Here is a 115,343-nt window from a genome sequence, read left to right as displayed (position 1 = left end):
GGCGCGGAAATCGACATGAAAGTCTTCATCGAAGCCTTGCAAGCCTCTTATGACGGCAAAGAAAGCAAAATGACTGAAGTCCAAGCACAAGAAGTCATGATGAAATTCCTGAAAGAACAACAAGCCAAAGCGGCGGAAAAACTTCAGGCTGACGCCAAAGCCAACTTGGAAAAAGGCGAAGCGTTCCTCAAAGAAAACGCCACTAAAGAAGGCGTGAAAACCACTGCTTCCGGCCTGCAATACAAAATTACCAAAGAAGGTGACGGCAAACAGCCTAAAAAAGACGACATCGTCGTTGTCGAATACGAAGGCCGCCTGATTGACGGTACCGTCTTCGACAGCAGCAAAGCCGGCGGTCCTGTCACCTTCCCCGTCAGCCAAGTCATCCCCGGCTGGGCCGAAGGCATCCAACTCTTGAAAGAAGGCAGCGAAGCCACCTTCTACATCCCGTCCAAACTCGCCTACCGCGACCAAGTCATGCCAGGCGGAAAAATCGGTCCGAATTCCACTTTGGTATTCGACGTGAAGCTGGTTAAAATCGGCAAACCCGAAGATTTCCAACCCGCTCCCGGTCAAGTTGACATTCAAAAAGTCCAATAAGCCTGCGCTTTAACCCGATGCCCGAACCGAATCCGTTTCGGGCATTTCTGTTCTGTATAGTGGATTAACTTTAAACCAGTACGGCGTTGCCTCGCCTTGTCGTACTATCTGTACTGTCTGCGGCTTCGTCGCCTTGTCCTGATTTAAATTTAATCCACTATATATTCGCAAAACATGGTTTACCCCGTTTCAGACGACCTCCTATCCCATCAAACCCCCAATAAACCCGCGCCATAGCATTCCGATTTTGTTTTGCTATACAATAAAACGTACCAACCTAATACAACCGACCCCATGAAAAACATCGTTATCCTTATCTCCGGCCGCGGCAGCAATATGCAGGCCATCGTCAATGCCGCCATTCCCGACGCCCGCATCGCCGCCGTCCTCAGCAACAGCGAAACCGCTGCCGGTCTGGCTTGGGCAGCCGAGCGCGGCATCGTTACCGACAGCCTCAACCACAAAGACTTCCCCAGCCGCCTTGCTTTCGACCAAGCCATGATGGAGAAAATCGATGCCTATCAACCTGATTTGGTCGTCCTCGCAGGCTTTATGCGCATCCTCACGCCCGAATTCTGCGCCCATTACCAAAACCGCCTGATCAACATCCACCCGTCCATCCTCCCCGCCTTCACCGGCCTGCATACCCACGAACGCGCCCTTGAAGCCGGCTGCCGCGTCGCAGGCTGCACCATCCACTTCGTGACCCCCGAGCTGGACTGCGGTCCGGTTATCTCGCAAGGCATCGTGCCGATACTTGATGGCGACACGCCCGACGACGTTGCCGCCCGCGTCCTTAAAGTCGAACACCGCCTATTCCCGCAAGCCGTTGCCGATTTCGTTGCAGGTCGTCTGAAAATCGAAGGCAACCGCGTATTCAATTCAGAACGCAACGCCGAAGGACAAACCCTGCTCGCGTAATCTCCGCCTAAGCAGCAGTACCACATAAGGAAAAACCATGAGCCAAAACCAGTTGACCCTTTTGGATATCATTTCCGAATCCGACTACCGTCAACGCCAAAGCAAAGCTATCGATTTATTCAACCAAAGCCTCAAAAACAACCCTGAAACAACGTTGGCATTGTGCAATTTTGTTGTCGGCGACGTACTCAGCAACCATTCCTTTTCACCCGGTTTCAAGCTGCACTGCCTAAACTGGCTGATCGACCATCACTTGGACCGCTGTGACGAAAGCTACGAGCAGCATCCTGAAGACGACGGCTTTCCCGAAGGCTTCTACGATTTAATCGATTGCCAGTGGAAATTCAAATGGATCATTCCCACGCTCGCCCGCGACCTCTTTATCGACAAAAAGGAAATCGAGGAAGCGAACGAAACAATGCGCTACCACTATGAAAACATGCGGTTCAGTCTTTCATCATTTTATAAAACCCTGATGCTGCAAAACATCCTGACCGGAGACCACACCGCCGCCAAAGAAAATTTCCAAAAATGGCAGCAAACCGCGACAGACGAATTTTCCGACTGTCCCGCGTGCGAACAGACCGAACAAGTCAACTTCTACCATTTCATCGGACAGTATCAAAAAGCCATCGACACCGCCCAACCCATCTTAACGGGCGAAATGACCTGCGCCGAAGTGCCGCATATTACCTACCATCCCGCCATCGACAGCATGATACGGCTGGGCAAATATCCCGAAGCAGAGCGTCTTTTGGATGAAGCCATAGATAAAATCAACGCCGAAGAAGACGAAATTTTCGTCCGTCTTATTCCCCTCTTCTCCCAACTGGCTTACAAACTCGGACAGTCGCAACGCGCCCTCGACTTGATGAACCGGCACGGCGACGCCATTATTCAACATGCCCAAAACGACAATATGCTCTATTTGGACTACCTCATCGCACTCTACCCCTTTGACGAAGATGCGGCGAAACATGCCCACGAGCTTGCCGCCGACTTCGACAAACGCAACGGCAACAGCCATTACCAAAGCCAGATAGAATTTATGTTCGGTTCGGGCAATCTCCAATAAACCAAGCTCGTCTGAAACCCTTTCAGACGACCCAAAACAGGAGGAAATATCATGAAAACACCAGCCTTGCTTATCGCCGCCGGTCTCGTCCTGAGCGCCACAAGCGTCTATGCCGCAGAGCTGCCCAAATCAGCCACCCTGAAATATTCCGGCAGCTACGGCATCCCCGCCACCATGACCTTCACCCGCAGCGGCAACCAATACACCATCGTTTCCAGAATCAAAGTCCCGATGTACAGCATCCGCTTCGAATCCGGCGGCACCATCAGCGGCAACACCCTCCGTCCCAAATACTATAAAGACGTCCGCGGTGGCAAACTCTATGCCGAAGCCAAATTCAGCGGCAACAGCATCACATACGGCAAAGCCGGCTCGAGCGAAACCGCTAAATCAAGCGGCACGACACTCGACCTCTTTACACTGGCTTGGCAGCTTGCCGCCAACGATGCCCACCTGCCGTCCGGTCTGAACATTACCAACGGCAAAAAACTCTACCCCGTCAGCGGCATGACCAAAGTCGGCAGCGAAAACTACAAAATCGGCGGCGGCACCACCACAGTCAACAAATACCGTGTCAAGCGCGGCGACGACACCGTCACCTATTCGTTCGCCCCCGCCTTCAACAACATCCCTGCCGAAATCAAATACACCGACGACGGCAAAACTTACGACCTCAAACTCACATCCGTCACCATCGACGGCAAAGCCGTCAAACCATAACGGCGACACACCATCCCAAATGACCGACCGTTTCCCAAAGGTCGTCTGAAAACTGAACTGCACCTAAAAAGTTGGATATTCCTTCCAACCCGTTAAGGTGCAGTTTTTTATTGCCGCACACATGACTTTTCAACCCTCACGCCATAGCGATTCGCCTATGGCGTATTTTTCTCAAAAAGCGACCGCCATTTTTCAGACAACCTGCGATTTTTTAGTTGAAAGATATGCGTTTACAGACTGGCAGGCTTAAGCTGTATTCACATTATTTTTCAGATTGTAAACAATATGTTCTAACTGATTTAGCCGCCGTTTAAGGTATGACATCGAAAATCTTTTCAAAAAGAGAGATATTGTATTCTTGAACATTCTGTGCTGAAATTACATGACACTACAAAAAATAGTAGTGCGTAAAAAATATAAAACAGACAAAGGAGAAACTCATGCAATGGTTTTTAGACAATCTCAAAGCCTTTTTTGAAACCATCAGCGGCTGGGTCTGGGGGCCTGTCATGCTGGTGCTGCTGGTCGGCACGGGCATTTTGCTGACCGTCATGCTGAAAGGCTTGCAATTCACCATGTTGGGCTATGCGCTGAAGCAGGCTTTCGTTCCGTCAAAGAAGCATGAAGACGGCGAAGACCATGAAGGCGATATTTCCCATTTCGCCGCTTTGATGACCGCCCTGTCCGCCACCATCGGCACGGGCAATATCGCCGGCGTGGCGACTGCCGTAGTGACCGGCGGCCCGGGCGCGGTATTTTGGATGTGGATGACCGCCGTTTTCGGCATGGCGACCAAATACGGCGAAGGCGTGTTGGCGGTGAAATACCGCGTGACCAACTCCAAAGGCGAAATGTCCGGCGGCCCTATGTATTACATCGAAAACGGTTTGGGTAAAAACTGGAAATGGATGGCGTTGGCGTTCGCTTTATTCGGCACATTCGCTTCGTTCGGCATCGGCAGCTCCGTACAGTCCAACTCGGTCGCTCAAGCGGTTCAGACGAGCTTCGGCGTCGAACCTGTCTATACCGGCATTACGTTGACGGTTCTGACTGCCATCGTCGTTTTGGGCGGTATTAAAGGCATCGCCAAAGCCGCTTCTTTCATCGTACCCGCTATGGCGGTGTTTTATGTGGTGGGCGGTATTTCCATTATCGTCATCAATTCCGATGCGCTGGTGCCTGCCGTCAAGCTGATTTTCTCCGATGCGTTTAGCGCGCAGGCAGTGGCGGGAGGCGCTATCGGCACGGTAATCCGCTACGGCGTGGCGCGCGGCGTGTTCTCCAACGAAGCGGGCATGGGTTCTGCACCGATTGCCGCCGCAGCCGCGAAAACCGACCATCCCGTCCGTCAGGCATTGGTTTCCATGACCGGTACGTTTTTGGACACCATCGTCGTTTGTTCGATTACCGGCATCATTTTGGTGATGGGCCTGCTCGGCGCGGGCGGCGAGTTTGTCAAACCTGAATTGAGCGGCGCGGCACTGACGACCGTCACCTTCCAAAAAATGCTGCCCGGCATCGGCGGCTGGATTGTCACCATCGGTCTGATTTTCTTCGCTTACTCAACCATTTTGGGCTGGTGCTATTACGGGGAGAAATGCGCGGTTTATGTATTCGGCGAGAAGTTTGCCGGTTTGTACCGCGTCGGTTATGTCTCTTCCGTCATGCTGGGTACAGTCTTGAGCCTTGATTTGGTATGGCTGGCTTCGGATACGTTCAACGGTCTGATGGCGTTGCCCAACCTGATCGCACTCCTTTTGATGATTAAAGTCATCGTCAACGAAACGCGCGACTTCAAACAGAAAGTCAAAGACGGAGCGTTGCCGCATTGATGCCTGAGGTCGTCTGAAAGGTGTTTCAGACGACCCGATATCTGTATTTATAGTGGATTAACTTTAAACCAGTACGGCGTTGCCTCGCCTTGCCGTACTATCTGTACTGTCTGCGGCTTCGTCGTCTTGTCCTGATTTAAATTTAATCCACTATATCAAACCAGTCGGCGGAGGAACAAAATGAAAGTGCTTGTTTTAGGTGCCGGAGTTGCCGGCGTATCTTGCGCGTGGTATCTGGCGGAAGCCGGACATGAGGTAACGGTAATCGACCGCGCCGAAGGCGTGGCAATGGAAACCAGTTTCGCCAATGCGGGCCAGCTCTCTTACGGCTATACCACGCCTTGGGCGGCACCCGGCATTCCGGCCAAAGCACTGAAATGGCTGTTTAAAAGCCATCCTCCCCTGCTGTTCCGCCCCGACGGCAGCCTGTATCAAGTCGAATGGCTGTGGCAAATGCTGCAAAACTGCACGGCATCCCGCTATCAAATCAACAAAGAGCGCATGGTCAGGATTTCCGAATACAGCCGTGAAATGTTCCGCCGTTTTGAAGCGCAAACCGGCATGAATTTCGAAGGACGCAAAAAAGGAACTTTGCAGATTTTCCGCCAAGCCAAAGAAGTCGAAGCGGCAGAACAAGACATTACCGTTTTGGAACGGTACGGCGTACCCTACCGTCGTCTGAAACCCGAAGAATGCGCAGAATTCGAGCCTGCACTTGCACGCGTTACCGCCAAAATTGCCGGCGGTCTGCACCTGCCTGCGGATGCGACCGGCGACTGCCACCTTTTCACCCAAAACCTGTACAAACTGTGTCTGGAAAAAGGCGTACAGTTCCATTTCAACCGAACCATCCGCCGCATCGAACACAACGGCCAGCGCATCAGCGCAGTGGAAACCGAAACAGAACGGTTTGAAGCAGATGCCTTCGTCTGCGCGCTCGGCTGCTTCAGCAGGACGGTTTTGGCGCAGTTGGACCTCAATCTGCCCATTTATCCCATCAAAGGCTATTCCTTGACCCTGCCCGTCACAAACGCAGACGGCGCGCCGGTTTCCACCGTTTTGGACGAAAGTTACAAAGTCGCCATCACACGATTCGACAACAGAATCCGCGTCGGCGGCATGGCGGAATTGTCCGGCTACGAAATCAAACTGTCCGAAAAACGCCGCGAAACGCTGGCTTTGGTCGTCAACGATTTATTCCCCGAAGGCGGCGACTTGAATCAGGCATTGTTCTGGAGCGGACTCAGACCGATGACGCCCGACAGCACGCCGCTAATCGGCCGCACCCGCTTTGACAACCTGTTCCTGAATACAGGTCACGGCACTTTGGGCTGGACCATGTCGCTGGGCTCGGCAAAATTGACCGCCGATATCGTGTGCGGCAAAGACACCGAAATCCGCAGCGACGACTTGAGCCTGTCGCGCTATCCGTCTTGAGCTTTCAACCGATAAGGTTTGAGCGGCACTACAAACTTAAAGGTCGTCTGAAAACGCAATATAGTTTTCAGACGACCTTTCTCACATCCCCACGAAACCCGACATCCCCAAAAGCAAACTTGACTTTCAGCCTTTGGAAACATTTAAGGTTTCGCAAGAAATCTGTCTCGTTTAAAACTTAAAGTTCACGCCGCCGGTGAAGCTGCGTCCCATTTGCGGGGTGTCGGACAGGAAGCTGCTGTGGGCGTAAACGGATTGGTTGAACAGGTTGTCTGCTTTGACATACCAATTCCACTCGCCGTAGCCGGTGCGGCGGCGGTAGTTTGCACCGAGGTTAAGCATATGGTGTCCGGGCGTACGCGTTTCGTAGCGGGCGAGTTTGTTTTGGGCAAACACGCGGTAGTAGTCGAGATGGGCATCGATGCGGTCGGTCAGCGCGGCATTCAGGTGGAGGCCGAGCCGTGCGGCGGGAACGCGCGGGGCGTTTTGGTCGGCTTGGGCAATGAGTGGGCGGTTGCCGTAGGCGTCTTCCCTGCCGGGCAGCGACGGAAGGTTTTTCAGACGACCTCTGACGTAGTCGCCGGACAGTCCGATGCGGTAGCGCGGCGTGGGTTTGAAGAAGATTTCTCCTTCCGCGCCGTAGAAGTCTGCGCCGGATTGGTTGTAGCGCACGAGCTTCATTTCACTGTCGTCTTCGATAGATTTGGGACCGCGTCCGTCGTTTAAGGTTTGGGCGTAGATGTAGTTGCCGAAGCGGTTGCGGTAGAGTGCCAGATTGTATTGCCAGCGGTCGCCTTCATAGCCCAGCGCAAGTTCGATATTGTTGGAACGCTCTTTGTTGAGGTGTTTGTTGCCGACTTCAAAGGTGTTGGTGGCGACGTGTTTGCCGTGTGCGTACAGCTCTTGCGTTGACGGCAGGCGTTCCTGATGGGAGGCGGTCAGGCTGAGTTTGTGTTGGGGCGAGAAATACCAGTTGCCGGAAAGCGCGAACGAGCGGGCGGTTTGGCGGTGCGCGCCGAGGTCGGGCAAGGGTTGGTTGTAGTAGTTTTCCCGATCAATCAATGCCTTGTCGTACTGAATGGCGGCTTTTTGTTTTTCCACGCGTACGCCGCCTTCAAGCGAGAAGTTGTCCCAATTTGCCTGTTCTACGCCGAAAAAGCTGTAATGATGCACATCGTTGTCGATCAGCATCGGCTGTTGGACGGTTTCGGGAATGGCGGAAAGCGCGCTGGATTTTTGGGTGAGGTATTGCACGCCCCAACTGCCTTTCAGACGACCTATGGGCAGGTGGCGCAATTCGATGCGGGCATTTTGCGTTTTGTTTTTAAAGAAGTTTTCCACCGCATCGCCCGCTTTTTCGTCGTGGCGGTAGTCGTTGCGGTTCAGGTGTACGCGCAGGGCTTCGAAACCGGGGAGCGGCTGCTTCCATTCGGCGCGGATTTCGTAGCGTTTGTTGCGCAGGTCTATCCACGGTCTGCCGCTGTGGGTATGCGCGTGTGCATTATCGTCGTCGTGGAAGCCGCAGCTTAAGCCCGGATTGTCGTAATCGATGTCTTCTTCGGTCAGCAGGTGCGGATAAAGCTGCAAATAGCGTTTGTTAATCAAACTCTTCTGCCAGATGATGTCGGCGTGGCAGTCGTCGTAGAGATGACTGTGCGCAGGCAGGCCGTAGCGGTCGCGACGGTCGCTGTACGCCGCGCCGATAAAGCCTTTCTCACCCACCCAAGACAGCCCGATGCTGCCCGTTTGCGAATCGGCATGGCTGTCGGGCAGGCGTTTCAGACGACCTTCTTCCTTGCGGTAACGCGGTACAGAGTAGTCGCCCGATTTGCGGTACAGCCCTTCCGTGTGCAACACGAAGTTTTTGCCCAGTCCGACGTTGATGCCGCCGGATGTGAGTTTTTCCAGATTGCCGCTGCTCAAACGCAGCCCGAGTTCTCCCGATACGCCGTTTTCAGGCATTTTTTCAGGGATTTTCTCGTCGGCAACATCCACCAAACCCGCCACATTGCCCGAGCTGTACAACAGCGTTACCGGTCCGCGCAGGATTTCAACCTGTTGCGACAAGGCGGTGTCCACCATCAGGGCATGGTCGGGCGAGAAATCCGCCATGTCGCCCGTTTCGCCGTGATGGTTCAACACTTTAATCCGTCTGCCCGTCTGCCCGCGTATCACAGGCGCGGACGCGCCGCCGCCGTATTGCGAAGCATGGATGCCCGGCACGCCGTTGAGCGCGTCGCCGAGATTGACGGCTTTTTGCCGCAAAGTATCGCCGGCAATGATTTTGTCGGAGGCGGTCGAAGTGTGCAGCAGCCCCGAAGTAGCGCGCGGATGGCTTTTACCGACGACGTTGACCGTTTCCAAGTCCACCGTCTGCTCGGTTTCATGCGCTTGGGCGAGAATGGGGGAACTGATTAAAAGAATAGATAAAACAATAGGTTTAAGCGTGGTTGGTGTCATTTTAGGTTTCCCGTCATATTTCAAATAAATTGTTATTATATAACATCACATCATTAATATGACAAGAATTCAAGAAGCGAATCGCATTTGGTGCGGCAAAACAGCCAAACCCAAGCCCATACAAACAGCGAAGACCAAAGGTCGTCTGAAACCCAATATCTTGAAAATGATAAAAAAGACGGAAACAGCGGCAGCGCGTCATCCCCCCGTTTGCTTGGAACGAATCATGTTGCTTAAACAGCAAAAAAGGTCGTCTGAAAACGCAATATGGTTTTCAGACGACCTTTACGGTTTGATGACTGCTATTTGGCTGTTTGGGCAGCAGCAGTTTCAGCAATCAGGTCAAGGAATACCAGCGGCTCTTTGCCGATGTTCTTCAAAGCATGGGACTGGCCGGGGCGGGCGATGGTGATGTCGCCGGCGCCGACTGGGGTCTGTTTGCCCGTGCTGTCGGTGAACACGCCTTTGCCCGAGACGATGATGTAAACGTCTTCGTTGTCGGTGTGTTTATGTTCGCCGATGGATGCGCCCGGCGGCAGGGTCAGCCAGCCGATTTCCCTAAACGCGTCTTGGGCGGCGGTTTGATGGCGGTTGAAGGCAAAACGTCCGAGCAGCGGGTCTTTGCCTCCGGCTGCGTTTTCGCGGTTCCACTCTGCCAAGTCGGCTTTTTTATACACTTGGACGCTGCGGTCGGTCGGTTTCGCCTGTTCTGCGGCGTGAACGCTGACGGTCGTGCCGAGCACAAAGGCGACGGACAATGCGGCAAATAGCGGTTTCATCATGGTTCTCCGTTTGTTGGGTTGTGTCAGATAAATCGTAGGCTGCATTCAGGTAGCTTTTGTATCAATATTGACGATAGGTAATATTACATAGCATCATTGCCTAGCTTTTCAGCACAGGATGTTCCCTATTACTCAACATCATTAAAAGACAAAAACATGACCGAAACACAAAAAATCTATACTGCATGGACACAGATGTGGAATGGCAATCTCAATATTGCTGACGAACTGTTGTCAAACGATTTCAAAGCACATCTGACCGCTGATTCAACTCCGCCACCTGCGCCCATAACTGACATCGCCAGCGCAAAGGCTTGGATAGCCACTATTCGTGCTAAAGCAGATCTGCATTATGAAATTGTGCTTGGTCCGTTCCACGACGGCGACATAATTTCCGCCTATTGGCGTGTAACCGCTAAATTCGGCAACCAAACCGCCGTCAAAGTCGGTACGGATTTCTTGAAAATCAAAGACGGTAAGATTACCGACTGCTGGACGATGAACAACAACGCTGCATAATTGAATTACCAAACTCTATTTGTTTTCGGACAGCCTGCATTAGTTGATGCGGTTCCGTTTTCAGACGACCTGCGGGGGCGGTTGCTTTGCCCCGCAGGCGTCAAGGCTTATTTCACGTTGCGCAGATAGTTCAGCAACAGGGGAACGGGGCGGCCGGTCGCGCCTTTTTCGCTGCCGGATTTCCATGCCGTACCCGCGATGTCGAGGTGCGCCCACGGGTAGTCTTCGGTGAAGTAAGACAGGAAGGTGGCGGCGGTAATCGTGCCTGCGCCGGGCGTGCCGATGTTGGGGATGTCGGCGAAATTGGATTTGAGCTGATCTTTGTAAGTCTCGAAGAGCGGCAGTTGCCATGCTTTGTCGTCCACGTTGCGGGAGGCGGCGAGCAGGCTGTCGACCAAATCCTGATTGTTGCCCATCACGCCGCTGACGTCATGACCCAAGGCAATGATGCACGCGCCGGTCAAGGTGGCAACGTCGATGACGGCTTTGGGCTTGAACTGCTCGGCGTAAGTGAGCGCGTCGCACAAAATCAGACGACCTTCGGCATCGGTGTTCAACACTTCAATCGTCAGGCCTTTCATGCTTTTCACGACGTCCCCCGGTTTGTTTGCCGCGCCGGAAGGCATGTTTTCGCAAGTGGCGACGACGGCGATGAGGTTGATCGGCAGTTGCAGTTTGACGGCGGCGCAGAAGGTGCTGATGACGGTTGCCGCGCCGCACATGTCAAACTTCATTTCGTCCATGTTCAGACCGGGTTTGAGGGAGATGCCGCCTGTATCGAAGGTAATGCCTTTGCCGACTAGGACGACGGGGGCGGCTTCTTTGTCGGCAGCGCCGAAGTAGCTCAATTCAATCAGATAGGGGTCTTCCACGCTGCCTTTGGCGACCGACCAAAACGAACCCATGTTTTCTTTGATGTAGTCTTTTTCGATGATTTTGGCGTGTGCGCCCAGTTTTTCGGCTTCGGCTTTGGCGGTGCGCGCTAAAAATTCGGGCGTGCATTCGTTGGGCGCGGCGTTGCCCAAATCGCGGCAGAGGCTTTGTCCGTAAACCTGAGCTTCGGTGATGCGCAGGGCTTCTTTGACGGCGGCTTCGTGTGCGGTGTGGAACACGGCTTGTGCGAATTTGGCGGGCTTGGCTTCTTTTTTGTAGCGGTCGAAACGGTAGGCGGCGTTGCCGAACGCGATGGCGAAGGCTTCGGCTACGGCAGAGGCTTGCGCTTCATCGAAGGCATGGATGTCCGCATTGACCGTTTCCTGATTTTGCGCCCATTTCGCGGCTTCGGCAGCGGCTTTGTTCAGCGCGGCGCGGTCGGTTTTTTCGAGGCGGACGACCGCGACTGCCTGCAAACCGTTGTCCGTCGGGATTTTGGTGTCGGCAAAAGTTTGACCTTCTTCAAGCGAAGACAAAAGGGCAAGGGCGGTCGGGTGGTTTAATTGTGCGGTTTCGGTGCAGACAAATAACTGCGCGCCTGCCTGTTGCGGCTGCAAGGTTCCGGCTTTTGTGCTAAATTCCACGTTTATTCTCCTGATTGAGATGGTTTCGGGTAGTTTCAGACGACCCTTTGCATCAAGAGGTCGTCTGAAAACGGTTGGAAAGATTGTACTCCATTTGAGAGGTCGTCTGAAACCTTGCGCAGACAATCCGCCTGCGCCGAACCGCTACCGCTCCTAGCCGCGATTCTATGATTTATCAAAGAAACTTCATCAAAGAACTCTCTTTTACCGCCGTCGGCATTTTCGTCGTCCTCTTGGCGGTGTTGGTCTCCACGCAGGCAATCAACCTGCTCGGACGTGCCGCCGACGGGCGCGTCGCCATTGATGCCGTGTTGGCATTGGTCGGCTTCTGGGTCATCGGCATGACGCCGCTTTTGCTGGTGTTAACCGCGTTCATCAGTACGCTGACCGTATTGACCCGCTACTGGCGCGACAGCGAAATGTCGGTCTGGCTCTCCTGCGGGTTGGCGTTGAGGCAATGGATACGCCCCGTCATGCAGTTTGCCGTACCGTTTGCCATTCTAATTGCCGTCATGCAGCTTTGGGTCATGCCGTGGGCGGAACTGCGCAGCCGCGAATACGCCGAAATCCTCAAGCAGAAACAAGAATTGTCGATGGTGGAAGCAGGCGAATTCAACAGTTTGGGCAAGCGCAACGGCAGGGTTTACTTCGTCGAAACCTTCGACACCGAATCCGGTATTATGAAAAACCTGTTCCTGCGCGAACAAGACAAAAACGGCAACGACAACATTATCTTCGCCAAAGAAGGCAATTTCTCGCTGAACGACAACAAGCGCACGCTCGACCTGCGCAACGGCTACCGTTACAGCGGCACGCCCGGTAAAGCCGACTACAACCGCGTTTCCTTCCAAAACCTCAGCCTGATTATCAGCACCACGCCCAAACTCATCGACCCCGTTTCCCACCGCCGCACCATCCCGACATCCCAGCTCATCGGCAGCAGCAACCCGCAACATCAGGCGGAATTGATGTGGCGCATCTCGCTGACCGTCAGCGTCCTCCTGCTCTGCCTGCTTGCCGTGCCGCTTTCCTATTTCAACCCGCGCAGCGGCCACACCTACAACATCCTCGTCGCCATCGGGCTTTTCCTGATTTACCAAAACGGACTGACCTTCCTGCGCAACGCCGTGGAAGACGGCAAAATCCATTTCTGGCTCGGACTGCTGCCCATGCACATCATCATGTTCGCCATTGCCATCGTACTCCTGCGCGTCCGCAGCATGCCCAGCCAGCCCTTCTGGCAGGCGGTTGGCAAAAGTCTGACATTGAAAGGCGGAAAATGAACCTGATTTCACGTTACATCATCCGCCAAATGGCGGTTATGGCGGTTTACGCCCTCCTCGCTTTCCTTGCCCTGTACAGCTTTTTTGAAATCATCAACGAAGTCGGCGACTTAGGCAAAGGCAGCTATAACGGCGCAACCATGGCGCAATACGTCCTCATGCAGATGCCCGCGCGCGCCTACGAACTCATGCCCCTCGCCGTCCTCATCGGCGGACTCGTGTCCCTCAGCCAGCTTGCCGCCGGCAGCGAACTGACCGTCATCAAAGCAAGCGGCATGAGTACCAAAAAGCTGCTGCTGATCCTGTCGCAGTTCGGACTGATTTTCGCCCTCGCCACCGCTGCGCTCGGCGAATGGATTGCCCCCGTCCTCAGCCAAAAAGCCGAAAACATCAAATCCGCCGCCATCAACGGCAAAATCAGCACCGGCAATACTGGGCTTTGGCTCAAAGAAAAAAACAGCATCATTAACGTGCGCGAAATGCTGCCCGACCATACCCTGCTGGGCATTAAAATTTGGGCGCGCAACGACAAAAACGAGCTGACGCAGGCAACGGAAGCCGAATCCGCCGTCTTAAACAACGACGGCAGTTGGCAGTTGAAAAACATCCGCCGCAGCACACTTGGCGAAGACAAAGTCGAAGTCTCCACCGCCGCCGAAGAAAACTGGCCGATTGCCGTCAAGCGCAACCTGATGGACGTATTACTCGTCAAACCCGACCAAATGTCCGTCGGTGAACTGACCACCTACATCAGCCACCTCGAAAACAACAACCAAAACACCCAAATCTACGCCATCGCATGGTGGCGCAAATTGGTTTACCCCGTCGCCGCCTGGGTGATGGCGCTCGTCGCCTTCGCCTTCACCCCGCAAACCACCCGCCACGGCAATATCGGCTTGAAACTCTTCGGCGGCATCTGCCTCGGCTTGCTGTTCCACTTCGCCGGACGGCTCTTCGGCTTTACCAGCCAACTCTACGGCGTCCCGCCCTTCCTCGCCGGCGCACTGCCCACCATAGCCTTCGCCCTGCTCGCTGTGTGGCTGATACGCAGGCAGGAGCGGCGTTAAGCCCAAGAATACGAGGAAAGTTTGCAAATTTAAGCTTCCAATTCGACACCAGAATCAATCAGACCAATCCGCCTAAAAAGCATTATTTTTAGGCGGATTTTTTCCAAACTGTCGGCATTGAGATTGCAGAATATTGTCGACTCAAACCGTATCGTTTCATGCGCCCTCTTCCACCCAAAAGAGAATAACGGCGGTTTAAAACAAAAAAACAGAACAGCGAAAACTGTTCTGTTTTTTTGTTTTCAGACGACCTCATGGGTTTAGCCTCTAAAGGGGTCGTCTAAAACTGCTTTACCTACTTGTTAAACATTCACGGTCTCGGCTACTTCGTTGTAGCTGTCAATTTCGTTGAAGTTCATGTAGCGGTAGATTTGGTCGCCCTGTTCGTTGATGATGCCGATGTTGGCTTGGTATTCTTCAACGGTCGGGATTTTACCCAGTTTGGAGCAAATCGCCGCCAACTCTGCCGAACCGAGGTAAACGAAGGTGTTTTTACCCAAGCGGTTCGGGAAGTTGCGGGTGGAAGTGGACATGACGGTCGCGCCTTCGTGTACTTGGGCTTGGTTACCCATACACAACGAACAGCCCGGCATTTCCATACGCGCGCCGGCGCGGCCGAGTACGCCGTAGTGGCCTTCGTCGGACAACTCTTTCGCGTCCATTTTGGTCGGCGGCGCCATCCACAGGCGGACTGGGATGTCGCTCTTGCCTTCCAAGAGTTTAGAGGCGGCGCGGAAGTGGCCGATGTTGGTCATGCACGAACCGATGAACACTTCGTCGATTTTGGTGCCGGAGCGTTCGGACATGAAGCATACGTCGTCGGGGTCGTTCGGACAGGCGATGATCGGCTCTTTGATATCGTCCATGTTGATTTCGATCACGGCGGCGTATTCGGCATCTTTATCCGCCTCGAGCAATTCGGGGTTTGCCAACCATGCTTCCATGGCTTTGATGCGGCGTTCCAAAGTGCGCGGGTCTTGATAGCCGTCGGCAATCATGTTTTTCATCAACACGACGTTGGATTTCATGTACTCGATAATCGGCTCTTTGTTGAGCTTCACGGTACAGCCGGCGGCGGAGCGTTCGGCGGATGCGTCGGTCAATTCAAAGGCTTGTTCCACTTTCAAATCAGGCAGGCCTTCGATTTCTAGAATGCGGCCGGAGAAGATGTTTTTCTTACCGGCTTTGGCAACGGTCAGCAAACCTTGTTTAATCGCGTAAAGCGGAATGGCGTTCACCAAATCGCGCAGGGTGACACCCGGTTGCAGCTTGCCGCTGAAGCGTACCAGTACGGATTCAGGCATATCGAGCGGCATCACGCCGGTGGCTGCTGCGAAAGCAACCAAGCCGGAGCCTGCGGGGAAGGAAATACCGATAGGGAAACGGGTGTGGCTGTCGCCGCCGGTGCCGACGGTATCGGGCAGCAGCAGGCGGTTGAGCCATGAATGAATCACGCCGTCGCCTGGACGCAGAGATACGCCGCCACGGGTAGAAATAAAGGCGGGCAGTTCTTTATGGGTTCTGACATCGACAGGTTTCGGATAAGCGGCAGTGTGGCAGAAAGACTGCATTACCATATCGGCAGAGAAACCCAAACAAGCCAAGTCTTTCAACTCGTCTCGGGTCATCGGGCCGGTAGTGTCTTGCGAGCCGACCGTCGTCATACGCGGTTCGCAATAAGTACCCGGACGTACGCCTTGTCCTTCGGGCAGACCACAGGCGCGACCGACCATTTTTTGAGCCAACGTGAAACCGGCTTTGCTTTCGGCAGGCGCTTGAGGCAGGCGGAATTCGGTGGAAGCAGGCAGTTCCAACGCTTCGCGCGCTTTGGCGGTCAGACCGCGGCCGATAATCAGGTTGATGCGGCCGCCGGCTTGCACTTCGTCCAGCAATACTTGGGATTTCAGGCTGAACTCGGCAACGGTTTCGCCGTTTTTCACGATTTTGCCTTCATAAGGCAGAATATCGACGACATCGCCCATTTTCAGCGCGGAAACATCGACTTCAATCGGCAGCGCGCCGGAGTCTTCTTGAGTATTGAAGAAAATCGGTGCGATTTTGCCGCCCAAGCAGACGCCGCCGAAACGTTTGTTCGGTACAAACGGAATGTCTTCGCCGGTATGCCAAATCACGGAGTTGGTTGCGGATTTACGTGAAGAGCCGGTACCGACCACGTCGCCGACATAGGCAACGGGATGACCTTTGGCTTTGAGTTCTTCCAACAATTTAATCGGACCGACTTCGCCCGGTTTGTCGGGATTGATGCCATCGCGCGGGTTTTTCAGCATGGCCAGCGCGTGCAGCGGAATATCGGGACGGCTCCATGCGTCGGGCGCGGGAGAAAGGTCGTCCGTATTGGTTTCGCCGTCAACTTTGAAGACGGTAACGGTGATTTTTTCGGGAACTTTAGCGCGTGAAGTGAACCATTCGGCATCTGCCCAAGATTGCAAAACTTCCTGCGCGTATTTATTGCCTTTTTCGGCTTTTTCCTGAACGTCGTGGAAAGAATCGAACATCAGAAGCGTATGTTTCAAACCTTTGGCAGCGATGGGCGCGAGTTTGTCGTTGTCCAAGAGTTCGATTAAGGCGTGAATGTTGTAACCGCCGAGCATCGTACCTAAAAGTTCGGTCGCATATTCGGGGGAAATCAGCGGGCTGGATGCGCTGCCTTCGGCAACGGCAGCCAGGAATGAGGCTTTGACTTTGGCGGCATCGTCCACACCGGGCGGAACACGGTGGGCAAGCAGTTCGACCAAGAATTCACCTTCGCCTGCGGGCGGGTTTTTCAGCAGCTCAACCAAATCGGCGGTTTGCTGCGCGTTCAAAGGGAGGGGCGGGATACCGAGGGCGGCACGCTCGGCGGCGGCTTTGCGATAGGCTTCTAACATCTCTTTGTTCCTTTTTTCTGTTTTTTCTTCTGACCGTTGCAAATGATTTGCAATCAAAGAATTGTAAACAATTCTTTTGGGTATCATAGACCAGTTTGGCAAAAATTGGAATATTTATGTTATCGGATGTAATAGGTGTTTGCTATTGAAACGAATTATCTTGAAAAATACGAAAAGGTCGTCTGAAAACAGGGTTTCAGACGACCTTTTATGTTTTATCGGAATGACCGGTTCGTTCTTTTACCGGGCGTTTGCCTGATATTCGCTTCCGTCTTCGCGCAAGAGCTTGGGCTGTTCGCCTTTCTCTATGACGTTTTTACCGATGACAACTTTGGTTACGCCTTTCAAATCAGGCAGTTGATACATGGTATCCAACAGGCAGCGTTCAACGATGGAGCGCAGACCGCGCGCCCCGGTTTTACGTTCCATTGCCTGACGGGCGATGCTGCGCAAGGCTTCTTCTTCAAATTCCAATTCGACATTTTCCATGCCGAACAAGGTTTGATATTGTTTCACCAAAGCATTTTTCGGCTCGGTCAAAATGTTGACCAATGCGTCTTCGTCCAATTCCGCCAACGTGGCGATAACGGGCAAACGACCGATCAACTCGGGAATCAGACCGAATTTAATCAAGTCTTCAGGCTCAACGATTTCAAACAATCCGGTAATGTCGGCATTTTCGTCTTTGCTGTGAACGGACGCACCGAAACCGATACCGCCTTTTTCTGTACGCTGACGGATCACTTTTTCCAAACCTGCAAACGCGCCGCCGCAGATAAACAGGATATTGGTCGTATCGACGTTGATAAATTCCTGATTCGGATGTTTGCGGCCGCCTTGGGGCGGAACGCTGGCAACCGTACCTTCAATCAGTTTCAGCAAGGCTTGTTGCACGCCTTCGCCGGATACGTCGCGGGTAATCGACGGGTTGTCGCTTTTGCGCGAGATTTTATCGATTTCGTCGATATAGACGATACCGCGTTGGGCTTTTTCGACATCAAAATCACATTTACCCAAAAGCTTGGTAATAATTTGCTCAACGTCTTCACCGACATAACCCGCCTCGGTCAGCGTAGTCGCATCCGCCATGACGAACGGCACGTCCAGTTTGCGCGCCAAAGACTGCGCCAACAGCGTTTTACCCGAACCAGTCGGACCGATAAGCAGGATGTTGGATTTCGACAACTCGACATTGCCGTTGGCTTTGGGGTGGCGCAGGCGTTTGTAATGGTTGTACACCGACACCGCCAATGCTTTCTTGGCTTGTTCCTGACCGATAACGTGGTCGTTGAGGTTGGCGACGATTTCGGCAGGCGTAGGCAGCTTGTTGTTCGGATGGGACGCATCCGTTGCAGATTTCTCTGCGGAGAGGTCGTCTGAACTTTGCAGCATCACGCCGCAAGTTTCTACACATTCGTTACAGATAAAAGCGTTTTCGCCTTCAATCAGGTTTTTGACTTCATGCTCGGATTTTCCGCAAAACGAGCAGGAGCGTTTTTCTTCAGTCATAATTTATCTTCTGTTTTCAAGCAATATCGGCAAACCGTTATCCGAATGTTGCGGGAACGGTTTTCGGCAAAGTCGGTAAGTATAATCAGTATCTTAAGGTTTATCAAATACCGTATGGCAAGCTGTTTGGCGTAAGGTTTTCAGACGACCCTCCGACGCATGGCAACACGTCACAATTTCCCATCCTTAAGATTGTTTCCAATTTGGGAAAAAGATGCAAACAAACGCAAAAAAGCCATATTAAACTTTACGTTTTGTTGTATTTTAAGCAAAATATCTCCTTTAATAATTCAATTGTCTTAAATTCTACTGGTTGAAGTATGTCGGTTATGAAATTTTATAAAACACTGAGTGCAGCCTGTTTGGGTATGGCTTTGACGGTTGTTGCCGCCCCTGCCGCTGCAGACGATATGGACGTTTTGGGTCAATTTTTGGAACAAAATTTTCCAACCCAAAATGACCCGATGGAAGCTTTCGCATTAAGCCATGCACAAAAAATCGAGGCTCAGGCAATGATGGCGGGGCCGCTTTTGACATCTCAGTCCGCCCTGATTTTTAACAACAAAACAGGCGAAATCCTATATCAGAAAAACGCAGACCGCGTGATGCCGATTGCGTCTATTTCCAAACTGATGAGCGCGATGGTCGTCTTGGATGCGCGTTTGGATATGAACGAGCGCATTACCATTACTGCCGATGAAATCGACCGCCTGAAAGGTACAGGCAGCCGCCTTGCCGTCGGTACGACGCTGACGCGCGGCGAATTGCTGCACCTGAGCCTGATGAGCAGTGAAAACCGCGCAACGCACGCGCTGGGCCGCACCTATCCGGGCGGTATGTCGGCATTTGTTGCTGCCATGAATGCCAAAGCGCAAAGCTTGGGCATGCACAACAGCCGTTTCTACGAACCTACCGGTCTGAATTTCCAAAACGTATCAACCGCCAACGATTTGAACCGAATGGTCGCCGCGGCAAGCAAATATCCGCTTATCCGGAAAAACTCAACCTCCAACTACGGCTCGGTTTGGACGGCAAATGGTCGCCAAAACTATAAAAACTCCAACGCCCTCGTCCGCGAAGGCAGCTGGAATATCGAGCTTCAGAAAACCGGTTATATCCGCGAAGCAGGACGCTCGATGGTGGTTAAGGCAAATGTTCAAAACCAACCGATTACCATCGTATTGTTGAACTCGCCAACTTCGACAACACGCGTAAACGACGCGCGTAAGATCGAATCTTGGATGTCGCAGCGCCGCTCTTAAAAACACTTATTATGCCGTCTGAAAATCAGGCGGCATTTTTTATATGATAAGCAGAAAAACTTCATGCAATTCGGTTGAAGAATCTTGATTTTAACAATATTAGGAGATGCAAATGCCGAACAAAAAACAATTGATACAGTTGGTAGCCATTTTAGCCTTGACCGGCTGTACTTCCGTTGCCGATATGGCGGGATACGATACGGCATCGCTCAACGAGGCTGCCGCCAAAAACTATTCGCAAGTAGTACAACAAGCGCAATCGCAACGCGTTTTGGACAACACTTCCCAGACTTCGCGCCGTATCAAAACCGTATTTGAGCGTCTGAAACCCCATGCCAATCAAGCCAACCAAACCGGCGTACCTTTCAACTGGCAGATGAATGTTTTCCGTGGCAATGAATTGAACGCTTGGGCAATGCCGGGCGGCAAAATGGCGATGTATACCGGCATGGTCGATCGTTTGAAATTGACGGATGACGAAATCGCCGCCGTTATCGGCCACGAAATGACCCATGCCCTGCTTGAGCATGGCAAAAAAGCCATCGGCGGCCAAGTATTGACCGGATTGGGCGGTTCTATTTTGGCGGGCGCGTCCGGAGTTGATGCCAATATTGTCGGCTTGGGTACGGATTTACTTGCTTCCAAACCATTTTCACGCCATCAGGAGAGCGAAGCGGACGCAGGCGGCGTACGTTTGATGGCTCAGGCAGGTTACAATCCCGAAGCAGCCATCAGCGTTTGGGAAAAGATGAGCAAACTCGAAGGCAGCTCGTCCATCGCGATTTTGTCCACCCATCCGACCAATCAGACACGCATCAATGCCATTCGCAGAATGCTGCCTGAACTCATGCCGATTTATCAAAAGAATAAACGATAAATTTTTTGGAGAAACTTTCCGTAAACCAATATCGGAATTTTCCAAACCAAGCTGCAATTCCTTGCTTTAAATTCACTTTAAATTAATTTAAATCAAATTATTGCACAAACTTCAATCAAAATTTTTCAGACGACCCTTCCTCCCCTCGTGACAAAGGTCGTCTGAAAAATTGTCAACATTTTAACCCAAATTACCAAGCAACCCAGACCCATTCGGCGTATAATACAGCCTTTCCCAACCGCATTTGAGAGCTGAATCATGTCTGTTGTTTTGCCCTTGCGCGGCGTTACCGCCCTTTCCGATTTCCGTGTTGAAAAACTCTTGCAAAAAGCGGCCGCACTCGGCCTGCCCGAAGTGAAACTGAAAAGCGAATTTTGGTATTTTGTCGGCAGCGAGAAAGCACTGGATGCCGCGACTGTCGAAAAACTGCAAGCCTTGTTGGCGGCGCAAAGCGTTGAACAAACGCCCGAAGCGCGCGAGGGCTTGCATTTATTTTTGGTAACGCCCCGTTTGGGTACGATTTCTCCGTGGGCTTCCAAGGCGACCAATATCGCGGAAAACTGCGGTTTGGAAGGTATAGAGCGCATCGAACGCGGCATGGCGGTGTGGCTGGAAGGTCGTCTGAATGATGAACAGAAACAGCAATGGGCGGCTTTGCTGCACGACCGCATGACGGAATCTGTGCTGCCCGATTTTCAGACGGCCTCCAAATTATTCCACCATCTCGAATCCGAAACCTTCTCCACCGTCGATGTTTTGGGCGGCGGTAAAGAGGCTTTGGTCAAAGCCAATACCGAAATGGGTTTGGCACTCTCCTCCGACGAAATCGATTATCTGGTTGAAAACTATCAGGCTTTGCAACGCAATCCGTCCGATGTTGAATTGATGATGTTCGCACAGGCAAACAGCGAACACTGCCGCCACAAAATCTTCAACGCCGATTTCATCCTCAACGGCGAAAAACAGCCGAAATCCCTCTTCGGTATGATACGCGACACGCACAACGCGCATCCCGAAGGCACGGTCGTTGCCTATAAAGACAATTCGTCCGTGATCGAAGGCGCGAAAATCGAGCGTTTCTATCCGAATGCGGCGGAAAACCAAGGCTACCGTTTCCACGAGGAAGACACGCATATCATCATGAAAGTGGAAACGCACAACCACCCGACCGCCATCGCGCCGTTTGCGGGCGCGGCGACGGGCGCGGGCGGCGAAATCCGCGACGAAGGCGCGACGGGCAAAGGTTCGCGTCCGAAAGCGGGCTTGACCGGCTTTACCGTCTCCAACCTGAATATCCCTGGCTTGGAGCAGCCTTGGGAACAAGCCTACGGCAAACCCGGCCATATTGCTTCTCCTCTAGACATCATGATTGAAGGCCCGATCGGCGGCGCAGCGTTCAACAACGAATTCGGCCGTCCGAACCTCTTGGGCTACTTCCGCACTTTTGAAGAAAAGTTTGACGGTCAGGTTCGCGGCTACCACAAACCGATTATGATTGCGGGCGGTCTGGGCAGCATTCAGGCGCAGCAGACGCATAAAGACGAAATCCCCGAAGGCGCGTTGCTGATCCAACTGGGCGGCCCGGGTATGCTTATCGGCTTGGGCGGCGGCGCGGCTTCTTCGATGGATACCGGCACAAACGACGCGTCTTTGGACTTCAACTCCGTACAACGCGGCAACCCCGAAATCGAACGCCGCGCGCAGGAAGTGATCGACCGATGCTGGCAGCTTGGCGACAAAAATCCGATTATCTCCATCCACGACGTCGGCGCGGGCGGCCTGTCCAACGCCTTCCCCGAACTGGTCAACGATGCCGGACGCAGTGCGGTATTCAAGCTGCGCGCAGTGCCGTTGGAAGAACACGGCCTCAACCCGCTGCAAATCTGGTGCAACGAATCGCAAGAGCGTTATGTGTTGTCGATTTTGGAAAAAGATTTGGACACCTTCCGCGCCATCTGCGAACGCGAACGCTGCCCGTTTGCCGTGGTCGGCTCGGCGACCGACGACGGCCATTTGAAAGTGCGCGACGATTTGTTCTCTAACAATCCCGTCGATTTGCCGCTGAACGTCTTGCTCGGCAAACCGCCTAAAACCACGCGCAGCGACCAAACCGTGAGGTCGTCTGAAAAGGCATTTAATGCCCAAAACATCGACATCACCGAAGCCGCCTACCGCGTTTTGCGCCTGCCTACCGTAGCCGCCAAGAACTTCCTGATTACCATCGGCGACCGCAGCGTCGGCGGCATGACTCACCGCGACCAAATGGTCGGCAAATACCAAACCCCCGTAGCCGACTGCGCCGTTACCATGATGGGCTTCAACACCTATCGCGGCGAAGCAATGTCTATGGGCGAAAAACCGACCGTCGCCCTGTTTGACGCGCCCGCCTCGGGCAGAATGTGTGTCGGCGAAGCCATCACCAACATCGCGGCGGTCAACATCGGCGACATCGGCAACATCAAACTTTCTGCCAACTGGATGGCGGCGTGCGGCAACGAAGGCGAAGACGAAAAACTCTACCGCACCGTCGAAGCGGTTTCCAAAGCCTGTCGGGCATTGGATTTGAGCATTCCCGTAGGCAAAGACAGCCTGTCGATGAAAACCGTGTGGCAGGAGGGCGAAGAGAAAAAATCCGTCGTTTCGCCGTTGAGCCTGATTATCTCCGCGTTCGCGCCAGTTCAAGACGTACGCAAAACCGTTACGCCTGAATTGAAAAACGTCGAAGACAGCGTATTGTTATTTATCGATTTGGGCTTCGGCAAAGCGCGTATGGGCGGCTCGGCGTTCGGTCAGGTGTACAACAATATGAGCGGCGACGCGCCCGATTTGGACGATACAGGCCGTCTGAAAGACTTTTACGGCGTGATTCAGCAGCTTGTCACCGAAGACAAACTCTTGGCGTATCACGACCGCAGCGACGGCGGTTTGTTTGCGACGCTGGTGGAAATGGCGTTTGCGGGGCGTTGCGGATTGAATGTGGATTTGACTTCACTGGTTGCCAACCAAGCCGACGTCAACGAAGCCAGCATACGCGCATTGTTCAATGAAGAGCTAGGGGCAGTGATTCAAATCGCGAAACAAGATGTCGCGGCAGCAGAAGCCTTGTTCAAAGCGGCAGCGCTGCCCTGGCATACCGTTGCCACCATTGGTTCTGACGAAAAAATCGTTATCCGCAATCAGGCAGGCATCGTGTTGGAACAAAACCGTGCCGACCTGCAACGCGCATGGCAGGAAACCAGCCACGCCATCCAACGCCTGCGCGACAACCCCGCCTGCGCAGACAGCGAGTTCGCATTGATTGGCGACAACGACCGCAGCGCATTGTTTGCCGACGTGAAGTTCGACGTAAACGAAGACATCGCCGCGCCGTTCATCAACAGCGGCGCGAAACCCAAAATCGCCATCCTGCGCGAACAGGGCGTAAACGGGCAAATCGAAATGGCCGCCGCCTTCACCCGCGCCGGATTCGATGCCTACGACGTGCATATGTCCGACCTGATGGCAGGCCGCGTCCACCTTGCCGACTTCAAAATGCTGGCGACGTGCGGCGGCTTCAGCTACGGCGACGTACTCGGCGCGGGCGAAGGCTGGGCGAAATCCATCCTGTTCCACCCCGCCTTGCGCGACCAGTTCGCCGCCTTCTTCGCCGACCCGGACACGCTGACATTGGGCGTGTGCAACGGCTGCCAAATGGTCAGCAACCTCGCCGAAATCATCCCCGGCACGGCAGGCTGGCCGAAGTTCAAACGCAACCTGAGCGAACAGTTTGAAGCGCGCCTGAGCATGGTTCACGTCCCCAAATCAGCCTCCCTGATCCTGAACGAAATGCAAGGCTCCAGCCTGCCCGTCGTCGTCAGCCACGGCGAAGGCCGCGCCGACTTCGCGCTTCACGGCGGCAAAATTTCAGACGGCCTCGGCATCGCGCTGCAATACGTCGACGGACAAAACCAAGTCACCCAAACCTACCCGCTCAACCCCAACGGCTCGCCGCAAGGCATCGCCGGCGTCACCAACGCCGACGGCCGCGTTACCATCATGATGCCCCACCCCGAACGCGTGTACCGCGCCGCACAAATGAGCTGGAAACCGGAAGACTGGACGGAACTCTCCGGCTGGTACCGCCTCTTCGCCGGAGCAAGAAAGGCTTTGGGTTAACCGGCAGGCTGATTTGATTCGGCTTTAAAGGAAAGGTCGTCTGAAAACGATTTAGCGGATTCTGCTATATTCGTTTTCAGACGACCTTTATTCATTCTTTTGCGCTAACTGCCGTCATTTCTGTCTGTACGGAGATAACAGCATGGCTTCTTCTTATTTCAATTTATCACAATAGCCTAATTGTTTTAACATTTTGGCCAAACGGAGCAATGAAGATTCAAGAAAAGGTTCTTCTTTTTGTAACCCTTCTTTTAGCTTTTCTAACAATATAGCGTCCTGACTACTGGTAATACTGAAAGATTCATCACTTAATAACACATCGTTTCTTACATACATCAAAGCTGAGCATAACAAACTAGTCATATCAACAAGGCGGTGTGGTGGAATTTCTTCAGATTGGCGCGACCATTTCTCTCCAGTATGTCGCCATACTTTAACCGAAATATCAGGTTTATTCTCATCAGAACTATTCCATTGCGCTACACCGACTGATAAGCCTTGTGCATCTGTATCATTTGCAAAACGTCCATCTGTTTTAGAATAGTTTTCCCATTTAATAATAGGGCGGTGGTTCAAATGAGTAGGTATATCCATTAGTGCCTCCATAGCAGGTTGATTTATGAATTTGTATTATACTAAAGCAATTTTATTACTGCAACGCCTACTAACATAATTAGTAAGCAAGTTAGTAAAAATATTAAATTATTTTTTTTCAGGTGAGCTTTTATAGTGGTTTAAAGAGAGACAGGACACTTTGACCGCCGTCATTCCCGCGCAGGCGGGAATCCAGACCTCTGCATTTCAGAAATATTTAAAGATTACTGTAAATCCAAAATTCTAGATTCCCGCCTGCGCGGGAATGACGGCGGCGAAGTGTTTTTTGGATTCCCATTATCGGCATTCTATTAGCGTATTCTGCAAGCAGAAGCATCATTCCGTATAATCCCCCTTAGCTCCCCATCAACTATAATCGGCACATTCAGACGCCCCTTCCGACACCATGACCCGACAAGCCTTTATCCTCAGTGATTGCGAATTTCCCGAATGCGGAGAAAAACCCTACGCCCTCCTGACGGCGAATCCGACCAAGGAACATCACTATATCGCCCAGACCGAGCAGCGGCAGCACGCGCATAATCCGCAGGTCAGCCCGCAGAATCAGAATGTCTATAAACTGCCTTTGTCCATGTTCCGCGAACCGGCTACCGCCCGACGTTCCCGCTCCGGCGACAAAGTTCGCGGCGGGAGCGAAAATCGCGGTGCGGCGGCGAGTGTCAACATCATTGGCAATCTGGCGGCGAAAAACCTCTACACGCTGACTTTCGTGGAAAACACCGCCAACCAGTACAATTTGGAAAGCTGGTTCAACCGCCACGAAAGCGGCTACGAAGAAGCCTGCAACCACTTGCGCACTTTGCCCGAAGGTCGTCTGAAAACGGGCGAAACCGATACGGTCAAAGTTCCCGAGGCATTGTGGCGGATATTGCGGCTGAAATTCCTCGGCATCCTGCGCAATCCGCACAACCATAAAAACCTGTTTGCCCACCGTTTGCATGAGGCGATGCGGGCGCGGCTGCCGGAGGTCGGGTTTGAGTTTGTGCGCCTGATCAGCAAGCGCGATCCGAGCCGCATCGAAGCCATTATGCAAAACTACCGTTTTTCGTTTCTCGGCTATGTCGATTGGCTGGCGGGGCTTTACGGCATGTTGAGCGAAGGCGTGGCACAGCCGTCGCTGTTTGAGCGGCTGTTTTGCACCATATTCGCCGAACCCAATGCGGTGAAAATCGAGCTGTTCCGCTATGCCGAAAACGAGGGGCTGTGCCTCTTTGGCGACAGCAGTTTCTGCCTTCAGGCTTCGACGAAACTCATCAGCGTCGGCGTGAATATTTCGCACGATATGTTTGCCGTCGTCCACCTGCAAACCGACCGCTGGCTTGCGTTTAAAAACACTTTTCACCACGACGCGCCGAAATTGGAAGGCAGGGTAAGGATTATCGACGGCGACCAAACCCAGCGGCTGATGTTCAACCGGCTGACCATCAGTCAGGCGTATGAAGCCGTGTTCGGCAGAAGCCCGAATATCGATGACTATCTTTAACGCTTGGATGATGTATAGTGGATTAAATTTAAACCAGTACGGCGTTGCCTCGCCTTGCCGTACTATTTGTACTGTCTGCGGCTTCGTCGCCTTGTCCTGATTTAAATTTAATCTACTATACACGCGCGCTTGATGTGAAGCGTATCGACACTAAACAAAAGGTCGTCTGAAAACGATTTGGCAAACCCGCTACTTTCGTTTTCAGACGACCTTGTTTGTACTCGGCTCTTAAGCCTTGTTTTGCGCTGCCGCTATTTACACTGCCCCACAGCCGCCGGATAAACCGATACCTGCGTCTGCGTCAAGGCAAACAGGTTTTCAAGCTGCGTTTGTGCTTGGCGGTTGGCGTGATCCAAAATTTGGGCTTTGCACGCGCTGGCGAGAACTTGTTTTTTAGCTTCGTCCTGCACGGTTTTGAACACTGCCTTATCCACCGGTAAAAGGTTAAACGAGCCGGTTTGGATGTCGTACACCTCGATATTTTCCAAATCGACGCTGAGGATTTCTACGGGCGGCAGGCTGATGAGGACTTTTCCGTCCACGATATTGACGTTGTCGGCGTGAAGTTTGTCCAAATCCAAACCCGCCAACACTTTGCCGCGCACGATAAACAGGCCGCTTTGCGAATCCTGCCACAATCTGCGCCAGTCGCCTTTTTTCTCCGTGCGGATGATGGTGTCGATGTAAAAAGCCGTACTTTCCAAGCGGTTCATCTGCTTAATCTGCATCAAAACGCCTTCGCGCGAAATCGCTTCATGGGCGTTGTCGTTGCGGTGTTGGGCATAGAACCAACCGCCCGCCGCTGCGACTGCACAAAAAATAGATATTAAAATCAGTCGGTAAACCATTTTCATCAGGTTAAACCCTTTTCTATTGCGTTAAACTTAACGCCCATATTCTTTCAAATGTTCAGATTTCAAGCAAAGGTCGTCTGAAAAACCAATTTTTGTTTTTCAGACGACCTTCTGTCGAAACATTACCAAAAAGTAATAAAAAACCACCATCACACATAGTTTGCCTTTTGGTAAAGACAAGACTACAATCGCCTACATTCTTTCAGCCACACAACACATCATGAACACCACCGACCTGCGCCGCCGCAATCTGCGGCAATGGATAGCGGACAAATACGGCGGCCAGCAAACCCGTTTTGCCGAAGCCATCGCCATCAACCAAGGCGAATTGTCCGCCCTTCTGAAAAACAAATCCTTCGGCGAGAAAAAAGCCCGCAAAATCGAACAGGCGGCGCAAATGCCCGCCATGTGGCTGGATCAAGAACACGCCACAGCCCAACCCGACCATCAAGAAAGAAGCACCATGCCCCACATTTCCTCCATCCCCGAAATCCTCGCCGACATCAAAGCCGGCAAAATGGTCATCATCACCGACGCGGAAGACCGCGAAAACGAAGGCGATTTGCTGATGGCGGCGCAGTTCGTTACCCCCGAAGCCATCAACTTCATGATCAAACACGCGCGCGGACTGGTTTGCCTGCCGATGGAAGGCAGCATGGTCGAGCGGCTCGGCCTGCCCATGATGACCCAGAAAAACGGCGCGCAATACGGCACCAACTTCACCGTTTCCATCGAAGCGGCGCAAGGCATCACTACCGGCATTTCCGCTGCCGACCGCGCCCTGACCATCCAAACCGCCGTCTCCCCGACCGCCAAACCCGAAGACATCGTCCAACCCGGCCACATCTTCCCCCTGCGTGCGCAAAAAGGCGGCGTCCTAGTACGCGCCGGACACACCGAAGCCGGCGTCGATTTGGCACAAATGAACGGACTCATCCCCGCCGCCGTCATCTGCGAAATCATCAACGACGACGGCACCATGGCGCGTATGCCCGAACTGATGAAGTTCGCCGAAGAACACAACCTCAAAATCGGCACGATTACCGACCTCATCGAATACCGCAGCCGCACCGAAAGCCTGCTCGAAGACATGGGCAACGCCCCCGTACAAACCCCGTGGGGCGAATTCCAGCAACACGTTTACGTTGACAAACTCTCCGGCGAAACCCACCTTGCCCTCGTTAAAGGCAAGCCCACCGCCGACACCGAGACCCTCGTCCGCGTACACGAACCCTTCAGCGTCATGGACTTCATCCAAGCCAACCCGCGCCATTCCTGGTCGCTGCCCAAGGCCCTTGAGCGCATCCAGCAAGCCGACAGCGGCGTCGTCATCCTCCTGCACCGCACCGAAGACGGCGCCACCCTGCTCGACCGCACCCTGCCCAAAGGCGCCAACCAAGCCTACAAATGGGACAGCAAAAGCTACGGCATCGGCGCGCAAATCCTCGCCGGCCTCAACGTCGGCAAACTGCGCGTATTAGGACAGCCCTCCGCCTTCACCGGCCTGACCGGCTTCGGCTTGGAAGTCGTCGGCTTTGAAGAAGCAGAAAACAAATAAACCGTCCGTCTGATCAAAAGGTCGTCTGAAACCCGAATTCCGGTTTTCAGACGACCTTTTGCTATAATACCCGCCAGTTTGGAAACGAAAGAAACCCATGTCCCGAATCGCCGCCCTGCCCGATCACCTCGTCAACCAAATCGCCGCCGGCGAAGTGGTCGAACGCCCTGCCAACGCCTTGAAAGAAATCGTCGAAAACAGCATAGACGCAGGAGCGACGGCGATTGAAGTCGAGCTGGCGGGCGGCGGCATCCGCCTCATCCGCGTCAGCGACAACGGCGGCGGCATCCACCCCGACGACATCGAACTCGCGCTCCACCGCCACGCCACCAGCAAAATCAAAACCTTAAACGATTTGGAACACGTCGCCAGCATGGGCTTTCGCGGCGAAGGCTTGGCAAGCATCGCCTCTGTCAGCCGCCTGACACTGACCAGCCGCCAAGACGGCAGCGCGCACGCGACCCAAGTCAAAGCCGAAGACGGCAAACTCAGCAGCCCCTCCGCCGCCGCCCACCCCGTCGGCACCACCATCGAAGCTGCCGAACTCTTCTTCAACACCCCCGCGCGGCGCAAGTTCCTCAAATCCGAAAACACCGAATACGCCCACTGCGCCACCATGTTCGAACGCCTCGCGCTGGCGCATCCGCACATCGCCTTCTCGCTCAAACGCGACGGTAAACAAGTGTTCAAACTCCCCGCCCAAAGCCTGCACGAACGCATAGCCGCCATCGTTGGCGAAGACTTTCAGGCGGCATCCTTAGAAATCGACAGCGGCAACGGCGCGCTGCGGCTCTACGGCGCCATCGCCAAACCCACCTTTGCCAAAGGCAAAACCGACAAACAATTCTGCTTCGTCAACCACCGCTTCGTGCGCGACAAAGTCATGCTCCATGCCGTCAAACAGGCATACCGCGACGTATTGCACAACGCCCTCACCCCCGCCTTCGTCCTCTTCCTCGACCTGCCGCCCGAAGCCGTGGACGTCAACGTCCACCCCACCAAAACCGAAATCCGCTTCCGCGACAGCCAGCAGGTACACCAACTCGTGTTCCACACCCTCAACAAAGCCCTCGCAGACACCCGCGCCGACTTGACCGAAAGCGTCGGCAACGCAGGCGAAGTGTTGCACGAAATCACAGGCATACGCCCCGCAGCAACGTCGTCTGAAAACGAGCATCATCAGTTTCTCCAAAACCCGACCACGTCGTCTGAAAACATCTTCGCCGCCACCCCAAACACACACGCCTCCGAACCGCGCAGCACCTTCAGTTCCGGCAAAACCGCCCCCATGCCCTATCAGGCAGCACGCGCGCCGCAGCAGCGCAGCCTGTCCCTGCGCGAAAGCCGCGCCGCCCTCAACACCTACGCCGAACTCTTCAAAAACACCGCAGCCGATGAAGCAGACATCGAGTTGGCACAGTTCGAACAAGCCCGCTTCGGCAACACGTCCCCCACGTCGTCTGAAAATCCCGCACGCAGCTTTTCAGACGACCCCAAACCCGAACTGCCGCCGCTCGGCTTCGCCATCGCCCAATTATTAGGCATCTACATCCTCGCCCAAGCCGAAGACAGCCTGTTGCTCATCGACATGCACGCCGCCGCCGAGCGCGTCAACTACGAAAAAATGAAACGCCAGCGGCAAGAAAACGGCAACCTGCAAAGCCAACGCCTGCTCATCCCCGTTACCTTCGCCGCATCCCACGAAGAATGCGCCGCCCTTGCCGACCACACCGACGCACTGGCAGGCTTCGGTCTGGAACTGTCTGACATGGGCGGCAACACCCTCGCCGTCCGCGCCGTCCCCGCCATGCTCGGCAAAGCCGACGTCGTCTCGCTCGCCAAAGACGTATTGGGCGAACTCGCCCAAGTCGGCAACAGCCAAACCATCGAAGAACACGAAAACCACATCCTCGCCACCATGTCCTGCCACGGCTCCGTCCGCGCCGGCCGCCAGCTCACCCTGCCCGAAATGAACGCCCTCCTGCGCGACATGGAAAACACCCCGCGCAGCAACCAATGCAACCACGGCCGCCCGACCTGGGTAAAACTGACGCTGAAAGAACTGGACGCACTGTTTTTACGCGGACAATAAAGCCGATGGAAAACAAAAGGTCGTCTGAAAACGGATTCAGGTTTTCAGACGACCTTTTAAGTAAACTAGGTTACAAAACCCAACAACATTTTGGAAAATTTGGCAGCAAGCGTAGGTTGGGTCAAGACCCAACAAAGGCTCTGATCTTTCTGTAATGTTCGATTTTCAATCTAGCCTACTACCAACAATGGGAATATTTTAAATGAATTGTTTAGATTTATTGGCATATGTCGAAAAAAGACCATTTATGTATTTGAGCGAAAAAAATATAAAAATTTTAGAAAGTTTTATAACAGGATATTATCTATGTGAAGGACTAAATGCTATACCCAGTGAAAAAGATGATATTTTTAGAGAAAAATTTTATTACTGGCTAATTGAGCAGTTTGATTTTCTTCAAACCACCCATACATGGCGTGGTCTGATTGAACAGATTGCCAAATTTGAAAATCGGGATGAGTTTGACTGTTTCTTTCATTATTTGAGACTGTTCAAAGAAAATCATGGGATTGAGTCTGCAGAACCTGAGCAAACGTAAATTATATCAAGCCCCAGAAAAATCTCTGAATATTCTACAATATTTAATTTTCAACTCTACATATCGCTCAAAAACTACCTTCATCATTAATTTATATAATTGTATTCAAAAATTCAATATAACTTGTTTCTTATACTGAGTTTTTTGCCAATATTCTTGATACATAACAAGGCAGTCATATATTATATTGTATAAAGATTCATTATTTCTTTTCAGCCTTTCTATAAATTTGAAATTTATAATTATTTTTTCTTCGGGCAACCAACTTAAATCCTGCATACATTCATCTAGCGCATCGTAATTAAATCCAAAATAATCTGGAAAGTATAACTTCTCACTCATAATTTTTAAAAAACTGCTTGATGTTCCTAAGCTTCCCAAATTAATATCTACAACAAGAGTATTATTCATTGCAATATTACCTCTAAAAATGCTTCATATTCATAATACCCTGTTGAGTTATGCGAATGGTTAATACACATGTTACAAATTATGATATTAATCATTATCACAATAATAAACGCTTATTGGTAGGCTAACTTTGTATTTTGCCAACTCTGCTAATAATTCACTATTGAAAATTTCAAAATTGCATTGATCTGAATAGTAAGCCTCAATAAAAATTCTAAGATCATCAGCATTATTTAATCTTAATAATTGATGATTCTTTCTAAAAAAATCTACGAATTCCTGTTCATATTCACTATCCCAATATTCTTTTGAAAATTCATTTTTGTGGTTTAATTCTAGACATCCATAATCATTTATTTCCCCAAATTCATCTTTTCCTCCAGCATCAAAATAGTCAATAACTTCAAGAGAAGTCTCAAGGTTATTAACCATTTTACTAGGCTTGAAATTATCGCCAAAGATCATAATTGTAAATCTTAGATACATAAAAATACTCCTTTTATTTCATAAATTTATTATCTATTCAGAACATCTTGCCGCTCAAATTCCCCTTGCCATCAATATTTCCACTTTTAGCAAGCGTAGGCTAAGTTAAGCACCAACAAGAACCTTGAACATTCTACAATATCCAATTTTCACCCCAATCTGCTATTAAATCAAAGGTTTCAGACGACCTTTCCCCTGAATTCAATCAACAGTAAAATGGTCTCATGGGTTAAAACTCGACCTACTGCTGCTTATCAAATAAATTCCAGCATTCGGGAGCATCATTTTCAAAGAAAATAAAATTATTTAATTCTTCATTATTTATATTTTTTAAAAATACCCCAGTATAAAAAATTTCTAGTATTTCTTTATAGGTAATACTATTACTAGGCATCAAAAAAACTGACCCACTATAAAAATTTAGAATATTTCCTAATTTAATTTCATCATAATTTTCAATACAATATAACATGCTTATTCGTATTTTCTCCTGATTTTCTATGGAAAAATTAAGCATCTCCGGTTTTAATAATTCATTAATAATAACCTTCTGCCCTTTTTCTGTAGATATATCCAAACCTACATATTTAGATATATCTACATGTGCGCTTTCAAGAATTTCACCATCGATAATACTCAATAAATTAAGCACGTAAAATGTATTGATTTCTTTCTTCATTGTTACATCCTAGGAGTTAATTTACTTTAGCGTGGGCCTTACCCACGAAAAAACTATCACACAATCCATCTTTTAAAAAACCAAATAAAAACGTCGTTTGAACCCCCAAAATCCGTTTTTTCAGACGACCTTTCCCCTCCCCAAACCACCTACTTCCTCTTTTTCAGCAGCCTCAACGCATTGCCCACGACAAACAGCGAGCTGATGCTCATGCCCAATGCGGCGATCCAGGGTTTGACGTAACCCAAGACAGCGAGCGGAACGGCGATGATGTTGTATGCGCTTGCCCAGGCGAGGTTTTGGCGGATGATTTCGCGCGTGCGGCGGGCTTGGGCGATGGTGGCGGGCAGGATGTTCAAGTCGTCGTTGAGCAAGACCAGATCGGCGCCGTCGCGTGCGACATCGGCGCCTGCTGCAACGGCGGCGGATACGTCGGCTTGTGCGAGGACGGGGGCGTCATTGATGCCGTCGCCGACCATCAAGACTTTTCTGCCCTGTTTCTGCAAGTCTTCCACATAGGCGAGCTTGTCTTCGGGCGAGGCTTCGGCGCGGTAGGTGTCCAAACCGAGTGCCTGCGCAACTTGTGCGACGGCATTTGTACGGTCGCCGCTGAGTAGGTGCGTGCGGATGCCTTGTTGTTTGAGGATGTCGAGCATGGCGGCGGCGCTATCTTTGATTTGGTCTTCGAGCAGAAAGACGGCTTGGAAACCGCTTTGGTTACCGAGAAACACCATGCTGCCTGCGTGTTGGATGCCGGCGGCTTCGTCAGGCAACACTCCGGCTATTCCGGCGACGAAATCGGCGCGTCCCAATGCCCAAACTTGGGTTTCGTCTTTGTAGGTCATTTGCGCGCTGACGCCTTGTCCGATGCGGTTGACACGTTGGGAAACTGTGTATGCGGGCGCATGATTAGGGTCGTCTGAAAGCGTGTGGTTCAGGATGGCGCGGGCGATGGGGTGTTCGGATTGATGTTCTAGGGCTTGTGCAGCGGCGAGCGCTTCTTCTGTTTTCAGACGACCTAAGTTGATGATGCGGCTGACGGAAAGTTGTCCTTTGGTCAGCGTGCCGGTTTTGTCGAACACGACATCGTCGATTTGGGCGAGCGTTTCGAGGCTTTGTTTGCCGCTGATTAACACGCCTTCGTCGGCAAGCGCGCCTGTGGAGGCGGCAAGCGCAGTCGGCGTGGCAAGCGAAAGTGCGCACGGACAAGTGATAACGAGCAGTGCGACGGTAATCCACAGGGCAGTTTGCGCGTCGGCATACCATGCCCAGCCGATGAAAACGGGGATGGCAAGCAGCAGCTCGCCAAACACGAAGCTGGAGGCGTATTTCTCGGCAAGCTCGGCGGCGCGCGGTTTTTGGGCGAGCGCGCGGTCGAGCAGTTTGACGATGTGCGACAAGCGCGTGTTGTTGCCGGTGCGGTCGGTGCGGATAACAAGCGGGCTGCCCGTATTGAGCGTGCCTGCGGTAACGTTTTCAGACAACCTTTTGACAACGGGCAGGCTCTCGCCCGTCAACATGGCTTCGTCCACTTCGCTCTCGCCGGACAACACCGTGCCGTCCACAGGAATGACTTCGCCGGGTTTGACGACGATCACGTCGCCCGCCTGAAGCTGTACAACCGCCGCTTCTTCAATTTCCTCGCTGTCGGGATAAGACGGAAGGCGGTGGCAGAACGCGGGAACGAGTTTCACCAGCCGCTCCGCCGCATCCCCTGCCCTGCGCCTTGCGATTTGTTCCATAAACCGCCCACCCAACAGGAAAAACAGTAACATAGCGATGGATTCGAAATACATCCCCTGCCCCGCATTGACGGCAAGGCTGTAAATGCCCGCGACAAAGGTCATCACAACCGCAATCGCAATCGGCGTATCCATGCCGACGCGGCGGTTTTTCCAATCGCGCCACGCGCCGCGGTAAAACGGCAACGCGCTGTAAAACACGACGGGCAGCACCATCAAAAAGCCGCCCCAGTGCAGGATTTCCAAAAACAACGGCTCAATGTCGCCGCCGTAAAGATAAGTCGGCACGGCAAACATCATCGTCTGCATCATGCCCAAACCCGCCACCGCCAGCCTGACGATAAACTGTTTGCGCTCTTTCTGCACCTGCGCCTCGACTTTTTGCGCATCGTAAGGCGCGGCGGTATAACCTGTTTTGCGGATTTTCAAAAGAATGTCCGACAGCGCGATTTTGCCCTCGTCCCAGACCACGCGGCAGCGGTGCGTACTGTAATTTAAATCCACGCGCACCACGCCCGCCGTCCGTAAAAGCTGCTGCTCAATCAGCCATACGCACGCCGCGCAGGTAATGCCGCCCAGCATCAACACCGCCTCGCGTTCATCCCCTTCCCCCGCCTCGACAAAATCCGCCTGCACTTCGGGCAAATCATATAGTTTCAGTTGCGACAACATTTCCGGCGGCGGCAATTCGGATTTTTCCGCGTCAGCGGTACGCTGTTTGTAATAATTGCCCAAACCTGCATCAATAATGCTCTGCGCTACCGCCTGACAACCCGCGCAGCAGGTTTCATGGTCTTCATTTTCGTAGCGGACGGTCAGATGGAGGTGTTCGGGGACTTCCAGACCGCAATGGAAACAGGTTCTTTCCGTTTGATTCATAATATGTGCCTGATAGTGTGCCGGCAGATGGTTTGCCGTTTGAAACTTGGATTTGAAATGTTTAAAAATGTAAACTTTATTAAAGTGTCGCTTTTTAGCAGATTTTTAAAAATATTTTACAAAACGTTCATTTTAAAACAATTTGCATATTTTTATATTATTTATTCTTATTTTTCAAGAATGTATCCGTTTATCAATAGACGAACGGTTACTTCTCAATACCGCAGATCGGTCGAATTTACCGATTATTTTAATGTAAAAACGGAACTTTTTTAAAAAAACACCATACATTTTTGTTGACCGACTCGATTTGAAGCTGCATACTACACGCATATTCCGTACAAACAGTACAATAAAAAATACAAAACATTACGTTTTTACACAAAATTTTCCACTAACTTCTTACTCGGGAAAACATCATGATTGACCGCCTGCTACCTATTTTTGCCGTTATCGGCATCCTGTCCAGCGTCGCCTACCTGAGCTTGGCGGCATGGATGATTTACGAAAACGTTATGAAAAAACGCCGCCTCCTTCCTCTATAAGCGGCAAACCTTTTAAACGGCCGTTTGGAAATAAAGATAAACCCTCCCTGATTTATCTTTGTTTTCCAAACGGCCTTTATTTTTCAGACGACCTTTTGAAACACGCGGCGGCAAACAATGATCGAAATCGAAATCCGCCCGCCGTCCTTCCTATTGAGAAACAACGGCAGTCAAAACACCTTGTTTTTATTCGGACTCAAAGTTTTCAGACGACCTCTTGCCGCCGTTTTCCAACGCCCGTTCAATCATCGCCTCGCGCAAAGCGTCCAAGCCCAGACTTTTCGCAACCGAAATATTCACGCCGACGGCGCGTCCCGAATTATCCCGCAACACGCCCGCCTCGCGCACGCCTTCCGGCAGCAGGTCGATTTTGTTGTACACGACAAGCTGCGGCACTTCATGCGCGCCGATTTCCTCCAAAACCACATTCACATCGTCCATCTGCCGCTCGAAATCGGGATTGGACGCATCGACAACGTGCAGCAACACATCCGCCAAAGCCGTTTCCTCCAGCGTCGCGGAAAACGCCGATACCAGCTTGTGCGGCAAATCGCGGACGAACCCGACCGTATCCGTCAGAATCACGCCCGCCTCATGTGACAAAAACAAACGCCGCGCCGTCGTATCCAGCGTGGCAAAAAGCTGGTCTTTCGCCAGTACGTCCGCCTTGGTCAGACGGTTGAACAGGCTGGATTTGCCCGCATTGGTATAACCGACGATGGCAAAGGTTTTCAGACGACCCTCCATCCTCGATTTGCGGCGCGTGGCACGTTGTTTTTTCACTTGCGCCAACTGTTTTTTCAACGCCGTGATTTTCTGCCCGATTAAGCGGCGGTCGGTTTCCAACTGCGTCTCGCCCGGCCCTTTCAAGCCGATACCGCCCTTCTGGCTCTGCAAATGCCCGTAGCCGCGCACCAGCCGCCCGCTCAAATGGTTCAACTGCGCCAGCTCCACTTGCAATTTACCCTCTTGCGATTGGGCGCGTTTGGCAAAAATCGCCAAAATCAGACCCACGCGGTCGAGAACGCGGCATTGCAGGATTTTTTCCAGATTGCGCTCCTGCGTCGGCGTCAATTCATGGTTGAACACCGCCAAGCCGATATCGTGCAGCTTCACCGCCGCCGTCAGCTCCTCCGCCTTGCCCGTGCCGACGAAATAAGCCGTATGCGCCTTGTCGCGCTTGGCGGTTTCCCGCAACACCAGCTCGCCGCCCGCCGCCGCGACCAATTCCGCCGCCTCGTCCAAGGTCGTCTGAAAAGTCCGCTCGCGCACTTCGTTCGCGCCCGAATAATCCGCGCTCAACATCACCCCGACCAGCATCACGCGTTCGGGTTGCTCCAAAGATTTGTCAACGGGGAAAATGTTGCGTTTGGACAAGGAAAATCCTTTCGTTTTAGAAAAACTGAAAAGCGGCATCCATCAATCTGATGACTCGGCCGCTCTCTGCGCTGTCTTATTCGGCGTGCCGCACGCTCCGTTGGAGGCGTTTGTTGACGCGATTGCGTGTTGCGTCAGCATCTTACACCATCCGACCGTGAAAGCATAATCAAGAAAGGTCGTCTGAAAACTGAACTGCACCCCAAAAGTTGGACACATACCCTCCAACCACCAAGGTGCAGTTTTTTTATGAGCAAATATACATTACACTTTAAATACCAAGCCGTACTCCACTACCTGCATATACGCAGCCAACAGCGTACCGCAGATCATTACGGCATCTCCCGAACCCACCTGCGACGATGGATACGCGCCTATCAAGAAGGCGGCATCGGCGCACTCGAACATCCCCAATCCAAAACCATGCCCCAACACCGCAAAAACCCCTTCATCGCCGACAAACCCGACCACGAAAAAACACAGGCAGAGCTTATTGAAGAACTGTGCTATATGCGCGCAGAGGTCGCCTACCTAAAGGAGTTAAAAGCCCTCAGCCAAAAGCAGACCGCAAAGGACAAAGCCAAACCGTCCAAACACTGAGGGCGCAACACCCGCTCAAATACCTGCTGCACATCGCAAACCTGCCCAAAAGCAGCTTTTACTACCATCACCAAGATCGACCCGATCCCGACGAGGCCGACAAAGCCCTCCTTGTCGAAACCTACAAACGGCATAAAGGACGCTACGGACAAAGGCGCATTGCCGCAGCATTGGATTGGAACCGCAAAAAAGTGGCGCGGTTGATGAAGCAGTTGGAACTGAAAGCCCTCATACGGGCGAAAAAAGCCTACCGCCATCCCGCCATGGGCGAGATATCGGAACACCTCCTCAAACGCCTATTCACAGCCGAAAAGCCCAACGAGAAATGGCTGACCGACGTGACCGAACTCAAAGGAAAGGACGGCAAACTGTACCTCTCGCCAATCTTGGACCTGTTCAACCGAGAAATCGTCGCCTACGCCATGAGCCGCAATGCTAACAGCGAAATGGTGAAGGAAATGCTCGAAAAAGCCGCACCCCGGCTGACCGGCGAAGGAACGATGCTTCATTCGGACCAAGGCGTGCTGTACCGTACGGCGGGATATAGGGAATTGCTTGCGGAGCATTCCATGGTTCAAAGCATGTCGCGTAAGGCGAACTGTTGGGACAATGCGCCGATGGAGAGTTTCTTTGCGGTGTTGAAGACGGAGTGTTTCTATAACGCAGGTGAATTGACGGTGGACGAATTGATGAAACAGATAGATGACTATATGGATTACTACAACCGCGAGCGTTGCAGTTTGAAATTGAAAAAGCTGAGTCCTGTCGCATACAGAACCCAGCTTACACAGAGCGCCTGAATAATAGGCTTTTATGAGTGTCCAAGATTTGGGGGCCAGTTCAAACCGGATTTGGGTTTTCAGACGACCTTTTGTTTATTTAAACAATTTGGAACAACGTTTCAGGCGGCTTGTTCGTGCATCGTGTGAAGGCGGCTTTGCGCGGGGTTTTCTTGAAACCATTTCAATTCGTCGCGCAGGGAGACTACTTCGCCGATAACGATCAGCGCAGGACGCGGGGCGTTTTCTGCCAACTCGGACAGGTTTTTCAGACGACCTGTCACGACGCTTTGATGCGGGAGCGTGCCGTTGGAAACGATAGCGACGGGTGTGTCGCCGCTGCGTCCGTGTGCCATCAGCTTTTCGGCGGTTTCGGCGGCTTTGAGCGTGCCCATATAAACGACCAGGGTTTGGTTGTCGAGGGCGAGCGTGCGCCAGTCGGGCTGGTGGCCGTCGTGTTTGCTGTGTCCGGTCACGAAGAGCGCGCTTTGGGCGCAGTCGCGGTGTGTCAGGGGGATGCCTGCGTATGCGGTTGCGCCCAGCGCGGCGGTGATGCCGGGGATGATGCGGTACGGAATATCTGCCTGCCGCAAGACTTGGGCTTCTTCGCCGCCGCGCCCGAAAACGAAGGGGTCGCCGCCTTTGAGCCGGACGACGCGCAAACCTTGACGGGCGTATTCGACAAGCAGACGGTTGGTTTCTTCTTGTTGGACGTGGTGCGAGCCTGCGCGTTTGCCGACGCTGATTTTGTCCGCGTCTTTTCTCACCATACTTAAAACGTCGTCTGAAACCAAAGCATCGTGGAACACAACATCTGCCGCCTGTATCGCCTGCAAGGCGTGCAAGGTGAGCAGCCCTGCGTCGCCGGGACCTGCGCCGACAAGGACGACTTCGCCTTTTGCCGCTCCGAAGCCGTCCAGCTGCGCGGCAAGTTCTGCTTCGGCGGCATCGAGGTTTCCTTGGGCGGCGAGCGCGTTAAAACGGCTGTCGAACAGGTTTTCCCAAAAGCGGCGGCGGTTTGCCGTGCCTTTGATTTTGGCTTTGACCGCGTTGCGCCATTTGCCGGCGAGTGCCGCCATTTGACCGGTGTGCAGCGGGATGAGCGTTTCGATGATTTGCCGCCACTTGCGCGCCAAAACGGGGGCGGTCGCGCCGCTGGAGACGGCGATTTTGAGCGGGCTGCGGTCGATGACGGCGGGGACGGTGAAGGAACACAAATCCGCGGTATCGACGGTGTTGCAGAGTTTCGCCCGCCGCTCCGCCGCTTGGAAGATGCGGCGGTTGAAGGCGTAATCGTCGGTGGCGGCGACGGCGAAAAACACGTCGTCCAAATCGTCCTCGTGAAATTCGCTGCCCAGCCATTCGATTTTGCCTTCGTCCGCCCATTTTTGGAAAACGGGATTGAGTTCGCGGGCGACAACCCTGACCGCAGCCCCTGCCTGCAACAGGCTTTCGGCTTTGCGTTCCGCCACTTTGCCCGCACCCGCCAGCAGGACGGGGCGGCCGTTCAAATCGGCAAACAGGGGATAATGGTTCATGGCGTGTTCTCTTATTAAACTATCGTGCCGCCCATCTTAGAATCCCGCTGGCTTCGGCGGAAAGAATGGTTTTTGCTTATCTTATCAAGTTTGGTTATATGCGCCGTTTCCGTTGCCGCGCGGCAAAAAGGTCGTCTGAAAACGATAATCCCTTTTCAGACGATCCCACCAATATAACGAAATCATCTTTGCTTCAAACAAACCATTCTTTCCGTTTTTCAGACGACCTCTTTAGAGTACCGCCTATCCGAGTTTTGCTAAAGAGAACAATATGTCTATTCAAAACCACCACTTAGACTGGCTCGAAGCCGAATCCATCTACATCATCCGCGAAGTCGTCGCCGAAGCGAAAAATCCCGCGCTGCTGTTTTCCGGCGGCAAGGATTCCGTCGTTTTGCTGGCGTTGGCGGTCAAAGCGTTCAAACTTGAAGGCCGCCCGCTCAAGCTGCCGTTCAAGCTGTTGCACGTCGATACGGGACACAATTACCCCGAAGTGATTCAGTTCCGCGATGAAACCGTGGCGCGTACGGGCGTGCAACTGGTGGTCGGCAGCGTCGAAGACTCCATCAAAAAAGGCACGGTCGTCCTGCGCCGCGAAACCGATTCGCGCAACGCCGCGCAGGCGGTTACGCTGGTGGAAACGATTGAAGAACAAGGCTTTGACGCGCTGATGGGCGGCGCGCGGCGCGATGAGGAAAAAGCGCGGGCGAAGGAGCGGATTTTTTCGTTCCGCGACGAATTCGGACAATGGGACCCGAAAAGCCAGCGTCCCGAACTGTGGTCGCTCTACAATACGCGGCTCTTTAGCGGCGAAAACATGCGCGTGTTCCCCATCTCCAACTGGACGGAACTCGACATCTGGCAATACATCGCCCGCGAAAACCTCGCGCTGCCGCCGATTTATTACAGCCACAAACGCGAAGTCGTCGAACGCGGCGGACTGCTCGTCCCCGTTACCCCGCTGACGCCGAAACGCGAAGGCGAAGTTTCCCAAATCCGCGACGTGCGCTTCCGCACCGTCGGCGACATTTCCTGCACCTGCCCCGTAGCCAGCACCGCCGCCACGCCCGAAGACATCATCTCCGAAACCGCGGCAGCCACCATTTCCGAACGCAGCGCCACGCGCATGGATGACCGCGTGTCGGAAGCGGCGATGGAAGAGCGCAAAAAGGCGGGTTATTTTTAAGCGGAGTAATTCGACCAAACCCGCTGCATTCACAATATTTACATCTGAATGTTTCCTTAAAAAAGGTCGTCTGAAACCGATTTCAGACGACCTTTTATTGATACAAATCTAAAATCACACATGAACTTTAACCAAACAACGCCCCGCACCCAAGCTCAAAGTGAGCGCTTGATTTCGACGCCTAATCCGCGCCATCCCCTTTCCGCCTTCGGTGTTACCAACCGTCCCGATTCCCGTTTACCCGCCGCACGCAGGATAACGATAAAACTGAAACAAACAATGAGTGTTATAATAAGTAAATCGACACACCCGACAGGTCGTCTGAAAAGGAGTAATCGACATGCCCCGACGCGTCTTTATCGTACACGGTTTTGAAGGCAATCCGCACGGCAACTGGTTTGACTGGCTCTCGGCACAAGTCCGCGCCGCAGGCTTCCAAGCCGACTCGCTGGCGATGCCCAATCCCGAACGTCCGACGGTTTCTTCGTGGCAGTTTGCCCTCGACCAATTCATCGGCAAACCCGACGAAAACACCTTTCTAGTCGGACACAGCCTCGGCTGCATCACCCTTCTGCACTTCCTCAGCCGCCAACAGCCCGAAAAAATCGGCGGTTTGGTACTGGCGGCAGGATTCGCCGAACCCCTGCCTCCGCTGCCCGCCCTCGACGGCTACATCGAAGGCGCCGCGCCCGAATTCGACATCCTGCGCAAAATCCAAATGCCCAAACACTGCATCGTCTCCGACGACGACACACATGTCCCGCCGGAACTGACCTTGAACATGGCGGACAAACTCAAAAGCCCCGTCACCCACATCGCCCAAGGCGGACACCTGATGGCATCCGATGGCTTTACAGAACTGCCGCAGGCTTGGGAAGCCTTAAAACCGATGTTGGAAGCCAAAATCTGACCCAAACGAATCAAACAGCCCGTCCGTACAAATTACACATCCTTGCTCCCAAACACAAACCCAATAAAATCAAACCCATAAAACCAAATACAACCCATCTCCCGATTCAAATAGCAAACGACTTTTTTCAGACGACCCGCTTGACTTTGTCTCTTGAGGGTTTACAGTACGGTCTTGGATATTTTCTATAATCTAGGATGAAATCCTACAAGCATTTGTGTTTCGACATTTGGGCGCATCGTTGGCGTTGAAGTGTTGCAGCGGTTTGTCGGATTTCACGATATTTGCCCACAGAAAGGAAACCCTATGGAAACCCTCACGCTTCATATCGACGGGATGACTTGCGGCGGTTGCGTCAAAAGTGTTACCCGCATTTTGACCGGCATCGAAGGCGTAGCCAAAGCCGAAGTCAGTTTGGAAAACAAAAATGCCGTTATTGAATTCGATCCGGCGAAAACCAATGCGGCGGCGTTGATTGACGCTGTGGAAGACGGCGGATACGACGCGGCTTTGTGATTGCTTGCGAAAAGGTCGTCTGAAAACGGATTCCGGTTCATATAGAACCGAATCAGCCGTTTTCAGACGACCTTTTTTTACGTTTTCGCCGGATATAGTGGATTAAATTTAAATCAGAACAAGGCGAGGTAACGCCGTACTAGTTTAAAGTTAATCCACTATAATCAAAACAAGATTCCGTCTCGGCGGCGGTCGTCTGAAAATGAAGCCTGCTTTTCAAACGACCTTATAACCAAAATTGATATCCGCCGAAGCAAACATTATTTCCGCTTTTTATTCTTTCAAGATAAAGTGCTTTTCAATCGCTGCCTGTTCATGTTTTGTATTTCACGTCTTTATCAGCAATGAATCGGGCAAATTGTTTTCCGAATTTTTCAGGAGTGTCGAATGAATATCCGCATACTGTCGCTGGCTGCCGCCATTGCCCTTTCCGCCTGCTCGCCCAAGTCCGAACAGGCTGCCGACAAGGCGACCGCGCCGGCGGCAAACGGTAAGGGCATTACGCTTTTAAATGTTTCTTATGATGTGGCTCGGGATTTTTACAAAGAATATAACCCGTTGTTTGTGAGAGAATATCAGTCGAAACATAATGGCGAGACGATTGAAATCCAGCAGTCTCACGGCGGCTCCAGCAAGCAGGCTTTATCTGTGGCGAACGGTTTGGCGGCGGACGTGGTAACCATGAATCAGACTTCCGACATCGAGCTGCTCGAACAAAAAGGTTTGGTCAAATCCGACTGGGCAAAACGCCTGCCCGACCAAGCCGTGCCTTACACCAGCACGACGGTTTTCCTCGTCCGCAAAGGTAATCCGAAGCAAATCAAGGATTGGAACGATTTGACCAAAGACGGGGTAAAAATCGTACTCGCCAACCCGAAAACCACGGGCAACGGCCGCTATGCCTTTTTAGGCGCATACGGCTACGGTTTGAAGGCGTTTGGTGGAGATGAAGGCAAAACCAAGGAATTTGTCGCCGCTTTACTGAAAAACACGCCGGTATTTGAAAGCGGCGGCAGGGCGGCAACGACGACGTTCAGCCAGCGCAATATCGGCGATGTTTTGATTACTTTTGAAAACGAGGCAAACCACGTCAGTAAAAAACTGACTCAGGATCAATTTGAGATTGTTTATCCGAGCTACACGATTTTGTCGGAAACGCCGGTTGCCGTCGTGGACAGCGTGGCGGATAAAAAAGGCACGCAGCAGGCGGCGCAGGAATATCTGTCCTACCTCTGGAGCAAACCTGCCCAAGAGCTTGCCGCCAAACTTTATCTGCGTCCGCGCGACAGCGAAGTCCTCGCCGCACACAAAGCTGATTTTCCGGATATCAAAACGTTCAATCCGAATGAAAAATTCGGTACATGGCCGGAAATCATGAAGAAATATTTTGCCGACGGCGGCTTGGTGGATCAGCTCTCGCCCAAACGCTAAAAAACGCCTTGCGCCCTGCCCCGCTTCGGCTTGCCAATCAGGCGCAAACAGCCCGAAACCTTTTGTCAATCAGGTTTCGGGCTGTTTTATTTTTGAATGGGCAGCATCTTTTCAGACGACATTGTCCATATCCCACGTATCCTACTAGAAAATTCCATGCAGACTATGGTTTTCGAAAATACCCTGTTAGATCATATATTTCAGCTGTTATAAATTTATTCCTATTCTATATAGTTTCAAGTTTGGTGAGATACGACTTAACTAATGAGCTAACATCAACGAATAGAAGGAACTTCTCTATTTTTAGAAACAAATATAGGCCAATTTCCAATAATAGATTTGTTTATATCCATTGTTTCTAAATATTCTTTTGACTGATATGGGAAAAACCACCCATCATCATTTTCTCGTATATGAGATTCAACTATTAATAATGACATTCCTATTTCTTGCTCTATTTGACTTAAAAAAGATACTGCAATTTTCTTTGCTTCTTGATAAGTAATTATCATGGAAATACTCCAACAAACTTGGCACATCATTTCACACACGGATTGTCTAAAACGACCGAGACATCGCGTTCGGCTTTGTTCATATAGGTCATGCGGACTTTTTTGCCTTTGAATTCTGCTTCGACGACGGATTCCAGCGTGGCGACATCTTGGATGAAGCCGAATTTTTTGTCTTTTGCGGAAATGAATTTGACTGGTTTTTCATGAAACAGCGAGTAGAAAGACACGCCTTTATAACCTGCGGTCACGGCGCATTGCGTTTTGCTGTCGGTGGCGATGACGGAAGAAAGCGTATGAGGCTTGTGGGTACGGTCGGCGAAGGTGGTGTAGGAATCATACGATCCGAAGCTGATCCTTAATGCAAAGGTATTGCCAAGCCATTCATAGCTCGTCCTGTCTTCGGGAAGATTTTTTGCAATGGCTTTTTTGCTTGCAAAGAAAGAGCATTCTTGGGTTTTGTGGTTGCAGACTTTTCTGACGCTGAATTGTTTGTCTGGAGAAGTGATGACGGTTTCGGCGCCAAGGCTGTTTGCGCTTGCTGCGGCGAATATACAGCTTAAAAGAAGTGAGCGGATGGGAAGGGACGGTTTCATTTTTTGTTTGGTGTGTCGGTTGGTTTTTAATATTGATTGAGCGGGTTTGAATGCAATGACGCATTCAATATGCCTACCGGTTTGTTTATTTCAATCCGCCCAACAAATAATCCGAAGGTCGTCTGAACTGCTTTTCGGCGTTTCAGACGACCTTTTTTGCTTTGCGGCGCGGGTTTAGCGGAAGAAATCGCCCATGCCTGCGGGCAGGCCTTGGGTGAATGCACCCATGGTTTTATTGGTGGTTTCTTCGGCTTTTTCAGAAGCGGCGTTGATGGCGGCAAGCACCAAATCTTCGAGCATTTCTTTGTCGTCTGCGGCTTCTTGAATCAGGTCGGGGCTGATTTCGAGTTTGCGGACAACGTGGGAACAGGTCATCACGACTTTAACCAAGCCGTTGCCTGCTTCGCCTTCTACTTCGGTCTCGGCAAGTTTCGCTTGCGCTTTTTTCATGTTTTCCTGCATTTGCTGCGCCTGTTTCATCAGGCCGCCTAATCCGGCTTTTCCGAACATATTTAAAACTCCTGTGGTTGAATCGTTAAGGTTATGGGGTCATACCGTTTGGTGTGAAGGGTCGTCTGAAAGCGGGTTGACGATTTTCAGACGACCTGAATGTTTATGTATCCGAAGGGAAACGGAAATCGTCGATTGCCGTTATTCCGCCTGCTCTGCCAGTTCCAAAGAATCGGGCTGCCATTGTGCTTCGAAAACTTTTAAAACCTGACGCGCGGTTTCGTCGGATTCGAGCAAATCTTGTGCCTGCTGCCTGCCTTCGAGCTGGAGGCGTTGGCGGCGCATGGTCGGGGTTTCCCAGCCCGCGTCGTCGCGCCACGGTTCGGTTTGCAATTTCAACGGCAAACCGTAGGCTTCGGCAAGCGTGTTTTTGATTTTGTCGAGCCGCTCTTTGTTGGCAGTGGCGCGGGCTTCGTCGGTCAGCGACAGCATCATCAGATGGCTGCCTGCATCGTAGTGCGTCCATGCTGCGTGTTGCGCCAGCATTTGCGCGGCGCCGAGCTTGCGGGCGAAGTGTCGGACGATTGCCGCCCAGTTTTCAGTAGAGAACTCGGGCAGCGGGGCGAACTGCGTGTCTTCATCGTCGTCGCTGTCTTCTTCGGCTTCCGATTCTGCTTCTGCCGTATCGGCAGGGACGGCGTGTTCCCAATCCGGCGGCGGGGGCATTTCCGCGCTGTCTGCTACGGGATAGTCATGCTCGGGCGAACCGTAATCGTAGAAAGGCTCTGCGGAGGCTTCATGCGCAAACGCTGCTGCGTCCACGGTTTCTTCAATCGGGGTCGTCTGAATCGGGTTTTCAGACGACGTCTCAGACAAGGAAACGTCGGTTTCGTTGTTTGCTGCCTCGTTATCGGAAACTTGATTTTCAGACGACGTTTCGGCTTGAGGGGTCGTCTGAAACGGCGTTTCTGCTTCGTTTGCGGACGGGAGGTTTGTCGCTGCTGCTTCAGAGGTCGTCTGAACGCTCGCATCCGCCGTTTGCGCAGGCGTGTCCGTTACAGTTTCTATTTCGCTCGGCGCGTCTTCCCAAGGTGGAACGTCGTTGTTTCCTTGAGTCAAAACCGGTTCGGCAACCTTGTTTTCAGACGACGTGGCAGGCGCAGAGGTCGTCTGAACGGGCGGTTTGGAGGCTTCAGACTGGGGAAGTTGCAAGGGCTTTTTTGCGGTATGGGCACCCGTTTCGGCAGAATGCAGCTCGGTGTTTTCGATATGTCCGCCAACATCGTGCGCATCCGCCGCCAACGGCGCAAATGCAAGCATACGCAACAGAGTCATGACGAAGCCGGCGTATTCGTCGGGTGCAAGGCTCAAATCCTGTTTGCCGTGAATCGCGCATTGATAATAAAGCTGGATTTGTTCGCCGCTGAGTGCCTGGCTCAGTTGCAACAGGGTTTCGCGCTCAGGGTCGTCGTTTGCCAAAGCGGAAGGAACTGCCTGTATCAAGGCGAGGCGTTGCAACAGCATGGCAAGTTCGCTCAACGCGCTGTCAAAGCCGATGGCGCGCGCCGCCATTTCCTGCGCTTTCGCCAGCAGGGCTTCGCCGTCTTGGTTGACGATGCCCGCCAGCAATTCGTACAGGTATTGTTTGTCGACCGCGCCTATCATTTGGCGGACGTCTTGTTCGGCAACGCTACCCGAACCCATCGCAATGGCTTGGTCGAGCAGACTTAAGGCATCACGCATCGAGCCTGCGGCGGCACGGCCCAAGAGTTGCAAGGCGGCAGGTTCGTAGGCGATGTTTTCGTTGTTTAAAACGTGAGCAAGGTGATCGGCAACCTGCTGCGAAGTCATGTTGCGCAAGACAAATTGCAGGCAGCGGCTCAAAACGGTAATGGGGACTTTGTGCGGATCGGTGGTCGCGAGAATGAATTTGACGTGTTCGGGCGGCTCTTCCAGCGTTTTCAGCATCGCGTTGAACGCGCTTTTGGAGAGCATATGCACTTCGTCGATGATATAGACTTTGTATTTGCCGGCGGTCGGCGCGTATTGGGCGTTTTCCAATACTTCGCGGATGTTGTCGATGCCGGTATTGGAGGCGGCGTCGATTTCCAGCAGGTCGACGTAGCGTCCGGTGTCGATTTGTGTACAGCTTTGGCACACGCCGCAAGGTTCGCCGTGTTGCGCGTTTTCGCAGTTCAGGCTTTTCGCCAGAATACGGGCGATGGTGGTTTTCCCGACCCCGCGCGTGCCGGTCAGCAGGTAGGCATGGTGCAGGCGACCTTCGTCCAGCGCGTTGCGCAAGGCTTTGACGACGTGTTCCTGACCGACTAAATCGGCAAAGGTTTTCGGACGCCATTTGCGGGCAAGAACTTGATAAGCCATAAGGTTTTCTCTGCTGGAAATAAATCGGAAGGTCGTCTGAAAAGTGGTTGAACGCCTTTCAGACGACCTTGAAAGATGACGGGTATTTTAGCATTTTTTTGATTTTTATTAAGGATTTTCTGTCTGCATATCGGGAAAGGCGCGTGTATAATCGTTAGAATATTACAAAATCTAAAATATCTTGAAGAACAAATCACCATGTCTGAAATCATCTTACGCAACCATTCCGCATCCATGCAGATAAACACCCTGGGCGCATATGTGGACAATTTGGTTCTACAAGGCCAGGAAGTGTTATTTCCGAAAACCAGCGTCCAAGTCGGTGCTGATACAAAATTACGCGGCGGGATGCACGTCTGCCTGCCGCAGTTCGGACCGGACGGTAAAAACCATTTGGCGCAACACGGTTTCGGCAGAACCTCTACTTGGAAAATCCGTTATCAAAACGAATCGGATGTCGGCTTGAGATTGATCAGCACGGCAAAGGGCTACGAAAACGTCGAATGGCTGCTGGATTACAGCCTGCCGAACGAAAACGAAGCAGTCGCCACGTTGACCGTCTGCAATTACGGCGACGCGCCCGTGCGCACTTCGCCCGGTTTCCATCCCTATTTCCCCGCCGTCGGCACCCAATTCGATTTCAACGGCGCGCCCTACGATGCCGACTATATCGCACACACGGAATTTGTCTCCTCGCCGTCGGATACACATGTTGCGTTTGACGGACTGAAACTCGACATCCGAACGCAAAACTTGCCCGTTTACGCGCTTTGGAGCGACCGAAACGGACAATACACCTGCGCCGAGCCTACCGCCGAAGGCAACGCCTTTTTATCGCCTGCGCGCGGCGGGCAGTTTGTGTCGGGGCATGGCAAAAAGCATTACGGCATGAAAATCCGTTTGATTGCTTGAGTTTGGAGTGAATTGATTTCAAGCTCTCAAATAAAAAACCACCTTGAAAAAGGTGGTTTTTAAACATTACAAACCGTTATTGTTGATTGCATTGGCGATATCACGCACGGCAGTAACATACATTCGGCTGTTGTTATACTGCCAAACCGTATAGAAATTATTCAGACCGAGATAATATTCAAATACGCTCGGACTGGTTTCCAGGCTGAACAAAACGGCTTTCTCATTGTCGGCAACTGCTTGTTGCGGCACCACGCCCATCGCTTTGAAATCCGCAACGGTACGGTTCAATGCGGTTTTTTCATCAATGATGGCTTTCAAGTCAGGCGTAATCGTCAGATTGACGGGAACAATCATTTTGCCACCTGTTTTCCAGCCATGTTGCTTCATATAATTGGCAACAGAGGCGGCAACGTCACCGATATTGTTCCAAATATCGCGGTGTCCGTCGCCATCATAATCAACCGCCCATTTGCGATAGCTCGAAGGCATGAATTGCGGCATACCCATCGCGCCCGCATAGCTGCCTTTGAAGTCAAAAACGTTCTCTTTTTCTTCTTTCGCCATCAGCAAAAGCTCAATCAGCTCGTTTTGGAAAAACTCGGCGCGGCGCGGATAATCAAAACCCAAGGTACTCAAAGCATCGGCAACGCGGAAACTGCCCGTGTTTTTACCGTAGTTGGTCTCAATCCCGATAATCGCCACAATCAGCTCGGCAGGTACACCATATTTGCGCGCCACATCATCGATAACGGCACGGTTAGCAGCGTAAAATTGTTTGCCGCCGTTGAATTTCGTCGCACCGGAGTTGCCCGTGCGGAATTCATACCAAGGGCGAGAAGTTGACGGGCGGTACATAATATTGATGATATTGCCTTTGTAAACCACGCCATTGAAGAAGTTTTGCAATTCAGCTTCCGTAAATTGCTTTTTCGCTGCTTCATAACGGATAAACTGGCGGACATTGGTGTTGGCATTAAAGCCGCTGCTGGCAACCGATTCCGCAGCAGAATCAAAAGCAGGACGCTGGTTTTTGCTTTGATTAATCGGCTCAACCGTTTTAGCGGACTCAACGTTTGTTTTGGTTGTATTGCAAGCAACGAGCAGCAACGCGGTTGATATTGCAAGAGAAGGAATAAGTTTTTTCATATCTGGATTTATAGTCACTAAAGAAGCAGTCTTAATTATGCAAAAAGGTCGTCTGAAAGATGGTAGGAATATACATTCCATTCCCTTTCAGACGACCTTTTAAGACTGTCTATTACTCGGCAGCTGCAACAACAGCAACGGTAATCGCAGCAACAGCGTCAGTGTGCAGAGCCACTTCAACTTCGTACTCGCCTACGGCTTTCAGAGGACCGTTAGGCAGGCGTACGTTGGATTTTGCAGCTTCAACACCTGAAGCAACAATCGCAGCAGCGATGTCGGCATTGGTAACAGAACCGAACAGACGACCGTCCACACCTGCTTTTTGAGCGATAGTGATGGTTTGACCGTCCAGTTTTTCTTGACGTGCTTTAGCATCGGCCAAGATTTCGGCTTGTTTGGCTTCCAATTCGGCACGGCGTGCTTCGAATTCTTTCATATTGGCTTCAGTAGCGCGTTTGGCTTTGCCGGCAGGAATCAGGAAGTTGCGGGCGTAACCATTTTTTACGGTAACGATGTCGCCCAGGTTGCCCAAACCGCCGATTTTCTCTAACAGAATAATTTGCATGATTTAAACTCCAAAATTATTTGTGTTGATCGGTGTAAGGCAACAGAGCCAGGAAGCGTGCGCGTTTGACTGCAGTAGCCAATTGGCGTTGGTAATGCGCTTTGGTGCCGGTGATGCGGGCAGGGATGATTTTGCCGTTTTCAGAAATGAAGTCTTTCAGTAGATCAACTTGTTTGTAATCGACTTCTTGGATTTTTTCAGCCGTAAAGCGGCAGAATTTTCTACGTTTGAATGATTGACGAGCCATTGTCGTTTAACCTTTATATTCTTTAATGTTCTGTATGCGGAGTATCGGCCTTGGGAAGCGTTTGCTTCGCTGTGCGAGAAAGCCTTCTGCTTCAACCATCGTATCTTGCCGATACTGCCATTCTTCAGCCTGCTTACCTAAAATACGCGCGGGAATTTCAAAACTGACCAGGCATTTTTGCCCGTTTTCTTCCTGCCAAGATTCATGTTTTAACATAATATCCAAAACAGGGACTCCTGCCGGCGTATATCTCAAGGGTTCAACCTTGTAAATCAGGGCGGTAAGCTTTGTAAGATTATCCAATCTTATTCGGCTGCTGCAACTTCTTCAGCCGCACCGTTCAGCAAGTTTTTTGCTTTTTCGCCGCCCAACATAGGAGAAGCTTCGGTTACAGCATGTTTTGTTTTGATGGTCAGATGGCGCAGTACGGCATCGTTAAAGCGGAAAGCGGTTTCCAGCTCTTCAACTACTTCAGGAGTAGTTTCGATGTTCATCAAAACATAGTGTGCTTTGTGGATTTTGTTAATCGGGTAAGCCAGTTGACGGCGGCCCCAGTCTTCCAAGCGGTGGATTTTGCCGCCGGCTTCGGCAATCATGGTTTTGTAACGTTCAACCATAGCAGGCACTTGCTCGCTTTGATCAGGATGAACGATAAACACGATCTCATAATGACGCATGTTATCTCCTTATGGATGATTAAATACAGCCTTTTGCCATGCGAAAGCAAAAGGCAAGGTTGAAAGCGTCGAATTATAACTGAAATCCAAGTCTGCTACAAGCACACAATGCTTTCCGAAAACATTCTGTTTTCAGACGACCTCTGCTTCCACCCAATCGTCCTTATCTATACCGCCGTAACATTGCAGACAAAGTTCAACATCATCCCCCTGCCAAACACAGGCAACAGCGCATCCATTAGACAACAGAGCCGTCACCCCATGCCAATCCGAGCATCCGCATACCTGTATTTCCTTTTTTCCATCCGTCACAAATCGATAGCCAACTTTGCGCATATCCTCAGGAAAATTTAAATCTGCCGCCTTCAACAGCGCTTCTTTAATGCACCATAGCCGATAAAATTCTTCCCCATCCCAATCAACGGATGCCAAGTATTCCTGCTCCCTCTCGGTGCATACCCACTCCGCCAACGCCTGAAAATCTCGGGGACGGATTTTCTCAACGTCCACACCAGCAGAGAGACTATTCGACGTACACAACACCGCAGCAATACCTTGACTATGACTAAGGGAAACGATTGGATGCTTTGCTTTCTGTTTCAGGGCGCGACTGACTTTCCAATCTATTCGCTCCGACAATCGTAGTGATTGGGCTATTCTCTGCCTATCATGCCGGCTTAAAGCGTCATCACAATAAGCTTCGGCAAGTAACTCATCCCCAAGCAGGCAATACAGATGCTTCTTCATCAAACACCCAAACAAAATTTTCTAAAACCAAAACGAGCCGGCAGATATACCCACCGGCTCATTTCAACACATTGTAAGCATTAAGCTACCATTTAAAGATAATACTGTCACATAACCTATCAGTGCGACGACTGCATGGAGATAAAAAACTTCCTGATGCGTTTAAGGGAATGTTTCATAATGACCTTTCCCAAAGGTGGGGGGGGGAAATATATTCCGCCTACCTGTGATTTTTCGTATTTGATTTTGCCAGAGGCTTGTGTTCATCCGAAGTGCAGGCTGCTTTCTACGCTGCAAAAACCTTCCGCACGGAAAATATCAAGATTGTCAGACAATCTAATTAGCGCAAACGGATATTTGATGCAGCGGGGTTATTGGGATTCCATGTCGCAGGCTGCCTAAAAAGGCAGTTACAACTCATAATCCCGTTTCATGCGCTCCAACCCTTCTTCGTTAAACAGACAAATACACAAAGCCTCACAATCGTATTCGTTCCAGCCGTTTTGCGCTTCAAAATCCAATAATGCTTGCGACAAGGCTTTGTCATCGCCTTTCGTGTCACCAAACGCGGCTTGAAGTGTTTCGGTGGAAACTGGTTCGGGCATACCGACAAGCATGACACCGCCGCTTTCCACCGAATCCAGCGGCGCAGATAACGGTAGCGAAAAATAAATTTTCCCTGCCCAATCCTGCAAAACAAGCCTGCTTCCCCGCGCGGCAAAAAATGCGTCCGTACCCTGCAAATACCACACATTTTCATATTCGCTATCAAACGCATAACCGGCAAATGCCTGATAAAATTCGTCAAAAAAATTGTCTTTGTCGTTATCAAACAGGATGAATGAATCAGGCGAAACGGATAACAGATAAGGATATTCCACAGACAAACGCTCCATTCGGATTGGAATCACCATAGCAGTTAGACCAAATTACAGCCAAACCATAATTTGGTCCTCACCTATTTTTTAATGCAAGCTTCCTTTCAAAACCACTCGGCTGTTCCAGGTGGCAACATGGCACTCATACTCATCGCCGCCAACGGTTTTTTTGTCAAAGTAGCTGACTAAGTGTACTGATTTTGCGTTTTTTTCCAACGCCGTGCTTTGGAAACGCTTAACAGTGCTCAAGAAAGCGCGTTGGCAGGACTCTTCCGGACTTTTACCGACCATATTGGCGATTTGACGGGATACCAAAGTTTTATTACCTGTGCTGCCGTAAGAAACTTTAATATTAGGATTCAGAACAGATTTGGCTTCAGCGGAATTCAATGCAACACTTGCTTTACACATATAAATATCATTTTTTCCTTTGCCATTCACTTTACGCCCTTCACCTGCACTACGGCATGCGCCTGAAGCTTTAGCATGTTGCTCATGAGACGAAGCAGAGCCTGAAGCTCCGGCAGAAGATTGTGATTGGTTATTGGCACATGCAGAAATGGCCAATACTGAAGACAAGGCAATTAGATAAGAAAAACGGCGCATTTCAATTACTCCCGAAAGTAGTTTGTAAACAAAGATTACGATTTGTTATTGTAATGCATTGCTGATTTTCTGATAAGAGATAAATCATCCCTCTTTTACAAAAAAACATCCATGTTACGCCACTTCAATTTTCACAAAGCAAGTTGCATAAATTCCTCTTTCAGACGACCCCTAAACTCTCAACATACATAAAATCACCTGAAAAATAGACAAACTTTATCTTCAGCCGTTAGACTGCCGAGATTGTGTCACGGATACGCTTATGAATATCTTAATCTCTAATGACGACGGCTACCTAGCCCCCGGCATCGCCATTTTGGCACGCGTTGCAGCCGAATTTGCCAATGTCCGCGTAGTCGCACCCGAACGCGACCGCAGCGGAGTCAGCAATTCTTTAACGCTTGACCGTCCGCTGCAAATAAAAGAAGCCTCAAACGGCTTTTACTATGTCAGCGGAACGCCAACCGACTGCATCCATGTCGGACAACACGCCCTATCCGATTTCAAACCCGATTTGGTCTTATCCGGAATAAACAATGGCGCCAACATGGGCGATGACACGCTCTACTCAGGTACAGTCGCCGCCGCAACCGAAGCCTACCTGATGGGCATTCCCGCTATCGCTTTTTCATTAAATGATTCACGGGGGCGCTATTGGGAAACTGCTGAAAAATCCGTTTGGATGTTATTAGAGTATTTGTTAAAAAATCCTCCTAAAGAACCTATTTTGTGGAATATCAACATCCCCGCAGTCATGCCTGAAGACATACAAGGTATTAAAATCACACGACTGGGTAGAAGGCACCACGAACAAAGTATCGTCCCCATGCACAATCCGCGCGGAGAGCCGATTTACTGGATAGGTCCGATCGGCAACATTTCCGATCAGGAAGAAGGCACAGACTTTGGCGAATGCGAAGCAGGATTCATCACCATCACCCCCCTGCAAATCGACCTGACCGCCTACAACCAACTCAAAAACGTCAACGAGTTTTGGCAAGGCATAAAAGCTTCAAATACGTAAACCTTTTCAGACGACCTGCCGGATCAAACAGGCCGTCTGAAATTAAACCTTACATAAAGAAGATAAAACAGTTCATACCTATTATCCGCAAGATTTTTAAACAGGCAAACCGGTCAAAATCAGGCAGTTTAACAGTTACTAACGGCTGCAATACTTGAGAACAGGGCGTATTTTTATTATGATATGTCCCAATAAAACAACAACCCGATATAAAGGTCATCCAATTATGTTGAAAAAAACCGCATTTTACGCAGGCTCGGCAGCCCTCGCCCTTATCCTCAGCGCATGCGCCAGCCAACAACCTGCACCCGTCGTCGTAGGCAATTCCGGCAACCATTCCGGCTCCGCAAATACAGCCTCCAACAATCCATATGGTGCAGCGCCTTACGAAAATAATGCGGCCAACAACGACACCCCTTACACCCCGCCCGCTTACACTCCTCCTGCTGCCAGCAGCTACCCTTCCGGCTCTACCGGCGGCTCTTACACGCCTTCTTACGCACCGGTAGACATCAATGCTGAAACGCATACCGTAGTGCGCGGCGATACCGTTTATAACATCTCCAAACGTTACCAAATTACGCAAGACAACCTCCGCGCATGGAATGGCTTGGCAGACAACACCATCAGCGTCGGACAAACCCTGCGCGTCAAACCAAACGGATACAGCGCTCCGGCTGCAACTGCCTCAGTTCCGACACCTCCTCCGACACAAACCGCCTCCCCCAAACCGACTCCTGCACCGCTTAACACTCCGACCGTCTCCACAGGCGGCACCCGCACCGTCAGCGGCATCACATGGCAGCGTCCGACCGTCGGCAATGTTATCGGCAACTTCGGCGGCAGCAATAAAGGTGTAGATATCGGCGGCACAGCCGGTCAACCCGTCGTTGCGGCAGCTGACGGTAAAGTCGTCTATGCCGGTTCAGGTTTGCGCGGTTACGGCAACTTGGTCATCATCCAACACAATTCATCTTATCTGAGCGCATACGGCCACAACCAACGCCTGCTGGTTAACGAAGGACAACAAGTCAAACGCGGTCAAACCATCGCAAACATGGGTAATACCGATGCCAGCCGTACGCAACTGCATTTTGAAGTGCGACAAAACGGCAAACCGGTCAACCCTGCAAACTACGTTGCATTCTAAAATCAATGCCATACAAAACCGCCCGATTGGGCGGTTTTATTTTTAAATACAAAAATCAACCTGCCCAATTCACAACAATATTGACTTATATTGAATTCCTCCCGTCAACACACTCGTACAATCAAGCTTATTGCCGTCTCCCGTATTTTTCAGACGACCCGCAAGACACTTTCGTCTTTTGAAATCTTTCCCAAAGCTTTTTCAAGGAGTCATCATGCAACAATACACCCTAGATCCCAAAGCCTTGCTCGGAGGCATTATCCATAGCGATATCGACCAAGAAATTGTCCAACTCTCCCTGCAAAAGGACAATGAAATCCCCGATTATCAAGCTGATGCCATTATTCTCCTGCTGGTACTCAACGGCAGCGCCAAAATCATTACCCAAACTGAAACCCTCTCCACGCAAGGACTTCAAGTCGTCCGCCTTGAGCCCAACGAAACCCACAGCATACGCGCCCTAGAAGACCACACCAACATACTGGTCATCAAGCAGCTTACTTACGCTTCCGGCCTGAATAAAAAACTACGTTTCGGCAAATGTTGCCTATAAAGAAAGAGGTCGTCTGAAAGCCAAAAAAATGGTTTTCAGACGACCTCTTCAACATTCAATCTAATTGCTGTTCAAAAAGAACGATAAATCAAAGTTCCGACACAAGACAACTCAATTCTATAGCGGATTAAAATTGCAATGATACAGCATTGCCAACGCCCTTATGTACTATCCGTACACGGCACCCGTTGCCGCCTTGTCTCATTTTTATTTTAATCCGCTATATAGTGGATTAACTTTAAACCAGTACGGCGTTACCTCGCCTTGCCGTACTATCTGTACTGTCTGCGGCTTCGTCGCCTTGTCCTGATTTAAATTTAATCCACTATACATTCTTACTCCCCTTACTCTATTCATCCGCATTCAGTAAAAAAGGTCGTCTGAAATCTTTCAGACGACCTTTCATCAATCAAAATCGGCTCAACGATTATTCAGGCGCTTTTTCTTCGCGGGCAGGAGCTTCAACCAAAGCCTTGATAGACAGACGTACGCGGCCGCGGTCGTCCACTTCCAATGCTTTCACATTCACAACCTGACCGACTTGCAGATAGTCGCTGACGTTGCGTACGCGCTCGTGGGCGATTTGGCTGATGTGTACCAAACCGTCTTTGCCCGGCATCACGCTGACGATGGCGCCAACGTTGTTGTCGAGGATTTTAACCACAGTACCTTCGTACACTTTGCCCACTTCCACTTCGGCAGTGATTTCTTCGATGCGTTTTTTCGCAGCATCGCCGGCTTCTTGAGTGGTTGCGGCAATAGTGATGGTGCCGTCTTCCGCAATATTGATTTCAGTACCGGTTTCAGCGGTAATCGCGCGGATGGTTTCGCCGCCTTTACCAATGACTTCGCGGATTTTGTCTTGGTTGATTTTCATGGTGAACAGACGCGGAGCGTGAGCGGACAGCTCTTGCGGACCTGCCACGGCGACTTTCATCTGTTCCAAGATGTGCAGACGCGCGTCTTTGGCTTGCGCCAAGGCAATCTGCATGATTTCTTTGGTAATACCTTGGATTTTGATGTCCATTTGCAGCGCGGTCACGCCTTCGGTCGTACCGGCAACTTTGAAGTCCATATCGCCCAAGTGGTCCTCATCACCCAAGATGTCGGTCAATACGGCAAATTTGTTGTTGTCCAAAATCAGACCCATCGCAATACCGGCAACGTGTGCTTTCAAAGGCACACCAGCAGATAACAAGCTTAAGCAGCCGCCGCAGACGGAAGCCATAGAAGACGAACCGTTGGACTCGGTAATTTCGGAAACAACACGCATGGTGTAGCTGAATTCTTCAGGAGACGGCAATACGGCAACCAGTGCGCGTTTTGCCAAGCGGCCGTGTCCGATTTCGCGGCGTTTCGGTGCGCCGACGCGACCCACTTCGCCGGTAGAATATGGTGGGAAGTTGTAATGTAGCATGAAGCGGTCGGTGTATTCACCGGAAAGCGCGTCAATGATTTGTTCGTCGCGGGAAGTACCCAAAGTCGCTACGGCAAGGGCTTGGGTTTCGCCACGGGTAAACAGGGCGGAACCGTGCGTACGCGGCAGTACGCCGGTTTGAATGCTCAAAGGACGGACAGTGCGGGTATCGCGACCGTCGATACGCGGTTGGCCGTCCAAAATTTGGGTGCGGACGACATCAGCTTCCAAATGTTTGAAGATACCTTTGATTTCGTTGGCAGCCAAAGTATCGGTTTCTTCGGTAATCAACGCATCTTTCACTGCGTTCCAAGCCTCGTCCAATTTGGCAGAACGCGCTTGTTTTTGACGGATTTTGAACGCTTCTTTAATGGCTTCGCCCGCAATTTCGCGCACTTTGGCAACCAATTCTTCATTGGTTTCAGGCGCTTTCCAATCCCATACTTCAGGGTTTACTTCATCGGCGAACTCGTTGATGGCGTTAATCGCCACCTGCATTTGGTCGTGACCGTAAACGACGGCACCGAGCATCACGTCTTCAGGCAGGATTTTGGCTTCGGATTCCACCATCAAAACGGCTTTGGATGTACCCGCAACCACCAAGTCCAGCTTGGATTTCGCCAATTCGGCTTTGGTCGGGTTCAATACGTACACGCCGTTTACATAACCTACGCGAGCAGCACCAATCGGACCGGCAAACGGTACGCCGCTCAACACCAGCGCAGCGGATGCGCCGAGCATGGCAGGAATATCGGAATCGATTTCAGGGTCAACGGAAACCACCATCGCAACGATTTGGATGTCGTGGTAGAAACCTTCGGGGAACAGCGGACGGATAGGACGGTCGATCAGACGGCTGGTCAGAATTTCTTTTTCGCTTTGTTTGCCTTCGCGCTTAAAGAAACCGCCGGGGATTTTACCTGCGGCGTAAGTGCGCTCAAGGTAATCAACAGTCAGAGGGAAGAAGTCTTGGCCTTCTTTGACTTCTTTATTGGTGGTCACAGCGACCAAAACAACGGTGTCGCCCATCGATACTTTAACAGCCGCTGCCGCTTGGCGCGCGATTTCGCCGGTTTCCAAAGTAACGGTTTGATTGCCATATTGGAAGGTTTTAACGTGTTTATTGAACATTTCGTTCCTTTCAGAATGCCGCACGCTAAAACACTAATAATGCACACTAAAAGTGAGAATGTGCATAGTTAGGGTTTCAGGTGTGCGGCGGTTGGTAAAAACTATATTTTCAGACGACCTCAAACGGTCAATCCAAACGCGCATTATAATAGCAAATGTAAGTAAATCCAAGCATTCATGATAGCAAAAGGTCGTCTGAAACATACTTCTGTGTTTCAGACGACCTTTCATTAATAGTCAGGATGTTACGCCTCAAAAACGCCGTTTCAATTTGCAGGCTTGAAGGATATGGACGGCAAGCTCTTCCACCGATTTATCCGTCGTATTGGTAAATGGAACGCCGTGGCGTTTGAACATATTTTGCGCATCGGCAATCTCACTGCGACAGGTATCGATTTTGGCATAAGTCGAATTCGGACGGCGCTCTTGACGGATGGCCTGCAGGCGTTCGGGTTGAATGGTCAGGCCGAACAGCTTGTCTTTATAAGGCTTAACCATGCGCGGTAAGTCGGTAGATTCCAAATCATCGGGAATCAACGGGTAATTGGCGGCGCGGATACCGTATTGCAGGGCAAGGTAAAGACAGGTCGGTGTTTTGCCCGAACGCGATACGCCCATCAAAATCACATCGGCTTCTTTCAGGTTTTTATCGCTGACGCCGTCATCGTGGTTGAGCGAGAAATTGACCGCCTCCATACGCGCATCGTAGCGTTGCGTATTGCCGATACTGTGGTGCCCTTGCGTAGCGGCGACCGCCTCAGTATTGAGTTCTTTTTCCAAAAGCCCGAGGAAGGTTTCGAAAAAATTGATATGGAAAGCGCCCGCTTTTTTGATGATTTCACGGATTTCGTCATTGACGACGCTGACGAAGGCAATCGGGCGCAAACCGTTTTCCTGAGCGTTGCGGTTGACTATTTCGACGACGGTACGCGCTTTTTCAGGCGTATCGATGAAGGGATAGGTGTGGCGTTTGAATTCGATTCTGCCAAACTGATTCAGCAGTGCCTCACCGATATTTTCAGCAGTCAGGCCGGTACGGTCAGAAATATAAAACACATGGCGCGGGGCGGTCATTCGGTTATCCTCTAAAATTTAAAATGTTTGCAGGCAGTCATCATAGCAGCTGCAACCTTCTAAATAAAGGGAATACATTCAAATTACACTCAACTACATCCCAACAAAAACATCCGTTAAACGCATTTTTATTTTAATAATTTAATTATTTTAAAATTTTATACCCGAATAAAACCTTACCACCCTCTACCACTCAGTCATTAATCTATTTCAAACCTTATGTTTTACAAAGAAATAGATACTCGGAATATCAACTTCCCCATCGAATTTCATTTGACTACACGGCTGAAGACCGCAATTTTTCAGACGACCTGCAAATCACTAGGGACAGAAAAAGCATGACAGCAGCCGTTTGAATCGCTTAAAATAACAAAGCGTATTCGTTTCTTTTTTAACATATCTTGGATTGGACACACAAATGGCTGACAACTACGTAATTTGGTTTGAAAACCTGCGTATGACTGATGTTGAAAGCGTGGGCGGCAAAAACGCCTCCCTGGGTGAAATGATCAGTCAGCTGACTGAAAAAGGCGTCCGCGTCCCCGGCGGTTTTGCCACTACCGCCGAAGCCTACCGCGCATTTTTGGCGCACAACGGACTGAGCGAGCGTATTTCCGCCGCACTGGCACAACTGGATGTGGAAGATGTCGCCGAACTGGCGCGCGTCGGTAAAGAAATCCGCCAATGGATTTTGGATACGCCCTTCCCCGAACAACTGGATGCCGAAATCGAAACGGCATGGAACAAAATGGTTGCAGACGCAGGCGGTGCGGACATTTCCGTTGCCGTCCGTTCTTCTGCAACCGCCGAAGACCTGCCCGACGCATCGTTTGCAGGTCAACAAGAAACCTTTTTGAATATCAACGGCTTGGAAAACGTCAAAGCGGCTATGCACCATGTATTTGCTTCTTTGTACAACGACCGTGCCATCTCCTACCGCGTACATAAAGGCTTCGAGCACGACATCGTCGCCCTCTCCGCAGGCGTACAACGCATGGTGCGTTCCGACAGCGGCGCGTCCGGCGTCATGTTCACCCTCGACACCGAGTCCGGCTTCGACCAAGTCGTTTTCGTGACTTCATCTTACGGTTTGGGTGAAAACGTCGTACAAGGCGCGGTCAACCCTGACGAATTCTATGTTTTCAAACCCACGCTGAAAGCAGGCAAACCTGCCATCCTGCGCAAAACCATGGGTTCGAAACAAATCAAAATGATCTTTACCGACAAAGCAGAAGCCGGTAAATCCGTAATGAACGTCGATGTTCCCGAAGAAGACCGCAACCGCTTCTCCATTACCGACGAAGAAATCACCGAGTTGGCACACTACGCGCTGACAATCGAAAAACACTACGGCCGCCCGATGGATATCGAATGGGGCCGTGACGGCTTGGACGGCAAACTCTACATCCTGCAAGCCCGTCCTGAAACCGTGAAATCCCAAGAAGAAGGCAGCCGCAACCTGCGCCGCTTCGACATCAATGGCGACAAAACCGTATTGTGCGAAGGCCGCGCCATCGGTCAAAAAGTCGGTCAAGGCAAAGTCCGCTTGGTGAAAGACGCCTCCGAAATGGATTCCGTGGAAGCTGGCGACGTACTCGTTACCGACATGACCGACCCGGATTGGGAGCCGGTAATGAAACGCGCTTCCGCTATCGTTACCAACCGCGGCGGCCGTACCTGCCACGCCGCCATCATCGCGCGCGAACTGGGTATTCCTGCCGTAGTCGGCTGCGGCGACGCAACCGAATTGCTGAGCAACGGTCAAGAAGTTACCGTATCCTGTGCCGAAGGCGATACCGGCTTTATCTACTCCGGCCTGCTGGACGTACAAATCACCGACGTTGCCTTGGACAATATGCCTAAAGCGCCGGTTAAAGTGATGATGAACGTCGGCAACCCCGAACTCGCATTCAGCTTCGCCAACCTGCCGAGCGAAGGCATCGGCTTGGCACGTATGGAATTCATCATCAACCGCCAAATCGGCATCCACCCGAAAGCCTTGTTGGAATTTGACAAACAAGACGATGAATTGAAAGCGGAAATTACCCGCCGCATCGTCGGCTACGCCTCCCCTGTCGACTTCTACGTCGATAAAATCGCCGAAGGCGTGGCAACATTGGCCGCATCGGTTTATCCGCGTAAAACTATCGTCCGTATGTCCGACTTCAAATCCAACGAATACGCCAACTTGGTCGGCGGCAGCATTTACGAACCGCACGAAGAAAACCCGATGCTAGGCTTCCGCGGTGCGGCGCGTTACGTTGCTGAAAGCTTCAAAGACTGCTTCGCGCTCGAATGCAAAGCCCTCAAACGCGTCCGAGACGAAATGGGGCTGACCAACGTCGAAATCATGATTCCGTTCGTCCGCACTTTGGGCGAAGCCGAAGCCGTCGTCAAAGCCTTGAAAGAAAACGGTTTGGAACGCGGTAAAAACGGCCTGCGCCTGATCATGATGTGCGAACTGCCGAGCAACGCGGTATTGGCAGAACAATTCCTGCAATACTTCGACGGTTTCTCTATCGGTTCCAACGACATGACCCAGCTGACCCTCGGCCTCGACCGCGACAGCGGCTTGGTGTCCGAATCGTTTGACGAACGCAACCCTGCCGTCAAAGTGATGCTGCATTTGGCAATCTCTGCCTGCCGCAAGCAAAACAAATACGTCGGTATTTGCGGTCAAGGTCCGTCAGACCATCCGGACTTCGCCAAATGGCTGGTTCAAGAAGGCATCGAAAGCGTTTCCCTGAATCCGGATACCGTCATCGAAACTTGGCTGTATTTGGCTAATGAGTTGAATAAATAAGCTTTCTAGCAATTCCAAAAAATCCCCCGATTGGAAACATTCGGGGGATTTTATGTAATGAGTGCCTCATCCAGCACAACATTGACGCATTTCTCAAATTGCTCGTCAAACCATGCGAGGTCTCGTCTGAAACACATGATTTCAGACGACCTTTTTAAAGGCTGTCTTTCTAACCCAACCTACCTTACTGTTTTTAGAGTATTATACTTTCGAGACCTCACTAAAAATTATTAGGTCGCTGCAACAAGTTACAGGATAAATACATATGATTATTAATGAGGTTGATTTAAAAGGAACGGAATATAGAATTTTGAAAAAGTTTAATAGAAAAATTTTTTCATTTTCTGAATTATTAAATGACATGGCAAATAATGAATATTCAAAATTGGAAAATTATTACAAAGACAAATTTGAATTCATAAAATTTAAAGATGAGGAAGTCCTTGTTGAGAACGATAAAAAAGATGAATTTATTGTTTTCGGGAGAAATAATAATGGTTTCTTCGCAATAAATAAAAACAAAGAAATATGGCTGATTCCATTTTATATTTCAGATATTAAAGAACCAATTTTTATTAACTCGTCTTTGCATCAATTTAGATGTTGTTATTGTTTGTTATTGTCAATTTTATTTTTCTTCCTTGGGAAAAATGTTGATGAGAAAGAATGCGCAACAATTGCTCAAAAATTTAAAAGAGATATTCTAGAAATAGACATTCATTCCATAAATAGTTTATTTTATAAGAATTACATTTTTTCTATTAGGAATGCAGAATTACCCATACATTTCACACCTATAGACTATGTGAATAATGGTAGGCATGTGATTTCTGAATAGAAATAGCAAACCAATTGAAAGAAAATCAAATCACACTAGGATTTCTTTCCACCATGATCTAACCTTGTCCACCATAACCAAAAGGTCGTCTGAAAATTTTTCAGACGACCTTTTCTCATGTTACCGCTTCAAAATTTGATCAGTACCAACCGCGCAGCTTCATCGCTTTTTCAACACGGCGGATACTCATCATATAAGACGCAGTACGCAGGTCCACGTCATACTCTTGCGCCAGATTCCAAATATCGCGGAACGCGCGGCGCAGGACGACGGTTTCTTTTTCCTGAACTTCGTCAAATTCCCAGTAATAGCCTTGCAGGTTTTGCACCCATTCAAAATAGGAAACGACCACGCCGCCGCAGTTTGCCAGAATATCGGGGACGACCAACACGCCGTTTTGACGCAGGATGGCATCGGCTTCGGGCGTAGTCGGGCCGTTTGCGCCTTCGACCACGATTTTGGCGCGAACTTTGCCTGCGTTTTCGGAAGTCAGCTGGTTTTCCAGCGCGCAAGGTGCGAGTACGTCCACATCCAGCGCCAAGAGTTCGGCGTTGCTGATTTCTTTGCCGTAGCCCGCTTCATTGGTAATGAAGCCTTTTTCTTGGAACTCTTTGAACAGGGCTTCCATATCCAAGCCGTTTTCGTTGTAGATGGCGACATCAACGGTAGAAACGGCAACGACTTTCGCGCCGGATTGATGCGCGTAATAGCCTGTGTGATAGCCCACATTGCCGAAGCCCTGAATGGCGTAGGTTGCGCCTTTAACGTCTTTGCCGAGTTTTTCCAAAGCTTGGACAGCGGCAAAGTTCACGCCGTAACCTGTCGCTTCGGTACGCGCCAAAGAGCCGCCGAATTCGACCGGTTTGCCGGTGAACACGCCGGGTGCGGATTTTTTAACGACGTTTTCGTAAGTATCGACCATCCACGACATGATTTTGCCGTTAGTGTTCACATCAGGTGCGGGAATATCGATTTTTTCGCCAATCAGCGGAGAAATGGCTTCGGAATAAGCGCGCGAAATGCGTTCCAACTCGGCTTCTGAATAATCGCGCGGATCTAAAGTAATGCCGCCTTTGCCACCGCCGTAAGGAATACCCGCAACGCAGCATTTGATGGTCATCCAAATCGACAAAGCTTTAACTTCGTCCAGATTCACATTGGGGTGGAAGCGCACGCCGCCTTTGTAGGGGCCGACGGCATTGTTATGTTGCGAACGGTAGCCGGTGAAGGTTTTGACCGTGCCGTCGTCGAGTTTGACGGGGAAGGTAACTTCCAAAACGCGTTGCGGGCTTTTCAGGATTTCATACACCGCAGGGTCGGCATTGAGCCGGTCGCAGGCGGTTTTGACCTGTTTGCGGGCGATTTCGAAAGGATTAAGGGTTTCTTTTGCGGCGGATTGGGACATTTCTCTTCCTTCTTATGTCTGGTTGAAATTTAAGGGCTTCACAGTTGTAACTATAACCAATTTCCAAATGAAATGTAATAGCATGTAGTCGGTATTTTCAAAGTTGATTAATTTATATATGGATTTATTTTCAGACGACCTCTGAAACCTGACACCCCGTTGCCCGATATCGCCACCAAAATCGGCTACTAAAACTAAAGTCTTTGTTTTTAAAAAAATCGTCTGAAATTTTATATCATCAGGCTGATGCTTTGAAAACAGCAACGACCGCATTTCAGACTCGATAATATTGTTAACAATATCCAATTTTCAGCAGCACAAAATAAGGCATAATAAGATAGGCTGCTTCATCCATTTTGACTTTATATAGTGGATTAACTTTAAACCAGTACGGCGTTACCTCGCCTTGCCGTACTATCTGTACTGTCTGCGGCTTCGTCGCCTTGTCCTGATTTAAAGTTAATCCACTATAAAATATGAAAAAGGTCGTCTGAAAACCCGTATTTCAGGTTTTCAGACGACCTTTTTGAACTTCATCGTTTACCGTTCGGCGGCGCTGCTTCTTTCGGCTTGCTCTTCTGCCACCTCATACGCTTCCACAATTTTTTGTACCAGCGGATGGCGGACGACATCTTCGCTGGTGAAGGTGTGGAAATACAGCCCTTCCACGTCGCGCAGTTTTTCGCGGGCATCTTTCAGGCCGGATTTGACGTTGCGCGGGAGGTCGATTTGGCTGATGTCGCCGGTGATGACCGCTTTTGCGCCGAAGCCGATACGGGTCAGGAACATTTTCATCTGTTCGGGCGTGGTGTTTTGCGCTTCGTCCAGAATCACATACGCTCCGTTGAGCGTGCGGCCGCGCATATAGGCGAGCGGAGCGATTTCGATCAGGCCTTTTTCCATCAGTTTGGTCACGCGGTCGAAGCCCATCAGGTCGTAGAGCGCATCGTAGAGCGGACGCAGGTAGGGGTCGACTTTTTGCGCCAAATCACCGGGCAGGAAGCCGAGTTTTTCGCCTGCTTCTACGGCGGGGCGGACGAGGACGATGCGTTCGATTTGGTGTTTTTCCATGGCATCGACGGCGGCGGCGACAGCAAGATAGGTTTTGCCCGTACCGGCGGGCCCCAGCCCGAAGACGACGTCGTGGTTTAACAGGGCTCGGATGTAGCCGTTTTGGCGCGGGGTGCGCCCGCCTATACTGCCGCGTTTGGTGCGGAAATAATATTGTTGGTCGTGATGCTTTTCTTCGTGTTTGTCGTCGGCGGTTTTGGCTTCGACGGCAGCGAGGCGGATGGCGTTGTCGTCCAAATCGCCTTGTTCTGCAGCTTCGGCCAGCGCGAGCAAGGCGCGGCGACCGGCGTGGGCGAGTTCGCCCATGAAGGTGAAGTGTTCGAAGCGGCGGCTGATCTGGATGTCGAGGGCTTTGCCCAAGGCTTCGAGGTTGCCGTCGAGCGCGCCGCAGAGGCGTTGGAGGACGGTGTTGTCGATGTCTTCAAATTGAAGATGGACGGTATGGGTCATATCTTGTTTCCATGATGATTAAAGGTCGTCTGAAAGGTGCGGGATGCTTTTCAGACGACCTTTCGGTGTTATTTGTTTTGCGCTTGTTCGCGAAGCTCTCGGCGCAGGATTTTGCCGACGTTGGACTTGGGCAACTCGTCGCGGAACTCGATGTCTTTCGGCACTTTATAAGCCGTCAGTTCGGAGCGGCAGAATGCGATGAGTTCTTCTTTGGTCAGGCTCGGGTCTTTTTTGACGACGAAAACTTTGAGTGCTTCGCCTGTTTTCTCGTTGGGCACGCCGATACAGGCGACTTCCATGACTTTATCGTTGTGCGACACGACTTCTTCGATTTCGTTCGGATAAACGTTGAAGCCGGAAACGACGATGAGGTCTTTTTTGCGGTCAACCAGTTTCAGCCAGCCTTTTTCGTCCATCACGGCGATGTCGCCGGTTTCCAAAAAGCCGCGCGCGTCTATGGTTTTGGCGGTTTCTTCGGGGCGGTTCCAATAGCCTTTCATCACTTGCGGGCCGCGCACCCAAAGCTCGCCCGGCTGTCCGACGGAGACTTCTTTGCCGTCCGCATCGCGCAATTCGACTTCGGTGGAGGGAACGGGCAATCCGATGCCGCCGCTGTATGCTTCGATATTGAGCGGGTTGCAGCACACGCCGGGACTGGCTTCGGTCAGGCCGTAAGCTTCGACGATGGGTGTGCCGGTGATTTTTTTCCATTTTTCTGCGACGGCTTTTTGAGTCGCCATGCCGCCGCCCAAAGTCAGGCGCAGGTTGGAGAAATCGACGGTGGCGAAATCGGGTTGGTTAACCATGCCGTTAAACAAGGTATTCACGCCGATGAAGACGCTGATGCTTTCTTTTTTAAGCTCGCCGATAAAGCCCTTCATATCGCGCGGGTTGGTAATCAGGATGATTTTGGAACCGGTATTGGCGAAAATCATCAGGTTCACCGTCAGGGCAAAGATGTGGTAAAGCGGCAGCGCGGCGATGACGGTTTCTTTGCCTTCGCGCAGTTGGAATTTAATCCATTCTTTCGCCTGAAGCATATTGGCGCAGATGTTGCCGTGGCTGAGGATTGCGCCTTTTGCCACGCCGGTCGTGCCGCCCGTGTATTGCAGCAGCGCGGTGTCTTCGCGGGTTAGGGTAACGGGGCGGAAGGTATGTGCCGCACCTTCTTTCAGGGTCTTCTGAAAAGGGATAGCACCGGAAATGCGGTATTCGGGCACCATTTTTTTGATTTTGCGCAGCACGAAATTCATCAGCGTGCCTTTGAAGAAGCCGAACATTTCTCCGACAGAGGCGACGATGACGTGTTTGATTTGCGTGCGCGGCAACACCAGCTCCAGCGTGTTGGCAAAATTTTCCAAAACAATGATGGTGGTCGCGCCGCTGTCTTTCAACTGATGCTCCAGCTCGCGCGGGGTGTAGAGCGGATTGGTGTTCACCGCCACCAGCCCCGCCTGCAGGATGCCGAAAAGCGCAATCGGGTATTGCAGCAGGTTGGGCAGCATAATCGCCACGCGCTCGCCGCGCGGCAGCTTCAGAACGTTTTGCAGATAGGAGGCAAAATCTTCCGCCAGCTTGCCGACTTCGGCGTAAGTGAGCGTTTTGCCCATGTTTTGAAACGCGGGTTGGTGCGCAAATTTTTCAACGCTTTGACGGAATACGTCGCTGATGGAGCTGTATTGCGTGATGTCGATTTCGGCATTGACGCCTTGTTCATAGCTGTTGAGCCAGAGTTTTTCCATATAAATAATCTTGTTTCGTTGGTTTTATGGTTGTCTTGAGGTCGTCTGAAAAAGCAGGAGCAAACCTGCCGCAGTAGTTTTCAGACGACCTTTTGTGTTTTTTAATCAAGCGGTAATAATGACGGGTTTGTCGGTGGACATGATAATGCCGCCGCCCAAGCAGACATCGCCGTCGTACAGCACGGCGGATTGACCGGGCGTTACCGCCCATTGCGGTTCATCGAACACCAGCTCGACCGTGTCATCATCGAGATAACGCAATTCACACGGCGCGTCCGCCATGCGGTAGCGGGTTTTGCAGGTGTAGCGCCCTTCTTTCGGGCGTTCGGGCAGCGTGAAACTCAAATCGTTCATAACAAGGCTGCGGGTATAGAGCAGCGGATGGTCATGACCTTGTACGACGATGAGTTCGTTTTTCATCAAATCCTTCGCGGCGACAAACCATGGTTCGCCCGCGCCGCCGATGCCCAATCCTTTGCGCTGCCCGAGCGTGTAGAACATCAGCCCGACGTGTTCGCCGACGGTTTTCCCTTCGGGCGTGACCATTTTGCCGTTGTTGGTCGGCAGGTATTTTTGCAGGAACTCGCGGAACGGACGTTCGCCGATGAAACAGATGCCGGTACTGTCTTTTTTGGCGGCAGTCGGCAAATTGAATTCGGCGGCAAGGCGGCGGACTTCAGGTTTTTCCAAATCGCCCAACGGAAAAATCGCGCGCTCGAGTTGGAAAGGTTTGAGGCGGTAGAGGAAATAGCTTTGGTCTTTGTTTTGATCCAAACCTTTGAGCAGGTAATGCACGCCGTTACGGACTTCTTTGCGCGCATAGTGTCCGGTGGCAATGGTATCCGCGCCCTGCTCTATGGCGTAGTCCAAAAAGCATTTGAATTTGATTTCGGCGTTGCACAACACATCCGGATTCGGCGTGCGCCCCGCGCTGTATTCTTTGAGGAAATAAGCGAATACGTTGTCTTTGTATTGGGCGGCAAAATTGACGATGTCGATGTCGATACCGATGATGTCGGCGACGGCAATGGCATCGAAAGAGTCTTGCTTGATGCTGCAATATTCGTCATTGTCGTCGTCCTCCCAGTTTTGCATAAACACACCGCGCACTTGATAACCCTGCTGTTTGAGCAAGGCGGCGGTTACGGAGGAATCGACACCGCCGGAGAGCCCGACGATGATGTTTGAAGGTTGTTGAGTAATGTCCATGAAGGGGATATGGGTAGGAAACAGCAGTTTTTAAAGGCGGATTTTAGCACATTTTGATGAAGGGATAAGGAAGCCCGCCCAATAAGGCTGATGGGGCTTGAAAGATGTTTTATTGTATAGTGGATTAAATTTAAACCAGTACGGCGTTGCCTCGCCTTAGCTCAAAGAGAACGATTCTCTAAGGTGCTGAAGCACCAAGTGAATCGGTTCCGTACTATTTGTACTGTCTACGGCTTCGTCGCCTTGTCCTGATTTAAATTTAATCCACTATAAATTCAAAAAATTAAATGATATTTAATAGAAAAAAGCCGTCTGAAACCGCTACCGTCGGTTTTCAGACGACCTTTTGCTTATTCGGATGCGTCGGCTGCTTTTTCTTTTTGTCGGGTGAATACATCGCCCTTTCTATAAGCATTGCGCTTTCCGTGCAAACTGTAATACTCGACAAGCTGTCCGTTTCTCCGCACGAAATATCCGCGGTCTTTTTCATATTTCGGACAATGCGTGTACCAAGAATCGTCGCCTTCGCTGCAATAGCTCAAATACAGTTTGCCGCGTTTGACATAGCCTTTTACCTTGCCGCTGCCGCCCGGACCGTTCGAACGGCCTTCATTCCACTCTCCGGAAATAATGTATTTTGGTGATTGTTTAATATTAAAATATTTACCGTAGATACCATCTTCCAGTTCTTGCTCATACCCCCAATTTCCAGAAAAATCAGCGGCTAATGCTTGACCTGCAAACCATAATGCACACGCTGCAAGAATATATTTCTTCATTTTAGCCTCATCGTTCAATCAATAATAAACAGATGGCATTTTATGACGAAGCAGAATATGTGTCTATCACAAAAGGTCGTCTGAAATGACAGTTTCAGACGACCTTTTTTATCTCATTACAATAACTTGTATTACCGTTTCAGACGACCTCAATCCAAAATCTTGCCGACGATTTCGCCCACGTCTTTCGACAATCCTTCCTGCGTCCGAATACGCTGCAATTCTTGTTTCACCAAGTTTTTGCGGTGCAGCTCGAGCTTGTTGCAGAGGTTGAACGCCTGCACCAAACGGGCGGCGACCTGCGGGTTGAAGCGGTCGATTTCGATGACTTTGTCGGCGATGAAGCGGTAGCCGCTGCCGTCTTCTGCGTGGAAATGCGGGACGTTGCGGCTGAAGCTGCCGATGAGCGAGCGGGCTTTGTTGGGGTTTTCGAGGCTGAATTTCGGATGCTGCAAGGCGGTTTGAACCTGTTGCAGGGTGTCGCTGCGGCGGCTTGAGCCGACGAGGGCGAAATATTTGTCCATCACCAGCGCGTCGTCTGAAAACTTGTCGGCAAACTGCGTCAGCAGGCGGTTGCGCGTATCGCTTTCGTTGCCGTTGACGGCGGACAAGATGCCCCATTCGTGGGTCATGTTTTGCGCCATTTCGCCGTATTTTTCGGCAACGGTTTCGATGTGTGCGGGGTCGGCGCGCAGGACGAAGGCGCGGCAGACGTTGCGCAGCGTGCGCCAGCCGGCGGTTTCGGGGCTGTATTCGTAGCTTTGGTTTTCCTGCTGCGCCGCCCGACGGTTCAATTCGTGCCATTTCGGCAGGAAGTGGGCGGCAAGCGTATCCAATAAGGCTTCGCGCGCCTGATGGTAGTGCAACGGGTCGATGTTTTCTGCGCCGTCCCACAGTTCGGCTTCGGACGGCACACCCAAAAGCAGGGCTTTGAAGGCGTTGTCCAAGAGATCGTCTGAAATGACTTTTTCGACGGCGGCAAGCAGTTTTTCATGTTTCGGCAACTCGACGCCGTCTGAAATCGCGGCGAGGTTGGCAGCGACGGCGCGGCGGTAGAGCGTTTGGGCGGCTTCCCAGCGCGTGAAGGCATCGCTGTCGTGGGCAAGCAGGAGCAGCAGGTCGTCGTCGCTGTACGGATAATTCAGGTGCACCGGCGCGCTGAACCCGCGCAACAGCGAGGGAACGACGGCTTCGGTTACGCCTTCGAGCGGGAAGGTCTGTTCGGCTTCGGTCAGCAGCAACACGGCTTCGGTCGTGCGTTTGCCCTGATAATCGAATGCCACCGCTTCGCCGTTGCGGTTCAGCAGCCCGATTTTGACGGGAATCATCATCGGCTGCTTGTCCGCCATATCGGGCGTAGGCGGCACGGTTTGTTTAATGGTTAACTCAAAAATATTGTTTTTCAGACGACCTTCCGCTTCCAAAACGGGCGTGCCCGCCTGACTGTACCACAAGGCGAACTGGTCGAGATTGATGCCGTTCTCGTCCGCCATCGCCGCGCGGAAATCGTCGCAGGTAACGGCTTGCCCGTCGTGGCGTTGGAAATAGAGCTTCATGCCTTTCTGGAAGCCCTCTTCGCCGAGCAGGGTGTGATACATACGCACCACTTCCGCGCCTTTTTCATAAACGGTCATGGTGTAGAAATTGTTCATCTCCTCATAGCTGGCGGGGCGCACCGGATGCGCGGTCGGGCCTGCGTCTTCGGGAAACTGGTGCTGGCGCAACAGGCGGATGTTTTCGATGCGGCGCACGGCGCGGCTGGCGCGGTCGCCGGAAAATTCTTGGTCTCGGAACACGGTCAGCCCTTCTTTCAGCGAAAGCTGGAACCAGTCGCGGCAGGTCACGCGGTTGCCCGTCCAGTTGTGGAAATATTCGTGTCCGACCACGGATTCGATGCCTTCGAAATCGGTATCGGTGGCGGTGCGGCTGTCGGCAAGGACGAACTTGGTGTTAAAAATGTTCAACCCCTTGTTTTCCATCGCGCCCATATTGAAATCGCCCACGGCGACGACCATGAAAATATCCAAGTCGTATTCCAAACCGAAGCGCGTTTCGTCCCATTTCATCGCGTTTTTCAACGATTCCACGGCAAAGCCGACCTTGGGTTTGTCCGCTTCGGTGGTGTAAAACTCGATTTTGACGTTTCTGCCGCTCATGGTGGTGAAATAGTCTTCCGTTACCGCCAAATCGCCCGCGACCAAAGCAAACAGATAGCTCGGTTTGGCAAACGGGTCTTCCCATTTCACCCAATGGCGGCCGTCTGAAAACTCGCCGCCGTCGATTTTGTTGCCGTTGGAAAGCAAAACGGGATAGCGTTTTTTGTCGGCGACGATGGTGGTGGTGAACTTGGACATCACATCCGGACGGTCGATGTAAAATGTGATTTTGCGGAAGCCCTCCGGCTCGCACTGGGTAAACAAATTGCCGCCGGAAGCATACAGCCCCATCAGCGATTTGTTTTCCGCCGGCAGGATTTCGGTTTCCACTTCGACGGTGAAGCGTTCGGACGGCACGCCCGCAATCGTCAGCGTCTCTCCTTCCAACACATAATCCGCCGCCGCCCCGTTGATTTTGACGGACAAGAGTTTCGCCGAACCGTCCAACACCAGCGGCTCCCCCACCCTCTGCGGCTCGACCGTCAAACGCGACTTCACGACGGTTTGCGGTTCGGCAATATCAAAATGCAGGTCGGTTTCGAGAATGCGGTAGGCAGGCGTTTGGTAATCTTTCAGATAATGGACGGTTTTGCTCATGGTTTTGCTTTCGGATATTCGGATAAGAAGTATAGTGGATTAAATTTAAATCAGGACAAGGCGACGAAGCCGCAGACAGTACAGATAGTACGGCAAGGCGAGGCAACGCCGTACTGGTTTAAAGTTAATCCACTATAAATCAAAGAATTGAAAAGACGGGCAGTGGATCAGCTTGTATCGGACGGCATGAATTGCCTTGTCCGCTTGCTGTCATCCACTATTGGGTCGTCTGAAAATGCAATATTAACAAAATAACAAAGCTCGCACCCATCATCCCACAAAAATACCTTTTATCCAATATTTCATGCCACAAAGTCAGGTGCCGCCCCGTCTTTCATTTACGCTGTTAGAATGCCCCCTTCGACCCCGCTCGGGTATAATCCGTTGCCATATCGGCAATCGCGGAATGACCAAAATTGCTTTAAGATTTCGGGCGGCCAACCGCCCAGTCTGCCAATGAACGGCTGAACCTTTACCGGCATTCCCGTTCCAATCCGTCAGGTTTTGATTATCTTTGAGGTGTGATAAATATGTCTTCCAAACCTTTGCTCCTTTTGTGTTCCACATTGACTGCATTGCTATGCGCCTGCAGCGCCGGCAACGAAGCGGCAGAAGCAAGCGCATCCGGAGCTTCAAATGCGTCGGCAGCCGCAGCCTCCCAAGCCCCGGCACAAACCGCCGCTTCAGAAGCAGCATCAGCCTCCGCGCCTTCCGCCACAAAAAATCTGACCGGCTTGGAACAGGCAAAATGGCAAACCTACCGCTGCAAAGACAACGGCAGCGTAACAGTCCGCTATTTCAAAACAGAGGACGGCGCCGCCGCGCAAGTGCGCTTTAAAGGCGCTGAATTTGTCGCGCCTTTCAGCCCCGAAATGAGCAACGAAGATTTGAACGCCTTTAGCGACGGTCAATACACTTGGACAATCGGCAACTTTACAGAAACCGATTTCTACAAGGAAGATGGCGGTTTTCTGGTTCATCATGAAGCCTCGGAAGAAACGCCTGACAACATGACGGACAACCTGCTGCTGCAAGAATGCGCCCCGTCCCAATAGCATTGCTGCTTTGGCGAAAACCTACAACTATAGTGGATTAACAAAAATCAGGACAAAGTGACGAAGCCGCAGACAGTACAAATAGTACGGAACCGATTCACTTGGTGCTTCAGCACCTTAGAGAATCGTTCTCTTTGAGCTAAGGCGAGGCAACGCCGTACTGGTTTAAATTTAATCCACTATATCTCCTCGCAATACACGCCATACACACTAAAAGGTCGTCTGAAAACCTCAAATCGAGATTTGAACTGGCCCCCAAATCTTGGACACTCATAAAAGCCTATTCAGGCGCTCTGTGTAAGCTGGGTTCTGTATGCGACAGGACTCAGCTTTTTCAATTTCAAACTGCAACGTTCCCGGTTGTAGTAATCCATATAGTCATCTATCTGTTTCATTAATTCGTCCACCGTCAATTCTCCTGCGTTATAGAAACACTCCGTCTTCAACACCGCAAAGAAGCTTTCCATCGGCGCATTGTCCCAGCAGTTCGCCTTACGCGACATGCTTTGAACCATGGAATGCTCCGCAAGCAATTCCCTATACCCCGCCGTACGGTACAGCACACCTTGGTCGGAATGCAGCATCGTTCCCTTATCAGTCAGACGGGGGGCGGCTTTTTCGAGCATTTCCTTCACCATTTCGCTGTTAGCATTGCGGCTCATGGCGTAGGCGACGATTTCTCGGTTGAACAAGTCCAAGATTGGCGAGAGGTACAGTTTGCCGTCCTTTCCTTTGAGTTCGGTCACGTCGGTCAGCCATTTTTCGTTGGGCTTTTGGGCTTTGAACCGGCGTTTGAGGAGGTGTTCCGATATTTCGCCCATGGCGGGATGGCGGTAGGCTTTTTTCGCCCGTATTTTGGCTTTCAGCCCCATCTGTTTCATCAACCGCGCCGCTTTTTTGCGGTTCCAATCCAATGCTGCGGCAATGCGCCTTTGCCCGTAGCGTCCTTTATGCCGCCGGTAGGTTTCGATAAGGAGGGCTTTGTCGGCTGCGTCGGGGTCGGGTCGGTCTTGGTGGTGGTAGTAAAAGCTGCTTTTGGGCAGGTGTGCGATGTGCAGCAGGTATTTGAGCGGATGTTGCGCCCTCAGTGTTTGGACGGTTTGGCTTTGTCCTTTTCGGTCCGCTTTTGGCTGAGGGCTTTTAACTCCTTTAGGTAGGCGACCTCTGCGCGCATATAGCACAACTCTTCGATAAGCTCTGCCTGTGTTTTTTCGTGGTCGGGTTTGTCGGCGATGAAGGGGTTTTTGCGGTGGTCGGTCATGGTTTTGGATTGGGGATGTTCGAGTGCGCCGATGCCGCCTTCTTGATAGGCGCGTATCCATCGTCGCAGGTGGGTTCGGGAAATGCCGTAATGATCTGCGGTACGCTGTTGGCTGCGTATGTGCAGGTAGTGGAGTACGGCTTGGTATTTGAAGTGTAATGTATATTTGGTCATAAAAAAACCGCACCTTGTGAGTTGGAGGGGGGATGCCCAACTTTTGGGGTGCAGTTCAGTTTTCAGACGACCTTTTCTTTTGCCTATTTAGAACGTGTGTTTCAACGTAGCGGTCAGGCTGCGCGGCGTGCCGTAAACGTGGATGTCGGGCATGGGGCGGTAGCGTTTGTTGAACACGTTTTCAAAGTCCAAACCTATGCGGGTGGATTTGCCGATTTTGTAATGCGCGGTCAAGTCCAGCGTGGCGTATGGGCGTTGGGTTAAGGCTTCTTTACCGGCAACGGTGAAAGGCTGGTATTCATCATAGGCGTTTGTGCCGCTTTGCCAGTTGACGTTTGCACCCAAGTTTAGGCGGTCGGTAACGTCATACGCAGTAAAGAGTTTGAAAAGGTGGGCAGGATAAGAAGGGTTGACCAAATTGCCCGCATCGTTTTTGAGTTTGGAGTACGCATAAGAAGCATTGATCAGCCATTTGTCGCTCAGGCGTCCGCCGACGGACAATTCCACGCCTTTGGTTGTCGTGCGGTCAACAGATTCATAGTAAACTTGTTGATTTTTACGATCATAAATTTCTTTAGCCAAATGGTCGCGTTTATTGATAAACGCCGCCGCAGAAGCGTTCAAACGGCCTTCAAACCATGAGGCTTTTAAGCCGAGTTCATATGTTTTGCCGCGTTGCGGTTCGAGCGGTTTGCCGTTTCGATCCAAATTGCGCACTTGCGGGCGGAATATGGTGGTATAGGAGGTGTAGGCTGTCAGATTGTCGTTTAAATCATAACTTGCGCCCAAATAGGGGATAAATACCTTGTTTTTATGCCTGCTGTCGGCAAAATTGTTGCGATCGGAACTGTAGCGGTATTGCCAATCGACAAACCGTCCGCCGCCTATCAATGCCAGCCTGTCGGTCAGTTTGAAACGGGTCGAACCGTAAACAGAGAGGTTTTTCATATGGGCAAAGCCGTCGCGAAGATAGGGTATGGCCGGTTTTGTGAAATTTCCGTCAAAACGGCGCAAATCAGGGACAACCCCATCTTTATTTCTCTTGTAATATGAAGGAGTTTCCTTATTGTACTGATAGCTGATGCCGGCATTGAATTCATGTTTGCGCCCCCAAAGCGGGTAATCGCCGTCCAAATTCAGAGAAAAATCTTGGTCGGTGTACTTGGCTTGGTCGCGCTCGGCAACGAATTGAGCGGAATAGTCCGGATTAATGACAAAAGGACCGGCCATGCCGGCAACCGCATCACTTTTTCCATAAGTATGGCTGTAGTTGCCGTTCAGAGTCCAACCGTTTTCAAACTCATGATTGACAGAAGTAAAGATTTCCGCACTGTTTTCTTTACCGTAAGCCCATTTTGCCGAGGAATTGCTGCGCGGTGAGGCTGCAAACGGTTTGAAAGGTTGATTGTTTTCAGGGTCTCCCGCTACGGTCAGATAGCTGAAAGGAGAGCTGCCGGTATTGCGGAAACGGTGTATTTCCGTACCGAGGCGCCAGTGGGTTTGCGGCGTAAGGTCGTAAGACAGAATGCCGTAGAAAGTGTGATTGTGGCGCGAAGTGTTCGGCAAGTAATCGCCGCCGTGGTCACTAACCAAAATGGCGCGGCCGCGCAAGGTATTATCGGCATTCAGAGGATGATTGGCATCAAGGACGAAACGGTAGTGTTTCCAAGAACCGACACCGGCTTCCACGCTGACGGCAGGTTTGGCAGTCGGTTTTTTGCGTTCCAAAGCAACCGTACCGCCCGGTTCGCCCATACCGCCGTTGGACAAACCGCTTGCGCCGCGCACGACGACGACTTGTTCGTACAATGCGCTGTCCAGATTGTTGGTGCCACGGCGGATGGCTTTACCGTCGTAAAGGAATTTGGGCGCGCCGTCCACGGAAATGCTGTCAATCGCCTGACTGCGCGAAATAAACTCGCTGTGACCGGACACGTTGTTGCCCATTTTGCTGTGGAACACGCCCGGTGTTTGTTTCAACACGTCCTGCAAGGTATCCAAACCTTGGTCGTCCATTTGTTTTTCGGTAACGACGGACAAAGACTGCGGCGTTTCGCGCTGGGTCAGGCGTATGCCCGTAGCAGCGGAAGAAGCGGGAATGGTGTAGTTGGAGGTCGTCTGCTTGCCGATGCCCTTTACTTGGACGGTAGGCAAATCAACCTGCTCAACCCCATCCCCTGCCCCGAAGGAATAGGCGGATAAAAGTGCCGCAGCAACGGCAACCGGCAAACGCGCCGGACGAAATTTAGATAATGGCATGGTGTCTCCTAATTATTTAGCCGTCCGAACGGCAGCGGAGTTCCAAACCTCCTTGCACCATTCGGCAGCAAACGGCTTTTTATGCATTAAATAAGAATTTTTATCAAATTTCTGTAATAGGATGAAATAAACGGTCGGAGTATAGGGAACTGACGGGCATGAATCAAATAATTTACATAGTCCCCGATACATCATTTTCATCTGCATGACCATCTTTCATTCTTTATCAAACAAATCCGACAGCCGCAAAAAAGGTCGTCTGAAAAGTTTCAGACGACCTTTGGATTAGCTATTTGAAAGACAAATCTGTTGAATCAATTTTCCAAATTCAATTTAACTGCCTGCGGTCGGTTATTCGGTTCGTAAATTTCAAAATCGACAACCTTCTGCTGCTCATCCCAACGCAATTGACGGGAAGGGCTGGAATGTTTTGCCAAAACGCTTTCTAAAGCAGCGCGGCGTTTACCGGCGGGCAGACGGTATAGCTCTAAAGCGGCTTGGAATGCGCGTTGCCGCATGGCGGTATCTTGCAGGCGATGGACGTAATCAAAATCAGGAACCATAATTGCCGCCTGCAAGCAACCTATACTGTTGTCGATACATGCCCATTTATGTTCAAAATTATCCAGTCTCGATTTCTGCACCGATGGCATTTTCCTATCAGCATCTAGGGCAACTTTGGTTTCCGGCTTGCAGAAGTGAGCAAAATGCGGGGCATAAAGCGCTTGCGTGTGTGCCGAATCAAGATTAGGTCGGATTAGAGGGATCGTCGATCTGATATCTTCCGTCCTCATGCCTGAATCGATCAACGCTCGCAACTGATCTTGCATGAGATCAAATGGTCCATTTTCTCTTTTGCGTGTGAAATTTCCCATCATTTGAAATTCACTGCTTATTGCAGAACAGGTACTTTGTTCGTTCGCCGTCAATGTTTCAAACATTCCATCGCATTCGCTCGGCAGGCGGTTTGCCCATTCGGGCTTTTCGTACAGCATTTGCGCGGCAAGATCAGTATTCCTGCGGATGGCTTCGGTACCCGTCTCAACGTAAATCATACCCGGTGCATTATGCAACAGGTCACGACCGATTTTGATATTGCGACAAACGCGCTGCCATGCTTCACGTTCCTTTCCTGCCGCCCAATCAACGGCTGCGGCTTTACTGCCATATGCCGCCACCCATGAAAATTTTGAAAACGGGATAGCAAGCGAATCATCGTCACTCGACCATTCTTTGGGAATAAAGATATCGTAGTTGGCAAGTTCATCCATATTCGCCAATAGCTCGGCATTTTTTTCCACTTCGGCTTTGAATTTCGGCAAGTCGGCGCGTATGGCATTCAGACACTCCGCCATCCTTTCGCTACATCCTAATGATTCGTTATAGAGAGCCAAATCAGCAATCCGCCTACCCTGCAATTCCTGATTTTGCTTAAGGGTATCTTGGTGATATCTGATGTCGCTCCCGAAACGTTTCATCAAATCGGCACGCTCGGCATCATCTTTTGTGCGGAACTCCAGCAACCACAAGGCATCTATGCCATTTTTCAAAGATGATGACGGTCTAGACTGAATAGCAAGCAATGCCAAATCCGCTTGCGCGGCTTGGATTTCACGCTGTTTCAAATAATAGGGAACAATATAGAGGACGACCGCTACGACGAGCAGCAGGATGACCAGCGTCCAAAGCAAGTATTTCCATAAACGTTTCATGATGCTCTTCCCATATCAATTTTCCAAATTCAATTTAACTGCCTGCGGTCGGTTATTCGGTTCGTAAATTTCAAAATCGACAACCTTCTGCTGCGCATCCCAACGCAATTTACGGGAAGGGCTGGAATGTTGTGCCAAAACGCTTTCTAAAACAGCGCGGCGTTTACCGGTGGGCAGACGGTATAGCTCTAAAGCGGCTTGGAATGCGCGTTGCTGCATGGCGGTATCTTGCAGGTGAAGGACGTAGGTGTCGTAGTTAGGAAGAGCAATACTGTCAAGGATACAGCCGACACTATTACCCATACACGCCCATTTTTTAGCGAATGTCTGGTTTATCTCTTGCGAAGGCATCCATTGCACCTTAGTGTCATTTTTCAAAATAGCCATTTTTTCCGGTTTGCAGTAGGCAGCGAGGTAAGGCGAGTTGTGGGCTAATGTATGTTCTGCATCCACATTAGGACGCAATAAAAAAGAAAGCATTATGTCGGCATCCCACATTTCACCATTACCCAATGCCATCGACTCCTGTAACTCACCGAATGCCAGCATCCCCTGTAAAAAAAATAAACCTTGATTTGTAGACTCCAATTTCCGTAGTAAATTGCCGTTTAACCGAAACTCTTCTTGAACTGCCAAGCAAATATTTTGTTCCTCTACTGTCAGAACATCAAACATCCCGTCACATTCGGCAGGCAGACGGTTTGCCCACTCGGGTTTTTCGTACAGCATTTGCGCGGCAAGGTCGGTATTCCTTCGGATGACGGCATTCCCTATCATGGCGTAAATCAACTCCGGGTCATTATTCAGCATACCGCGACCCGTCTTGATGTTTCGGCAAACGTGCTTCCATGCCTCAGCTTCCCGACCTTCCACCCAATCAAGTGCGGCAGGTTTTCTACCGTATGTCACGAATTGCAGATTTGGAAGCGGTTTATTAGCAATATCATAATCATCATTAGGCCAGTCTCTTGAAACAAAAATATCGTAGTCAGCAAGCCTGTCTACATTGGCTAACAGTTCGGCGTATTTTTCCACCACGGCTTTCGCTTTCGGCAAGTCGGCACGCACTTCAGCCAAGCACTCTGCCGCCGTTGTGCCGCATGCCAATGATTCGTCACCGTACTCAGGGACAATAAGCCGCCTGCCTTGCAATTCTTGATTCTGTTTGAGGATATCTTGGTTTTTATTACCTTGAATGTCGCTCCCGAAACGCTTCATCAAGTCGGCGCGGTCGGCATCATTTTTCGTGCGGAATTCCAGCAGCCACAAGGCATCTATGCCGTTTTTCAAAGATGGCGACGGGGTGGACTGAATGGAAAGCAGCGCCAAATCCGCTTGCGCGGCTTGGATTTCGCGCTGTTTCAAATAATAGGGAACGATGTAGAAGACGACCGCTACGACAAGCAGCAGGATGACCAGCGTCCAAAGCAAGTATTTCCAGAAACATTTCATGATGTTTTTATAGAGTCAGGCAAAATAAGGCGATTATACTGTGTATCGGCTTTATTTTTTGCATTTGCCATATAAAAAGGGTCGGATATCAATACCCGACCCTTTTATCTTTTCAGACGACCTTTTAACTCCCCAACCTTACATCAATATGTTGTCTGAAACCTACTCTATCCCCGCCCATTTGTGCGTCTGCACGCTCAACTGCCAATGTACGGGCGCGTCAGGGCGGCTGTTTAAGATACCGATTTGGCGGATGGTGTCGTAGATGTTCATCGCGCCGTCTTGTTCGCAGGGCGAAAGGTAGTAATGGCGTGCGCAGATTTTGCGTTCCATGTTTTCGCAGAACGCAACGACATCACCGTCCGCCACAATGCGCACTTCGTCGGCTTCGGCGATGCAGTTCGTTTCGTATTTGTCGGCGTAGCAGGCTTTGGGGCTGGTAGCGACGTAGTCGATTTGCGGCGGCGCAGGCTTGAGTCCGTTGGTTTCGATACAGAGGAAATAGCCTTCCACCTTGAGCGCGTCCAGCAGCGTATCGAGATGCGGCTGTATGGTCGGCTCGCCGCCGGTGATGATGATATTGCGGGCAGTATAGGTTTTCAGACGACCTAAGATGTCGGACAGGCTCATCATACCGAATTTTAAATAATCGGTATCACACCAGCCGCACGCCAGATTGCATTTACCCAAACGGACGAAAACGGCAGACATACCCGTATTCCAGCCCTCGCCTTGCAGGCTCTCGAAAATTTCAACGATGCGGTATTGCGGATTTTCGGGGGCGACGCTGATTTTTTTCATACCGCCAACACCGCTGCCGCCGCCAGCATCGCGGGCAAACCTTGTTTGACGAGTATGCCTTTGTTGCCGGAAGAGAACGCGCCCCATGCGGCGGCAATCAAGACGAAGCCGAGAAACAGAATCGTCGCGCCGTAAACGGCATTGTCCGGCGCGGCAAACCGAGACCACACCAGCCCGATGCCGAGAAAGCCGTTATACAGCCCTTGGTTGCTGAACAGGGTCTGCACGCGCTTTTGTTCCATAAATTCATAAGGCAGTTTGAACATTTCCGCCACCTTTTCGCTGGGAATCTGCGTCATTTCAAGCCAGGCGATGTAGAAATGTTCGGCGGCGACGAGGAGGACTAAGAGGGTGGAGAGGAGTTTCATGGGTATTCCTTTAAAGAATCTAGGTTATTGAAATTTTTTTGAAAACCAAAGTGCGGTTTATTTAGCAGACCGCTTCAATACAAACAAAATAAGCAAAAACGGCAGCAAAACAACGGCACCCATCATAAAGAATTCCGGATATATCCGCTTGCTGTCTGCAAACTCTTTTGACAAGGCGGCTTCATCCGTTCCGCTTCCAATCGTCAATTCATTACCGCCATAATGAAGCGTTCCGCCGGCAACGGCATAATATCTGTCATTCAAAACCAATATCTTGAGATTCTCCGCATACAGCGTTTCACCATGATATTCCGCACAGACTCTACTCATACCCAGGCGGCAGTCTGCGTTAATAACCTCTTTGCCGCCGACAATGCGCACACTCGGGTCATAAGCCTTGCCTGTAATTTTGACTTCGGCAGCGTTTAACCGTATTTCCCGACTGCGGATATTACCGACGGTCAGGTCGAATCCGATAAATATCGAGGACACTGTTGCCAATATGCAAAGCGAGCAGAAAACCGCCAACACACCGTCAAACCATTTTCCAAACGGCAAGCCGCTTATCCGCACTCCCCTACTCCCCTTCATACTCCGCACACGATGTCGGCGTTTCCCACAATTTCACGCTGCACACTTTCAGCCCAGCGTTTTTCAAACGGTCATACATTTCGACCGCCATATTTTCGGCAGTGGTGCGGCAAGGCAGGCACAGGGTTTTCATGTTCCAGCCTTCCAAGAGCGCGGCGATTTGGCATTCGCGCTCGTTCCCGCCGTTGTAGATAAACGCGTGGTCGAAAGGGTCGGTAATGTGTTTTTTCACAATGGCTTTGAGGTCGGTGAAATCCATCACCATGCCGTCTTTCGGCCCGCCCCTGACGGGGTCGTCTGAAACGGTGATTTCGAGTTTGTAGGTATGCCCGTGCAGGTTTTGGCATTTGCCGTCATGCCCGTCGAGCATGTGTGAAGAGTCAAAGGTGAATATCTTGGTAATTTTCATGGTGGGTACTTTAAATCGGTAAATAGCCCTGAAAGCCCATTTCGGCAGGCTTGCCGTGCGGATTCGGGGTCAGGCGGATGGTGTGATTGCCGATGCGGTCGAGCCGGAGCAGGTTGTCCACGTCTTTTAAGTTATCTTTATGCCGCTGGACATGGTCGGTCAACAGGGTTTGCAGGGCTTTTTGTTTGGCTTCGGCAGGCGTGGCGGCAACGAACAGTCCGAAAGCGTGCTCCTCGGCAAGCTGCCCCGCGCGATAACCGCCGACATTGACGAAATACAGGTGCGGAGCGTTTTCAGACGACCTCTTTGATTCGGCGGTATCGGGTACGTCGACATCGTAACCGTCCGCCCATTCGACAATCTGCCAGCCGTCGATGTGGATTTTGTCCGTGTCGCCGAACCATGCGGCTTTGAGCGCGGGGATGGCTTCGCGGTAATCGTCGCACACGGCAAATTGGATGTCGTGCACTTCGATATTGGAACGGCCTGCGTTACCGCCGAGATAGAACATATAAAGTTTGGGCATCTTCGTCCTGATGAATTTTTGAAATTTGGGAACCTGCCGTCCTCCGCCTGCTTACCCGCCCAATTTCCGGCTCAAACTTTCCGTATATTCCTCGCGTTCGGCGCGGCTGGTTTCGGGGAGGTGGGTGTTGAGGGACGACCATTTCCACCTGCTGCGCGCTTTGTTGAGTTCGGACGGAAGTTTGTCCGGCGTCCAGGGCGCTTTGCGGCTGTGCAACTCGACTTGCGATTGCGCCGCGTGGCCGCGCGTTTGCAGGATGTGGAGCAAATCGAGGGCGCGGGCGGCGAGCAGGGTCAGGGTTTCGGGATCGGTGTGCAGGGTTTGGCGGCCGGTGAGCTTGTCGGAAATAGTACGGGTATTGGGCAGGATGCCGCCCAAAAAGCCGCCGATTGCCGTCCCCAATCCGAGCGAACCGCCGAGCGTGGCGATGTCCAGCCCCAAGCCGATGAGCGCACCGGTTGCCGCGCCCGTGCCGGTACGGATGCCGTATTCTTTGAGTAACTCGCTGTCGAACGGATCTTGATGAAAGGCTTTGGGCACCCAGTCGCCGCTGTCGATTTCGCTGTGGTAGAAGCGGTAGAGGCCAAACAGCCGCTGCTGCATCTGCCGTTCGAGCTGGCGTATTTCTGCCTGCATGGTTTGCAGAACGGGCGCGGGGTCGTCGTTTTCGTCAATTTCCTGCGTGAAGGCGGCAACGTCGAGCAGGAAACCTGCGATTTCGTGTCGCGCTTCTTTATCCAAACGCGTCCATTCTCGGCGGCGGGAGGCGGTCAGGCGGTCGATGATGTCGTGTTGCGGCAGCATGGTGGCGAGCTTGTTCCAAAGGTTCAATTCGCCTTCAAAATCGAATGCGACGGTGTCGAACCCTGCGAAAACGTGCAGGTTGCGGCGCGCCAGCATGGTCGTCCACGCTTCGGGAAGCTGTCCGCCGGTAAAGTTGAACACGGGCATGACCGGTTTGGCGCACCATGAAAGAATGGTCAATTCATCCCGATATTTGTCGAGGACGGGTTCGCGCGCGTCGATGACGTACAACGCCATATCGCTTTGCAAAAGCTGCCGCAGCACTTTGGCTTCTTGGTTGAAATCGTGATGCGCTCCATCGCTGTCGAGAAACTGTTGCAGCCGCTCGATGCCGTCGGCGCGTGCGTCCGTATGGGTTTCAAGCCAGTCCAAAACACCGCCCGCGTCTTCGAGTCCGGGCGTGTCGTACAGATACAGCAGCGTATCGACGCCGTCGGTAATCGCGGCTTCTTCGACATGGCGCGTAGTGGACGGGGCGTTTTTGACTTCGCCAAAGCCGCTGTCGCGCAACAGGGTACGCAGGAGCGAGGTTTTGCCGGTATTGGTATGCCCGACGACGGCGAGGGAAAGGGGGTGTTTATTCATGATGTTTTTGAAGAATGGATTTTCAGACGACCTTTTTCAGGATGGCGGCTTTATGGGGCGTTTCAAGTGCGGTCATTGCTTTTCAGACGACCTTCCTGCGCCGCCTTGTCAGGTTCCAGCCATGCCACGTCGCACTCTGCCAGCGCATTGCGCCAGTGGTTCAATGTTTCGGACAGGTCGTCTGAAAGCGTCCGCTCCGTCAAAAGCTGTACCACCGCCCCACCCTGCGCCGCTTCGGAGAGTCGGACAATCTGCCGCAACACGCCGCGGTCGGGGACGGTTTCCGCGCGCACGCCGATGAGGAGCTGGGCAGGTTTCTGTTTCAACTCGTTTTCCAAAGCGGCAACCTCTTCCCGATTCGCTGCCACGCCTTTATCCAGCCATTCCTGCGCCAGCCTGCCCGTAAACCATGTGCCTTCGTGCCATTCGGTTTCCAGCATGACTGCCCATTTGGGCGCGTCGTTTAAAGTGATTTTCGGAGAAACGGCGGACACGGTTTCCTGACGCGTATCCGCATCGACGATTTTATTCTGCCAGCGGCGGATGACCGCCTGATAATAAGGCTTCTCCAAATCCAGCTTGCTTTGGCTTGTTTTTAAAAAGATTTTGCATACCGCCCAAGCCAGCAGGCGTGGTAGGATGCCGTAGCAGGCTATGCTGCCGACCAACAAGCCAGACCACGCGCGCGCATCGGCGATGTTGCCGTTCAGACGACCTTCAACCACCGCCCTCGCATCGGGGGCGGGGAAACCGAGTTTCGACGGCAGCCACGCCAGCATCTCCACCGCGCGCACCGAAGCGGCATTGCTCAACAGCGTGCTTTCCCAGTTGAACGTATATTGGCGCACCAAAAGCAGCAGCAATACCGACACCAGCATCCCGCTCAGGGTGCAAAGCCATAGACTGTGCGAAGTCGCGCCGGCAATCCAACGCGCCGAAGGCTGCCGCCATTCGTCCGCATACAGCCGGAACACCGCCTGATTGACGGGGTCTTTACCCCGAAACCACGTCGCGGGACTGCTGAAAAACCGCCCCACTTTCACGCGCAGGAACAGCGATGCCAGCCATACCGCCAACATCAGCGTATTCATGCCCAAGATGCCCGCCAAAATCAGGAAGAAATTCAACCCTTGGCTGTCCATCAGAAGGTAAGTACCTGAAAAGCCCGTGCTGAACATCGCCGCAGCCGCCACGATCCACAACCAAAACGACCCGGTACGCACTTGCTCCAAGGTATGCCGAAGCTGACTGTCTCTGTCTATCATCTCCGCACGGCGGATGATTTTTCCTTCCGCGCCGCCTTCGACATGACGCAACGCCTCCGTCGCCTGCACGGGATCGCCGGCAAAAATATAGCCGCCCTCTTCCAAAATACGGACAAGTTCGGCGAGTTTTCGGGATGGGTTCAACATAAAAAGGTCGTCTGAAAGGGATGGTGAAAACGCAAAGATTTTATCACAGCCCTTTTCAGACGACCTTTGTATTTTAAATATGCGGCTCAGGCAAACCGTTTATTTCAAGCGGCGGCGGGAAGGTTGCCGCTATTCCCCGTCTTGAAAAATCACGTCGTTTTCAAACCGCGCCATATTGTGCAGCCCGTCGGTCAGGGCGATGCCTTTCAGTTCGTGGTGGCGAACCAAGTCCAACACGGCTTCCTTGCCGGAAACGGGATGGCAGCGGGCAGGTCCCATGTGTTGGAAACGGTCGGTGTAAAAGAGGTATAAATAACCGTCCCGCGCGTAAAGCCCGCCGTCTTTGCGGTTTATCCCGACAAAAAGTGGCTGCTCCGGCAATTGGTTCCAAACAATATATTTCACGGATTTCGCCAAATCCGCCGAATATTTTTCCACCAACCCGATCAGCAACACATTTTCCTGCGGCGTGTTACCGGCAAAAAAGTTCAGCAATTCCTCATCTTCGACATTCGTAAACTGCTTGAACAATTCCTCCGCCCGCGCGGGTGTAACCTTATAGGGATTGGAAAAACTGACAATGGCTATCGGATGAAATTGCAGCGGCAGCTTGGCATCGGTACCGATGGACAACGCTTCCATTTTTTCTCGGGAAGCCGCCATGCCATCCGCGCCGTTGACACGCATCAGCCACGAAAGCGCGCATTCGAAATGTTCGCCGTCCTGTCCTCGGTATTCCATCAGTTGAATGCCCAGCGAGTGAGCGACACGCAGAACATTACTCAAATTATTGAACTGGTCTGCCTTATCCAACGCGCCGACCAAAGCGATGCCGTCTAAAGCGCCGTCCTGCCCGTCTGAAAAAGCCCGCGCCACTTCATAGTTTTCAAACACATATAAAACCGTCCGTCCGTCTTTCAGACGACCTATATAAGGGATGCCCGTCCCTTCCGACACATCCGCCTGCATGGCAGACAGCGGCACATACACTTTATCTTTCGCATAAATCGCCCGCGCCGAACCCTCGCTTTTTTCCTGCGCGGAAAGTTTGCGCGGCTCTTCTGCCGTTTCGCCGGACGGCTTGTTCCCAAAAATTTTCGACAAAATACTCATTCGGTTTTCCTTAATGTATTGGTATGCGCCCGCCTGACTGCGTTTCTGCGCAATAGAACGGCGCGCAAGATTTTATCACAGCCTTTTTCAGACGACTTGCATTATCCCTAAGATACCGTCCATAATAGCTTTATGCATTAAGCAAGGAAAAACAATGATTATCCGAACCACAACGTTATCCCTACTCACCCTGCTCACCCTCTTCCCTACCGTTGCCGCCGCGAACGACGAACCGCCCGCCGACGGTGACACTTGGGTGGACCACCGCCACAAAGTCGTTTCCAAACGCTTGGACAAATGGTCCAACCGCATCGACGACTGGTTTGGCGAACCCGATCCCGACCACCCTGCCGACGCCAACCTGCGTGTCATGCTCGATACCGAATGGAACCCTGACGACAAGTTTACCGTGACGCCCCGCGTACGGGGTCGTCTGAAACTGCCGACTTTGGAGAAAAAAGTCCATGTAATTTTCGGTGACGACTCTTTGGACGACGAGTTGAAACACGAGGCCAATGCCTACCGCAACCGTACCAATACCAACGGCAGGATATTCGACGCATCCCAAAGCCGCGACAACAACGCCTCCCTTGCCGTCCGCTGGACCGAAGCATTCGCGAAACAGCGCACCAATACCGACTTCGATATCGGTATCCGCTCCGGCAGCGACCTCTTCGCCCGCGCCAAAAGCTCGAGCAATTGGCAACTGACCGACCACATCGACACCAGCTTGGAACAAATCTACCGTTACGGCATCAAGAGCAAACACCATGTCCGTACCAACTGGGAAACGCGTTACATCCCCGACGAAAAAAGCTTTATCGCCAATCAGGCGCACCTGCAATACGAACACGATAAAACCGAAGACTGGACATGGGGCAACAGCCTCTTCCGCCAACACAATCTTGGCAAACACCGCCACGTCAACTACGGCGTGTACACCGGTGGCGATATTGAAAAACGCAAAGCCGCCCTCAATACCTACGGTCCGTTTACCACCTACCGCCAGCCGATTTGGCGCAACTGGCTGTTTACCCAAACCGAGGTCAACTACTACAACAACCGCAAGGAAAACCAAAAACACCGCGTCGGCGCGCTGTTAAGGATTGAAGCCTTGTTCTGATGCAAAAAGGTCGTCTGAAAGCCTGTTAACGGATCCAACCCCGTCAATACAGCTTTCAGACGACCTTTTTTCTCAAAATTTTTTCAAACTCTCTCAATCGGATGATTCTTCCGAACCTTCTTCCCTGCCGTTGAAATACTCCACGGCTCCGCCATCGAAAAAGCCCTGCAAAATCGCCTGAGCCGCCACTTGGTCGAGTACCGCCTTCTGTTTGCGCCCGAACACCTGCGCTTCGGCAAGCAGGCTTTCGGCGTATAGCGAAGACATGCGTTCGTCCACCCAATATATGGGCAGATTGAAACGTCCGTGCAGGCGGCGGCCGAATTTGCGGCTGAGGCGGGTCAACTCGTGTTCCGTACCGTCGGCGTGGGTCGGCAGCCCGACGACCAGATGCTTGGGCTGCCATTCCCGTATCAGCTTGGCGATGGCGTTGAATTTCTCGTCGTTGCTGTTGCCGGTAACCGTCGCCAAAGGATGCGACAAGCCAAGCTCCGCATCGCCCTGCGCCACGCCGATACGCGCCTCGCCGAAATCAAACGCCAAAACCGTCCCTGCCGGCGCTTTATGCATGACCGGCTCCACAGACAAGCGCATCGGGTTGGATACCCAGCTTGGCGAATGCAGCGGCGTAGCGGTGTTCATAAGGCATATCGAACAAAATATGTTCGTCCGCCTTCACTGTCAGCCAGACATTGTCCGCCAGCTCGCGTTCAAGCTGCCCTTTGCTCCAGCTCGAATAGCCTATGCTGATTAAAATTTTGTCCACCGCGCCCTCACGCGATAAGTTTTCAATCACATCGCGCGAAGACGTCAGCGCAATGTCGTCTGAAACAATCATACTGTTTTGCCAGTTGCCCACGGGCGTATGCACGACATAGCCGCGGTCAATCTGTACCGGCCCGCCCATCATGACGTGTTCGTGCTGCATCCGCAAAGGGATATTGCGGTCGGTTGCCGCAAAAATCATGTCCATCGTAATCGGCGACGGTTTGTTGATGATGATGCCCAACGCGCCCTCTTCGTTGTGTTCGCACACATAAATCACCGAATTTTCAAAAAACGGATCATCCATATCGGGCATGGCAATCAGGAAATGGTCGGTTAGGTTCATATCGCTTATCTTTTACTTGTTCGGCACAGGCGCATCCACGACGCACGCACCGTAAATCTGTTTGCCTTCCACACCGGCAATTTGCTGCGCATCCGCTTTAGCACCGCCAAAACACGACACCGCGCTCAAAGAGTTCTTCGGCGAACCCTGAACGATTTTGTCGCTGTAAATCAAATACGCAAACGCCTTACGCTTAGGATCGTAATAACGGATAATCTGCTGACTCTTAAACGCCAAACTCGCACTGCGTTTAAACACTTCCCGCGGCTTGGCGACAGCTTGCTCGTTGTAACGGATGACCTCCGCCGTCTGCACGCACGACACGGAAGCATCGCTCGCATCCTCCTCCAAATTCACCGTTTCTTTCAAACCACCTTTTTTCGCATAAGAAATATAACAGGCAACCCCTTGCACATCAGGATCGTCAAACCCCTCAACTTCAATACGGTCATTTTTCCCCAGCATATGAAAAACCGTGCTGGCACGTCCGATTTTGTCGGTATCGTTACCGCAGGAAGCAAGAAGCAGGGCGCAAAGCGCAGGCAGAATGATTTTATTCATGTAAATAAGAAACCTTTGAGGGTTGAAAATAAAGAAGCTAACACCGTAGCTCCTACTATATAAGACCGCTTGTTCAGATTGCAAGCATCGAAAAGACCCAAATACCCAATTGAATCCCTCCCCCGACCGTAAACCCTCTCAATACAAACCATATCCCTTTCATTCCTTGGTACATTCAAAGTTCAAAAAGAGAACCCAGTATTGATCGCCAAGAGCGTCAAGTTTACCGTCTAAGTTTTGACTGCAAACAAAAGGTCGTCTGAAAACATATTTTCAGACGACCTTTTAATCTTTAAACTTTTCCAAACTAATCAGTTTTCCCTTTATCTTCACGCTTGCGCTTCTGTTCCCTCGCCCAATCAACCATATCTTTGGGATAATAAGGTGATTGGCGCAATTCGGTATCGTCCAAATCGTCAAGATAAGCGATGGCGGCGGCTTCAAAAGCCCAGTAGCCGCAATAACCGTTCTGCTCGGGATCGAGGTGGGATTGGTACTCAAGGTCGCTCATGCCGACCATTTCGCGATACCAGTCTTTGAGGTAGGTGTTGAGAATGTCGAGTTTTTCAGCCTTATCTTTTTCGCGGATGGCGTCCGAAATCAAAACGGCATGGTCGTTCATTTGGATATAATCGGGGTCGGGACGGTCTTTGAAGCGGTAGTAGAAGAAATCCTCAATGGTCGAATCGGGCTCAAGCTCATCTTCTGCATTAGCAAGAATGACTTCAAGCAGGCGAGGAAGCAAGTCTTCACGTTGGAGGAGGTAGCAGACGGAAATCAGACCGAGAACCTTCATGTAGTTGTCGGAATCATCCCACACAAACGGACCGGAGTAATAACCATGCTCGGCTAATTCTTTTTTATGCTCCTTCCAAAACTGTGTCGATGTTTCCAAAATATGAATAATATCATCTGGAATAGGTGGTAGATTTGAAATAGGTTCGCCTGCGGTGTAAATGGCTTTGAGATAGCGCCATAATGTAGAACTGGCTAAAGCATAACTACCTTTTAGTTCTAAATCACTAGAATTAAAATTATCTGTTAGAATTTTAATCGTTTTTGGAATTTTTTCTAAAATAGTATTCCATCTTTCCTCACTCAAAAAATGCTGCCTACGCTTTTCATGAAAAGGAATTTTCTCGGTTTCGTTCATATTTATTCCCGTAAAATTTAGCTTGGTCGGTACGCTCTTAATTCTGCTGCTCGGTTTTAGACGACCTTTTAATCTTCAAACTTTTCCAAACTAATCAGCTTGACCTTTTCCTTCACGCTTGCGCTTCCGCTCCCTCGCCCAGTCAACCATATCTTTTGGATAATAAGGGGATTTGCGCAATTCGGTATCGTCCAAGTCGTCAAGATAAACGATGGCGGCGGCTTCAAAAGCCCAGTAACCGCAATAACCGTTTTGATCAGGGTCAAGGTGGGACTGGTATTCGAGGTCGTTCATACCGACCATTTTGCGATACCAATCTTTGAGGTAGGCGTTGAGTTCTTCCAGTTGTTCTTCTTTGGTTTCGCCGCGCATCGCTTCGCCGAATAAAATGGCGTGTTTGCCCATTTGGACGTAATCCGGATCGGGACGATTTTTAAAATGGTAGTCCAAAAAGTCTTCAATAGTAGTATCAGGTTCCAAATCATCTTCAGCATTTGCAAGGATGACTTCAAGCAGGCGCGGGAGCAGGTCTTCGCGTTGGAGGAGGTAGCACAGCGCGATGAGGTGCAACGTCTTAAGATAATATTCAACATAAAACCACGGCATCGGGCTGGTGTAGTAGCCGATTTCATTTAATTCGGCTTTGTTTTGCTGCCAGAATTTAGTGGAAATTTCTAATGTAGAGACAATCATGTCCAGCATAGGAGCCAAAAGGGAAATCGACTCGCCTGCTGTATAAGATATTCTCAAATAATCAAATATTTCGGAAAATTTATAGCGAAATAGATGTTTTGACTCTAAAATACTTTTCTGCCAATTATTATCCCAAAATTTTAAATTGGATAAATATCCTTTTTTCTCTTTCTGATATTTTTCCTCCGTCAAAAAATGCTGCCTGCGCTTTTCATCAAAACAAACTTGTTCGGTTTCGTTCATGTTTTACCCCTATAAAATCTGGCTCGGTTGGTGCAATTCTTTGAATCTTTGTATTGAGACGAATTTAATCCCTCAAACAATAGCAGTTTGAAATCTGAATCCAACGCCCTATTTCAATTCACAGAAAGGTCGTCTGAAACCTAATTTGGTTTTTCAGACGACCTTTCCGTATCAAGCTTAATAAACAATCTCTCACTTTATCACGGCTCCGCCATTTCCAACGCCTGTTTGATGTCCACGGCAACGACGCGCGATACGCCTTTTTCCTGCATGGTTACGCCGATCAGCTGTTCCGCCATTTCCATGGTCAGGCGGTTGTGGGAGATGTAGAGGAACTGGGTTTGCGCCGACATTTCTTTGACCAGGTTGCAGAAGCGCGAGGTATTGGCGTCGTCCAGCGGGGCGTCGACTTCGTCCAGAAGGCAGAAGGGGGCGGGGTTGAGGCTGAACAGGGCGAACACGAGGCTCATGGCGGTGAGGGCTTTTTCGCCGCCGGAGAGAAGGTGGATGGTGCTGTTTTTCTTGCCGGGCGGGCGCGCCATGATGGATACGCCGGCGGTCAGGAGGTCGTCGCCTATCATTTTGAGGGTGGCTTCGCCGCCGCCGAACAGGGTCGGGAAGAAGGTTTGGACTTTGCCGTTGACGGCGTCGAAAGTTTCTTTGAAGCGCGCTTTGGTTTTGTCGTCGATTTGGGCGATGGCTTCTTCCAAAAGGGTGATGGCTGCCTGTACATCTTCGCTCTGGCTGCGGTAGTAGCCGTCGCGTTCGCGCGCTTCTTCGAGTTCTTGCAGGGCGGCAAGATTGACGGCGCCGAGGCCTTCGATTTGCTGGGTGAGGCTGCCGATGCTGCTGTTCAATACTTTCGGCGATTCTTTCGCCAATGCTTCGAGCGCGTCCAAATCGGCGGCGCGTTCGGTCAGGTTTTGATGGTAGCGTTTGGCGTTAATCAGGGCTTCCTGCTGTTGCAACAGGGCGGTTTGGGTGGCGGCTTGAAGCTGCGGCAGCTTGGTTTGCAGGGTTTGTACGCGGGCGTATTGCTCCCTGCCCTGCTCCTGAATCTGCGCGAGTTTGTCCTGCACGGCGATGTATTCTTCGTCCAGCGTGTGCACGGCTTCGGTCAACTCGTCGAGCTTGATGTGCTGCTCGTCGTTTTGGAACTCGGTTTCATAGGCGAGGGCAAGCTCTTGTTGGCGTTCCTGCCAGTCTAGGGTTTGCTGTTCGAGCCGGGCGATTTGCTGCTGGTAGTTTTGTTTTTGCTGGTTGAGTTTGTGGACGGCGACTTCGGCAAGCCCGTATTGGCGGTTGGCTTCCAACAGGGCAAGCTGCGCCTGTTTCAGACGACTTTGCTGCTCTTGGCGGCTGTGTGCGGTGGTTTGCTGCTGGTGTTCGAGTTCGGCGGCGGCTTCCTGCAAAGTAACGATGTCGTCTGAAAGCCCGTCGGACGTGTGTTGCAATACGGTCTGCTCTTCCGCCAACTGCGCCAGTTCGCGCTCGATGTGTTCGCGGCGGATTTGCCCTTGGTTGGTACGCGCCAGAAGTTCGGCGGCACGTTGCTGCGCTTGGCTGTATTGGCGCGTGTGCTGCTGTTGCTGCTGCATCAGGTTTTTATGTTGCACTTCGGACGAGCGCACGGCAGCCTCCGCCTGTTTGAACGCAGCTTCGGCGGCGGAGAGTTCGGGGGCGAGGTTTTCCAGTTCGGACGCGATGCCGTCGAGGCGCGCTTTTTGGGCAATCAGGCTTTCCTGCGCGGGTTTGGCATAGAGCAGGACGCTGACTTTATCGACCTGATGGCCTTCGGGCGTGAGCCAGATTTGGTGTGCGCCCAAATCGTTTTGATGCGCGAGGGCGTAGCTCAAATCGGGCGCGCACAATACGCCGTCGAGCCAGTGGTGCAATGCCGTCTGAAACGGCGGCTGCGTTTTGATTTGGTTCAGCAATGCCTGTACGGGCAGGGATTTTTTGATGCTGCCGGAGAGGTCGTCTGAAAGCCATGCCGCCTGCCCTTGCGGCAAAGGCGCGGGGGGAACGAAGCCGTTCGGTACGGCGCGGGCGTGCAGGCGTTCGGCAAGGATGACGGACAAGGCGTGCTGCCACTCGGCGGGCGCGGTAATGTATTGCCACAGTTGCGGCGCGGCGGCGTGGTCGGTTGCCTGCCAGAAGTCGGCGGCTTCCTGCTGTTGCGACAGGATTTGCGACAACGCCTGCTGCTGCGCCTGTAAAGTGATGTGTTGCTGCTTCAGGCTTTGGAAGCGGTTTGAGGCCGTCTGAAACGCCTCGCGGGCGGCGTGTAAGGCTTCTTCGGCGGCAATGATTTGTTCTTCGTAATGCTCTTGCTGGCTTTGCAACAAGGCGGCGGCTTCCTGCGCGGCGGCGGTTTCGGCTTCGTCGGGCAGGTTCAGGGCTTGGTTTTCCTGTTTCAGACGACCTTTGCGCTCTTCGTGCTTGGCAACGGTTTGTTCGGCATGGGCAAGCTGCTGCTGCTTCAACGCCAGTTCGCGGCGGATGCGGTTTGCCTCGTCCTGCTGGGTTTGGAAGGCGGCGTTGAGCGTGGCTTGGGCTTCTTCCAATTCGGGCAGACGCTCCTCGTGTTCGGCAACCTGCATCGCCCACTCTGCCAATTCGGTTTGCTTTTCTTCGGCCTGCAACTCGTTTTCTTCAAGCTGCACGCGGATTTGCTGCTGCTCCTGATGGATGCGCTGCATCTGCGCCTGCGCCGCCTGCTTGTCGCGTTCGATGCGTTGGTGCAGATTTTGCTGATGGCGGATTTGTTCTTCCAAACGGGCAATCTGCTCGCGCAACACGCCGCGTTTGTTGCTCAATTCGTGCACCGCCTGCTGCTGCGACTGTTCGGCGGTCTGCAAGGCGTGTACTTCGTCGTTTAACGCCTGAACCTGCGCGGCGGTTTCGTCCTGCTGCGCCTGCAAAGACTGATGCTGCGCGGTTGCCTTGTCGGCGGCGGCAAGCGATTGCTGCCATTGGGCGTAATCGAGCAAATCCTGCTGCTGGTTCAACTGCGCGGTCAGGGATTTGTAGCGTTCGGCGGTTTCCGCCTGTTTTTCCAGCTTTTCCACCTGACGCGCCAACTCGTTCTGCAAATCGCCCAAACGCTGCAAATGCTCGCGCGTGTCTTTCAGACGGCCTTCCGTCTCCTTGCGACGTTCCTTATATTTGGACACGCCCGCCGCCTCCTCGATATAGGCGCGCAACTCCTCCGGCCGCGCTTCAATGATGCGCGAAATCATCCCCTGCTCGATAACGGCATAACCGCGCGCCCCCACGCCCGTACCCAGAAACAAATCGGTAATGTCGCGGCGGCGCACGGTCTGATTGTTGATGAAATAAGTCGATTCGCCCTGACGCGTCAGCTGCCGCTTGATGCTCACCTCGGCATACTGCCCCCACGCCCCCTGCAAACTGTGGTCGCTGTTGTCAAACACCAGCTCCACCGAAGCCCTCGGTGCAGGACGGCGCGTCGCCGCACCGTTAAAAATCACGTCCTGCATACTTTCGCCGCGAAGCTGCTTTGCCGAAGCCTCGCCCAACACCCAGCGCACCGCGTCAATCACATTCGACTTGCCGCAGCCGTTCGGCCCGATAACCGCAACAAGCTGCCCCGGAACATGAATCGTGGTCGGGTCGGTAAAAGATTTGAAGCCGGAGAGTTTGATGTGGGTCAGGCGCATGGGATAAGGACGGGGAGAAAAAATAAAGTGGAATTTTATACTAGTCTTCCCGCGAAAAACCAAATTCTTGAAAACAAATCTGACGGCTTGTTGTCCGCACCTGAAAATCAGCATGGACGGGCAGTCCGCAAACTGAACATAATCGATTTACAACCGCCCAATTCTTCAGATGCGCAAACAGGCATATAATATGCACCTTATCGAAAACAGATTAAAAGGATCGACAATGGACGGACAAATGGAACTTTGTTGCTATCAGGAGCTGCCGGTTTGGCAGGCAGACGAGATTCCCGACGCGCTGCGGGCGGGTCATGCGTTTGACGAAGGGGAATGGGCTTGCATGAACGTATCGCAAGGTCGTCTGAAATTGACGGAAGCCGATAATGCTTCTACTGAGCTGTCTGCCGAAGACGGCGATCACATGATCGCGCCGCAGCAACAGTTTACAGTCGAGCCTTTGACGGACGACACGGAAATCAAGCTCTCGCTTTATTGCGCGGCAAAAGATTATTTCCATAAAAAATACGGCATGAGCGCAACCCATTCGGCGGTCGTGGCTGCGGAAGATGTAGTTCCTGCGGGCAAGGCTTTGGATATGGGCTGCGGTCAGGGGCGCAATGCGCTGTTTTTAGGCTTGAAGGGATTCGACGTCACCGCCGTGGACAACAATCCGCAGGCGGTGCAAAACGTCAACGAGTTGGCGCGTATCGAAGGCTTGGACGTTCGGGCGTTGGAATATGATTTGAATGCCGCCAACCTTCAAGACCATTTCGACTATATCGTGGCGACGGTTGTGTTTATGTTCCTGCAACCGCGCTTTGTGCCGCAAGTGATTGCCGATATGCAGGCGCACACCAACCCCGGCGGCTACAACCTGATTGTTTCGGCGATGGACACCGAAGACTTCCCCTGCCCTATGCCTTTCCCGTTTAAATTTAAAGAAGGCGAGTTGCGCGAATACTACCGCGGCTGGGAGATTGCCGAATACAAAGAAGAACTCGGCGCGATGCACGCGAAAGATGCGGCGGGCAATCCGATACAGTTTAAGTTTGTCACTATGTTGGCGAAAAAGCCTGAAGCGTAAACGAATGGGGTCGTCTGAAATGTTTTCAGACGACCTTTGGGCATTAGCTTTCTTAGAGAGTCTCCAATATTGCCCACCAACCATCCGAGTTACACTTCAAAAGCTGAATCGTGTTGACTACGGATAACTGACACCCAACGCAACATCACTATAGTGGATTAACTTTAAACCAGTACGGCGTTGCCTCGCCTTAGCTCAAAGAGAACGATTCTCTAAGGTGCTGAAGCACCAAGTGAATCGGTTCCGTACTATCTGTACTGTCTGCGGCTTCGTCGCCTTATTCTGATTTTTGTTAATCCACTATAACAAACAAAAAGGTCGTCTGAAACCGAAAATTGGGTTTCAGACGACCTTTTTATTATCAAACAATCAGTTGCTCAACACATCCACGCCTTTGGGTGGGGTGAACTTGAATGCGCCGCGCGAAAGGTTGGGCTTGGTGTTCAAGCTGCCGAAGGTGATGGAGGTTTGGTTGCCGAAGCTGTCTTTCAACTGCATGGCGGCGAGGTTGTCGCCTTTGAAGCCGATGCGGATGTATTGGTAGCCGGCGTTGTTTTTCTTAGGCGTTGCCAAGACGTAATCGATGCCGTTGGACGAGCCGTCTTCTTTGAGCGAGTAGCTGCTGTCAAGGGCGGTTTTGTTGGAGAGGATGGCGGCGGGGCTGTCGCCGATGGTTTGGTCTTGGGCGGACTTGGTCACTTGTGCCAAATCAACGTCATAGAGCCAAATGGTTTGACCGTCGCCTACGATGGTTTGTTTGTAGGGCTTGGTGTATTCCCATTTGAAAAGGCCCGGGCGCAGGATTTTGAAAGTGCCGTGTGCGGTTTGGGTTTTCTTTTTGCCTTGGACGGTTTGGGTGAAGCTGCCGCTGATACCGTCGGCGTCGTTGTTGAATTTTTTGAGTGCATCTACTGCGCCCGCCTGCGCGAAACCGATGGTTGCGGTCAGGGCGGAAGCAGCGAGAAGTTTGAACAGGTTGTGTTGTTTCATCATTATTTTTCCTTGTTGGAAGGGGTGTGGCGCCCAGTATCGATGTTACAAAATAACAATGCAAGCCGCTTATGGGCGGTTTACATTTTGCAAACAGTGTTTTCCGAGGGCTAATTTTTTGAAGCTGCGGGATTTTTTCCTGCGGAAAAGACAATCGGGTTTCACAATTCTTTAATGTATGCCGACTATGCAAACTGTGGTATTTAAGGGTTTTTGATGCTGAACGCCAAATTGTAAAGATTATATTCCTTATATTGTTTTTTTTAAACGCTATAATATTTGTTTTCCGAAAAACGGCGGACTTGGGATGAAACCTGATATTTATGCTTTGCTGGAACTTGCCCTGCTTTCAGACGACCCCGATGAAAAAGGACGGCTGACGGATGAGGCGTTTGCCGCCGTTCAGAACATATACGGTGCTGAAGCAAACGCTGCGCCGCAGGACTTCCGCCACGCGGGACGGCCGCCGAAGCCTGTTTTGGTCGCGCCGTCGCAGCTGACGCCGCGCAAGATGAACACGACCGAAGGCTATGCGGCGATGCTGCACGCGATTGCGCATATCGAGTTCAACGCCATCAATCTGGCTTTGGACGCGGCATACCGTTTCCGCACGCTGCCGTTTCAGTTTTTGCGCGACTGGGTGCGGGTGGCGAAGGAAGAGGTGTACCACTTCCGCCTGATGCGCGAAAGGCTGCGCGCTTTCAGCTTCGATTACGGCGATTTCGAGGCGCACAACCATTTGTGGGACATGGCGTATAAAACCGCCTACGACCCGCTATTACGCATGGCGTTGGTGCCGCGCGTATTGGAGGCGCGCGGGCTGGACGTTACGCCGGGGATACGCGCGAAGGTGGAACAGCGCGGCGATTCGGAAACCTGCGGCGTGTTGGACATCATTTACCGCGACGAAGTGGGCCATGTCGCTATCGGCAACCATTGGTATCAGCACCTCTGCCGCGAACGCGGTTTGGAACCTGTCGCCCTGTTCCGCAGTCTGATTGCCCGTTACGATATGTTTATCTTCCGCGGCTATGTGAACATCGAAGCGCGGGAAAAAGCGGGCTTCAGCCGCTTCGAGCTGGATATGTTGGAAGATTTCGAACAGGGTTTGAAACAAGGCAAAAAGGTCGTCTGAAACCCTGAATCCGGATTTTCAGACGACCTCTGTTGAGGAACGTTATGTCTCACCATCACGAACACCATCATCACGCACACGCCCACACGCATACCGCCAACAAAAAAGTATTGCGCGTGTCGTTCATCATCATCGCCGCCTTTATGCTGCTGGAGGCGGTCGGCGGCTGGCTGACCCACTCGCTCGCGCTGCTTTCCGACGCAGGGCATATGTTCAGCGACGCATTTTCCTTGGGCGTGGCATTGTGGGCGTTCAAACTCGGCGAAAAAGAAACCACGCTGCAAAAGACCTTCGGCTACAAACGTTTTGAAATCCTCACCGCCATGTTCAACGGCTTGTCGCTGGTGGTCATCGCCGTGCTGATTTTCTACGAAGCTGTCAAACGCCTGCTTTATCCGCCCGAAATCGCCACGCTGGGGATGCTCGTGATCAGCGTTGTCGGCCTGCTGGTCAACATCGGCGTGGCGGTTTACATGCTGAAAAACAGCGACACCGAAGCCAACGTCAACATGCGCGGCGCGTATCTGCACGTTTTGAGCGACCTTGTCGGCTCAATCGGCGCGATTGCCGCCGCCGTGCTCATGATGGCGTTCGGCTGGAAATGGGCGGATCCGCTCGCCAGCGTGTTCGTTGCTGCGCTGGTCGGACGCAGCGGCTGGAGTCTGCTCAAACAAACGCTGCACATCCTCATGGAAGGCGCGCCCGAAAACATCCACACCGACGACTTGCTCGCCGTCATCCGCAACACCGACGGCGTCAAATCCGTCCACGACTTACACGTCTGGACGATTACCAGCAATATCAACGTTTTATCCTGCCACATCGTCGTGAACGGCAGCATGACCGTTGCCGAATCCGAACAAATCGCCTACCGCATCGAACACGAGTTGTCCCACAAAAACATCGGACACTGCACCATCCAAATCGAAAGCGAACACCATCCGCATCCCGACAGCGTCTTGTGTGCCAACGAGACCGACGGCGCACACCATCACCACCACTAAACCCAAAGGTCGTCTGAAACCCTTTTCAGACGACCCCATCGAAAAACCAAAGGAAAACACATGATACAAGCCGTATTGTTCGACCTCGACGGCACGCTCGCCGACACCGCCCTAGACCTCGGCGGCGCACTCAACACCGTATTGCGCCGCCATAACCTGCCCGAAAAAAGCATCGCGGAAATCCGCCCGTATGCCAGCCACGGCGTGGCCGGTCTTTTGAAAATCGGCGTCGGCATGACTGCCGAACATCCTGATTTCGCAGCATGGCGGCAAGAGTGCCTTGAAGCATACAGCCTTTGCTATGCCGACAAAACCACGCTGTTCGACGGCGTGAACGAAATGATTGCCGAACTCGACAAACGCGGCATCAAATGGGGCATCATCACCAACAAACCCATGCGCTTCACCGACAAACTCGTCCCCAAACTCAGCTTCGCCATCCCGCCCACCGTCGTCGTCAGCGGCGACACCTGCGGCGAATCCAAACCCAACGTCAAACCCATGCTGTATGCGTGCGAACAAATCCATGCCGACCCGCAACACACGGTTTACGTCGGCGACGCCGAACGCGACATGCAGGCCGGACGCAACGCGGGCATGAAAACCGTACTTGCCGACTGGGGCTATATCGCCGCCGAAGACCAAACCGAAACATGGCCGTTCGACCACCGTATCGCAGCGCCTTCGGATTTGCTGAAGATTCTGTAAAACGAAAAAAAGTCGTCTGAAAATTTTCAGACGACCTTTTCAAATCCGCTTCTTTATTTCTTCTTCAAATAAACGCCGCTTTCGATATGGTGCGTAAACGGGAACTGGTCAAACAACGCGGCGCGTTCGACAGTATGGGTTTGGCAGAGGGTGTCGAGGTTCGCGCGCAGGGTTTCGGGATTGCAGGAAATATAGATAATGTTGTCAAACTGGCAAACCAGCTTCAACGTTTCATCATCGACGCCGGCGCGGGGCGGATCGACAAAAATCGTGGAAAAATCATACTCTTTCAGCGAGATGCCCTGCTCTTGCAGGCGGCGAAATTCGCGGCTTTGCGTGTAGGCTTCAGTGAATTCTTCAGCGGAGAGGCGGGCGATTTTGATGTTGTCCCTTTGGTTGGCTTCGATGTTCCACTGTGCGGCGTAAACGGAAGTTTTGGACACTTCGGTTGCTAAAACCTGACGAAAATGCTGCGAGAGCGGCAGGGTGAAATTGCCGTTGCCGCAGTAGAGTTCGAGCAGGTCGCCGCCGAGGTTTTGCGCAACATCGCACGCCCAGCCGAGCATTTTTTCGCACACGCGGGCGTTGGGCTGAGTAAAGCTGCCTTCGACTTGGCGGTAGCGGAAGGTCTTGCCGTTTACGTTCAGCTCTTCGGTTATATAGTCTTGAGTCAAAACGATTTTCTGCCCCCTACTCCGACCGATAATATGAATGCCCAATTCACGCGCCAAGGTTTCGGCGGCACGTTGCCACGCTTCGTCCAGCTTTTTGTGGTAAATCATGGTAACGAGCATCTCGCCGCTCAGTGCAGACAAAAATTCTACGGCGTACCAGCGGTTTTTGAGTTCGGGATTTTGCACGGCGGCTTCGATGAGCTTGGGCATTAATGCGTTGATGGACTCGGAGGCGGCGGGAAATTGGTCGCAACGTATCAGGCTTGCGCCGCTTGCTTTCTGTCCGCGCTCGAACATGGCGTAAAACATTTCGCCGCCTTCGTGCCAGATGCGGAATTCGGCGCGCATCCGGTAATGCTGTTCGGGAGATTCGAAAACTTGAATTTCAGGAAAATCCAAACCTTGGAAAAGCTGTTGCAAGTATTGGATTTTTTGGTCAAGCTGTTGCGTATAAGCAGTCATGTCAGATTAATCTAATAAAAACAATCAGCGCATTATAATATAGTTCAAAGAGCAGATTACGGCACTGCGCCAAAAACAGCAAACCCACCGCCCCCAATACCCCTTAAATGCCTTCTTAAGCAGTTTCAAAAAATTTTGGAAGCCACTCGGGCAGCCGTTATAGTGGATTAAATTTAAATCAGGACAAGGCGACGAAGCCGCAGACAGTACAGATAGTACGGAACCGATTCACTTGGTGCTTCAGCACCTTAGAGAATCGTTCTCTTTGAGCTAAGGCGAGGCAACGCCATACCGGTTTAAAGTTAATCCACTATATTTTTTCTGATCTACAAGCAAAAAGGCATGCCTAAATTTCAGCGAAACTTCCGGCCCGGCATTCCATCGATTTACCCATTCAATCTATATTGATTAAGTAAAAATAACATTATAGAATATTCACTCTTTTTAACATTTCATCTTGGGTACCCATCATGTCCGCCAAACGCTTCCTCATTGCCGCCTTCTTGTCCGCTTCCGCATTCGCCGGTGCCGATGTTCACATTGACGAAAACATCCACTATCGCGATAAAGAAGAGATTGATAACCGCATCGTATCCGAGTGTTTAGAAGTCGGCAGCATTATGTCCGAATCCTTGCAGGAAAGCGCGGCAAAAAGCGGGGTGACCGTCGTTCGCGATGGTCTGAAACAAGACACTTACGCAGACATCGCCATCACTTCCGCCATGAGCGCAGGCAATGCCTTTGTAGGACACGCCAAGGGCATGGCTGTTTCTGTGACTTTGTATATTGACGGCAAACAAGTCAAAAAAACCACATTCTCCCGCAATTCTATGGGCGGCATGTTTGGCGGTTTTAAAGGTTCTTGTTCCGTCCTGAACCGGACGGCCAAAGTTTTGGGTACGGATTTGGCCAAATGGATTATCCAAGAACAGAAAAACGCTCAGGCTAAATAAAGCGTTTAATCAAAAGATTGGTTTGCAAACTCCGCTTCTGCCGTCAAAACCAGTGATAGCGGGGTATCGGTCACACGCTGTACCAATCTTCCCATGACGAGTCAGTGCGAATACAAACGCGCCCCTAAATATAGACAAAAAGGTCGTCTGAAAACATCCGCACCCATGCGAAACGTTTTCAGACGACCTGTTGCTTATCTTAACCGGGATAGAACCTTATTTCTTTTAACGCCCGAAGCCGATATAAGTCTCTCCGCTGCCTTGGTTGCGGCTGCGCCAAGTGTCTTTGGCACCGGTTTTCGAACCCAAGGGCGTATCTTGTTCGACCTGCCACAATACATCATTGCTGCCGCCGATAGGATGCGAACCGCGCATACCGACATAGCTGCCCATGTCGCTTACGCCGTTATTGGAAATTCTGTGGCTGCCGTATTGGGTGTTGGAAGCTTCCACTCCAGCTTTCAAATCGCCGTAAAAATGAACTTCCGCCGTCGCCAAGACTGGCAGTGCGAGTAAAGACAAAATCAGAATTTTCTTCATTATGAAATGCTCCTTATGTGACATCCCTTCTGCACAAGCAGGCGGGAAGGGTTAGTGCAAGGCGAATTCTACCGTCCTAAGCGTTTGTGTTTGAACGAAGAAAGAAAATTCATGCAAAGGGTCGTCTGAAAAGCGTCAAATCAGATTCAAACTTCCCATGCCGACCGTATACGTTTTGAACGGCAGATACGCTTCAAACCGAAGCCGCACCTCGCCATCCTGGGCTTTACCATCCGGCGACAAATGGAAACGCGACCATCAAAGCCGCAGCCATTACAGACACACCGGCTTTCGCTATAATGGAATACACCCTCCACTTGGCGCGAAAGGAATATTTATGAATCCCGAAAACACCCTGTGTCTGATTATCGACATCCAAGAACGCCTCCTCCCCGCCCTGCACGACAAAGACGATATGCTGCACCACAGCCGTATCCTGATACAGGGGCTTCACGCCTTAGGCGTCCCGTTTGCCGTGACCGAGCAATATCCGAAAGGCTTGGGCAAAACGGTTCCCGCCGTATCGCTGCTGCTGCCCGAAACCACGCCCTTCATCGAAAAAACCCGTTTCTCCGCCCTTTCCCCCGAAACACACGCGATTTTGACGCAGGCAGCCGTCCAAAACATCATCTTAATCGGCGCAGAAACCCATATCTGCATGCTGCAAACCGTATTGGATTTGCGCTTGGAAGGTTTCAATGTTTACGTCCCCTTTGAATGCACGACATCCCGTTCCCCCGCAAACAAAGAAAACGGTCTGGCGCAAATGCGCGAAGCCCGCGCCACCGTTTCCAATGTGGAAAGCATTTTGTTCCAATTGCTGGGCGACGCCCGCCACCCCGCCTTCAAAACCGTTTCCAAACTGATTCAATAGCCTGTTAAGGTCGTCTGAATGCAATACACCATCACCGAAGCCGCCAAAACCGACCTGCCCGACATTGTCGAGATTTACAACAGCACCATAGCCGCCCGCCAATCCACTGCCGACCTGACGCCCGTCAGCATTGCCGAACGCAAACCATGGTTCGACGCGCACGGCGGCAAGCGGCCTCTGTATGTATTGAAAAATAAAGACGGTACGGTTTTGGCATGGTGCAGCCTCAGCGACTACTACCCGCGCCATGCCTATCACATCAGCGCAGAAATCAGCCTCTATGTCCGCCATGACGCGCGCGGTATCGGCGTAGGCAAAATCCTGCTGCAAAATGTGCTCGAACGCGCACCGTCCTTGGGCATTAAAAACATATTGGCAGTCATCTTCGGACATAACTACCCCAGCCTGCACCTGTTTCACCAGTTCGGCTTTACGGAATGGGGACGATTGCCCGCCGTATGCGACTTAGGAACGCAGCAAGCCGATGTTGTCATCTTAGGCAAAAAATTAGTCGATTGAATCCCCGACAGCCAAACCGCAAACCTTTCCCAAACACTACCCGCTCCAAACCAAAATGACCGCCCCCCAAATCTGCCCCTGCTCTTCAGGACAAACCTACAACGACTGTTGCGCCCCGTTCCACCGTCACGAAAACCTGCCGCAAACCGCCGAACAGCTGATGCGTTCCAGATACAGCGCCTATGTTTTGCACGATATCGCCTATATCGTTGAAACGACTGTCCCTTCCCAGCAACACCTGCTCGATCAAGCCGATATGCTGGCATGGAGTCAGACGACCCATTGGCTGGGTTTGGAAGTCATACAACACGCCAATGTCGGCAAACAACACGCCCAAGTCGAATTCAAAGCCTATTTTCAAGACGGTCAGGAAACTGCCTGCCATCATGAATTATCCGCCTTCGTCAAAATCGGCAACCGCTGGTATTTCATCGACCCGACCACGCCCTTACCCGGCATGAAACAAGACTGCATCTGCGGTTCGCACAAAAAATTCAAAGCCTGCTGCGGCCGTTTTTTCAAATAACAAACCCTGCCCATCCGCAGGCAAATTTGAAACCATGCCCGCGGACAGGCTGCGTCTCCTGAGAACACCGGTTTCAAAAATGCCGCCAATCCTTCCCGCTTTCCCCACCTCAATCCGCCTGAAAAACAGCCCTTTCCGTTATAATTCCCTTTTTCCCGCCCCATTCCTCAATAGACGACATGAAAGCCGCCTTTTTCCTCCTCTACCTCATCCAGCTCCTGCCCTTCAAGGCCATACACAAAATCGCCGACGCAGTGGGCATCCTTGCCTATTACGCCGTCAAACCGCGCCGAAAAGTCGGCGAGACCAACCTTAGAAAATGCTTTCCCGAATGGAGCGAAGACAAACGCAAAGCCGTGCTCAAACGCCATTTTCAGCACATGGCGAAGCTGATGCTCGAATACGGCCTGTATTGGTACGCGCCTGCCGACAGGCTGCGCAAACTCGTGCATTATCAAGACAAACACCATCTTGACGACGCGCTCGCGGCGGGCGAAAAAGTCATCCTGCTTTATCCGCATTTCACCGCATTTGAAATGGCGGTTTACACCCTCAATCAGGACGTGCCGCTGACCAGCATGTATTCGCACCAAAAAAACAAAGCGTTGGACGAACAAATCCTCAAAGGCCGCCACCGCTACAACAACGTTTTCCTTATCGGACGCACCGAAGGCCTGCGCGCGATTATCAAGCAACTGCGCAAAAGCGACGCCCCCTTCCTTTACCTGCCCGACCAAGATTTTGGCCGCAACGACTCCATCTTCGTCAACTTCTTCGGCATCCCCACCGCCACGATTACAGGCTTAAGCCGCATCGCCGGTATGACGAAAGCCAAAGTCATTCCTGCCATCCCTACGCGCAATGCCGACAACACCGTTACGCTGCGTTTCTATCCGGCATGGGAAAACTTCCCTTCAGACGACGTTGTAGCCGACACCCAACGCATGAACGACTTTATCGAAGCGCGGGCAAGGGAAAATCCCGAGCAATATTTCTGGCTGCACAAACGCTTCAAAACCCGTCCCGAAGGCGAACAGGGATTTTATTGAATTACATACAGTTACAACAAAAAGCAAAGTCCGTCATATTCGGGCTTTTATCATTTCTATTAAATCGAAAATTAACAACGATAGTAACAAATCTTCAATTGAGAATTTTTCACATTAACTCTTTGGATAAAATGGATATTCAACCCCATTAAACGGGAAACAGAGGAAAAAACCGGCGTATTTCCCGTAAAACATAAATATGATGCAAAAATTTGATTAACATATTAAATTTAATTTAATTTAAAATCAAAGCGTTATAAAATAACATTTTTAAAAAAATCAATTGCATCAGCCATCCATTAAAGAATATAATGCCAAATTTATAAAAATATAATTTTAATATTTATATAAATTTAAAATTAATAGAATTATATTCTAGATTTTTTATAAATATTGGAATATTATAAATATATATTTTACATAAAAAAATAATGTAAACCACTTGGCAAACCCAAAATTTTCGCGTAAATTTCGTTACATAAAATTACAGCCGTACTGGTAAGATTTGATACTCCGGTTTCCTACTGCAAGCTTCCAGCTTGCAAGTGGATGTTTCGAGACTCACTCCCTCGGAACAAAAGTTTACCCGCACGGAGTTGAGCCGTGCAGGTAAAGCCGCAGGCGAAAGCCTGTATTGTTTGTGAAGCGTAAATCTCTGATTTGAGGTATTGGGGCAATCCTGTGGGGGATTGCCTCCTTTTTTTGTTCATCCGCTTCATTACACCCACAAGGGTTTACGGTGAACAAAACAGAACCGCCCCACACCGCCTCAAACGCAAATATAGTGGATTAACTTTAAATCAGGACAAGGCGACGAAGCCGCAGACAGTACAGATAGTACGGAACCGATTCACTTGGTGCTTCAGCACCTTAGAGAATCGTTCTCTTTGAGCTAAGGCGAGGCAACGCCGTACTGGTTTAAAGTCAATCCGCTATAACGGGCAAACAAAGCATCACGTTATTGAAATCCACCATACAAAAAGGTCGTCTGAAACATTTTTCAGACGACCTTTTGACATACAGGGAGCGCGGATTATGCGTTGCCTTCTTGTTGTTGCTGGTACATGGCTTCGAAGTTGATCGGAGCGAGCAGTACGGGCGGGAAGCCGGCGCGGGTTACGCTGGTGGAAATGGCTTCGCGTGCGTAAGGGAAGAGGATGTTCGGGCAGGCTACGCCTAAGAGCAGTTGAACGTCTTCTTCAGGGATGTTTTCCAGACGGAAGATGCCGCTTTGGGTCACTTCGTTGAGGAACATGGTACGCTCGGCGTTGAGTTTGGCGGTTACGGTAACGGTTACGTCAACGTTGTAGTAGCCGTCTTCCAGCTTCTCGCTGTTGGTGGAAACGCGCATATCGACTTCAGGCTCGCCTTGTTCCAAGAAGATTTGGGGGGCGTTGGGCACTTCCAAAGACAGGTCTTTGACGAACAGGCGTTCGATGCTGAATACGGGTTGCAATTCTTCGCTCATTTTGTTTTCCTAGTTGGGTTTAAAGTTACGGGTTTAATAAAGAATCCAGCCTGCCTTCGCGGTGCAGGCCGTACAAATCGGTGAAACCGCCGACGTGGGTATCGCCGATGAAAATTTGCGGTATGCTGCGCTGCCCTGAAAGCTGCTGCATTTCGGCAAAGGCTTCGGGGCTGCGGTCGACGCGGATTTCGTTGATTTCGGCGACGCCCAGCGAATGCAGCAGCTTTTTAGCCATAGTGCAGTAGGGGCAGAACGCGCCTGTGTACATCGTAACGGTTTGCATGATTGTTTTCAGAGTTCTAATGGGGTTCACTATATGGGCATATGGTTTATTTTACAATACTTGAAATCGGCTATTTTGCCTGAATCTTTGTTTTCGGGGCGTAAGGGCTGCCTGCCGCCCATGTGCCAAAACGCCGTTTTTAAAGTATGATAAACGGCAATCCGAACCGCTTTTGCCATTTATAGTGGATTAAATTTAAATCAGGACAAGGCGACGAAGCCGCAGACAGTACAGATAGTACGGCAAGGCGAGGTAACGCCGTACTGGTTTAAAGTTAATCCACTATATTTTCCACAAAACCGACGGCAAGCGGATGGTAGATTAAATTTGAGTCAGAACAGCAACACAATCAGCCGATCATTTTTCAGGTTTGGGCAACATCAGTCTGGTTCAAATTTAATCTACTATATTTCTTATTAAAAATCAGGAACTAAAACCATGCTTTCAGGAATCCCTATCCCGAAGGACGCCGTCCGTCCGCCCGAAACCGTGCTCGTCAACATTACGCCGCAGGAAACGCGCGTGGCGGTGTTGGAAGAAAACAATATCTGCGAGCTGCACATCGAACGCAACAGCGGTCACAGTCTGGTCGGCAATATTTATCTGGGCGTGGTGCGCCGCGTGTTGCCCGGCATGCAGAGCGCGTTTATCGACATCGGTTTGGAACGTGCGGCGTTTCTGCACATCGTCGATGTCCTCGAACAACGCCGCAACCCCGACGAAACCCAGCGTATCGAGCATATGCTGTTTGAAGGGCAGTCGGTTTTGGTGCAGGTCATCAAAGACCCGATTAACACCAAAGGCGCGCGCCTTTCCACTCAAATCTCGCTGGCCGGGCGTTTCCTCGTCCACCTTCCGCAGGAAGACCACATCGGTATTTCCCAGCGCATCGAAGACGATGCTGAGCGCAACAGCCTGCGCGAACGCCTGACCAACCTGTTACCAGAAGACGCGTGCCACGGCTACATCATCCGCACCAACGCCGAAAACGCCACCGACGAGCAGCTTCAGTCCGACATCCACTACCTGACCAAAGTGTGGGAACACATTCAAGAACAAGCAAAAACCCAGCCGCCGGAAACCCTGCTTTATCAGGATTTGCCTTTGAGCCTGCGCGTGTTGCGCGATATGTTCAGCCTCGACACGCAAAAAATTCTGGTCGATTCAACCGAAAACCACCGCCGCATGACCCGTTTTGCCGAGCAATACGTCCACGGCGCATTGGGCAGGATAGAGCTGTTTAAAGGCGAACGCCCGCTGTTTGAAACCCACAACGTCGAACAGGAAATCAACCGCGCCCTGCAACCGCGCGTCAACCTCAACTTCGGCAGCTACCTGATTATCGAGTCCACCGAAGCCATGACCACGATAGACGTGAACACCGGCGGCTTCGTCGGCGCGCGCAATTTCGACGAAACCATCTTCCGCACCAACCTTGAAGCCTGCCACACCATTGCCCGCGAATTAAGGCTGCGCAACCTCGGCGGCATCATCATCATCGACTTCATCGACATGGCGCAGGAAGCCCACCGCGAAGCCGTGTTGCAAGAGCTTGCCAAAGCCCTCGCCTTCGACCGTACCCGCGTTACCCTCAACGGCTTCACCAGCTTGGGTTTGGTCGAATTGACCCGCAAACGTTCGCGCGAAAACCTCAGCCAAATCCTCTGCGAACCCTGCCCGTCCTGCCAAGGCAGGGGTCGTCTGAAAACGCCGCAGACCATCTGTTACGAAATCCAGCGCGAAATCGTCCGCGAAGCCCGCCGTTACGACGTGCAGTCCTTCCGCATCCTCGCCGCGCCCAACGTCATCGACCTCTTCCTCGACGAAGAATCGCAATCGCTGGCGATGCTCATCGACTTTATCGGCAAACCGATTTCGTTGGCAGTCGAAACCGCTTACACGCAGGAACAATACGATATTGTGTTGCTGTAAAGACAAAAGGTCGTCTGAAAACGGAATCGGGGTTTTCAGACGACCTTTTGGCAAAATCGGCAAACCATTCAAGTGCAGTATTCCTTTAGAAATAGAAAAAAATGTCCAACATACTAAGCAGAACCCACGCCGAAGGAACCCGATAAAGTACGGAAAAACAACAAAAGGTCGTCTGAAAACCATCCATCCCTTTCAGACGACCTCCCGCTAAACCCTTCCTAATTTTCCCCTGCTATCCTCCCATTAATTAAGGAGAAAACCATGCGCGTATTGCTTGCAGAAGACGACCACATGATTGCCCAAGCCGTAGCCGCCAACCTCAAAGACAGCGGCTATGCCGTCGATTGGGTAAAAAACGGCAGCCAAGTTTCTACCGCCCTTCAGGCGCAGAACTACGACTTGCTGCTGCTCGACCTCGGACTGCCCGGCAAAGACGGGTTGGATGTTCTCACCCAAATCCGACACGAAGGCAGCAAAACCCCCGTCCTCATCGTAACCGCCCGCGACGACCTCCACAGCCGCCTCAACGGACTGGACGGCGGCGCCGACGACTACATCGTCAAACCTTTCGACATGGCGGAGCTGCAAGCCCGTATACGCGCCGTCCTGCGCCGCCACAGCGGCCACAGCCAAACCCTGCTGACCAACGGCACGCTCACCCTCAACCCCGCCACCTACCAAGTCGAAGTACAAGGACAAGACAAACCCGTCCTCCTGAGCAACAAAGAATTTGCCGTCCTCCAAGCCCTGATGATGCGCCCCGGCATTATCCTTTCCCGCAGCGACCTTGAAGACAAAATCTACGGCTGGGGCGAAGAAGTCGAAAGCAACGCCGTCGATTTCCTCATCCACGCCCTACGCAAAAAGCTCGGCAAAGAACACATCCAAAACGTACGCGGCGTAGGCTGGCTGGTCGCAAAAGAGGTCGTCTGAAACCTCAAACCGCGTATCCGCCCGCCCATGCCATAATTAATAACAAAACCTAAAACAGCCTCGCCAAACACACTATGCATCACTTTATCCAGACCCTCAAACAATCCCTGCAAGTCCGTATCAGCATCGCCCTGATACTGATGTTCCTGCCCTTGTCCATCATCGCAGGCGCATTCTCCTATTACCAAACCTACCATGAAGCCGAAGAGCTTCAGGACGACCTGTTGCGCCAAACCGCCGCCTACATCAACCCCAAAACCACCGACTACACACAAATAGGCAGCGAAAACCACATCCTCATCCAAACCTTCGGACAAGAAGACACCGTCCCCCTGTCCAACACACTCGGCGAAGGATTCCACACCATCAAAGGCGGCGTTGATGACGACGACGATGATGACGATGAATACCGCGCCTACATCCACCAAACCCCGCAAGGCAAAATCGCCGTACTCCAAGAAACCGAATACCGCGACGACCTCGCAGCCACCGCCGCCTACCAAAGCGTCCTCCCGCTGCTCATCGCCCTGCCCCTCATGATCCTGTTGACCGTATGGATCACCTATCGCGCCATGCGTCCCGTTAAGACCCTTTCCGCCTCCCTCGGACAACGCCGTTCAGACGACCTCTCGCCGCTGGACGGAGAAGGCGTGCCCAGCGAAATACAAGGCTTCGTTACCGCCATCAACCAACTGCTGCAACGAACAGGCGAAAACATCCGCCGCCAGCAACGCTTCATCGCCGATGCCGCCCACGAACTGCGCAGCCCACTGACCGCCCTCTCCCTTCAGGCAGAACGGCTCACCAAACTGCCCCAATCGGACGAAGCCCGCGAACAGACCGGACTCATCCTCCAAAGCATACAGCGCAACCGCCACCTGCTCGAGCAGCTCCTGACCCACGCCCGCGCCCAAGGTTCCGAAACCCAACGCAACCTGACCGACATCAGTCTGCAAGCCCAGTTCCGCCGCGTGCTGCAAGAACTCATGCCCCTTGCCCTCAACAAACAGCAAGACATCGGCGTCGCCGTTGTAAACGACCTGCGCATCCGAGCCGACGACACCGAAATCTACACCCTCATCAAAACCTTCACCGACAACGCCATCCGCTACACCCCCGCAGGCGGCCGCATCGATATAGGTTTCAGCGAGACCCCGACCACCCTCACCATCTGGGTGGAAGACGACGGCCCCGGCATCCCCGCCGCCGAACGCAGCCGCGTAACCGACGCATTCTACCGCATACTCGGCACGGAACAGCAAGGCACCGGACTCGGACTCTCCATCGCCGACGCCATCGCCAAACGCTACGGCGGCAAACTCATCCTCGCCGACAGCCGCAACTTCGCCCACGGCCTGCTGATACAGGCGGAACTCAACAAACAGCTTCTCCGAGCCGACTAAGCAAAACAAAAAGGTCGTCTGAAAACCGAGTTTCAAGGTTTTCAGACGACCTTCTTTCATTCCCCTTCATCACATCATCCGCATCAAATTTATTATATTGGATTAAATTTAAATCAGGACAAGGCGACGAAGCAGCGGACAGTACAGATAGTACGGAACCGATTCACTTGGTGCTTCAGCACCTTAGAGAATCGTTCTCTTTGAGCTAAGGCGAGGCAACGCCGTACTGGTTTAAATTTAATCCACTATAAAACGCGTTTCCAACATCCGCAAACCAGCCGCCCTCACCAAACACGCACGCCGCACCAAACATCAAAAATATCGTCCCCCTTCAAAAATCCGATTTCCATCCGGTTCGGTCATAGAGCTTCAATCCATACCATCCGTCAAAATTATGATTAATATTCTTTTTATAAATTATATTTTGCAAATCATTATCAATTAATATTAGAATACGCACTCTCAAATTAACGTAACCCGTCAAAACCCATCGAGAGGAAGAATATGAAATCCCCCCATTCCCCCGCCTTCCGTTTCAGCATCATGGTGCTGGCACTGTCTTCAGGCTTTGCCCACGCTGAAAATATCAAGCCCGAAGCGACAGCCGAATTAAAAGAAGTCGTCGTTACCGGTACTGCCGTACCGACCCGCGTTACCCGCAACCAGCTTGACCGCGAAACTTCGACCGATTTGAAACAAGTCATGAAAGACCAAATCGGCATGGATGTCGGCGGCGGCAACGGCGTGGCGCAGTTTTACAGCATCCGCGGCGTCGGCGAAGACAAGATTAATTTGGAAGTAGACGGCACCAGCCAATCCACCAAAATTTTCCACCACCAAAGCCGATTCCAGCTTGACCCTGCTTTAGTGAAAAGCATCAACGTCGAAAAAGGCACAGGTGCGGCGAGTGCGGGTTTGGGCGCGGTCGGCGGTACCATCCGCGTAACGACGGTTGATGCGAAAGACCTGCTGACCGACGGCAAACCTTTCGGTTTCAAACTCGGCGCGGGCTTGAGCAGCAATAAAGGCTCAACCGGCAACGCAGCGGTTTACGGCTATCAAAACGGCTTCGATGCCCTGTTTGCAGGCAACTTCCTCAACAACCGCGACTACAAAGACGGCAACGGCAATGTCAACCACGGCAGTCGTCTGAAACAGCACAGCTACCTCGCCAAACTCGGCTACGACTTCAACGACGACCACGGCATCCGCCTGACCTACCGTCAGGAATACCAAAAAGGCAACCGCACCGACAAAGCCGAGTTCCAAAACGTTGACAGCTACGTCGGCGTGGACGGTACTTACCAAAAAGAGCAATCCTACAATCTGGAATACCGCGGCCGCAACGTTGGCTTCCTCGACAAAATCGACGCCAACGTCTTCCAAATCAACACCGACGACACCAAGCCGCCTAAAGGCGCGCCTTCCCCGAAAGCCCATGCCTCCGGCACGGCTCAAGGCGGCGTTCCCATCGGCC

General features: G+C 51.5%; 104 protein-coding genes and 1 pseudogene (1 of these 105 running past the window's edge). 47 read left to right on the top strand and 58 right to left on the bottom strand.

The features are described from left to right. The 6 genes from AAG834_RS00550 to AAG834_RS00520 all read left to right on the top strand — a co-directional run. Positions 1–600: the 3' portion of an FKBP-type peptidyl-prolyl cis-trans isomerase gene (locus AAG834_RS00550; RefSeq protein ID WP_107813010.1), read on the top strand. 234 nt of this gene lie to the left of the window's left edge; the window shows 600 of its 834 coding nt (coding positions 235–834); its start codon lies beyond the left edge, outside the window; the stop codon is at positions 598–600. Between the two features lie 294 nt (positions 601–894). Further along, on the top strand, positions 895–1,521 hold the full coding sequence (gene purN / locus AAG834_RS00540) for a phosphoribosylglycinamide formyltransferase (protein WP_107813011.1): 627 nt from the start codon (positions 895–897) through the stop codon (positions 1,519–1,521). A 37-nt stretch (positions 1,522–1,558) separates the two neighbouring features. Beyond that, positions 1,559–2,596, top strand: a complete 1,038-nt coding sequence (locus tag AAG834_RS00535) for a hypothetical protein (protein WP_107813012.1) — start codon at positions 1,559–1,561, stop codon at positions 2,594–2,596. 51 nt (positions 2,597–2,647) lie between these two features. Continuing rightward, the gene (locus tag AAG834_RS00530; RefSeq protein ID WP_107813013.1) at positions 2,648–3,316 is read left to right on the top strand and encodes a DUF3108 domain-containing protein; all 669 of its coding nucleotides are present in this window, start codon (positions 2,648–2,650) and stop codon (positions 3,314–3,316) included. 440 nt (positions 3,317–3,756) lie between these two features. Continuing rightward, positions 3,757–5,148, top strand: coding sequence for an alanine/glycine:cation symporter family protein (locus AAG834_RS00525; protein ID WP_003779074.1), 1,392 nt, complete (start codon positions 3,757–3,759; stop codon positions 5,146–5,148). Between the two features lie 180 nt (positions 5,149–5,328). Next, on the top strand, positions 5,329–6,585 hold the full coding sequence (locus tag AAG834_RS00520; RefSeq protein WP_342030933.1) for a D-amino acid dehydrogenase: 1,257 nt from the start codon (positions 5,329–5,331) through the stop codon (positions 6,583–6,585). A gap of 171 nt (positions 6,586–6,756) precedes the next feature. On the opposite strand, the gene znuD is transcribed toward AAG834_RS00520, so the two are convergent. Next, positions 6,757–9,045, bottom strand: a complete 2,289-nt coding sequence (gene znuD, locus AAG834_RS00515) for a TonB-dependent zinc receptor ZnuD (RefSeq protein WP_342030932.1) — start codon at positions 9,043–9,045, stop codon at positions 6,757–6,759. A gap of 90 nt (positions 9,046–9,135) precedes the next feature. On the opposite strand from znuD, the gene AAG834_RS00510 reads away from it, so the two are divergent. Next, positions 9,136–9,282 carry a peptide chain release factor RF2 gene (locus AAG834_RS00510; RefSeq protein ID WP_342031010.1) on the top strand — a complete coding sequence of 49 codons (147 nt, stop codon included), beginning with the start codon at positions 9,136–9,138 and terminating at the stop codon, positions 9,280–9,282. A gap of 65 nt (positions 9,283–9,347) precedes the next feature. Here AAG834_RS00510 and AAG834_RS00505 read toward each other — a convergent pair whose 3' ends face one another. Further along, the gene (locus tag AAG834_RS00505) at positions 9,348–9,824 is read right to left on the bottom strand and encodes a cupin domain-containing protein (protein ID WP_342031009.1); all 477 of its coding nucleotides are present in this window, start codon (positions 9,822–9,824) and stop codon (positions 9,348–9,350) included. Positions 9,825–9,983: 159 nt separating this feature from the next. On the opposite strand from AAG834_RS00505, the gene AAG834_RS00500 reads away from it, so the two are divergent. Then, the gene (locus AAG834_RS00500; RefSeq protein ID WP_342030931.1) at positions 9,984–10,346 is read left to right on the top strand and encodes a nuclear transport factor 2 family protein; all 363 of its coding nucleotides are present in this window, start codon (positions 9,984–9,986) and stop codon (positions 10,344–10,346) included. A gap of 107 nt (positions 10,347–10,453) precedes the next feature. Here the strand turns inward: AAG834_RS00500 and AAG834_RS00495 are convergent, their stop codons facing one another. Then, the gene (locus AAG834_RS00495) at positions 10,454–11,863 is read right to left on the bottom strand and encodes a leucyl aminopeptidase (RefSeq protein ID WP_016688090.1); all 1,410 of its coding nucleotides are present in this window, start codon (positions 11,861–11,863) and stop codon (positions 10,454–10,456) included. Between AAG834_RS00495 and AAG834_RS00490 the strand changes: the two genes are divergently transcribed. The 3 genes from AAG834_RS00490 to lptG are packed head-to-tail and all read left to right on the top strand — an operon-like array spanning position 11,850 to position 14,213. Continuing rightward, positions 11,850–12,020, top strand: a complete 171-nt coding sequence (locus AAG834_RS00490) for a hypothetical protein (RefSeq protein ID WP_159070296.1) — start codon at positions 11,850–11,852, stop codon at positions 12,018–12,020. The genes AAG834_RS00495 and AAG834_RS00490 overlap by 14 nt on opposite strands. Positions 12,021–12,030: 10 nt before the next feature. Beyond that, positions 12,031–13,146: an LPS export ABC transporter permease LptF gene (gene lptF, locus AAG834_RS00485; protein ID WP_342030930.1), complete on the top strand. Its 1,116-nt coding sequence runs from the start codon at positions 12,031–12,033 to the stop codon at positions 13,144–13,146. Next, entirely contained in the window at positions 13,143–14,213 is a 1,071-nt protein-coding gene (gene lptG / locus AAG834_RS00480) for an LPS export ABC transporter permease LptG (protein WP_342030929.1), read from the top strand. The genes lptF and lptG overlap by 4 nt, the downstream gene beginning before the upstream one ends. A 302-nt stretch (positions 14,214–14,515) precedes the next feature. On the opposite strand, the gene acnB is transcribed toward lptG, so the two are convergent. Next, positions 14,516–17,101, bottom strand: coding sequence for a bifunctional aconitate hydratase 2/2-methylisocitrate dehydratase (gene acnB, locus AAG834_RS00475; protein WP_342030928.1), 2,586 nt, complete (start codon positions 17,099–17,101; stop codon positions 14,516–14,518). A gap of 240 nt (positions 17,102–17,341) precedes the next feature. Then, the gene (gene clpX, locus AAG834_RS00470; RefSeq protein WP_070514017.1) at positions 17,342–18,610 is read right to left on the bottom strand and encodes an ATP-dependent Clp protease ATP-binding subunit ClpX; all 1,269 of its coding nucleotides are present in this window, start codon (positions 18,608–18,610) and stop codon (positions 17,342–17,344) included. 368 nt (positions 18,611–18,978) lie between these two features. Here clpX and AAG834_RS00465 point away from each other — a divergent pair, with 368 nt between their 5' ends. From AAG834_RS00465 to purL, 3 genes are all read left to right on the top strand, one after another. Next, complete coding sequence (locus tag AAG834_RS00465) at positions 18,979–19,872, top strand: serine hydrolase (protein ID WP_415772952.1); 894 nt, start codon at positions 18,979–18,981, stop codon at positions 19,870–19,872. 112 nt (positions 19,873–19,984) lie between these two features. Then, a complete protein-coding gene (locus tag AAG834_RS00460; protein WP_446740438.1) occupies positions 19,985–20,749 on the top strand; it encodes a M48 family metallopeptidase in 765 nt (254 codons plus the stop codon). 258 nt (positions 20,750–21,007) lie between these two features. Then, positions 21,008–24,904, top strand: a complete 3,897-nt coding sequence (purL, locus tag AAG834_RS00455; RefSeq protein WP_342030926.1) for a phosphoribosylformylglycinamidine synthase — start codon at positions 21,008–21,010, stop codon at positions 24,902–24,904. A gap of 153 nt (positions 24,905–25,057) precedes the next feature. Here the strand turns inward: purL and AAG834_RS00450 are convergent, their stop codons facing one another. After that, on the bottom strand, positions 25,058–25,498 hold the full coding sequence (locus AAG834_RS00450; RefSeq protein WP_101809781.1) for a DUF6530 family protein: 441 nt from the start codon (positions 25,496–25,498) through the stop codon (positions 25,058–25,060). A gap of 406 nt (positions 25,499–25,904) precedes the next feature. Here AAG834_RS00450 and AAG834_RS00445 point away from each other — a divergent pair, with 406 nt between their 5' ends. Continuing rightward, positions 25,905–27,002 (top strand): hypothetical protein, encoded by a 1,098-nt coding sequence (locus AAG834_RS00445; RefSeq protein ID WP_342030925.1) that lies wholly within the window; start codon positions 25,905–25,907, stop codon positions 27,000–27,002. Positions 27,003–27,005: 3 nt separating this feature from the next. Here the strand turns inward: AAG834_RS00445 and AAG834_RS00440 are convergent. Then, positions 27,006–27,122 (bottom strand): annotated as a pseudogene (locus tag AAG834_RS00440) (IS5/IS1182 family transposase); the annotation flags it as partial. 131 nt (positions 27,123–27,253) lie between these two features. Further along, a complete protein-coding gene (locus AAG834_RS00435) occupies positions 27,254–27,856 on the bottom strand; it encodes a DUF4230 domain-containing protein (RefSeq protein ID WP_070773395.1) in 603 nt (200 codons plus the stop codon). Positions 27,857–28,076: 220 nt separating this feature from the next. Between AAG834_RS00435 and ribBA the strand changes: the two genes are divergently transcribed. The 3 genes from ribBA (at position 28,077) to AAG834_RS00420 (ending at position 32,044) form a co-directional block, all read left to right on the top strand. Further along, positions 28,077–29,414, top strand: a complete 1,338-nt coding sequence (ribBA, locus tag AAG834_RS00430; protein WP_446740437.1) for a bifunctional 3,4-dihydroxy-2-butanone-4-phosphate synthase/GTP cyclohydrolase II — start codon at positions 28,077–28,079, stop codon at positions 29,412–29,414. Positions 29,415–29,511: 97 nt separating this feature from the next. Next, complete coding sequence (gene mutL / locus AAG834_RS00425; protein WP_342030924.1) at positions 29,512–31,506, top strand: DNA mismatch repair endonuclease MutL; 1,995 nt, start codon at positions 29,512–29,514, stop codon at positions 31,504–31,506. Positions 31,507–31,708: 202 nt separating this feature from the next. Then, a complete protein-coding gene (locus tag AAG834_RS00420; RefSeq protein ID WP_342030923.1) occupies positions 31,709–32,044 on the top strand; it encodes a hypothetical protein in 336 nt (111 codons plus the stop codon). Between the two features lie 105 nt (positions 32,045–32,149). Here the strand turns inward: AAG834_RS00420 and AAG834_RS00415 are convergent, their stop codons facing one another. From AAG834_RS00415 to AAG834_RS00400, 4 genes are all read right to left on the bottom strand, one after another. After that, positions 32,150–32,455, bottom strand: coding sequence for a barstar family protein (locus AAG834_RS00415; RefSeq protein WP_342030922.1), 306 nt, complete (start codon positions 32,453–32,455; stop codon positions 32,150–32,152). An 87-nt stretch (positions 32,456–32,542) separates the two neighbouring features. After that, complete coding sequence (locus tag AAG834_RS00410) at positions 32,543–32,941, bottom strand: interleukin (protein ID WP_342030921.1); 399 nt, start codon at positions 32,939–32,941, stop codon at positions 32,543–32,545. A 241-nt stretch (positions 32,942–33,182) separates the two neighbouring features. After that, positions 33,183–33,620 (bottom strand): hypothetical protein, encoded by a 438-nt coding sequence (locus tag AAG834_RS00405; protein WP_070871101.1) that lies wholly within the window; start codon positions 33,618–33,620, stop codon positions 33,183–33,185. 149 nt (positions 33,621–33,769) lie between these two features. Next, the gene (locus tag AAG834_RS00400) at positions 33,770–36,241 is read right to left on the bottom strand and encodes a heavy metal translocating P-type ATPase (RefSeq protein ID WP_342030920.1); all 2,472 of its coding nucleotides are present in this window, start codon (positions 36,239–36,241) and stop codon (positions 33,770–33,772) included. Positions 36,242–36,660: 419 nt separating this feature from the next. Here AAG834_RS00400 and AAG834_RS00395 point away from each other — a divergent pair, with 419 nt between their 5' ends. Then, positions 36,661–36,786, top strand: a complete 126-nt coding sequence (locus AAG834_RS00395) for a hypothetical protein (protein ID WP_283117759.1) — start codon at positions 36,661–36,663, stop codon at positions 36,784–36,786. 186 nt (positions 36,787–36,972) lie between these two features. On the opposite strand, the gene hflX is transcribed toward AAG834_RS00395, so the two are convergent. Beyond that, positions 36,973–38,163, bottom strand: a complete 1,191-nt coding sequence (hflX, locus tag AAG834_RS00390) for a GTPase HflX (RefSeq protein ID WP_342030919.1) — start codon at positions 38,161–38,163, stop codon at positions 36,973–36,975. Between hflX and AAG834_RS00385 the strand changes: the two genes are divergently transcribed. The 3 genes from AAG834_RS00385 to AAG834_RS00375 all read left to right on the top strand — a co-directional run bounded on the left by AAG834_RS00385 (position 38,147) and on the right by AAG834_RS00375 (position 39,563). Beyond that, on the top strand, positions 38,147–38,332 hold the full coding sequence (locus AAG834_RS00385) for a hypothetical protein (protein ID WP_342030918.1): 186 nt from the start codon (positions 38,147–38,149) through the stop codon (positions 38,330–38,332). The two genes, hflX and AAG834_RS00385, sit on opposite strands and share 17 nt — an antisense overlap. A gap of 80 nt (positions 38,333–38,412) precedes the next feature. Beyond that, complete coding sequence (locus tag AAG834_RS00380; protein WP_342030917.1) at positions 38,413–38,763, top strand: helix-turn-helix domain-containing protein; 351 nt, start codon at positions 38,413–38,415, stop codon at positions 38,761–38,763. Next, positions 38,667–39,563 carry an IS3 family transposase gene (locus AAG834_RS00375; protein WP_342030916.1) on the top strand — a complete coding sequence of 299 codons (897 nt, stop codon included), beginning with the start codon at positions 38,667–38,669 and terminating at the stop codon, positions 39,561–39,563. The genes AAG834_RS00380 and AAG834_RS00375 overlap by 97 nt, the downstream gene beginning before the upstream one ends. A gap of 101 nt (positions 39,564–39,664) precedes the next feature. On the opposite strand, the gene cysG is transcribed toward AAG834_RS00375, so the two are convergent. Then, a complete protein-coding gene (gene cysG, locus AAG834_RS00370; RefSeq protein ID WP_342030915.1) occupies positions 39,665–41,080 on the bottom strand; it encodes a siroheme synthase CysG in 1,416 nt (471 codons plus the stop codon). A 271-nt stretch (positions 41,081–41,351) separates the two neighbouring features. Here cysG and cysD point away from each other — a divergent pair, with 271 nt between their 5' ends. From cysD to AAG834_RS00350, 4 genes are all read left to right on the top strand, one after another. Beyond that, positions 41,352–42,266 carry a sulfate adenylyltransferase subunit CysD gene (gene cysD / locus AAG834_RS00365; RefSeq protein ID WP_342030914.1) on the top strand — a complete coding sequence of 305 codons (915 nt, stop codon included), beginning with the start codon at positions 41,352–41,354 and terminating at the stop codon, positions 42,264–42,266. 340 nt (positions 42,267–42,606) lie between these two features. Then, positions 42,607–43,176, top strand: coding sequence for an RBBP9/YdeN family alpha/beta hydrolase (locus AAG834_RS00360; RefSeq protein ID WP_342030913.1), 570 nt, complete (start codon positions 42,607–42,609; stop codon positions 43,174–43,176). Between the two features lie 306 nt (positions 43,177–43,482). Next, the gene (locus AAG834_RS00355) at positions 43,483–43,692 is read left to right on the top strand and encodes a heavy-metal-associated domain-containing protein (protein ID WP_009312221.1); all 210 of its coding nucleotides are present in this window, start codon (positions 43,483–43,485) and stop codon (positions 43,690–43,692) included. Positions 43,693–44,079: 387 nt separating this feature from the next. Next, positions 44,080–45,123 carry a sulfate ABC transporter substrate-binding protein gene (locus AAG834_RS00350; RefSeq protein ID WP_342030912.1) on the top strand — a complete coding sequence of 348 codons (1,044 nt, stop codon included), beginning with the start codon at positions 44,080–44,082 and terminating at the stop codon, positions 45,121–45,123. A gap of 275 nt (positions 45,124–45,398) precedes the next feature. On the opposite strand, the gene AAG834_RS00345 is transcribed toward AAG834_RS00350, so the two are convergent. From AAG834_RS00345 to dnaX, 4 genes are all read right to left on the bottom strand, one after another. Then, entirely contained in the window at positions 45,399–45,635 is a 237-nt protein-coding gene (locus AAG834_RS00345; protein ID WP_003757392.1) for a YrhB domain-containing protein, read from the bottom strand. A gap of 26 nt (positions 45,636–45,661) precedes the next feature. Continuing rightward, positions 45,662–46,228 carry a hypothetical protein gene (locus AAG834_RS00340; protein ID WP_342030911.1) on the bottom strand — a complete coding sequence of 189 codons (567 nt, stop codon included), beginning with the start codon at positions 46,226–46,228 and terminating at the stop codon, positions 45,662–45,664. A 174-nt stretch (positions 46,229–46,402) separates the two neighbouring features. Next, positions 46,403–46,738: a YbaB/EbfC family nucleoid-associated protein gene (locus AAG834_RS00335; RefSeq protein WP_003678854.1), complete on the bottom strand. Its 336-nt coding sequence runs from the start codon at positions 46,736–46,738 to the stop codon at positions 46,403–46,405. A gap of 141 nt (positions 46,739–46,879) precedes the next feature. After that, entirely contained in the window at positions 46,880–49,060 is a 2,181-nt protein-coding gene (dnaX, locus tag AAG834_RS00330) for a DNA polymerase III subunit gamma/tau (protein WP_342030910.1), read from the bottom strand. 198 nt (positions 49,061–49,258) lie between these two features. On the opposite strand from dnaX, the gene AAG834_RS00325 reads away from it, so the two are divergent. Beyond that, positions 49,259–49,972, top strand: a complete 714-nt coding sequence (locus AAG834_RS00325) for an aldose epimerase family protein (RefSeq protein WP_003764673.1) — start codon at positions 49,259–49,261, stop codon at positions 49,970–49,972. Positions 49,973–50,038: 66 nt separating this feature from the next. Here AAG834_RS00325 and mltB read toward each other — a convergent pair whose 3' ends face one another. From mltB to AAG834_RS00285, 8 genes are all read right to left on the bottom strand, one after another. Beyond that, the gene (gene mltB, locus AAG834_RS00320; protein WP_342030909.1) at positions 50,039–51,121 is read right to left on the bottom strand and encodes a lytic murein transglycosylase B; all 1,083 of its coding nucleotides are present in this window, start codon (positions 51,119–51,121) and stop codon (positions 50,039–50,041) included. Between the two features lie 112 nt (positions 51,122–51,233). Continuing rightward, complete coding sequence (gene rplI / locus AAG834_RS00315) at positions 51,234–51,686, bottom strand: 50S ribosomal protein L9 (RefSeq protein ID WP_003743490.1); 453 nt, start codon at positions 51,684–51,686, stop codon at positions 51,234–51,236. A 16-nt stretch (positions 51,687–51,702) separates the two neighbouring features. Beyond that, positions 51,703–51,933 (bottom strand): 30S ribosomal protein S18, encoded by a 231-nt coding sequence (rpsR, locus tag AAG834_RS00310; RefSeq protein ID WP_003678863.1) that lies wholly within the window; start codon positions 51,931–51,933, stop codon positions 51,703–51,705. 6 nt (positions 51,934–51,939) lie between these two features. Next, on the bottom strand, positions 51,940–52,236 hold the full coding sequence (gene priB, locus AAG834_RS00305) for a primosomal replication protein N (RefSeq protein WP_070514582.1): 297 nt from the start codon (positions 52,234–52,236) through the stop codon (positions 51,940–51,942). A 2-nt stretch (positions 52,237–52,238) separates the two neighbouring features. Next, a complete protein-coding gene (rpsF, locus tag AAG834_RS00300) occupies positions 52,239–52,610 on the bottom strand; it encodes a 30S ribosomal protein S6 (protein ID WP_003757376.1) in 372 nt (123 codons plus the stop codon). Between the two features lie 132 nt (positions 52,611–52,742). Beyond that, positions 52,743–53,357, bottom strand: a complete 615-nt coding sequence (locus AAG834_RS00295) for a 4'-phosphopantetheinyl transferase family protein (protein ID WP_070514583.1) — start codon at positions 53,355–53,357, stop codon at positions 52,743–52,745. Positions 53,358–53,767: 410 nt separating this feature from the next. Next, entirely contained in the window at positions 53,768–54,238 is a 471-nt protein-coding gene (locus AAG834_RS00290) for a hypothetical protein (RefSeq protein ID WP_070514643.1), read from the bottom strand. Positions 54,239–54,322: 84 nt separating this feature from the next. After that, entirely contained in the window at positions 54,323–54,841 is a 519-nt protein-coding gene (locus AAG834_RS00285; RefSeq protein WP_070514584.1) for a hypothetical protein, read from the bottom strand. 262 nt (positions 54,842–55,103) lie between these two features. Here AAG834_RS00285 and surE point away from each other — a divergent pair, with 262 nt between their 5' ends. The 3 genes from surE to AAG834_RS00270 all read left to right on the top strand — a co-directional run bounded on the left by surE (position 55,104) and on the right by AAG834_RS00270 (position 57,568). Then, the gene (surE, locus tag AAG834_RS00280) at positions 55,104–55,865 is read left to right on the top strand and encodes a 5'/3'-nucleotidase SurE (RefSeq protein ID WP_070514585.1); all 762 of its coding nucleotides are present in this window, start codon (positions 55,104–55,106) and stop codon (positions 55,863–55,865) included. A gap of 226 nt (positions 55,866–56,091) precedes the next feature. Then, positions 56,092–57,015 carry a peptidoglycan DD-metalloendopeptidase family protein gene (locus AAG834_RS00275; RefSeq protein ID WP_342030908.1) on the top strand — a complete coding sequence of 308 codons (924 nt, stop codon included), beginning with the start codon at positions 56,092–56,094 and terminating at the stop codon, positions 57,013–57,015. Positions 57,016–57,229: 214 nt separating this feature from the next. Then, on the top strand, positions 57,230–57,568 hold the full coding sequence (locus tag AAG834_RS00270; RefSeq protein WP_070514587.1) for a hypothetical protein: 339 nt from the start codon (positions 57,230–57,232) through the stop codon (positions 57,566–57,568). Positions 57,569–57,995: 427 nt separating this feature from the next. Here the strand turns inward: AAG834_RS00270 and pnp are convergent, their stop codons facing one another. After that, a complete protein-coding gene (gene pnp, locus AAG834_RS00260; RefSeq protein WP_342030907.1) occupies positions 57,996–60,116 on the bottom strand; it encodes a polyribonucleotide nucleotidyltransferase in 2,121 nt (706 codons plus the stop codon). 252 nt (positions 60,117–60,368) lie between these two features. After that, positions 60,369–61,190 carry a posphoenolpyruvate synthetase regulatory kinase/phosphorylase PpsR gene (gene ppsR, locus AAG834_RS00255; protein WP_070514589.1) on the bottom strand — a complete coding sequence of 274 codons (822 nt, stop codon included), beginning with the start codon at positions 61,188–61,190 and terminating at the stop codon, positions 60,369–60,371. A 418-nt stretch (positions 61,191–61,608) separates the two neighbouring features. Here ppsR and ppsA point away from each other — a divergent pair, with 418 nt between their 5' ends. Beyond that, on the top strand, positions 61,609–63,993 hold the full coding sequence (gene ppsA, locus AAG834_RS00250) for a phosphoenolpyruvate synthase (protein ID WP_342030906.1): 2,385 nt from the start codon (positions 61,609–61,611) through the stop codon (positions 63,991–63,993). 265 nt (positions 63,994–64,258) lie between these two features. Then, positions 64,259–64,831: a hypothetical protein gene (locus tag AAG834_RS00245; RefSeq protein WP_342030905.1), complete on the top strand. Its 573-nt coding sequence runs from the start codon at positions 64,259–64,261 to the stop codon at positions 64,829–64,831. A gap of 139 nt (positions 64,832–64,970) precedes the next feature. On the opposite strand, the gene AAG834_RS00240 is transcribed toward AAG834_RS00245, so the two are convergent. The 6 genes from AAG834_RS00240 to pepN all read right to left on the bottom strand — a co-directional run bounded on the left by AAG834_RS00240 (position 64,971) and on the right by pepN (position 74,240). Continuing rightward, positions 64,971–66,236 carry a Glu/Leu/Phe/Val family dehydrogenase gene (locus AAG834_RS00240; protein ID WP_342030904.1) on the bottom strand — a complete coding sequence of 422 codons (1,266 nt, stop codon included), beginning with the start codon at positions 66,234–66,236 and terminating at the stop codon, positions 64,971–64,973. A gap of 540 nt (positions 66,237–66,776) precedes the next feature. Next, positions 66,777–67,757, bottom strand: coding sequence for a PhoH family protein (locus tag AAG834_RS00230; RefSeq protein WP_342030903.1), 981 nt, complete (start codon positions 67,755–67,757; stop codon positions 66,777–66,779). A 68-nt stretch (positions 67,758–67,825) separates the two neighbouring features. After that, positions 67,826–69,499 (bottom strand): AMP-binding protein, encoded by a 1,674-nt coding sequence (locus AAG834_RS00225; RefSeq protein ID WP_342030902.1) that lies wholly within the window; start codon positions 69,497–69,499, stop codon positions 67,826–67,828. A gap of 105 nt (positions 69,500–69,604) precedes the next feature. Then, positions 69,605–70,708: a tRNA 2-thiouridine(34) synthase MnmA gene (mnmA, locus tag AAG834_RS00220; RefSeq protein ID WP_342030901.1), complete on the bottom strand. Its 1,104-nt coding sequence runs from the start codon at positions 70,706–70,708 to the stop codon at positions 69,605–69,607. Positions 70,709–71,058: 350 nt separating this feature from the next. Beyond that, positions 71,059–71,487 carry a hypothetical protein gene (locus AAG834_RS00215; RefSeq protein WP_003764307.1) on the bottom strand — a complete coding sequence of 143 codons (429 nt, stop codon included), beginning with the start codon at positions 71,485–71,487 and terminating at the stop codon, positions 71,059–71,061. Positions 71,488–71,636: 149 nt separating this feature from the next. Further along, the gene (gene pepN, locus AAG834_RS00210) at positions 71,637–74,240 is read right to left on the bottom strand and encodes an aminopeptidase N (protein ID WP_342030900.1); all 2,604 of its coding nucleotides are present in this window, start codon (positions 74,238–74,240) and stop codon (positions 71,637–71,639) included. Between the two features lie 530 nt (positions 74,241–74,770). Here pepN and AAG834_RS00200 point away from each other — a divergent pair. Next, on the top strand, positions 74,771–75,295 hold the full coding sequence (locus AAG834_RS00200) for a hypothetical protein (RefSeq protein ID WP_342030899.1): 525 nt from the start codon (positions 74,771–74,773) through the stop codon (positions 75,293–75,295). A 284-nt stretch (positions 75,296–75,579) separates the two neighbouring features. On the opposite strand, the gene AAG834_RS00195 is transcribed toward AAG834_RS00200, so the two are convergent. From AAG834_RS00195 to AAG834_RS00135, 13 genes are all read right to left on the bottom strand, one after another. Next, the gene (locus tag AAG834_RS00195) at positions 75,580–76,476 is read right to left on the bottom strand and encodes an IS3 family transposase (RefSeq protein WP_342030898.1); all 897 of its coding nucleotides are present in this window, start codon (positions 76,474–76,476) and stop codon (positions 75,580–75,582) included. After that, complete coding sequence (locus AAG834_RS00190; protein ID WP_234403644.1) at positions 76,380–76,730, bottom strand: helix-turn-helix domain-containing protein; 351 nt, start codon at positions 76,728–76,730, stop codon at positions 76,380–76,382. Before AAG834_RS00190 ends, AAG834_RS00195 begins: the two co-directional genes overlap by 97 nt. A gap of 87 nt (positions 76,731–76,817) precedes the next feature. After that, positions 76,818–78,989 (bottom strand): TonB-dependent siderophore receptor, encoded by a 2,172-nt coding sequence (locus AAG834_RS00185; RefSeq protein WP_342030897.1) that lies wholly within the window; start codon positions 78,987–78,989, stop codon positions 76,818–76,820. A 314-nt stretch (positions 78,990–79,303) separates the two neighbouring features. Further along, positions 79,304–80,701, bottom strand: a complete 1,398-nt coding sequence (locus AAG834_RS00180; protein ID WP_342030896.1) for a hypothetical protein — start codon at positions 80,699–80,701, stop codon at positions 79,304–79,306. Between the two features lie 15 nt (positions 80,702–80,716). After that, positions 80,717–82,153: a hypothetical protein gene (locus tag AAG834_RS00175; protein ID WP_342030895.1), complete on the bottom strand. Its 1,437-nt coding sequence runs from the start codon at positions 82,151–82,153 to the stop codon at positions 80,717–80,719. A gap of 162 nt (positions 82,154–82,315) precedes the next feature. Next, positions 82,316–82,954, bottom strand: coding sequence for a 7-carboxy-7-deazaguanine synthase QueE (locus AAG834_RS00170; protein WP_342030894.1), 639 nt, complete (start codon positions 82,952–82,954; stop codon positions 82,316–82,318). Continuing rightward, a complete protein-coding gene (locus AAG834_RS00165) occupies positions 82,951–83,322 on the bottom strand; it encodes a DUF1304 domain-containing protein (RefSeq protein ID WP_342030893.1) in 372 nt (123 codons plus the stop codon). Before AAG834_RS00165 ends, AAG834_RS00170 begins: the two co-directional genes overlap by 4 nt. Before the next feature lie 57 nt (positions 83,323–83,379). After that, complete coding sequence (locus AAG834_RS00160; protein WP_342030892.1) at positions 83,380–83,880, bottom strand: hypothetical protein; 501 nt, start codon at positions 83,878–83,880, stop codon at positions 83,380–83,382. Between the two features lie 19 nt (positions 83,881–83,899). Next, positions 83,900–84,322 carry a 6-carboxytetrahydropterin synthase QueD gene (queD, locus tag AAG834_RS00155; protein ID WP_070514607.1) on the bottom strand — a complete coding sequence of 141 codons (423 nt, stop codon included), beginning with the start codon at positions 84,320–84,322 and terminating at the stop codon, positions 83,900–83,902. 10 nt (positions 84,323–84,332) lie between these two features. Next, positions 84,333–84,848 carry a DUF1543 domain-containing protein gene (locus AAG834_RS00150; RefSeq protein ID WP_342030891.1) on the bottom strand — a complete coding sequence of 172 codons (516 nt, stop codon included), beginning with the start codon at positions 84,846–84,848 and terminating at the stop codon, positions 84,333–84,335. A 51-nt stretch (positions 84,849–84,899) separates the two neighbouring features. Next, entirely contained in the window at positions 84,900–86,237 is a 1,338-nt protein-coding gene (locus tag AAG834_RS00145; protein WP_107842210.1) for a DUF3482 domain-containing protein, read from the bottom strand. Between the two features lie 62 nt (positions 86,238–86,299). Beyond that, complete coding sequence (locus AAG834_RS00140) at positions 86,300–87,649, bottom strand: DUF2868 domain-containing protein (RefSeq protein ID WP_342030890.1); 1,350 nt, start codon at positions 87,647–87,649, stop codon at positions 86,300–86,302. Positions 87,650–87,778: 129 nt separating this feature from the next. After that, a complete protein-coding gene (locus AAG834_RS00135) occupies positions 87,779–88,762 on the bottom strand; it encodes a hypothetical protein (RefSeq protein ID WP_342030889.1) in 984 nt (327 codons plus the stop codon). Between the two features lie 154 nt (positions 88,763–88,916). Between AAG834_RS00135 and AAG834_RS00130 the strand changes: the two genes are divergently transcribed. Then, entirely contained in the window at positions 88,917–89,885 is a 969-nt protein-coding gene (locus tag AAG834_RS00130; protein ID WP_342030888.1) for a hypothetical protein, read from the top strand. A 93-nt stretch (positions 89,886–89,978) separates the two neighbouring features. On the opposite strand, the gene ruvX is transcribed toward AAG834_RS00130, so the two are convergent. The 6 genes from ruvX to smc form a co-directional block, all read right to left on the bottom strand. Beyond that, the gene (ruvX, locus tag AAG834_RS00125) at positions 89,979–90,455 is read right to left on the bottom strand and encodes a Holliday junction resolvase RuvX (protein WP_070514619.1); all 477 of its coding nucleotides are present in this window, start codon (positions 90,453–90,455) and stop codon (positions 89,979–89,981) included. Then, on the bottom strand, positions 90,448–90,996 hold the full coding sequence (locus tag AAG834_RS00120; protein ID WP_049226164.1) for a YqgE/AlgH family protein: 549 nt from the start codon (positions 90,994–90,996) through the stop codon (positions 90,448–90,450). Before AAG834_RS00120 ends, ruvX begins: the two co-directional genes overlap by 8 nt. A gap of 12 nt (positions 90,997–91,008) precedes the next feature. Continuing rightward, positions 91,009–91,557, bottom strand: coding sequence for a CreA family protein (locus tag AAG834_RS00115; protein ID WP_342030887.1), 549 nt, complete (start codon positions 91,555–91,557; stop codon positions 91,009–91,011). Positions 91,558–91,864: 307 nt separating this feature from the next. Then, complete coding sequence (locus AAG834_RS00110) at positions 91,865–92,710, bottom strand: PoNe immunity protein domain-containing protein (RefSeq protein ID WP_342030886.1); 846 nt, start codon at positions 92,708–92,710, stop codon at positions 91,865–91,867. Between the two features lie 90 nt (positions 92,711–92,800). Continuing rightward, positions 92,801–93,403: a PoNe immunity protein domain-containing protein gene (locus AAG834_RS00105; protein WP_342030885.1), complete on the bottom strand. Its 603-nt coding sequence runs from the start codon at positions 93,401–93,403 to the stop codon at positions 92,801–92,803. A gap of 443 nt (positions 93,404–93,846) precedes the next feature. Beyond that, on the bottom strand, positions 93,847–97,329 hold the full coding sequence (gene smc, locus AAG834_RS00100) for a chromosome segregation protein SMC (protein ID WP_342030884.1): 3,483 nt from the start codon (positions 97,327–97,329) through the stop codon (positions 93,847–93,849). A 226-nt stretch (positions 97,330–97,555) separates the two neighbouring features. Here smc and tehB point away from each other — a divergent pair, with 226 nt between their 5' ends. Next, positions 97,556–98,413, top strand: a complete 858-nt coding sequence (gene tehB / locus AAG834_RS00095) for an SAM-dependent methyltransferase TehB (protein WP_342030883.1) — start codon at positions 97,556–97,558, stop codon at positions 98,411–98,413. Between the two features lie 369 nt (positions 98,414–98,782). Here tehB and lolA read toward each other — a convergent pair whose 3' ends face one another. Next, entirely contained in the window at positions 98,783–99,406 is a 624-nt protein-coding gene (gene lolA, locus AAG834_RS00090; RefSeq protein WP_003741714.1) for an outer membrane lipoprotein chaperone LolA, read from the bottom strand. 304 nt (positions 99,407–99,710) lie between these two features. Here lolA and AAG834_RS00085 point away from each other — a divergent pair, with 304 nt between their 5' ends. From AAG834_RS00085 to AAG834_RS00075, 3 genes are read left to right on the top strand one after another with little or no spacing between them, the layout of a single operon-like run. Continuing rightward, positions 99,711–100,538 (top strand): ferritin-like domain-containing protein, encoded by an 828-nt coding sequence (locus AAG834_RS00085; RefSeq protein WP_342030882.1) that lies wholly within the window; start codon positions 99,711–99,713, stop codon positions 100,536–100,538. A gap of 44 nt (positions 100,539–100,582) precedes the next feature. Next, a complete protein-coding gene (locus AAG834_RS00080) occupies positions 100,583–101,542 on the top strand; it encodes a cation diffusion facilitator family transporter (RefSeq protein ID WP_342030881.1) in 960 nt (319 codons plus the stop codon). 60 nt (positions 101,543–101,602) lie between these two features. Beyond that, the gene (locus tag AAG834_RS00075; protein ID WP_342030880.1) at positions 101,603–102,250 is read left to right on the top strand and encodes an HAD family hydrolase; all 648 of its coding nucleotides are present in this window, start codon (positions 101,603–101,605) and stop codon (positions 102,248–102,250) included. A 53-nt stretch (positions 102,251–102,303) separates the two neighbouring features. Here the strand turns inward: AAG834_RS00075 and trmA are convergent, their stop codons facing one another. Beyond that, entirely contained in the window at positions 102,304–103,386 is a 1,083-nt protein-coding gene (gene trmA / locus AAG834_RS00070) for a tRNA (uridine(54)-C5)-methyltransferase TrmA (protein ID WP_342030879.1), read from the bottom strand. A gap of 470 nt (positions 103,387–103,856) precedes the next feature. Here trmA and AAG834_RS00065 point away from each other — a divergent pair, with 470 nt between their 5' ends. Next, positions 103,857–104,339, top strand: coding sequence for a hypothetical protein (locus tag AAG834_RS00065; RefSeq protein WP_342030878.1), 483 nt, complete (start codon positions 103,857–103,859; stop codon positions 104,337–104,339). Positions 104,340–104,564: 225 nt separating this feature from the next. Here AAG834_RS00065 and AAG834_RS00060 read toward each other — a convergent pair whose 3' ends face one another. Then, entirely contained in the window at positions 104,565–104,879 is a 315-nt protein-coding gene (locus AAG834_RS00060) for a porin (protein ID WP_070513320.1), read from the bottom strand. A gap of 337 nt (positions 104,880–105,216) precedes the next feature. Between AAG834_RS00060 and AAG834_RS00055 the strand changes: the two genes are divergently transcribed. The 4 genes from AAG834_RS00055 (at position 105,217) to AAG834_RS00040 (ending at position 107,847) form a co-directional block, all read left to right on the top strand. Further along, complete coding sequence (locus AAG834_RS00055) at positions 105,217–105,753, top strand: isochorismatase family protein (RefSeq protein WP_070513323.1); 537 nt, start codon at positions 105,217–105,219, stop codon at positions 105,751–105,753. A gap of 18 nt (positions 105,754–105,771) precedes the next feature. Continuing rightward, positions 105,772–106,272, top strand: coding sequence for a GNAT family N-acetyltransferase (locus AAG834_RS00050; RefSeq protein ID WP_342030877.1), 501 nt, complete (start codon positions 105,772–105,774; stop codon positions 106,270–106,272). A gap of 55 nt (positions 106,273–106,327) precedes the next feature. Next, positions 106,328–106,798: a YchJ family protein gene (locus AAG834_RS00045; RefSeq protein WP_342030876.1), complete on the top strand. Its 471-nt coding sequence runs from the start codon at positions 106,328–106,330 to the stop codon at positions 106,796–106,798. A gap of 179 nt (positions 106,799–106,977) precedes the next feature. Then, positions 106,978–107,847: a lipid A biosynthesis lauroyl acyltransferase gene (locus AAG834_RS00040; RefSeq protein WP_342030875.1), complete on the top strand. Its 870-nt coding sequence runs from the start codon at positions 106,978–106,980 to the stop codon at positions 107,845–107,847. 1,033 nt (positions 107,848–108,880) lie between these two features. On the opposite strand, the gene secB is transcribed toward AAG834_RS00040, so the two are convergent. Then, positions 108,881–109,315: a protein-export chaperone SecB gene (secB, locus tag AAG834_RS00035; protein WP_003755109.1), complete on the bottom strand. Its 435-nt coding sequence runs from the start codon at positions 109,313–109,315 to the stop codon at positions 108,881–108,883. A 25-nt stretch (positions 109,316–109,340) separates the two neighbouring features. Further along, on the bottom strand, positions 109,341–109,598 hold the full coding sequence (gene grxC / locus AAG834_RS00030) for a glutaredoxin 3 (protein ID WP_003741129.1): 258 nt from the start codon (positions 109,596–109,598) through the stop codon (positions 109,341–109,343). 438 nt (positions 109,599–110,036) lie between these two features. Between grxC and rng the strand changes: the two genes are divergently transcribed. The 4 genes from rng to AAG834_RS00005 form a co-directional block, all read left to right on the top strand. Beyond that, entirely contained in the window at positions 110,037–111,530 is a 1,494-nt protein-coding gene (rng, locus tag AAG834_RS00020) for a ribonuclease G (protein ID WP_342030874.1), read from the top strand. Positions 111,531–111,791: 261 nt separating this feature from the next. Further along, positions 111,792–112,463, top strand: a complete 672-nt coding sequence (locus AAG834_RS00015; protein WP_342030873.1) for a response regulator — start codon at positions 111,792–111,794, stop codon at positions 112,461–112,463. Between the two features lie 74 nt (positions 112,464–112,537). After that, positions 112,538–113,866, top strand: a complete 1,329-nt coding sequence (locus AAG834_RS00010) for an ATP-binding protein (protein ID WP_342030872.1) — start codon at positions 112,538–112,540, stop codon at positions 113,864–113,866. Positions 113,867–114,370: 504 nt separating this feature from the next. Continuing rightward, a partial coding sequence (locus AAG834_RS00005) for a TonB-dependent receptor plug domain-containing protein (protein WP_342030871.1) occupies positions 114,371–115,343 on the top strand: 973 nt, incomplete at its 3' end.

Source organism: Neisseria sp. Marseille-Q2251, from assembly GCF_940793045.1.
In the GTDB taxonomy this organism is placed as follows: Bacteria; Pseudomonadota; Gammaproteobacteria; order Burkholderiales; family Neisseriaceae; genus Neisseria.
Note: the sequence above shows the minus strand (reverse complement) of the source record. Positions and strands in the feature narration are given on the sequence as shown.

Coding starts and splice junctions, on each gene's coding strand:
- AAG834_RS00530 (WP_107813013.1), top strand. CDS start 2,648: ATGAAAACACCAGCCTTGCTTATCGCCGCCGGTCTCGTCCTGAGCGCC.
- cysD (WP_342030914.1), top strand. CDS start 41,352: ATGTCTATTCAAAACCACCACTTAGACTGGCTCGAAGCCGAATCCATC.
- AAG834_RS00525 (WP_003779074.1), top strand. CDS start 3,757: ATGCAATGGTTTTTAGACAATCTCAAAGCCTTTTTTGAAACCATCAGC.
- AAG834_RS00270 (WP_070514587.1), top strand. CDS start 57,230: ATGCAACAATACACCCTAGATCCCAAAGCCTTGCTCGGAGGCATTATC.
- AAG834_RS00350 (WP_342030912.1), top strand. CDS start 44,080: ATGAATATCCGCATACTGTCGCTGGCTGCCGCCATTGCCCTTTCCGCC.
- mnmA (WP_342030901.1), bottom strand. CDS start 70,708: ATGGACATTACTCAACAACCTTCAAACATCATCGTCGGGCTCTCCGGC.
- purN (WP_107813011.1), top strand. CDS start 895: ATGAAAAACATCGTTATCCTTATCTCCGGCCGCGGCAGCAATATGCAG.
- AAG834_RS00225 (WP_342030902.1), bottom strand. CDS start 69,499: ATGGAAAAACTCTGGCTCAACAGCTATGAACAAGGCGTCAATGCCGAA.
- cysG (WP_342030915.1), bottom strand. CDS start 41,080: ATGAACCATTATCCCCTGTTTGCCGATTTGAACGGCCGCCCCGTCCTG.
- clpX (WP_070514017.1), bottom strand. CDS start 18,610: ATGACTGAAGAAAAACGCTCCTGCTCGTTTTGCGGAAAATCCGAGCAT.
- AAG834_RS00360 (WP_342030913.1), top strand. CDS start 42,607: ATGCCCCGACGCGTCTTTATCGTACACGGTTTTGAAGGCAATCCGCAC.
- AAG834_RS00085 (WP_342030882.1), top strand. CDS start 99,711: ATGAAACCTGATATTTATGCTTTGCTGGAACTTGCCCTGCTTTCAGAC.
- AAG834_RS00065 (WP_342030878.1), top strand. CDS start 103,857: ATGTCCGCCAAACGCTTCCTCATTGCCGCCTTCTTGTCCGCTTCCGCA.
- AAG834_RS00435 (WP_070773395.1), bottom strand. CDS start 27,856: ATGAAAATGGTTTACCGACTGATTTTAATATCTATTTTTTGTGCAGTC.
- AAG834_RS00215 (WP_003764307.1), bottom strand. CDS start 71,487: ATGAAGAAATATATTCTTGCAGCGTGTGCATTATGGTTTGCAGGTCAA.
- AAG834_RS00380 (WP_342030917.1), top strand. CDS start 38,413: ATGAGCAAATATACATTACACTTTAAATACCAAGCCGTACTCCACTAC.
- AAG834_RS00150 (WP_342030891.1), bottom strand. CDS start 84,848: ATGCCCAAACTTTATATGTTCTATCTCGGCGGTAACGCAGGCCGTTCC.
- AAG834_RS00015 (WP_342030873.1), top strand. CDS start 111,792: ATGCGCGTATTGCTTGCAGAAGACGACCACATGATTGCCCAAGCCGTA.
- AAG834_RS00465 (WP_415772952.1), top strand. CDS start 18,979: ATGGCTTTGACGGTTGTTGCCGCCCCTGCCGCTGCAGACGATATGGAC.
- AAG834_RS00165 (WP_342030893.1), bottom strand. CDS start 83,322: ATGAAACTCCTCTCCACCCTCTTAGTCCTCCTCGTCGCCGCCGAACAT.
- AAG834_RS00535 (WP_107813012.1), top strand. CDS start 1,559: ATGAGCCAAAACCAGTTGACCCTTTTGGATATCATTTCCGAATCCGAC.
- mutL (WP_342030924.1), top strand. CDS start 29,512: ATGTCCCGAATCGCCGCCCTGCCCGATCACCTCGTCAACCAAATCGCC.
- queD (WP_070514607.1), bottom strand. CDS start 84,322: ATGAAAATTACCAAGATATTCACCTTTGACTCTTCACACATGCTCGAC.
- AAG834_RS00170 (WP_342030894.1), bottom strand. CDS start 82,954: ATGAAAAAAATCAGCGTCGCCCCCGAAAATCCGCAATACCGCATCGTT.
- AAG834_RS00115 (WP_342030887.1), bottom strand. CDS start 91,557: ATGAATAAAATCATTCTGCCTGCGCTTTGCGCCCTGCTTCTTGCTTCC.
- AAG834_RS00340 (WP_342030911.1), bottom strand. CDS start 46,228: ATGAAACCGTCCCTTCCCATCCGCTCACTTCTTTTAAGCTGTATATTC.
- tehB (WP_342030883.1), top strand. CDS start 97,556: ATGGACGGACAAATGGAACTTTGTTGCTATCAGGAGCTGCCGGTTTGG.
- grxC (WP_003741129.1), bottom strand. CDS start 109,598: ATGCAAACCGTTACGATGTACACAGGCGCGTTCTGCCCCTACTGCACT.
- AAG834_RS00200 (WP_342030899.1), top strand. CDS start 74,771: ATGTCTTCCAAACCTTTGCTCCTTTTGTGTTCCACATTGACTGCATTG.
- AAG834_RS00400 (WP_342030920.1), bottom strand. CDS start 36,241: ATGAATCAAACGGAAAGAACCTGTTTCCATTGCGGTCTGGAAGTCCCC.
- trmA (WP_342030879.1), bottom strand. CDS start 103,386: ATGACTGCTTATACGCAACAGCTTGACCAAAAAATCCAATACTTGCAA.
- AAG834_RS00295 (WP_070514583.1), bottom strand. CDS start 53,357: ATGAAGAAGCATCTGTATTGCCTGCTTGGGGATGAGTTACTTGCCGAA.
- AAG834_RS00190 (WP_234403644.1), bottom strand. CDS start 76,730: ATGACCAAATATACATTACACTTCAAATACCAAGCCGTACTCCACTAC.
- AAG834_RS00080 (WP_342030881.1), top strand. CDS start 100,583: ATGTCTCACCATCACGAACACCATCATCACGCACACGCCCACACGCAT.
- AAG834_RS00325 (WP_003764673.1), top strand. CDS start 49,259: ATGTCTGAAATCATCTTACGCAACCATTCCGCATCCATGCAGATAAAC.
- AAG834_RS00140 (WP_342030890.1), bottom strand. CDS start 87,649: ATGTTGAACCCATCCCGAAAACTCGCCGAACTTGTCCGTATTTTGGAA.
- purL (WP_342030926.1), top strand. CDS start 21,008: ATGTCTGTTGTTTTGCCCTTGCGCGGCGTTACCGCCCTTTCCGATTTC.
- smc (WP_342030884.1), bottom strand. CDS start 97,329: ATGCGCCTGACCCACATCAAACTCTCCGGCTTCAAATCTTTTACCGAC.
- AAG834_RS00135 (WP_342030889.1), bottom strand. CDS start 88,762: ATGAGTATTTTGTCGAAAATTTTTGGGAACAAGCCGTCCGGCGAAACG.
- pepN (WP_342030900.1), bottom strand. CDS start 74,240: ATGAGCAAAACCGTCCATTATCTGAAAGATTACCAAACGCCTGCCTAC.
- surE (WP_070514585.1), top strand. CDS start 55,104: ATGAATATCTTAATCTCTAATGACGACGGCTACCTAGCCCCCGGCATC.
- AAG834_RS00130 (WP_342030888.1), top strand. CDS start 88,917: ATGATTATCCGAACCACAACGTTATCCCTACTCACCCTGCTCACCCTC.
- lptF (WP_342030930.1), top strand. CDS start 12,031: ATGATTTATCAAAGAAACTTCATCAAAGAACTCTCTTTTACCGCCGTC.
- mltB (WP_342030909.1), bottom strand. CDS start 51,121: ATGAAAAAACTTATTCCTTCTCTTGCAATATCAACCGCGTTGCTGCTC.
- acnB (WP_342030928.1), bottom strand. CDS start 17,101: ATGTTAGAAGCCTATCGCAAAGCCGCCGCCGAGCGTGCCGCCCTCGGT.
- AAG834_RS00520 (WP_342030933.1), top strand. CDS start 5,329: ATGAAAGTGCTTGTTTTAGGTGCCGGAGTTGCCGGCGTATCTTGCGCG.
- AAG834_RS00420 (WP_342030923.1), top strand. CDS start 31,709: ATGAATTGTTTAGATTTATTGGCATATGTCGAAAAAAGACCATTTATG.
- AAG834_RS00145 (WP_107842210.1), bottom strand. CDS start 86,237: ATGAATAAACACCCCCTTTCCCTCGCCGTCGTCGGGCATACCAATACC.
- ribBA (WP_446740437.1), top strand. CDS start 28,077: ATGAACACCACCGACCTGCGCCGCCGCAATCTGCGGCAATGGATAGCG.
- AAG834_RS00105 (WP_342030885.1), bottom strand. CDS start 93,403: ATGATTGTCTCTACATTAGAAATTTCCACTAAATTCTGGCAGCAAAAC.
- AAG834_RS00010 (WP_342030872.1), top strand. CDS start 112,538: ATGCATCACTTTATCCAGACCCTCAAACAATCCCTGCAAGTCCGTATC.
- AAG834_RS00230 (WP_342030903.1), bottom strand. CDS start 67,757: ATGACCCATACCGTCCATCTTCAATTTGAAGACATCGACAACACCGTC.
- rpsF (WP_003757376.1), bottom strand. CDS start 52,610: ATGCGTCATTATGAGATCGTGTTTATCGTTCATCCTGATCAAAGCGAG.
- AAG834_RS00240 (WP_342030904.1), bottom strand. CDS start 66,236: ATGTCCCAATCCGCCGCAAAAGAAACCCTTAATCCTTTCGAAATCGCC.
- AAG834_RS00460 (WP_446740438.1), top strand. CDS start 19,985: ATGCCGAACAAAAAACAATTGATACAGTTGGTAGCCATTTTAGCCTTG.
- AAG834_RS00175 (WP_342030895.1), bottom strand. CDS start 82,153: ATGAAATGTTTCTGGAAATACTTGCTTTGGACGCTGGTCATCCTGCTG.
- AAG834_RS00075 (WP_342030880.1), top strand. CDS start 101,603: ATGATACAAGCCGTATTGTTCGACCTCGACGGCACGCTCGCCGACACC.
- AAG834_RS00180 (WP_342030896.1), bottom strand. CDS start 80,701: ATGAAACGTTTATGGAAATACTTGCTTTGGACGCTGGTCATCCTGCTG.
- dnaX (WP_342030910.1), bottom strand. CDS start 49,060: ATGGCTTATCAAGTTCTTGCCCGCAAATGGCGTCCGAAAACCTTTGCC.
- AAG834_RS00500 (WP_342030931.1), top strand. CDS start 9,984: ATGACCGAAACACAAAAAATCTATACTGCATGGACACAGATGTGGAAT.
- ppsA (WP_342030906.1), top strand. CDS start 61,609: ATGGCTGACAACTACGTAATTTGGTTTGAAAACCTGCGTATGACTGAT.
- AAG834_RS00285 (WP_070514584.1), bottom strand. CDS start 54,841: ATGCGCCGTTTTTCTTATCTAATTGCCTTGTCTTCAGTATTGGCCATT.
- ruvX (WP_070514619.1), bottom strand. CDS start 90,455: ATGCATAAAGCGCCGGCAGGGACGGTTTTGGCGTTTGATTTCGGCGAG.
- rng (WP_342030874.1), top strand. CDS start 110,037: ATGCTTTCAGGAATCCCTATCCCGAAGGACGCCGTCCGTCCGCCCGAA.
- AAG834_RS00355 (WP_009312221.1), top strand. CDS start 43,483: ATGGAAACCCTCACGCTTCATATCGACGGGATGACTTGCGGCGGTTGC.
- AAG834_RS00505 (WP_342031009.1), bottom strand. CDS start 9,824: ATGAAACCGCTATTTGCCGCATTGTCCGTCGCCTTTGTGCTCGGCACG.
- AAG834_RS00275 (WP_342030908.1), top strand. CDS start 56,092: ATGTTGAAAAAAACCGCATTTTACGCAGGCTCGGCAGCCCTCGCCCTT.
- rpsR (WP_003678863.1), bottom strand. CDS start 51,933: ATGGCTCGTCAATCATTCAAACGTAGAAAATTCTGCCGCTTTACGGCT.
- lptG (WP_342030929.1), top strand. CDS start 13,143: ATGAACCTGATTTCACGTTACATCATCCGCCAAATGGCGGTTATGGCG.
- AAG834_RS00405 (WP_070871101.1), bottom strand. CDS start 33,620: ATGAAGAAAGAAATCAATACATTTTACGTGCTTAATTTATTGAGTATT.
- AAG834_RS00050 (WP_342030877.1), top strand. CDS start 105,772: ATGCAATACACCATCACCGAAGCCGCCAAAACCGACCTGCCCGACATT.
- AAG834_RS00055 (WP_070513323.1), top strand. CDS start 105,217: ATGAATCCCGAAAACACCCTGTGTCTGATTATCGACATCCAAGAACGC.
- lolA (WP_003741714.1), bottom strand. CDS start 99,406: ATGATGAAACAACACAACCTGTTCAAACTTCTCGCTGCTTCCGCCCTG.
- AAG834_RS00110 (WP_342030886.1), bottom strand. CDS start 92,710: ATGAACGAAACCGAGAAAATTCCTTTTCATGAAAAGCGTAGGCAGCAT.
- AAG834_RS00185 (WP_342030897.1), bottom strand. CDS start 78,989: ATGCCATTATCTAAATTTCGTCCGGCGCGTTTGCCGGTTGCCGTTGCT.
- pnp (WP_342030907.1), bottom strand. CDS start 60,116: ATGTTCAATAAACACGTTAAAACCTTCCAATATGGCAATCAAACCGTT.
- AAG834_RS00345 (WP_003757392.1), bottom strand. CDS start 45,635: ATGATAATTACTTATCAAGAAGCAAAGAAAATTGCAGTATCTTTTTTA.
- AAG834_RS00410 (WP_342030921.1), bottom strand. CDS start 32,941: ATGTATCTAAGATTTACAATTATGATCTTTGGCGATAATTTCAAGCCT.
- ppsR (WP_070514589.1), bottom strand. CDS start 61,190: ATGACCGCCCCGCGCCATGTGTTTTATATTTCTGACCGTACCGGCCTG.
- AAG834_RS00060 (WP_070513320.1), bottom strand. CDS start 104,879: ATGAAGAAAATTCTGATTTTGTCTTTACTCGCACTGCCAGTCTTGGCG.
- AAG834_RS00120 (WP_049226164.1), bottom strand. CDS start 90,996: ATGAACCTAACCGACCATTTCCTGATTGCCATGCCCGATATGGATGAT.
- AAG834_RS00450 (WP_101809781.1), bottom strand. CDS start 25,498: ATGGATATACCTACTCATTTGAACCACCGCCCTATTATTAAATGGGAA.
- AAG834_RS00395 (WP_283117759.1), top strand. CDS start 36,661: ATGATTGACCGCCTGCTACCTATTTTTGCCGTTATCGGCATCCTGTCC.
- secB (WP_003755109.1), bottom strand. CDS start 109,315: ATGAGCGAAGAATTGCAACCCGTATTCAGCATCGAACGCCTGTTCGTC.
- AAG834_RS00040 (WP_342030875.1), top strand. CDS start 106,978: ATGAAAGCCGCCTTTTTCCTCCTCTACCTCATCCAGCTCCTGCCCTTC.
- AAG834_RS00445 (WP_342030925.1), top strand. CDS start 25,905: ATGACCCGACAAGCCTTTATCCTCAGTGATTGCGAATTTCCCGAATGC.
- AAG834_RS00245 (WP_342030905.1), top strand. CDS start 64,259: ATGATTATTAATGAGGTTGATTTAAAAGGAACGGAATATAGAATTTTG.
- AAG834_RS00335 (WP_003678854.1), bottom strand. CDS start 46,738: ATGTTCGGAAAAGCCGGATTAGGCGGCCTGATGAAACAGGCGCAGCAA.
- rplI (WP_003743490.1), bottom strand. CDS start 51,686: ATGCAAATTATTCTGTTAGAGAAAATCGGCGGTTTGGGCAACCTGGGC.
- AAG834_RS00045 (WP_342030876.1), top strand. CDS start 106,328: ATGACCGCCCCCCAAATCTGCCCCTGCTCTTCAGGACAAACCTACAAC.
- AAG834_RS00385 (WP_342030918.1), top strand. CDS start 38,147: ATGTTGCGTTTGGACAAGGAAAATCCTTTCGTTTTAGAAAAACTGAAA.
- znuD (WP_342030932.1), bottom strand. CDS start 9,045: ATGACACCAACCACGCTTAAACCTATTGTTTTATCTATTCTTTTAATC.
- AAG834_RS00415 (WP_342030922.1), bottom strand. CDS start 32,455: ATGAATAATACTCTTGTTGTAGATATTAATTTGGGAAGCTTAGGAACA.